The organism is Allosalinactinospora lopnorensis (assembly GCF_000981225.1).
In the GTDB taxonomy this organism is placed as follows: domain Bacteria; phylum Actinomycetota; class Actinomycetes; order Streptosporangiales; family Streptosporangiaceae; genus Allosalinactinospora; species Allosalinactinospora lopnorensis.
Genome location: NZ_LAJC01000005.1, coordinates 1 through 114,069, shown reverse-complemented (window position 1 = coordinate 114,069; position 114,069 = coordinate 1). Strand labels below are relative to the sequence as shown.

General features: G+C 70.5%; 96 protein-coding genes and 10 pseudogenes (1 of these 106 only partly in view). 42 read left to right on the top strand and 64 right to left on the bottom strand.

Annotation, left to right across the window (positions count from 1 at the left end; all coding sequences use genetic code 11):
- The 4 genes from VS93_RS03435 to VS93_RS30960 all read right to left on the bottom strand — a co-directional run.
- Window positions 1-3,378: the 5' portion of a heavy metal translocating P-type ATPase gene (locus VS93_RS03435; protein ID WP_082126587.1), read on the bottom strand. It extends 18 nt beyond the left edge of the window; only the first 3,378 of its 3,396 coding nucleotides appear in the window; it begins with the start codon at window positions 3,376-3,378; its stop codon lies off the left edge, out of view.
- A gap of 150 nt (window positions 3,379-3,528) precedes the next feature.
- The gene (locus VS93_RS30970) at window positions 3,529-3,834 is read right to left on the bottom strand and encodes a BON domain-containing protein (protein ID WP_236700320.1); all 306 of its coding nucleotides are present in this window, start codon (window positions 3,832-3,834) and stop codon (window positions 3,529-3,531) included.
- Window positions 3,780-4,079 carry a CBS domain-containing protein gene (locus tag VS93_RS30965; RefSeq protein ID WP_236700319.1) on the bottom strand — a complete coding sequence of 100 codons (300 nt, stop codon included), beginning with the start codon at window positions 4,077-4,079 and terminating at the stop codon, window positions 3,780-3,782. Before VS93_RS30965 ends, VS93_RS30970 begins: the two co-directional genes overlap by 55 nt.
- Window positions 4,055-4,192: a hypothetical protein gene (locus tag VS93_RS30960; protein WP_236700318.1), complete on the bottom strand. Its 138-nt coding sequence runs from the start codon at window positions 4,190-4,192 to the stop codon at window positions 4,055-4,057. Before VS93_RS30960 ends, VS93_RS30965 begins: the two co-directional genes overlap by 25 nt.
- 236 nt (window positions 4,193-4,428) lie before the next feature.
- On the opposite strand from VS93_RS30960, the gene VS93_RS03425 reads away from it, so the two are divergent.
- Genes VS93_RS03425 through VS93_RS03415 form a run of 3 tightly spaced genes read left to right on the top strand, consistent with a single transcriptional unit; the run spans window position 4,429 to window position 7,022 of the window.
- Window positions 4,429-4,845: an Hsp20/alpha crystallin family protein gene (locus VS93_RS03425; RefSeq protein WP_046468538.1), complete on the top strand. Its 417-nt coding sequence runs from the start codon at window positions 4,429-4,431 to the stop codon at window positions 4,843-4,845.
- Between the two features lie 59 nt (window positions 4,846-4,904).
- The gene (locus VS93_RS03420; protein ID WP_236700317.1) at window positions 4,905-6,389 is read left to right on the top strand and encodes a bifunctional aminoglycoside phosphotransferase/ATP-binding protein; all 1,485 of its coding nucleotides are present in this window, start codon (window positions 4,905-4,907) and stop codon (window positions 6,387-6,389) included.
- Between the two features lie 33 nt (window positions 6,390-6,422).
- On the top strand, window positions 6,423-7,022 hold the full coding sequence (locus VS93_RS03415; RefSeq protein WP_046468537.1) for a CBS domain-containing protein: 600 nt from the start codon (window positions 6,423-6,425) through the stop codon (window positions 7,020-7,022).
- 29 nt (window positions 7,023-7,051) lie between these two features.
- Here VS93_RS03415 and VS93_RS03410 read toward each other — a convergent pair whose 3' ends face one another.
- A complete protein-coding gene (locus VS93_RS03410) occupies window positions 7,052-9,529 on the bottom strand; it encodes a bifunctional acetate--CoA ligase family protein/GNAT family N-acetyltransferase (protein WP_236700316.1) in 2,478 nt (825 codons plus the stop codon).
- Between the two features lie 547 nt (window positions 9,530-10,076).
- Between VS93_RS03410 and VS93_RS03405 the strand changes: the two genes are divergently transcribed.
- The 3 genes from VS93_RS03405 to VS93_RS03395 all read left to right on the top strand — a co-directional run bounded on the left by VS93_RS03405 (window position 10,077) and on the right by VS93_RS03395 (window position 11,932).
- Window positions 10,077-10,571 carry a universal stress protein gene (locus VS93_RS03405; protein ID WP_046468536.1) on the top strand — a complete coding sequence of 165 codons (495 nt, stop codon included), beginning with the start codon at window positions 10,077-10,079 and terminating at the stop codon, window positions 10,569-10,571.
- 137 nt (window positions 10,572-10,708) lie between these two features.
- Window positions 10,709-11,227, top strand: a complete 519-nt coding sequence (locus tag VS93_RS03400; RefSeq protein WP_046468535.1) for a flavodoxin domain-containing protein — start codon at window positions 10,709-10,711, stop codon at window positions 11,225-11,227.
- Between the two features lie 183 nt (window positions 11,228-11,410).
- Window positions 11,411-11,932 carry an O-acetyl-ADP-ribose deacetylase gene (locus VS93_RS03395; protein WP_046468534.1) on the top strand — a complete coding sequence of 174 codons (522 nt, stop codon included), beginning with the start codon at window positions 11,411-11,413 and terminating at the stop codon, window positions 11,930-11,932.
- 57 nt (window positions 11,933-11,989) lie between these two features.
- Here the strand turns inward: VS93_RS03395 and VS93_RS03390 are convergent, their stop codons facing one another.
- From VS93_RS03390 to VS93_RS03370, 5 genes are all read right to left on the bottom strand, one after another.
- Window positions 11,990-12,265: a ribosomal protein L7/L12 gene (locus VS93_RS03390; RefSeq protein WP_162231631.1), complete on the bottom strand. Its 276-nt coding sequence runs from the start codon at window positions 12,263-12,265 to the stop codon at window positions 11,990-11,992.
- Window positions 12,266-12,320: 55 nt separating this feature from the next.
- Window positions 12,321-12,512, bottom strand: a complete 192-nt coding sequence (locus VS93_RS03385; protein WP_046468532.1) for a hypothetical protein — start codon at window positions 12,510-12,512, stop codon at window positions 12,321-12,323.
- Window positions 12,513-12,774: 262 nt separating this feature from the next.
- A complete protein-coding gene (locus VS93_RS03380) occupies window positions 12,775-13,557 on the bottom strand; it encodes a DUF899 domain-containing protein (RefSeq protein WP_046468531.1) in 783 nt (260 codons plus the stop codon).
- Between the two features lie 161 nt (window positions 13,558-13,718).
- Window positions 13,719-14,417 carry a CBS domain-containing protein gene (locus tag VS93_RS03375; protein ID WP_046468530.1) on the bottom strand — a complete coding sequence of 233 codons (699 nt, stop codon included), beginning with the start codon at window positions 14,415-14,417 and terminating at the stop codon, window positions 13,719-13,721.
- Window positions 14,418-14,719: 302 nt separating this feature from the next.
- Entirely contained in the window at window positions 14,720-15,406 is a 687-nt protein-coding gene (locus tag VS93_RS03370; protein WP_046468529.1) for a helix-turn-helix domain-containing protein, read from the bottom strand.
- 401 nt (window positions 15,407-15,807) lie between these two features.
- Here VS93_RS03370 and VS93_RS03365 point away from each other — a divergent pair, with 401 nt between their 5' ends.
- Complete coding sequence (locus VS93_RS03365; RefSeq protein ID WP_046468528.1) at window positions 15,808-16,794, top strand: Acg family FMN-binding oxidoreductase; 987 nt, start codon at window positions 15,808-15,810, stop codon at window positions 16,792-16,794.
- A gap of 697 nt (window positions 16,795-17,491) precedes the next feature.
- Here VS93_RS03365 and VS93_RS03360 read toward each other — a convergent pair.
- The 3 genes from VS93_RS03360 to VS93_RS03350 form a co-directional block, all read right to left on the bottom strand.
- Entirely contained in the window at window positions 17,492-18,499 is a 1,008-nt protein-coding gene (locus VS93_RS03360) for a universal stress protein (RefSeq protein ID WP_082126586.1), read from the bottom strand.
- Window positions 18,500-18,952: 453 nt separating this feature from the next.
- The gene (locus VS93_RS03355; protein WP_082126585.1) at window positions 18,953-19,810 is read right to left on the bottom strand and encodes a hypothetical protein; all 858 of its coding nucleotides are present in this window, start codon (window positions 19,808-19,810) and stop codon (window positions 18,953-18,955) included.
- A gap of 434 nt (window positions 19,811-20,244) precedes the next feature.
- Window positions 20,245-21,489: a PucR family transcriptional regulator gene (locus VS93_RS03350; protein ID WP_046468527.1), complete on the bottom strand. Its 1,245-nt coding sequence runs from the start codon at window positions 21,487-21,489 to the stop codon at window positions 20,245-20,247.
- Window positions 21,490-21,754: 265 nt separating this feature from the next.
- Between VS93_RS03350 and VS93_RS03345 the strand changes: the two genes are divergently transcribed.
- The 6 genes from VS93_RS03345 (at window position 21,755) to VS93_RS03320 (ending at window position 28,269) form a co-directional block, all read left to right on the top strand.
- Window positions 21,755-22,717: an ACP S-malonyltransferase gene (locus VS93_RS03345; RefSeq protein ID WP_082126584.1), complete on the top strand. Its 963-nt coding sequence runs from the start codon at window positions 21,755-21,757 to the stop codon at window positions 22,715-22,717.
- A complete protein-coding gene (locus VS93_RS03340) occupies window positions 22,714-23,667 on the top strand; it encodes a beta-ketoacyl-ACP synthase III (RefSeq protein ID WP_046468525.1) in 954 nt (317 codons plus the stop codon). The genes VS93_RS03345 and VS93_RS03340 overlap by 4 nt, the downstream gene beginning before the upstream one ends.
- An 81-nt stretch (window positions 23,668-23,748) precedes the next feature.
- Window positions 23,749-23,988: an acyl carrier protein gene (locus VS93_RS03335; RefSeq protein ID WP_046468524.1), complete on the top strand. Its 240-nt coding sequence runs from the start codon at window positions 23,749-23,751 to the stop codon at window positions 23,986-23,988.
- Between the two features lie 150 nt (window positions 23,989-24,138).
- A complete protein-coding gene (fabF, locus tag VS93_RS03330) occupies window positions 24,139-25,377 on the top strand; it encodes a beta-ketoacyl-ACP synthase II (RefSeq protein WP_046468523.1) in 1,239 nt (412 codons plus the stop codon).
- Window positions 25,378-25,499: 122 nt separating this feature from the next.
- Window positions 25,500-26,930 (top strand): acyl-CoA carboxylase subunit beta, encoded by a 1,431-nt coding sequence (locus tag VS93_RS03325; protein ID WP_046468522.1) that lies wholly within the window; start codon window positions 25,500-25,502, stop codon window positions 26,928-26,930.
- 163 nt (window positions 26,931-27,093) lie between these two features.
- On the top strand, window positions 27,094-28,269 hold the full coding sequence (locus tag VS93_RS03320) for an EAL domain-containing protein (protein WP_236700314.1): 1,176 nt from the start codon (window positions 27,094-27,096) through the stop codon (window positions 28,267-28,269).
- A 28-nt stretch (window positions 28,270-28,297) separates the two neighbouring features.
- Here VS93_RS03320 and VS93_RS03315 read toward each other — a convergent pair whose 3' ends face one another.
- Window positions 28,298-29,167 (bottom strand): SGNH/GDSL hydrolase family protein, encoded by an 870-nt coding sequence (locus tag VS93_RS03315; protein ID WP_394298785.1) that lies wholly within the window; start codon window positions 29,165-29,167, stop codon window positions 28,298-28,300.
- A gap of 223 nt (window positions 29,168-29,390) precedes the next feature.
- Between VS93_RS03315 and VS93_RS03310 the strand changes: the two genes are divergently transcribed.
- Both VS93_RS03310 and VS93_RS03305 read left to right on the top strand, forming a co-directional pair.
- Window positions 29,391-29,846, top strand: a complete 456-nt coding sequence (locus VS93_RS03310) for an SseB family protein (RefSeq protein WP_236700313.1) — start codon at window positions 29,391-29,393, stop codon at window positions 29,844-29,846.
- A gap of 417 nt (window positions 29,847-30,263) precedes the next feature.
- On the top strand, window positions 30,264-32,429 hold the full coding sequence (locus VS93_RS03305; RefSeq protein WP_046468521.1) for a hypothetical protein: 2,166 nt from the start codon (window positions 30,264-30,266) through the stop codon (window positions 32,427-32,429).
- Between the two features lie 79 nt (window positions 32,430-32,508).
- Here the strand turns inward: VS93_RS03305 and VS93_RS03300 are convergent, their stop codons facing one another.
- From VS93_RS03300 to VS93_RS03265, 8 genes are read right to left on the bottom strand one after another with little or no spacing between them, the layout of a single operon-like run.
- Complete coding sequence (locus VS93_RS03300) at window positions 32,509-32,862, bottom strand: metal-sulfur cluster assembly factor (RefSeq protein ID WP_046468520.1); 354 nt, start codon at window positions 32,860-32,862, stop codon at window positions 32,509-32,511.
- Window positions 32,859-33,362 carry a Fe-S cluster assembly sulfur transfer protein SufU gene (gene sufU / locus VS93_RS03295; RefSeq protein WP_046468519.1) on the bottom strand — a complete coding sequence of 168 codons (504 nt, stop codon included), beginning with the start codon at window positions 33,360-33,362 and terminating at the stop codon, window positions 32,859-32,861. Before sufU ends, VS93_RS03300 begins: the two co-directional genes overlap by 4 nt.
- Before the next feature lie 21 nt (window positions 33,363-33,383).
- Window positions 33,384-34,673, bottom strand: a complete 1,290-nt coding sequence (locus VS93_RS03290; RefSeq protein WP_046468518.1) for a cysteine desulfurase — start codon at window positions 34,671-34,673, stop codon at window positions 33,384-33,386.
- Window positions 34,674-34,675: 2 nt separating this feature from the next.
- On the bottom strand, window positions 34,676-35,437 hold the full coding sequence (gene sufC, locus VS93_RS03285; protein WP_046468517.1) for a Fe-S cluster assembly ATPase SufC: 762 nt from the start codon (window positions 35,435-35,437) through the stop codon (window positions 34,676-34,678).
- A gap of 13 nt (window positions 35,438-35,450) precedes the next feature.
- A complete protein-coding gene (locus VS93_RS03280) occupies window positions 35,451-35,780 on the bottom strand; it encodes a non-heme iron oxygenase ferredoxin subunit (protein ID WP_046468516.1) in 330 nt (109 codons plus the stop codon).
- Window positions 35,773-36,933, bottom strand: coding sequence for a Fe-S cluster assembly protein SufD (sufD, locus tag VS93_RS03275; protein ID WP_046468515.1), 1,161 nt, complete (start codon window positions 36,931-36,933; stop codon window positions 35,773-35,775). The genes VS93_RS03280 and sufD overlap by 8 nt, the downstream gene beginning before the upstream one ends.
- 2 nt (window positions 36,934-36,935) lie before the next feature.
- The gene (sufB, locus tag VS93_RS03270) at window positions 36,936-38,348 is read right to left on the bottom strand and encodes a Fe-S cluster assembly protein SufB (RefSeq protein WP_046468514.1); all 1,413 of its coding nucleotides are present in this window, start codon (window positions 38,346-38,348) and stop codon (window positions 36,936-36,938) included.
- Between the two features lie 19 nt (window positions 38,349-38,367).
- Entirely contained in the window at window positions 38,368-39,150 is a 783-nt protein-coding gene (locus tag VS93_RS03265; protein WP_046468560.1) for a helix-turn-helix transcriptional regulator, read from the bottom strand.
- Between the two features lie 341 nt (window positions 39,151-39,491).
- Between VS93_RS03265 and VS93_RS03260 the strand changes: the two genes are divergently transcribed.
- From VS93_RS03260 to VS93_RS03250, 3 genes are all read left to right on the top strand, one after another.
- A complete protein-coding gene (locus VS93_RS03260) occupies window positions 39,492-40,433 on the top strand; it encodes an ABC transporter ATP-binding protein (RefSeq protein ID WP_046468513.1) in 942 nt (313 codons plus the stop codon).
- A complete protein-coding gene (locus VS93_RS03255; RefSeq protein WP_046468512.1) occupies window positions 40,430-41,233 on the top strand; it encodes an ABC transporter permease in 804 nt (267 codons plus the stop codon). The genes VS93_RS03260 and VS93_RS03255 overlap by 4 nt, the downstream gene beginning before the upstream one ends.
- A 122-nt stretch (window positions 41,234-41,355) precedes the next feature.
- Complete coding sequence (locus VS93_RS03250; protein WP_082126582.1) at window positions 41,356-41,763, top strand: NUDIX domain-containing protein; 408 nt, start codon at window positions 41,356-41,358, stop codon at window positions 41,761-41,763.
- Window positions 41,764-41,906: 143 nt separating this feature from the next.
- On the opposite strand, the gene VS93_RS03245 is transcribed toward VS93_RS03250, so the two are convergent.
- Window positions 41,907-43,127 (bottom strand): arginine deiminase, encoded by a 1,221-nt coding sequence (locus VS93_RS03245; protein ID WP_046468510.1) that lies wholly within the window; start codon window positions 43,125-43,127, stop codon window positions 41,907-41,909.
- 163 nt (window positions 43,128-43,290) lie between these two features.
- On the opposite strand from VS93_RS03245, the gene VS93_RS03240 reads away from it, so the two are divergent.
- Window positions 43,291-44,223, top strand: a complete 933-nt coding sequence (locus tag VS93_RS03240) for an EamA family transporter (protein WP_046468559.1) — start codon at window positions 43,291-43,293, stop codon at window positions 44,221-44,223.
- A 62-nt stretch (window positions 44,224-44,285) separates the two neighbouring features.
- Here the strand turns inward: VS93_RS03240 and VS93_RS30955 are convergent, their stop codons facing one another.
- Complete coding sequence (locus VS93_RS30955; RefSeq protein WP_236700312.1) at window positions 44,286-44,552, bottom strand: hypothetical protein; 267 nt, start codon at window positions 44,550-44,552, stop codon at window positions 44,286-44,288.
- A 38-nt stretch (window positions 44,553-44,590) separates the two neighbouring features.
- Window positions 44,591-44,767, bottom strand: a complete 177-nt coding sequence (locus VS93_RS30950; protein WP_236700311.1) for a hypothetical protein — start codon at window positions 44,765-44,767, stop codon at window positions 44,591-44,593.
- Between the two features lie 164 nt (window positions 44,768-44,931).
- Between VS93_RS30950 and VS93_RS03230 the strand changes: the two genes are divergently transcribed.
- The gene (locus VS93_RS03230; protein ID WP_046468509.1) at window positions 44,932-46,032 is read left to right on the top strand and encodes a COX15/CtaA family protein; all 1,101 of its coding nucleotides are present in this window, start codon (window positions 44,932-44,934) and stop codon (window positions 46,030-46,032) included.
- On the opposite strand, the gene VS93_RS03225 is transcribed toward VS93_RS03230, so the two are convergent.
- Window positions 45,938-47,260, bottom strand: coding sequence for a PrsW family intramembrane metalloprotease (locus VS93_RS03225; protein ID WP_046468558.1), 1,323 nt, complete (start codon window positions 47,258-47,260; stop codon window positions 45,938-45,940). The two genes, VS93_RS03230 and VS93_RS03225, sit on opposite strands and share 95 nt — an antisense overlap.
- 242 nt (window positions 47,261-47,502) lie before the next feature.
- Here VS93_RS03225 and VS93_RS03220 point away from each other — a divergent pair, with 242 nt between their 5' ends.
- Window positions 47,503-47,922 carry a hypothetical protein gene (locus VS93_RS03220; protein ID WP_046468508.1) on the top strand — a complete coding sequence of 140 codons (420 nt, stop codon included), beginning with the start codon at window positions 47,503-47,505 and terminating at the stop codon, window positions 47,920-47,922.
- A gap of 69 nt (window positions 47,923-47,991) precedes the next feature.
- Here VS93_RS03220 and VS93_RS03215 read toward each other — a convergent pair whose 3' ends face one another.
- Window positions 47,992-48,999 carry a heme o synthase gene (locus tag VS93_RS03215; RefSeq protein WP_046468557.1) on the bottom strand — a complete coding sequence of 336 codons (1,008 nt, stop codon included), beginning with the start codon at window positions 48,997-48,999 and terminating at the stop codon, window positions 47,992-47,994.
- 619 nt (window positions 49,000-49,618) lie between these two features.
- On the opposite strand from VS93_RS03215, the gene tkt reads away from it, so the two are divergent.
- The 5 genes and pseudogenes from tkt (at window position 49,619) to VS93_RS03190 (ending at window position 57,400) form a co-directional block, all read left to right on the top strand.
- Complete coding sequence (gene tkt / locus VS93_RS03210; RefSeq protein WP_046468507.1) at window positions 49,619-51,739, top strand: transketolase; 2,121 nt, start codon at window positions 49,619-49,621, stop codon at window positions 51,737-51,739.
- Between the two features lie 162 nt (window positions 51,740-51,901).
- A pseudogene (gene tal / locus VS93_RS03205) lies at window positions 51,902-53,022 on the top strand (transaldolase).
- Window positions 53,023-53,221: 199 nt separating this feature from the next.
- The gene (locus tag VS93_RS03200; RefSeq protein WP_046468556.1) at window positions 53,222-54,778 is read left to right on the top strand and encodes a glucose-6-phosphate isomerase; all 1,557 of its coding nucleotides are present in this window, start codon (window positions 53,222-53,224) and stop codon (window positions 54,776-54,778) included.
- 84 nt (window positions 54,779-54,862) lie between these two features.
- The gene (zwf, locus tag VS93_RS03195; protein WP_046468555.1) at window positions 54,863-56,392 is read left to right on the top strand and encodes a glucose-6-phosphate dehydrogenase; all 1,530 of its coding nucleotides are present in this window, start codon (window positions 54,863-54,865) and stop codon (window positions 56,390-56,392) included.
- A 73-nt stretch (window positions 56,393-56,465) separates the two neighbouring features.
- Window positions 56,466-57,400, top strand: a pseudogene (locus VS93_RS03190) (glucose-6-phosphate dehydrogenase assembly protein OpcA).
- Between the two features lie 163 nt (window positions 57,401-57,563).
- Here VS93_RS03190 and VS93_RS33675 read toward each other — a convergent pair.
- Window positions 57,564-57,836: pseudogene (locus VS93_RS33675) on the bottom strand (hypothetical protein); the annotation flags it as partial.
- Here VS93_RS33675 and pgl point away from each other — a divergent pair.
- A complete protein-coding gene (gene pgl / locus VS93_RS03185; RefSeq protein WP_046468506.1) occupies window positions 57,718-58,503 on the top strand; it encodes a 6-phosphogluconolactonase in 786 nt (261 codons plus the stop codon). The pseudogene VS93_RS33675 and the gene pgl overlap by 119 nt on opposite strands.
- A 338-nt stretch (window positions 58,504-58,841) precedes the next feature.
- Here pgl and VS93_RS03180 read toward each other — a convergent pair whose 3' ends face one another.
- Both VS93_RS03180 and VS93_RS03175 read right to left on the bottom strand, forming a co-directional pair.
- On the bottom strand, window positions 58,842-60,554 hold the full coding sequence (locus tag VS93_RS03180; protein ID WP_046468505.1) for a solute symporter family protein: 1,713 nt from the start codon (window positions 60,552-60,554) through the stop codon (window positions 58,842-58,844).
- The gene (locus VS93_RS03175; RefSeq protein WP_046468504.1) at window positions 60,551-60,985 is read right to left on the bottom strand and encodes a DUF485 domain-containing protein; all 435 of its coding nucleotides are present in this window, start codon (window positions 60,983-60,985) and stop codon (window positions 60,551-60,553) included. The genes VS93_RS03180 and VS93_RS03175 overlap by 4 nt, the downstream gene beginning before the upstream one ends.
- A gap of 585 nt (window positions 60,986-61,570) precedes the next feature.
- Here VS93_RS03175 and VS93_RS03170 point away from each other — a divergent pair.
- From VS93_RS03170 to VS93_RS27590, 4 genes and pseudogenes are all read left to right on the top strand, one after another.
- Window positions 61,571-62,521 carry a nucleoside hydrolase gene (locus tag VS93_RS03170; protein WP_046468503.1) on the top strand — a complete coding sequence of 317 codons (951 nt, stop codon included), beginning with the start codon at window positions 61,571-61,573 and terminating at the stop codon, window positions 62,519-62,521.
- A gap of 510 nt (window positions 62,522-63,031) precedes the next feature.
- Complete coding sequence (locus VS93_RS03165; RefSeq protein WP_046468502.1) at window positions 63,032-63,304, top strand: hypothetical protein; 273 nt, start codon at window positions 63,032-63,034, stop codon at window positions 63,302-63,304.
- A gap of 721 nt (window positions 63,305-64,025) precedes the next feature.
- Window positions 64,026-65,560: pseudogene (locus tag VS93_RS03160) on the top strand (sodium-dependent transporter).
- Complete coding sequence (locus VS93_RS27590) at window positions 65,560-65,682, top strand: methionine/alanine import family NSS transporter small subunit (protein WP_082126581.1); 123 nt, start codon at window positions 65,560-65,562, stop codon at window positions 65,680-65,682. Before VS93_RS03160 ends, VS93_RS27590 begins: the two are co-directional and overlap by 1 nt.
- Before the next feature lie 152 nt (window positions 65,683-65,834).
- On the opposite strand, the gene VS93_RS03155 is transcribed toward VS93_RS27590, so the two are convergent.
- The 6 genes and pseudogenes from VS93_RS03155 to hutH all read right to left on the bottom strand — a co-directional run bounded on the left by VS93_RS03155 (window position 65,835) and on the right by hutH (window position 74,331).
- Entirely contained in the window at window positions 65,835-66,935 is a 1,101-nt protein-coding gene (locus VS93_RS03155) for a GNAT family N-acetyltransferase (RefSeq protein WP_046468501.1), read from the bottom strand.
- Window positions 66,936-67,088: 153 nt separating this feature from the next.
- Window positions 67,089-68,302 (bottom strand): annotated as a pseudogene (hutI, locus tag VS93_RS03150) (imidazolonepropionase).
- Window positions 68,299-69,768, bottom strand: a complete 1,470-nt coding sequence (locus VS93_RS03145) for a formimidoylglutamate deiminase (RefSeq protein WP_082126580.1) — start codon at window positions 69,766-69,768, stop codon at window positions 68,299-68,301. The pseudogene hutI and the gene VS93_RS03145 overlap by 4 nt, the downstream one beginning before the upstream one ends.
- Window positions 69,765-70,991 carry an allantoate amidohydrolase gene (locus VS93_RS03140; RefSeq protein WP_046468500.1) on the bottom strand — a complete coding sequence of 409 codons (1,227 nt, stop codon included), beginning with the start codon at window positions 70,989-70,991 and terminating at the stop codon, window positions 69,765-69,767. Before VS93_RS03140 ends, VS93_RS03145 begins: the two co-directional genes overlap by 4 nt.
- Before the next feature lie 112 nt (window positions 70,992-71,103).
- A complete protein-coding gene (hutU, locus tag VS93_RS03135) occupies window positions 71,104-72,777 on the bottom strand; it encodes a urocanate hydratase (RefSeq protein ID WP_046468499.1) in 1,674 nt (557 codons plus the stop codon).
- A 15-nt stretch (window positions 72,778-72,792) separates the two neighbouring features.
- Window positions 72,793-74,331 (bottom strand): histidine ammonia-lyase, encoded by a 1,539-nt coding sequence (gene hutH / locus VS93_RS03130; protein WP_046468498.1) that lies wholly within the window; start codon window positions 74,329-74,331, stop codon window positions 72,793-72,795.
- Window positions 74,332-74,726: 395 nt separating this feature from the next.
- Here hutH and VS93_RS03125 point away from each other — a divergent pair, with 395 nt between their 5' ends.
- The 5 genes from VS93_RS03125 to VS93_RS30940 all read left to right on the top strand — a co-directional run bounded on the left by VS93_RS03125 (window position 74,727) and on the right by VS93_RS30940 (window position 77,396).
- The gene (locus tag VS93_RS03125) at window positions 74,727-75,485 is read left to right on the top strand and encodes an IclR family transcriptional regulator (protein ID WP_046468497.1); all 759 of its coding nucleotides are present in this window, start codon (window positions 74,727-74,729) and stop codon (window positions 75,483-75,485) included.
- A 153-nt stretch (window positions 75,486-75,638) separates the two neighbouring features.
- Window positions 75,639-75,962, top strand: coding sequence for a DMT family transporter (locus tag VS93_RS03120; protein WP_046468496.1), 324 nt, complete (start codon window positions 75,639-75,641; stop codon window positions 75,960-75,962).
- Window positions 75,959-76,531 (top strand): TetR/AcrR family transcriptional regulator, encoded by a 573-nt coding sequence (locus tag VS93_RS03115; RefSeq protein ID WP_046468495.1) that lies wholly within the window; start codon window positions 75,959-75,961, stop codon window positions 76,529-76,531. Before VS93_RS03120 ends, VS93_RS03115 begins: the two co-directional genes overlap by 4 nt.
- A gap of 113 nt (window positions 76,532-76,644) precedes the next feature.
- Window positions 76,645-77,016: a nuclear transport factor 2 family protein gene (locus VS93_RS30945; RefSeq protein WP_046468494.1), complete on the top strand. Its 372-nt coding sequence runs from the start codon at window positions 76,645-76,647 to the stop codon at window positions 77,014-77,016.
- Window positions 77,017-77,039: 23 nt separating this feature from the next.
- On the top strand, window positions 77,040-77,396 hold the full coding sequence (locus VS93_RS30940; protein WP_156184656.1) for a cupin domain-containing protein: 357 nt from the start codon (window positions 77,040-77,042) through the stop codon (window positions 77,394-77,396).
- 111 nt (window positions 77,397-77,507) lie between these two features.
- Here VS93_RS30940 and VS93_RS03100 read toward each other — a convergent pair whose 3' ends face one another.
- The 9 genes from VS93_RS03100 to uvrC all read right to left on the bottom strand — a co-directional run bounded on the left by VS93_RS03100 (window position 77,508) and on the right by uvrC (window position 87,496).
- Window positions 77,508-77,879: an RNA polymerase-binding protein RbpA gene (locus VS93_RS03100; protein ID WP_082126579.1), complete on the bottom strand. Its 372-nt coding sequence runs from the start codon at window positions 77,877-77,879 to the stop codon at window positions 77,508-77,510.
- Between the two features lie 120 nt (window positions 77,880-77,999).
- Window positions 78,000-78,236, bottom strand: coding sequence for a preprotein translocase subunit SecG (secG, locus tag VS93_RS03095; RefSeq protein WP_046468491.1), 237 nt, complete (start codon window positions 78,234-78,236; stop codon window positions 78,000-78,002).
- A 271-nt stretch (window positions 78,237-78,507) separates the two neighbouring features.
- Complete coding sequence (gene tpiA / locus VS93_RS03090) at window positions 78,508-79,293, bottom strand: triose-phosphate isomerase (protein WP_046468490.1); 786 nt, start codon at window positions 79,291-79,293, stop codon at window positions 78,508-78,510.
- Window positions 79,294-79,376: 83 nt separating this feature from the next.
- Window positions 79,377-80,564 carry a phosphoglycerate kinase gene (locus VS93_RS03085; protein ID WP_046468489.1) on the bottom strand — a complete coding sequence of 396 codons (1,188 nt, stop codon included), beginning with the start codon at window positions 80,562-80,564 and terminating at the stop codon, window positions 79,377-79,379.
- A gap of 128 nt (window positions 80,565-80,692) precedes the next feature.
- The gene (gap, locus tag VS93_RS03080) at window positions 80,693-81,700 is read right to left on the bottom strand and encodes a type I glyceraldehyde-3-phosphate dehydrogenase (protein ID WP_046468488.1); all 1,008 of its coding nucleotides are present in this window, start codon (window positions 81,698-81,700) and stop codon (window positions 80,693-80,695) included.
- A gap of 382 nt (window positions 81,701-82,082) precedes the next feature.
- A complete protein-coding gene (whiA, locus tag VS93_RS03075; protein ID WP_046468487.1) occupies window positions 82,083-83,063 on the bottom strand; it encodes a DNA-binding protein WhiA in 981 nt (326 codons plus the stop codon).
- 280 nt (window positions 83,064-83,343) lie between these two features.
- On the bottom strand, window positions 83,344-84,333 hold the full coding sequence (locus VS93_RS03070; RefSeq protein ID WP_082126578.1) for a gluconeogenesis factor YvcK family protein: 990 nt from the start codon (window positions 84,331-84,333) through the stop codon (window positions 83,344-83,346).
- A gap of 174 nt (window positions 84,334-84,507) precedes the next feature.
- Window positions 84,508-85,407 carry an RNase adapter RapZ gene (gene rapZ / locus VS93_RS03065; protein ID WP_046468486.1) on the bottom strand — a complete coding sequence of 300 codons (900 nt, stop codon included), beginning with the start codon at window positions 85,405-85,407 and terminating at the stop codon, window positions 84,508-84,510.
- Complete coding sequence (uvrC, locus tag VS93_RS03060; protein WP_082126591.1) at window positions 85,382-87,496, bottom strand: excinuclease ABC subunit UvrC; 2,115 nt, start codon at window positions 87,494-87,496, stop codon at window positions 85,382-85,384. Before uvrC ends, rapZ begins: the two co-directional genes overlap by 26 nt.
- A gap of 260 nt (window positions 87,497-87,756) precedes the next feature.
- Between uvrC and VS93_RS03055 the strand changes: the two genes are divergently transcribed.
- Complete coding sequence (locus VS93_RS03055) at window positions 87,757-88,896, top strand: mechanosensitive ion channel family protein (protein WP_046468485.1); 1,140 nt, start codon at window positions 87,757-87,759, stop codon at window positions 88,894-88,896.
- A 36-nt stretch (window positions 88,897-88,932) separates the two neighbouring features.
- On the opposite strand, the gene VS93_RS03050 is transcribed toward VS93_RS03055, so the two are convergent.
- The 15 genes and pseudogenes from VS93_RS03050 to VS93_RS02980 form a co-directional block, all read right to left on the bottom strand.
- Window positions 88,933-89,331, bottom strand: a complete 399-nt coding sequence (locus tag VS93_RS03050) for a Rieske (2Fe-2S) protein (RefSeq protein WP_046468551.1) — start codon at window positions 89,329-89,331, stop codon at window positions 88,933-88,935.
- A gap of 106 nt (window positions 89,332-89,437) precedes the next feature.
- Entirely contained in the window at window positions 89,438-90,139 is a 702-nt protein-coding gene (locus tag VS93_RS03045; RefSeq protein WP_052745489.1) for an RDD family protein, read from the bottom strand.
- A 79-nt stretch (window positions 90,140-90,218) separates the two neighbouring features.
- Entirely contained in the window at window positions 90,219-90,722 is a 504-nt protein-coding gene (locus VS93_RS03040; protein WP_052745488.1) for an RDD family protein, read from the bottom strand.
- A 77-nt stretch (window positions 90,723-90,799) separates the two neighbouring features.
- Window positions 90,800-93,634, bottom strand: a complete 2,835-nt coding sequence (gene uvrA / locus VS93_RS03035; RefSeq protein WP_046468484.1) for an excinuclease ABC subunit UvrA — start codon at window positions 93,632-93,634, stop codon at window positions 90,800-90,802.
- Between the two features lie 163 nt (window positions 93,635-93,797).
- Window positions 93,798-94,810: pseudogene (locus tag VS93_RS03030) on the bottom strand (TerC family protein).
- A 357-nt stretch (window positions 94,811-95,167) separates the two neighbouring features.
- Window positions 95,168-96,255: pseudogene (locus tag VS93_RS03025) on the bottom strand (glycosyltransferase family 4 protein).
- Window positions 96,252-97,848 (bottom strand): annotated as a pseudogene (murJ, locus tag VS93_RS03020) (murein biosynthesis integral membrane protein MurJ). Before murJ ends, VS93_RS03025 begins: the two co-directional pseudogenes overlap by 4 nt.
- A gap of 188 nt (window positions 97,849-98,036) precedes the next feature.
- Entirely contained in the window at window positions 98,037-99,029 is a 993-nt protein-coding gene (locus VS93_RS03015; protein ID WP_236700310.1) for a hypothetical protein, read from the bottom strand.
- Between the two features lie 191 nt (window positions 99,030-99,220).
- Complete coding sequence (locus tag VS93_RS03010; RefSeq protein ID WP_046468483.1) at window positions 99,221-100,258, bottom strand: copper transporter; 1,038 nt, start codon at window positions 100,256-100,258, stop codon at window positions 99,221-99,223.
- Window positions 100,255-101,460, bottom strand: a complete 1,206-nt coding sequence (gene steA / locus VS93_RS03005) for a putative cytokinetic ring protein SteA (RefSeq protein WP_046468482.1) — start codon at window positions 101,458-101,460, stop codon at window positions 100,255-100,257. Before steA ends, VS93_RS03010 begins: the two co-directional genes overlap by 4 nt.
- A 289-nt stretch (window positions 101,461-101,749) precedes the next feature.
- A complete protein-coding gene (gene recN / locus VS93_RS03000) occupies window positions 101,750-103,450 on the bottom strand; it encodes a DNA repair protein RecN (RefSeq protein WP_046468481.1) in 1,701 nt (566 codons plus the stop codon).
- Between the two features lie 72 nt (window positions 103,451-103,522).
- Window positions 103,523-104,485 (bottom strand): NAD kinase, encoded by a 963-nt coding sequence (locus VS93_RS02995; RefSeq protein WP_046468480.1) that lies wholly within the window; start codon window positions 104,483-104,485, stop codon window positions 103,523-103,525.
- Between the two features lie 179 nt (window positions 104,486-104,664).
- Entirely contained in the window at window positions 104,665-105,465 is an 801-nt protein-coding gene (locus VS93_RS02990; protein WP_046468479.1) for a TlyA family RNA methyltransferase, read from the bottom strand.
- Window positions 105,466-105,622: 157 nt separating this feature from the next.
- Window positions 105,623-105,847: a hypothetical protein gene (locus VS93_RS02985; RefSeq protein WP_046468478.1), complete on the bottom strand. Its 225-nt coding sequence runs from the start codon at window positions 105,845-105,847 to the stop codon at window positions 105,623-105,625.
- A gap of 37 nt (window positions 105,848-105,884) precedes the next feature.
- On the bottom strand, window positions 105,885-106,895 hold the full coding sequence (locus VS93_RS02980) for a coiled-coil domain-containing protein (RefSeq protein WP_052745487.1): 1,011 nt from the start codon (window positions 106,893-106,895) through the stop codon (window positions 105,885-105,887).
- Window positions 106,896-107,121: 226 nt separating this feature from the next.
- Between VS93_RS02980 and VS93_RS02975 the strand changes: the two genes are divergently transcribed.
- From VS93_RS02975 to VS93_RS02965, 3 genes and pseudogenes are all read left to right on the top strand, one after another.
- The gene (locus VS93_RS02975) at window positions 107,122-107,472 is read left to right on the top strand and encodes an SCP2 sterol-binding domain-containing protein (protein ID WP_046468477.1); all 351 of its coding nucleotides are present in this window, start codon (window positions 107,122-107,124) and stop codon (window positions 107,470-107,472) included.
- Between the two features lie 74 nt (window positions 107,473-107,546).
- Window positions 107,547-108,877 (top strand): annotated as a pseudogene (locus VS93_RS02970) (DUF1015 family protein).
- A 104-nt stretch (window positions 108,878-108,981) separates the two neighbouring features.
- On the top strand, window positions 108,982-109,989 hold the full coding sequence (locus tag VS93_RS02965) for an HAD-IIA family hydrolase (RefSeq protein ID WP_046468546.1): 1,008 nt from the start codon (window positions 108,982-108,984) through the stop codon (window positions 109,987-109,989).
- Here the strand turns inward: VS93_RS02965 and VS93_RS27585 are convergent.
- Both VS93_RS27585 and VS93_RS30935 read right to left on the bottom strand, forming a co-directional pair.
- A complete protein-coding gene (locus VS93_RS27585; protein WP_082126577.1) occupies window positions 109,974-110,486 on the bottom strand; it encodes a single-stranded DNA-binding protein in 513 nt (170 codons plus the stop codon). The two genes, VS93_RS02965 and VS93_RS27585, sit on opposite strands and share 16 nt — an antisense overlap.
- A gap of 284 nt (window positions 110,487-110,770) precedes the next feature.
- Window positions 110,771-110,990: pseudogene (locus tag VS93_RS30935) on the bottom strand (SDR family oxidoreductase); the annotation flags it as partial.
- A gap of 170 nt (window positions 110,991-111,160) precedes the next feature.
- Here VS93_RS30935 and VS93_RS02955 point away from each other — a divergent pair.
- Complete coding sequence (locus tag VS93_RS02955; protein WP_236700309.1) at window positions 111,161-112,147, top strand: MBL fold metallo-hydrolase; 987 nt, start codon at window positions 111,161-111,163, stop codon at window positions 112,145-112,147.
- A gap of 47 nt (window positions 112,148-112,194) precedes the next feature.
- Here VS93_RS02955 and VS93_RS02950 read toward each other — a convergent pair whose 3' ends face one another.
- On the bottom strand, window positions 112,195-112,644 hold the full coding sequence (locus VS93_RS02950; protein ID WP_046468475.1) for an NUDIX domain-containing protein: 450 nt from the start codon (window positions 112,642-112,644) through the stop codon (window positions 112,195-112,197).
- A gap of 34 nt (window positions 112,645-112,678) precedes the next feature.
- Window positions 112,679-113,419: a tetratricopeptide repeat protein gene (locus VS93_RS02945; RefSeq protein ID WP_046468474.1), complete on the bottom strand. Its 741-nt coding sequence runs from the start codon at window positions 113,417-113,419 to the stop codon at window positions 112,679-112,681.
- A gap of 39 nt (window positions 113,420-113,458) precedes the next feature.
- On the opposite strand from VS93_RS02945, the gene VS93_RS29645 reads away from it, so the two are divergent.
- Complete coding sequence (locus VS93_RS29645) at window positions 113,459-113,746, top strand: hypothetical protein (protein ID WP_046468473.1); 288 nt, start codon at window positions 113,459-113,461, stop codon at window positions 113,744-113,746.
- Window positions 113,747-114,069 lie beyond the last annotated feature (323 nt).

Below are 114,069 nucleotides of genomic sequence, written 5' to 3'. Positions count from 1 at the left end.
CCCGGGTTCGTCGGCCAGGGAGTGGAAGGCCTCTTCCTCTTGGGCGAAATGCAGGTTCAGGACCGCGTACAGCTCCAGCAGCGCCCGGGAGAGCTCCTGCCGGGACTCCTCACTCCCGGCGTCGTCGCGGAGCTGCGCGGTGAGTTCGCGGAGCCGGCGGAGCAGGGTGGAGATCTCGGCGTGTCCCCGGCTCATGGTGCCGGTGGGGTCGGTCCCGCCGAGGACCCTGGCCACCTGCGGGTAGAGAATGTGCTCGTCGTCCCGCTCGTGCGCGGCGAGGGCGCGCGCGAAGTCCTCGATCTCGTCGAGGACATCAGGGGGTAACGGTGCCGCGGTGCCGGCCATGGCGGCGATCGGCGGCAGCCGGCGGATCTCCGGCCACAGTCGTCGATGCTCCTCGTCGAGCCGGCGCACCAGCTCCGCGGCGTCACCGCGGAGCCGGGGGACGCGGCCGCCCGGGCCGGGCCCCAGCGCGCGCAGCGCGTTGAGGATCACCGCGACGTCGATGCCCTCCTGGAGCAGCGCCCCCGCCGTCGGCGGCAGCGCCCCGGCGGCGGCGACCAGCATCGCCGCCAGCGACAGCCCCATGCCGACCAGGACGCTCTGCCTCGCGATGGTCTTCGACCGGCGGGCGATCGCCAGCGTCTCGGCCAGCCGCTCCAGGCGGTCCACCGTGATGACGACGTCGGCGGTCTCCGATGACGACGTCGCCCCCCGCGCCCCGAGCGCGACGCCGACCCCGGCACCGGCCAGGGCGGGCGCGTCATTGATCCCGTCGCCCACCATGATCGTGGGCGCGCGCTCGCTCTCCTCGCGCACCACCGCGACCTTCTGTGCGGGGGTGCACTCGGCGTGGACCTCATCGGCCCCGACCAGCTCGGCGATCGGCTCAGCCACCGCGGAGCGGTCCCCGGTGACCATCACGGCCCGGTCGATGCCGGCGCGGCGCAGCAGCCGGAACGTGCGCGGGGCGTCGGGCCGCAACGGGTCATCGAGCAGCAGGACCCCGGCGATCTCGCCGTCGACCCCCACGAAGACGGTCACCGATCCGGCCGCGGCGGCCCGGCGCCGCGCCTCTGCGATCCAGGAGGGCGGCACACCGGACCCCGCCCAGGATGCCTTTCCGACTGCGACCATCCGGCCGCCCACGTTCCCGCGCACTCCTCGGCCCGCCACCTCGGTCACGTCCGCGGGCAGTTCCAGCCGCACCTCCGCCCGCTTGGCGGCGCGCACGATCGCCGAGGCCAGCACGTGCGGTGACACCTGGTCAAGTGATGCCGCGAGCCTGAGCACCTCGTCCTCTCTGAGAGGACCCGGTCCGACCATGACCCGGCTGACCCGCGGCCGGCCGGCGGTGACCGTGCCGGTCTTGTCGAACAGCAGCACCTGTGCCCGTGCCAGGCGTTCCAGAGCGCCCCCGCCCTTGACGATCACGCCGCGTCGCGCGCCGCGGGACAGACCGCTGGTGAATGCGATGGGGGCGGCCAGGATCAGCGGGCACGGGGTCGCCACGACCAGCACCGCCACCGCGCGGACCGGATCACCGGAGAACAGCCACGCGGCCCCGGCCAGCAGCAGCGTCAGCGGGAGGAAGAGCGCGGCGTAGCGGTCCGCCATCCGGACGAACGGGGCGCTGTGCGCCTGTGTCTCGCGTGCCAGGCGCACGATCCCCGCGTAGGTGCTGGCGTCGGCGTCCGCGGTCGCGCGCGACTCGAACGGGTCCCCGGCGTTCACCGTTCCGCTGGACACGCTGTCTCCGGCGCCCTTCTCCACCGGGAGCGGTTCGCCGGTGACGGCGGACTCGTCGATGAGGGCCACCGTCCCGGTCCCCCTGTCGCGCTCATCGCCCCGTTCCCCCGTCCCCGAGGGCGCTTCCTCGATCCGGCCGTCGACCGGGATCACCTCGCCCGTCCGGACCAGGAGGAGGTCGCCGGGGCGGACCTCTGCGGCGTCGACGGTGACGATCTCTCCGCCGGTTTCGCCCTCCCGGCGGTGCGCGACCTTGGGGGCCCGGGACAGCAGCGCGCTGAGGTCGCGCCGCGCCCGCCCCTCCGCGCGCCGTTCCAGGAGCCGTCCACCGGTGAGCATCACGGCGATGATGGCGCCCGCCAGGTACTCCTGCACGGCGATCGTGCCGACCAGAGCCAGTACCGCGATGGCGTCGGTCCCCAACCGCCGCTGACGCACCCCTTCGGTGACCCACCACAACGCCGGGACGGTCGCCAGCACCGTGGTGAGCAGCCACGCGGTATCGGCCACGGGTGGCGCGGCGAGCCAGGCGGCGCCCCCCGTGACCAGGCCGAGCAGGCACGCCCAGAACAGCAGGCGCGTCAACACGGCAGACCCCGGACCGGCCTGGGGACGGGGCCGCCGCGCAGACCGGACCGGTGAAGCGGGGCGGAAGCGCGGCGGGGCCACTCGCGGGGGAAGGTCCGCCAGGCGCGTTTGGGCGCGTGGAAGGGCGAATTCACTGCAGCGGAGGCCGCCCCTGCGGCCTCCGCTGTCTCGGCCGTCGTTCCCCCTTGCGCTGCCACCGTCTTCTAGCCTCCCATCCGCGCAGAGCCGAGCGTTCCTGTGGGCGCGCGTCCGCCGCCGAGGGACGAGGACAGCGGGGGCTCGTTGCGCGCAGGGCGGGCCCCCGTCGGCGCTGGAAGGCCCGTCCAGGTGACCACTAGGTACGTAGGAGCCCCTCGGCGGCAGCATGTCGTCGATGTTCCAGGTGATCTTGCTGTGCACCCCCACCACGCCGTCCACCCCGCGGATGAGCTGGATGATCACGGTGCTATTGCTGTGCTGCTCCACCCGCCCCTCGACGGTGACCGTCCCGTCGTCCACCGTGAACCGGACGCGCTCGGTGTCGAGCAGCCAGGTGGGTGCCGCCGCGAACTCGGCCTCGATGTCGCGCGTGATCTCCTCGTCGGGCCGGGCGAACACCCGAACCAGCTCGTGCCGGCTGAGCATCCCGATCAAATGGCCGCGCTCGTCGACCACGGGGAGCTGCTTGACGTCGTGGCGGTCCATCATACGTGCCGCGACGACGATGGTCTCCTCAGGGGGGACGGTGACCACTTTCCTGGTCATGAGGCCGCCGGCGTTCTCGGCCCGGGCCTTGTCCAGGGCGCTGCCCGAGGTGCCCAGAATACGGCGCAACCGCGCCCGCAGCGGCTCGTGGTACTCGTCGCCGGTTGCCTCGGGCTTGAACTCCTCTTTGTGCATCAGGTCGGCCTCGGAGACGATCCCGATGACGCGCCCGCCCTCGACGACGGGCAGGGCGGAGACGTTTCCGGATACCATCAGCCGGGCGATGTCTTTGAATGGGGTGTCCGGGCTGATGGGAACCACATCGGTGGCCATCACCTCGCGGATGATCGTAGTCATGTCAGCTCTCCTCACGACGCGGGCTGCGATCTCACGCTACGGTCGTCCGTATTCGACCGGCAGAGCCGTTGGACCGGGCGATACGGGACTTCGGACCGCTCCTGCGCGGGTCTTCCGGACGCCGCCCGGCCAACGGCCCGGTCCGGCGGGTCAGCGCTTCCCGCTCATCAGGACCAGGTCGTCCACGTCGTAGTCGAGCAGGCAGCGCACCCGGACGACCCCTTCGACGCGCCGGACCGCGTGGACGAGCCGGAGGATGTCCGAGCGGCGCGCCGTCCCGCCCTCAAGGGTGATGACGCCCTCGCATACCGACACCTCGACCTCGGGCAGACCGAACTCACCGCGGACGGCCTCCTGCAAGACCGTCTCCCCGAGCTGGTCGTCGTGCACGGAGTAGAGGCTCAGCAGGTCCAGACGGCTGAGGATACCGACGAGCCGGCCGCCGTCAACGACCACGGCAGGCGTTTGACCCGGTACCGGCGCATCCGCCCGGCCGCCCCCTGCGGGGTCGCTCCGGCCGCTATGGTCACCGGAGGCGCGGTCATGAGGTCCCACGCGGTAACGGCGTCGCGTTTCCTCCGTCCGATCCTGTCGCCGTACCTCTCCGGGAGACAGTCGCCTTCCGGGTCGGGGTCCGCGATCTTCAGCAGCAGGTCGGCCGCTGAGACGACACCGGTCACCCGCCGGCCCGGGCCGACCACGGGCAGCGCACTGACGCCGTTCCCCGCAGGACGATCGCGATGTCCCTGAATTCGGCGTTCTCCGACACAGCGATGACGCGACTGGTCATCAGATCGCCGACTGTACTGGGCACGGCCTCCCTTTCGCCGCGGTCGCGTTCCTTCGACACTGCCCACCGCAACCGTCACCGACCAGGAACGGAGGTCCCGGTCGACCGGGACCTCCGTTACCCCGGACGGGCGCGGAGCCGCCCGGCCGCTCAGCGGTCCTGGTGACCTTCGGCCCCGCACGCCCCGACGAGCGGTTCCTATCCCTTCCGTGTTAGGCGGCCGGACTGGAAGGGCAGGTCACCACTCAGGGAGGCATACCATGAACAGGCTCGCCCCGCGCGAGGGCCACTCGCTCCTACCCGACTTCGGCGCCCTTCTGGAGTCCCCGTTCCTGCCGCTGCGGTACCCACCGGGTATCCGCGTCGAGGACTTCGTCCGCGAGGGACGCTACGTCGTCCGCGCTGAGCTTCCCGGTGTCGCCCCCGACGAGGACATCAGCGTGACGGTCCTGTCCGGCGCGCTCACCATCAGCGCCGAACACCGCAAGGAAAGCCGGGAGGACCGGTGCTCCGAATTCCGGTACGGCTCGTTCACCCGCACGGTTTCGCCGCCCAAGGGCGCCGACGAGGACGATGTCTCTGCGAGCTACGGCAACGGGATCCTCGAGGTCGGTGTCGGCCTTACCGAGCGGGAAGAGGGCCGCCGCCAGGTGAACGTCAGCCGGCGCGACCGGTAGGCGCCGCACCAGGATGCCCGGCGTCCAGGAACGGCCGCCGAGACCGAGAACCGCAGGAGGTGCCGCACATCATCCAGGAGAGCTCCCCTTACGCCGACGTATACGAAACGCACGCGGGCGTGGTCTTCCTGGTGGGAGAGCACGCCTACAAGCTGAAAAAACCCGAGGACTTCGGCTTCCTCGACTACAGCACGCGCGAGCTGCGCCGCACGGCCTGCCACCGCGAGGTCCAGCTGAACCGCCGGTTGGCGCCCGATGTCTACGAAGGCGTGCTCGACGTAACCGGCGCCGACGGGAGACCGGTCGACCACCTTGTCGCGATGCGCCGCATGCCCGCCGCGCGTCGACTGTCCACCCTGGTCCGTGAGGGGGCAGACGTCAGCGGGGAACTGCGCCGTCTCGCCCACCTCATCGCTGCGTTCCACAGTCGCGCCGAGCGCGGCCCGGAGATCTCGAAGCAGGGGGCGGCCGAGGCCCTCCGAGGCCGCTGGGCCGACAACATCGCCGAGGCCCACCCCTTCCAGGACACCGTTCTGGGTGGCCGGCTCGAAGAGATCGAACGGCTGGCCCTGCGGTTCGTCGACGGCCGGCACGATCTGTTCAGGGCCCGGATCGACGAGGGGCGGATCGTGGACGGGCACGGTGACCTCCTCACCAACGATGTCTTCTGCCTCGACGACGGTCCGCGCGTCCTCGACTGCCTGGAGTTCGACGACCGCCTACGCCGGCTCGACGGACTGGACGACGCGGCGTTCCTGGCCATGGATCTGGAACGGCTCGGTGCACCCCGGCTGGGAGCGTCATTCACGCGCTCCTACGCCTCGTTCGCCGGCGACCCGGCACCCGACTCGCTGCACCACCACTACGTGGCCTATCGCGCGTTGGTCCGCGCCAAGGTCGCCTGTCTGCGCCACGAGCAGGGGGACGGTGAAGCGGGAGACGAGGCGCGTCTGCTCGAACAGATGGCACAGGACCACCTGCGCAGTGGCGCCGTGCGGCTGTTCGCCGTCGGCGGCACACCCGCGACGGGCAAGACGACGTTCGCGGAGCGGCTGGCCGACCGCCTCGGCGCGGTCCTCCTCAGCAGCGACCGGATCCGCAAGGAATCCGCCGGCCTGCCCCCACTGCACTCCGCCGCCGCGTCCTACGGCGAGGGGATCTACACCGCCGAAGCGACCCGCCGGGTCTACGACACCCTCCTCGAACGAGGACGCGGGCTCCTCGACCGCGGCGAGTCGGTCGTTCTCGACGCGTCCTGGTCGGCCGAACCCCTCAGGCGCGCCGCCGGAACGCTCGCCGAAGCGGCCCGGGCCGACTTCGTGCAACTGCGCTGCACGGCGCCTCAGGAGGTCGTCGACCGGCGGCTCGCCGAACGCGCGGCCAGCGGGGGCGTCTCCGATGCCGGGCCCGCGGTCGCGCAGACCATGGTCGACACCTTCGCCCCGTGGCCCGAGTCGACCATCGTGGACACCTCCCGCCCCATGCCGGACGTCCTCGCCCAGGCGCTGGCCGCGAGCGGCCTGCAGCCCGATGCGCAGCCGTGACACGGCACCGACCGCCCAGAGAAGGAGCGCCCCATGCTGGTGGAGGAAGCGATGACCCCGGCCAGGGTGGTGCTGACCCCGGACATGCCGGTCCAGGCGGCGGCCGCGGCACTGGTCGAAAACGGCCTCATCGCCGCCCCCGTGGTCGATGACGCCGGCGTGCTCGCCGGAATCGTGACCGAGATCGATCTGCTGCGCGACCGTTTCGAGCCCGACCCCCGCGCCTCGGCACGCCCGGTCGCCGAACCGGAGGGCGCACCACCGCAGACGGTCTCGCAGGTGATGACCCGTGCGGTGGTGACCACCACTGAGAACAGCGACGTCGCCGAACTCAGCGAGCGCATGGTGCACTCCCGGATCCGCACCGTCCCCGTACTGCGCGCCGGACGCGTCGTCGGCATGGTCGGCCGCGGCGACCTGCTGCGCGCCCACACCCGCACCGACGAGCAGATCCACGCCGACCTGGTCGACGCGCTCGCCAACAGCGGCCCCTACCTGCACGGCTGGAAGATCCGGGTCCACAACGGCGTAGCCCGCCTCACGGGCGGTGGGACCGCCCCCGACGAGCACCTGGTGGCCACCATCGCGCGGACCGTCCCCGGGGTAGCCCGCGTCGTCATCGAGCGCACGTGACGGTGCACGGCGGCCCGCCCCCTCCGGACTCAGAACGGCCGCAGCGCCCGCAGGTAGGGGTCGCCGTGCGGGCGGGCCGTCAACCGGACCCGGACGTCGACGCACACCGCCCCTGAGGCGCCGGCCACGACGGGGTTCATGTCGAGTTCGGCCACCTCCGGCAGGTCCTCGGTCAACCAGGACAGCCGGAGCGCCATATCCGCCAGCGCGGCCGGGTCCACGGCGTCCTCGCCGCCGTGCTCGCCGAGCTCCCGTATCGCGCGCACGGAGCGGACGAGCTCCGCGGCGTCGAGGTCGGTCAGAGGGGCCAGACGGGCCGAACGGGTACGGAGCGCTTCGGTGTAGGTCCCGCCGAGTCCGCAGACGACCAGCGGGCCGAACACCGGTTGCTGCGCCACCCCGAGCAGTACCTCGAACCCCCTCGGGGCCATCGCCTGGACCACGACCCCGCGCAGATCCTCCCGGAACAGCTCGGTCACGGTGTCGTACGCCTCGCGCACCCGGTCCGCACCCGAGAGGTCCAGGCGCAGCGCACCCGCCCGCTTCTTGTGGACCACCCCCGCGACGTCCGCCTTCAGCGCCACGGGAACGCCGAGTTCCCGCGCGGCCCGGGCCGCCTCCCCGGCGTTGCGGACCAGCCGCCACGGCGCCACCGGGATCGAGTAGCACTCCAGCAGCTCCATCGCCTGGTGCAGCGGCAGCCAACCGCCCTCCGGCCACTGCGCGAGGAAATCGCGGACGATCCTCGCACTCTGCTGTCTCGCCAGACCGGCGAACGCCGGTGGTGTACCTGTCGGGCGGGCCAGCCAGCGGGTCCGCTCCCAGGCGTGCCCCAACGCCACCGCGGCTCCCTCCGGGCTGCCGTAGGAGGGCACCGCACCGTTTCCGCCTGTGGACAGAACGGTCACCGCCTCCGCCTGGTCCGGCGCGACGGCGATCACCGGCTTGCCGCGGGCCGCCGCGAGGACCGTCGGCGCCGGATCGGCGAGTGCGGTTCGCACCATGATCGCGATGACCGCGTCGACCTCCGGTGCCGCCGCGAGGGACTCCAGGCAGGCGCGGAGCTGGTCGGTTCGGGCCGAGGGCGTGGTGTCGACGGGGTTGGCGCACGCTGCGTCCGCGGGAAGGAGCCGTTCGAGTTCGCTCCTGGTTTCGGGGCGGAGTTCGCAGACCTCCAGCCCCGCGTCGGCGCATGCGTCGGCGGCCAGCACACCGGCACCCCCGGCATTGGTGATGATGGCGACCCGCGGCCCGGTCGGCAGCGGTTGGAGCGCGAAGAGAGCGGCGGTGCCGACCAGCTCCCCGATCCCGCGCGTCGCGGTAACCCCGGCCTGCCGGAAGAGCGCCTCGGTGGTCAGGGCCGGCGTGACCGCGGCGGCGGTATGGGAGGCCGCGGCTCTCTGCCCGGACGCGGAGCGCCCCGCGAGCACCGTGAGGACGGGCATCCTCCTGCCCAGCCGTCGGGCGAGGCGGGAGAACTTGCGCGGGTTGCCGAAGGACTCCACGTGCACGAGCGCCATGGCGGTCTCCGGGTCCGACTCCCACCACGCCAGCATGTCGTTGCTGCTCACATCGAGTTTGTTGCCCGCTGAGAGGAAGGAGGAGACGCCGATGCCCAGGCGCGAGAGATGGTCCAGCAGCGCTATACCGACACCTCCGGACTGCACGACGATGCCCGCTCTCCCGGAGGCGGGGGCGCGTGCGGCGAAGGTGGCGTGCAGTCGCACCTCCGGCTCCATGTTGGCGGCCCCGAAGCAGTTGGGCCCCACCAGGCGCATCCCGTGCTCCCTGCACACAGCGAGCAACTCCCGGCCGGCCCGCGGGTCGAGCCCGGCGGTGATGACGACGAGCGCCCCCACGCCCCGCTCACCGCACGCCCGCGCGACCTGCAGAACGGAGTCCGGCGGCACCGCGATCACCGCCAGGTCCGGCGCCTCCGGCAGCTCGGCCACCGAGGGGAGGGCCGCCACGTCAGCCACACTCGCGGCGCTCGGATGGACCGCGTACAGGCGGCCACCGTACCCGCTGCCGCGGATGTTGCGCAGGATCGCGTTGCCGACGGAGACGGCGCGTCGCGTGCCGCCGACGACCACCACCGACCCGGCGCGCAGCAGTAGCCGCATGCTCTCCCGGTCCGCCCTGCTCTCCCGCTCGCCGAGGGCGTCGAGGTAGTGGTCGTCCTGGTCCAGCGGGATCGTCGTCTCCACCACGCCGGCCTCCGTCCGCCGCTGCATGCGCATCCCCGCGTCGGCGAACACCCGCAGCATCCCGTGGTTGGACGCCAGCACCTCGGCCTGGAGGGCGGTGAACCCGTGCTCTCTGGCCAGAGACGCCAGGTACTCCAGCAGCAGGGTGCCCACCCCCCGGCCGTGGACGTGGTCGGCGACCGCCAGTGCCGCATCGGCGACGCCCGCGCGGTCGGTGGCCTCGTAGCCGGCGGCGCCGACGATCTCGCCGCCGAGCACGGCCAGGAGCGCCCTGTGGCGGGCGTCCTGCTTCGCGCACATCCACTCCGCGACCTGGGCGCCATCGCGGCGCTCGGCACGAAGAAGCGCATCTGCTGGTTCTCCGCCGACATCGCCTCGTGCATCCTGCGGACCTCCGGGGCGTCGTCGGGCCGGGCCGGCCGGATCAGCACGATGGCGCCATCGGTCAGCAGCGCGTGGGCGGAGTCGATACCGGATTCGACGGTCACGGCGGACCCCTCTCCTGGGTGGCGTGCGGCGATCGGAAAACGGGCGCCGGGTCCGCCGGGAAACACGCCCGCCGAACCGGTGCTCTGTCTCCTCTGCCCCGCGGCGTGGCCGCGGCCTTACGACCGAAGTCCTCCGGCACCGAGTCCTTGGACCCGTGTCCGGCACCGCCGAGGGCCCGGACGGGGCGCGGGAAGCGGAGGCCGGCCTCGCTGGCGGGGCCGCGGGACCTCCGTCCCGCCCGGTGCCACCGTTCGCCCCTAACGGGGCGTTTCCGCGTGGGATGTGCTGGTCAGGGGACAACCGAGCGGTGGCCTCCCGGAGGGCACACGCGCATGCGGCTGAGAAGGGGGCCTGCGGTATGAAGCAGACGTCTCCGGCGAAACCCATCGTGGTCGGCTACGACGGCTCGGCGCCGTCCGCAGCGGCCCTGTCCTGGGCCGTCCAGGAGGCACGGCTGCGCGACTGCGACCTGTGGGTGGTGCGCGTGATCGAGGGCGCCTCCGGCGCTCCCCGCACCGGTGCCGCCCCCTCCACCACCCGACACGCTCTCGCCGCCCGGGAGCTGCGCCACGCGGTCGAGGACTCCGAACGGGTCTGGTCTCGCGTACTGCGGATCCTCGTCTGCGGCGACTTCGCCGCGCACGCCCTCGCCAGAGCCGCCGAGGACGCCGACCTGCTGGTCCTGGGCGCACCCGAGCACTCCTCGCCGATGGCGTCGAGTGTCGGGCGTACCATCCCGGCCTGCGTCGAAACGCTCTCCTGTCCCGTAGTGATCGTGACGTCCGCTCCGAGGAAGGCCTCCGCGGCACCGGTCGGCGAGCACGGAAGAGGCGGCCACATCGCCATGCGGTAGCGGAAACGGTGAGGACCGCGATGGATGGTGCTACCCGCCCGCGCCCGGCCGCCGCGAAAGCCCGGGACCCATCAGCCTGGTGAGACGGGGTACGGTCCGGGGAATATGGGGATGGGGGATTCGATCGGGGGGACGGAATGCGTGCACTGGTGGTTTACGAATCCATGTTCGGCAACACGGAGGCGGTCGCAGAGGAGATCGCGGCGGGGGTGGCGACCCGGTTCGGCGTGGACGTCGCGGAGGTCTCGAGCGCCCCTCGTTCCATCGGCGGTGATGTCCGGCTGCTCATCGTGGGAGGTCCGACCCACGCCTTCGGCATGACCCGTGCGAGCACCCGGAGGTCGGCCGCGGAGCAGGCGGGCAGGGACCTGGTATCGGCTGGGGAGGGGGTGCGCGAGTGGCTGGACTCCCTGAGCGGAGGATCCCCTGATGTCGACGCCGCGGCGTTCGACACCCGGGTGAGGAGGCCCCGTCTTCCCGGTTCGGCGGCACGCGGTGCCCGGAAACGCCTCCGGCGCGGCGGCTTCCGGGTCATCGCTCCCGCGGTGAGCTTCTTCGTCGAGGGAATGACGGGGCCCCTCTCGCAGGGAGAGTCGCAGCGCGCCCGGCAATGGGGGGAGCAGATCGCGGCGCGGGTCACCGAGAAGCAGCGGTGAACTCCGACCGGCCCCTCCTGCTCGGCCGAGACCGGAAAGGAGGCGCGGCGACGAGAGTGCGCGGTTCGCGCTCCGGCCGCGACGGGTACGGAGACGACGCGGTGCGGCCGCCCGGCCGAGGCAGCACGGCGGAGCGGCACCCTGGAACCGGATTCGTCGTCGAAGGAAACGGTGGCCACCACTATGGGTATCGAGATCGTCCGCGGGGACATCACCGCACAAGAGGTCGACGCGGTCGTCAACGCCGCGAACTCCTCCCTGCTTGGTGGAGGCGGTGTCGACGGCGCGATCCACCGGCGCGGCGGCCCGGGCATCCTGGCCGAGTGCCGACGGCTGCGGGACTCCTCGCACAGGGACGGGCTTCCGGCCGGACAGGCGGTGGCGACCACGGCCGGCGAGCTCCCGGCGCGCTGGGTGATCCACACGGTCGGTCCCGTCTACACGACGGCCGAGGATCGCTCCCACCTGCTCGCGTCCTGCTACGTCGAGTCGCTTCGGGTAGCCGGCGAACTCGGCGCCGAGACCGTCGCCTTTCCGACGATCTCCACGGGAGCCTACGGCTGGCCCCTTGACGACGCCGCGCGCGTCGCCATCGCGGCCGTGTCGGAAACCGCCACCAGCAACGTCACCACCCGCAGGTTCGTGCTGTTCGACAGCCCCGCATACGCGGCGTTCGAGAGCGCGCTGGCCCGGGCGGAGGGCTGACGATCATTGACCATCCCCCACCAACGATCCAGCCGCCGGAAAGCCGGGCGCCGCGGATCAGCGTCCGCCCGGCATCGCCTCCACCGCATCCTTCGCCTCCTGGAGGCCGGCGCCCGTGATCTCGCGGTAGAGCTTGATCGCCTTGATCTTCTTTCCCTGACGTGCGAGCTCACCAACCGCTTCGAGTTGAGCCGTGCCGAACTCCTCGATGTCCAGATGGTCGAAGATCAGATTGACCCTGTGCTCCAGCCGGGCGATTCTCTGCTTAGGCTTGTCCATCTTGAATCCCATGATCACGAGCAGCACCACAAAAATGAACGCGACGGCGAGCACTGTTATCTCCATGGAGGCCGATCCTAGCTCTTTGTTTAACCTCCATGGCGGGTCGCTAGGTGTACCCGGCGTCGGCCCACACCAGGGTGATCGTGGAGAACGCCTCGCGCGGCGCGGCGGTGATGCGGAACGCACCGTCGCGGTCCTGCAAGGAGGCGGTCGTGATCACGACGGCCAGTAGCAGCCCGCCGGTGCTCCCCGCCGCCGGGAGCAGCGGCGCCAGCAGCGCCCACTGCCCGTCGGTCATCGTCGAACCGGGGTAGAAGTGCCGCCGCGAGGGACGATCACCACCCCGGCCATGAGCAGGCCATGACGAGTACTGGCACTTGGACGATACGTGCACCCGGATTCCTGGTAGGACTGGCAAGTCTAGACAGCCCCTCTCCTACCAGGAGTCCTCCACCTTCCGGGCGAACCGCCCACCGATCGAGCGCGCGGGGGCCGTTCGCATCGTCGGGAGGTTCCGCCCGGCACCTAACACCTTTGCCAACGCCGTCGACGAAGGCACGTCAGTGGTGGTGGCCGTGCCGACCGAGGGTCTGCACGGGGGTCGCGCCGGGGCGGGTCCACTGCGGCACGGGGCGGCTGGTCGGGCCCCAGGTGGCGTTCCCGTCCGCGTCCGAGCGCCAGAACCAGCACGCGCCGCGCCCCTCGGGCCAGCCCTTGGGGTTGTCCTCCCACGCCTCGCCGCGGCCATAAGGCGTCATGTCGAGTAGGCCCAAGGACCCGTTGACCGGCTCGTTGCCACGGCCCGTCGTGGAGTAGGTGAGGAACACGCGGTCGCCGTCGCGCAGGAAGCAGGTGATGTAACCCATGCTGCCGCCGACCGGCGCGTCCACGTCGCGCACCGAGTACCAGGGCTGGGTGTAGCCCATGAACTCGACGTAGGAGGCCACCTCGTCCCACCGGCCCGTGGTCAGGATGGCCAACGAGACGCCGCGGGCGTTGAGGTAGACGGCGTCCTTCAGGTGCCAGGCCGTGGTGGTGCAGCCCTCGCACTGCCCCTGGTGCGGCGCGTCGTCATACCACATGTGCTTGTAGACCACGAGCTCGTCGCGGCCCTGGAACAGGTCCAGGAACGGGACCGGGCCGTCGGGTCCCACGACCTCGACCGTCCCGTCGAGCTCCACCATCGGCAGCCGGCGGCGGGCCGCGGCGAGGGCGTCGCCCTCGCGGGTGTGGGCCTTCTCGCGGACCAGAAGCTCGTCACGGGCGGTCTGCCAGGTGGCTAGGTCAACGACGGGCGGGCGGCCGTGCAGCGCGGTGGTCGGATCGTCCGACGTGGTCGTCATGGTGTCCTCCGTGGTGTCTCGTGCCGGGCACCGTCGTACGACGTCCTACAACGGTCACCAGAACAGACTCGCGACCCGGCCGGAACTCATCGCGGCAAGGGGGCGCGCCCTCGGCCGGGCCTGCACGCACCACGTCGCGCCGACGAGTTCACAGACGCGCTCTAAGGTGTTCTCGGCGGCAGCATGTCGTCGACGTTCCAGGTGAGCTTGCTGTGCAGGCCCACCACGCCGTCCACCGTGTGGATCAGCTGCGTGATCACAGCGCAGTGGCTGCGGTGCTCCAACCGCCCCTCGATAGTGACGGCGCCGTCGTCCACCTGGAACCGGATGCGTCCGGCGTCCAGCCAGGCCGGCACTGCGGCCAGCGCCGTACCGATGTCGCGCGCGATGTCCTCATCGGGGCGGACGAACACCCGCAGCAGGTCGCGCCGGCTGATCATCCCCATCAGACGGCCGCGCTCGTCGACGACGGGCAACTGCTTGAGATCGTGGCGCTCCATCGCGCGCGCCACGGCGACGACGGTCTCCTCGGGCCCCGTGGTGACCACCTTGCGGGTCATGAGCCCAACGGCGCTCTCGGTCCGGGTCCTGTCCTGGACGCTGCCCGCGGCGCCCAGGCCGCGACGCAGCCGGGTCTGCAGCGGCACGCGGTCGTCCTCGTCCTCGGGGCCTTCGGAGACGAACTCCCCGTGACGCACCAGATCAGTCTCGGAGACGATCCCGACGACGCGGTCGTCTTCGACGACCGGCAGGGCGGATACGCCTCGGGCGACCATCAACCGGGCGACCTCCTTGACCGAGCTCTCCGGGCCGATGGAGAGTACGTCGGTGGTCATCACCTCACGGACGATCCTGCTCATGTGGGCTCCCCTCAGACTCAGTGCGCACCGTCCCGCTGCGAACGCGGTTTCACGCTACGGCCGTGCCATCTCCGGTCGGCAGAGCCTTAAGGCCGGGCCGCACAGGACTTCGGACCGTCCTGCGTGCGCCGGCCGGCGGTCATTGCCGCGATCGCCCTCGCGACGCGCGGCTCCGGGTCCACGGTCGCTCCGCGACCGTGGAGGCTTCGGCCTCCGCAAGGCCATCCGGGGCCGCTGAGACCGGTTCAGCGCCTGTGATCGCGGGCGCAACGTGAAGACAGTGCCCTCTCCGGGCGTGAGTGTCACCCCACTTCGTTTGCGCTGGCCCGGCGCCCGCTGATGGCGGTGGGCGTGATCATCACATAGGCTTCGCGGTCGCCCCCGGCCCACGGGCGCACGGGTACCGCCGCGAGGTCGTCCAGCTCGCCCGGGTCGCGCACCAGCCGCGCCCGCCCTTTGACCAGCACGCTCCAGCCCTCGCTCATCACCCCGTCGAACCGGTCGACCTGGAAGCTCACGTACCCGGCGGCATGTCTGGCGATGACCCCGTCATCAGCCGTGCGGAAAACGATGTTGCCGTCGACCACCGCGAAGTTCACCGGCAGGACCATGGGGCCGGCCTCCCCCTCAGTGGGGAAGGCGATCCGTCCCACGCCTCCCGGCCTGATGAGGTCCATGCACTCCTCGACGTCCAAGGGCCGCAGGCTGGCGGCACGCCCGAAGGTGGGACTGCGACCCGGCGGGGTCTCGACGTCCGCGCCGAGCAGGGTATCCGGGCTGGTCTCCAGCGCCCGGGCCAGCCGCGCCATCGACCAGCGGCTGAGGTTGGGCAGGTACTCCTCCAGGTACATCACGTACCCGGGTGCCATCCCGGCGCGGCGCGCGACCTCCTCCACCGAGAGTCCGAGCTCGACGCGCCGCTGGGCCACCCGGCGTCCGAGATCCCCGCGGCCCTTGGTGTGCTGGCGGGCTTCGTAGGTCCTGTCCATGCTGCTCCCTGCTGCCTGGGCACGGGCGGTCGGCGTGGTCTCCGGCCGCCCCTCTCCCCCAGTCTCGGCATCATCCCCGGCGCCGGGCATCCGCCCTTCGCCTCATGAGAACGGGCCGAAAGTACCGGCCGGCACCGGGACAGCCGGGACCTCCGCCCTGAGCAGTCCGATCGTTGGCCCCTAACGGGCCGCCCCCGCCCCGGATGTACTGGACACGGGGATGGTCGCGGCCGTGCCCCGCCTCGCGGTGACACGGCGAGGACAGTCGGCGGCCTTCGGGACGGGCGACCCGCGGGTATGCGGGGCACACGCGGCCGAACAGGTGGGGCCGCCCCTGCGGTGCACCACGCCCGCACCTGACGCCGACCTTGTCGGCACCACGACGATCGGAGCTGATACTGATGGACGCTCGCGAGCTCCGCTCGGAACCGGCCGAGCGCATACGTGTCGCAATGGCCGCCGCCGAACGCGCGCCGTCGGTGTGCAACACCCGGCCATGGGTCCTCACGCGCGATGGAACGCATATCACGGTAAGCGCGGATGTCGACAGGCGGCTGGACGTCACCGATCCCGCGGCACGGGAGCTCGTCATCAGCTGCGGTGCGGCGTTGTACAACATCCGCACCGCGTTGCGGGCGCACGGCGACCTGCCCCACGTCGTGGCGTTCCCCGATCCCGACCGTCCCGGCCTGCTCGCGGACGTCGCCGTGACAGGACGCGTCGAGCCGAGCGACCTGGAGCGCACGCTCTTCGCCTCGATCCGCCGGCGGCGGACCCACCGCGGACCGTTCCTGGCCGACGTCGACGATGTGCGGCTCGTCCGGGCCCTCAGCGCGGCCGCGACCGCTGAGGAGGCGACACTGCACCTGATCACCGACGACTCACTAGTGCGTTCACTCGGGGGGCTGGTGGCCGGCGCCGAATTCCTGCACAGGCACGAGCGGGGCCACGCCGAGGAGCTCGCTCGCTGGGTGCGCACGCCGGACAGCCGGCTTCTCACCGGAGTCCGCGCCGAGGACTTCCCTCCCACCGAACAGACCGACAGCGGCATGTTCCCGGGCCGCGACTACGGGGGAAACCGGATCCGCGGCCTGCTCGACGTGCACGGCGAGGTCTCGGGGACGGTCGCGATCCTCAGTACGCCCGCCGACACCCGTTCGAGCCACCTGAGCGCTGGGCAGGCGCTGCAGCGGATGCTCCTGACGGCGACCGCCGGCGGGGTGTCCGCCGCCTTCCACACCCAGCCCCTGGAGGAACCGCTGCTGCGCGCGTTCATCACCGAGCGCATCTGCGGTGCGCACCCGCAGATGATCATGCGCCTCGGACGGGCGCACCCTCACCGCTCGGCGCTGGACGACGAGATCAAGGCCGTGCTCGCCGGAAGCTGACCCACCGGTCCGGACGCGCCGGGCGGTTCCGGCCGGGAGCCGGGCGAAGCGCACAACCGCCGGAGGAAAAAGCCGCCTGCCTCGGATTCACCGGACCGGAATGGAGGATCCTTCCGGACTGCTTCTTCCGTTCCTCCGCAACGGTCCGTGTTCGTACGGTGATTCCCGCGGTATTCCGGTCTCCTCCTTCGAAAGACCACCGCAAGGCGATCGCGCGGAAACGGGAAACGGGGGGCGCCTTCTTCCTTCGCACCGGATCCCGCACTCCCCGCGCGACAAGAGCGGATCGGCGGCGGAGCCGCTGGACGGCGGTGGTTCGGCCGCAGGCGCGCCCCTGTCTCCGGGGCTGCGACCCCCGCGCAGCGACGAAGCGGCGCGGCTCCTCCCGGAGAACGGCGCGTCGGCACCGGCGAAAAGGCCCGGAGCCCGCGCAGACGATGGTAGAAACGTGTGGGCCGGTCTCCTTTCCGGGGTGGGAGACCGGCCCTTTTCCGCGGCCACAGCAGGATTTTGCGCGCACCGGGGCGGACTTCAGGAACCCGAAGTCCCGTCCCTGCCACGGGCGGACCCGGTGGCGCCCCTATTCGTTCGAGAATTCGAATGCCCGCTAACCACCCGGAAAGACGGCCCTGCGGTCTTTCCGGTCCGCGTGTCGGCCGTATCGGGCCTCCCGATGGCGCCCGGTCCCGTCGGCGGTTCACGAACGCTCCGCGTGCTCCTTTCCCGCCTCCTCGTCCACAACGTGCTCCGCGCCGGTGCGGGCGACGACCACCGGCGCCGAGGCGTGGTGCAGCACCGCCTGGCTCACCGACCCCAGGAGCAGCCCGCGGAACCCGCCCCGGCCCCGGGAGCCGATCACCACCAGATCCGCCTCCTGAGCCTCGGTGAGCAGCGCATGCGCCGGGTGGTCCTTCACCACCACCACGTCCACCGCCACCTGGTCCAGGAAGCCTGAGCGCGCCTCCTGCACCAGCGCGCGCACCCGCCCCTCGGCACGCTCGGCCAGCATCTGCTGATCGACCGCGTAGTCTGCCGCCCCAAGCGCCAGCGGATCCAGCGGCACCGGCACGTGCCAGGCGTGTACCACCCGGAGTTCGGCCCCGAGCCGGGCCGCTTCCCCGAGTGCGAATCGCAGCGCCGCGCCCGAATGCGCGGAATCGTCCACCCCCACCACCACGCGCCGGCGCTCCTGGGGTCGCCGCCTCTCATCACCGGGTGGCACCACCACAACAGGGCATGCCCCGTGAGCGCAGACCCGGACACTGACCGAGCCCAGGAACACCGATCCCGTCCCGCCCAGCCCGCGCGAGCCCACCACCACCAGCTCCGCCTGCCTTGAGGCGACAATCAGCGCCGGAGCCGGCTCCAGGGAGGAGACCTGTGTTCGCACCGCGAGCGCGGGCGCCACCTCGGCCACCCGCTCAACCGCCCTGGTCAGCACCACCTCCGCCCGGTCCGCCAACTCGGGCGTGGGTGCCACCCGCACCGGGGCGCTGAAAGGCATCGCCACCAACGGCATGCTCAGCGCGCACACGATCCTCAGCCCGATCCCGCGCCTGACGGCCGCCTCCGCCGCCCAATCCAGTGCGGCCCGGCTCGGGGCCGACCCGTCAACCCCCACCACGACCTCACGCTGGGCGGCACTCCCGGCTTCCGGGGCCGCGCTCTCGGCGTTCTGCGTTTCTTCGGCCTTCTTACCGATCATCCTGGCTTCCCGATTCGTTGGGCGATACCCCGACAGACCCTTGTTCGGGGCGTGAGGTCCACCGAAAGCGACCGGACCCGGGGCGGGGCTGTGCGGACTCCACACGTGTCCCGGTGCCGCAGGGCATCCTCGCCCGAGACCGGGACCCGGCCGATGTCGCGGTGGTCTCGGAATCAGTCTGACCACCGCTCCCCTTGACTGTTAGCGCCGACATACCTGTATCCGGAGGGCTTTCGTCCCAGCCGCCGCCTCGTCCCGGGGGCAGCCATCGCCGACTTTCGGCCCTACCACCTCATGCGCTCGCATGCCGGTACGCGGAAAGCGGCGCGCAGGAGCACCCGGTCGGAGGGAGCGGGCAGGAAAGGGGCCGCGGCCTCTTTCCGCACCGACGGCCCAGCGCTCACGTCGGCTTCCTGCCCGCGGCTGAAACCAGGGGCTCGCCGCCGGGCCGGGTCAGTTCTTGGTCTTGGGGCGCCGGTTTCCCCGCCCCGAGCGGACCTTGCGCCGAATGCCGTCGCCGGTGCGCAGGATGCGCCGCGCCGGGGAAGCGACCGCACCCGGCATCGGGAAACCGGGGATCAGGTTCCCCGGCTCGGCTTTGGGCTCGGCCGTGGGCACGGCCAAGCGCTCGGGCAGATCCGCGTTCGTCCCGCTCGTGTCCTGCTCCGCGCCCTCCTGGGTGGGAACCTCGTCCCTTCCCCGTCCCGAGGCGGCCTTCTCGGCCCGCTGGGCGGCCAGGGCCTTCCGCTCGTGGTACTGCTCCATCAGGTAGGTCGCGATCGGCCACTCCACGCGGGCCGACTGGGCCAGGGCAGCCCAGAGGTAGGCCTTGGTGCCCCATGCCTCCATGGCGCGCCTGGCGCGGGTGATGATGAAGAAGCTCGGCATGGCGAGCAGGAGCTGCGGCCAGGCCAGCAGGAGGGCGACTATCAGAGGGAGGAGGCCGCCGCCGGCCACGGCCGTTCCGGCTCCCACCGCGATCGGGGTCAGTGCCAGGCTGATCCTCAGAGTGGTGATCTGGCGGAACCGGTGCAGCGAACGGCGGACCGATGCCTCAGCGGACAGCCCCTCGGGCAAGGGGGAGGGCTGCACGACGACAGCCAGTAGCAGCGAGGCGATCGCGACCGAACCCGACAGCAGGATCATCCAGCCCGGAGCGGAGAGGCTGCCCCCCACCGCCAGCGCCACGATGGCGAACACGGGGATGGGGAGGGGAACGAAGAACAGAACCTGCCGACGAAGCTGTCCGGTTTCCGTCGGCCGCAGAACGGCCTCCCTCAAGCTCGCGTACAGCTTCTTCACTCTGCTCACAGCCGTAATCCCCCAAATCCTCGTTCACAAGCACACGCACTAGGAGATCTCCCGGACCCGCAAGCGCAACCGCGGAAAGTGGCCGATTGATCACGATTCGTGAATGGCACTGTTGTCAGTCAACCGCGCACAAGCCACAACGATCCGCTGATCCGCGCTGATGCTCCCAGCTTGTCGCAGATCCCCTTACCCGCATAGACGCGTTAGATTCACATTCAGTTGACGCCTTTAACGGCTGGGTCGTGCCTACTGGATCACATACGGCAGTATTTCGGGGTCGACCCCTGAAAGACCAGGTGATTTCCCTTTCCCACCCCAGGAACGGCCCGCGCCGCCCCAGAGTTCCTGCCCGCGACACCGGATGCGGCACCATTTCGGACAGTTCGGCAGCCTGTGATCCGTTACCGATTCGCCGCAGGTCCGTGAGGACTCCGTCACTCATCGGGCGCCGCGCCGCGTTCGGAAAGCCGGCCCAACGTTACCGCGATCCGCAGCACGAACGAGCCCCGCCCGTCCGAAGGGATATGGCCGGTCAGCTCGGCGATCCGGCTGAGGCGGTACCGGACGGTGTTGGGGTGCACGAACAGCATCCGCGCGGTGGCCTCCAGGGAGGACGCGTGCTCCAAGTACACCGACAGGGTGTCCAGCAACGGTGAGCCCGTGTTGCGCAGGGGAAGATAGACCTCGTCCACGAGCCGGCGCCGCGCGACGGAGTCGCCTTCCAGGGCCCGCTCGGGCAACAGGTCCTCGGCGAGCACCGGACGCGGGGCGTCGGGCCAGGCGACAGCGGCCCGCAGCCCGCTCACCGCTGAGCGCACCGAGTGGTTCGCGGACTGCAGGTCGGTGACAGCCGGGCCGACGACGACCGGCCCCGAGCCGAACATCCCGGCGAGCGGCTCCGCGACCGCCATGGGGGCGGACGCCTCGTCGAACTTCTCGTTGACGCCGACCACCACCACGACCCGTTCTCCTTGGAGCCCCGCGAGGACATCGTGGCCGGCGCGGCGCGCGGCGACGCGGATGTCGTCGAGCGCCCCCTCGCCCTCTCGCTCGCCCAGGCCGCCGGCGATCGCGATGACAGGCGTGTGCGACCAGCCCAGGGCCGAGCCCCAGGTCTGCAGCCCCTCCTCACGGTCGCCGTGGAGGGCGTCGACGATGAGCGCTTCCAGCCGCGCGTCCCAGGCACCGCGCGCCTCGGCCGCTCTGGCGTAGATCTTGGCCGAGCTGAACGCGACCTCGCGGGTGTAGCGCAGCACCGCCTCGCGCAACTGCTGCTCCCCTCCGGGAGCGGCCAACTCCTCGACCTGGGCCTCCACGACATCGATGACGACCCGGATCATCTCCACGGTCTGCTGCAGCGTCACCGAGCGGGTGAGCTCGCGCGGCGCCGTCCCGAACACCTCGACGGTGATGGCCGGGCGGCCGCGTCCCGGTGTCTTGAACCAGTCGACGAAGGCCGCCACGCCGGACTGGGCCACCAGGCCCACCCAGGACCGGTCTTCGGCCGACATCCGGCGGAACCAGGACAGCCGGCTTTCCATACGGGCTACGGCGGCCGTACCGAGCGCGCCCATGGAACGTTCGAGGCGGGTCACGGTCTCGGCCCGGACGGCCGCGTCGTCATCGGACGCACCGGCCGGCTGCCGCGACTCGTCCCGGTCAGTGAATTTCGTGTTCACGCTTCCAGGGTGGCATCAGGCCGGCCCGCACGCTGCCGCAGCCGCCCTTTTCGGGACATACCAGCGGCACATGCCCGCGGCGCGCGGCGCCTCCGTGGAGGGTGACGGGTGGGATGGCCCACACTTGGATCGGCCGCGCCGCTTCCGCTCAGAGCATTTCACCTCCAGGTCGGGCCATCTTGTAGAAGTTCGACAAATCGAATCTCGAAAACTTCGTACGTGTCGCCATCCGACTGGTGATCCCCTACAGGGCAGTGTTAATGGCGTGCTTGTAATCGTTGCTCCCGGCCAAGGCGCCCAGGTTCCCGGCTTCCTCGCCCCATGGCTCGAATCGCCCGGCATGGCCGATCGTTTCGAGCGGTGGTCCGCGGTGACCGGGCTGGACCTGGAGCGCTACGGCTCGACCGCCGACGCGGAGGAGATCCGCGATACTGCTGTCGCCCAGCCGCTGCTGGTCAGCGCCGGGCTCGCCGCCACCGCGGCCCTCTTCGGCGATCTCGCGGACGCGCCTCCATCCATCGACGCGATCGCCGGGCACAGCGTTGGCGAGTTCACCGCCGCCGGTATCGCGGGTGTTCTCAGCCCCGAGGACGCCCTGGCCCTGGTAGCCGAGCGGGCCCGCGGCATGGCCGAGGCTTCCGCGAGCATCGCCACCGGCATGACCGCGGTGCTCGGCGGGGACCGCGAGGCGGTCCTGTCGGCTCTTGACGCCCACGGACTGACCGCGGCCAACGACAACGGCTCCGGGCAGATCGTGGCCGCCGGAACGGAGGGGCAGCTCGCCGCTTTCGCCGAGGACCCGCCCTCCCGCGCCCGGCTGCGTCCGCTCTCGGTCGCCGGCGCGTTCCACACCGAACACATGGCCCCGGCCATGGAGCGTGTGCAGCGAATGGCCGAAACGATCGCACCGGCGGATCCCGGCACCCGGCTGCTGTCCAACCGCGACGGCGCGGTGGTCACCAGCGGGAGCGAGTACCTCGGCCGCCTCGTCTCGCAGATCAGTTCCCCGGTCCGCTGGGACGCCTGCACCCGGACCCTGGCCGACCTCGGGGTCACGGCACTCATCGAGTTGCCGCCCGCGGGCACCCTGGTCGGACTGGCCAAGCGTTCGCTACGCGGTGTCGAACTGCTCGCCGTCAAGAGCCCCGAAGACCTCGACCGCGCCCGCGAGCTGGTCAAGGAGCACTCGGTCGGTTCTCCCGTCGACCTGGAAGGTCGTGCCCGATGAACCTTTCCGCCCCCGCGCCCGGTGCGCGCGTCGTCGCCTTCGGCGAGTACCAGCCCGGCAACGTCGTCAGCAATGACGACCTCACCGCCCGCGTGGACACCTCGGACGAGTGGATCCGAAGCCGGGTCGGTGTCGAGGAGCGCCGCATCGCCGGCGCCGACGAGACCGTGGTCAGCATGGCCGTCGCCGCCGGGGGGAAGGCCCTCGCCGCCGGCGGGCTCTCCCCCGACGAGATCGATCTGGTGATCGTCGCCACATGCACCCAGACCGATCAGATCCCGCACGCCGCCTCCAGCGTCGCCTCACACCTGGGGATCAACGCCCCTGGGGCGTTCGACCTGAACGCCGCGTGCGCCGGGTTCTGCTACGCGCTCGCGGTGGCCTCGGACGCCGTGCGCATCGGATCCGCACAGAACGTGCTCGTCGTGGGCTCGGAGAAGCTCTCCGAGTGGGTCGACTGGGACGACCGCTCCACCTGCGTGATCTTCGCCGACGGCGCCGGGGCCGCGGTGGTCACCGCCGCCGACGAACCGGGCATCGGCCCCGTCGTGTGGGGCAGTTCCGGTGAACGCGCCGACAAGATCCACCTGCGGGAGAACAGATACCTTTTCCAGGAGGGGCAGACGGTCTTCCGTTGGACGACCACCGAGCTCTACCCGGTGGCGCTGGAAGCCCTGGAGCGCGCCGGGGTTGCGGCCACCGAGCTCACCGCGTTCGTGCCGCACCAGGCCAACCTGCGCATCGTCGAGGCCATAGCGCGCAGACTGGGCGCTCCGCAAGCGCTCGTCGCGCGCGATATCGTCACGGCGGGCAACACCTCGTCCGCGTCCATTCCTCTTGCGATCTCCCGCATGAGCGAACGCGGCGAGCTGCCCTCGGGGAGCACCGTGCTCACTCTGGGATTCGGCGCCGGACTGACCTACGCGGCACAGGTGCTGCGGATCCCCTAGACATCCGCGGAGCAAGGCCCGGAGCGTGCGCGACGGGACCCCGCGGCAACACTCGATCGCATACCGAAGGAGAACTCCAAGATGGCCCACTCTGAAGAGGAAATTCTGGCCGGCCTCGGCGAGATCATCGACGAGATCGCCGGCGTCCCCGCCGCCGACGTCACGCCGGAGAAGAGCTTCGTCGACGACCTCGACATCGACTCCCTGTCCATGGTGGAGATCGCCGTCGCCGCGCAGGACAAGTTCGGCGTCGAGATCCCCGATGACCAGCTCAAGGACCTGAAGACGGTCCGGGACGTCATCAACTACATCCAGAAGTAGGGACCTCCGCGTTCCGAGCCCGCCGGCCCCGCCTGTGCGCGGTCGCCGGCGGGCCACGCCCCTCACCAACGGGGGAGAGCGAGACCGTCCAGCACCCAGAGCCCGGCACCAGCCAAGCCGGGTTCGACCAGCGAGAAGGGCGAACGGCCAATGAGTAACACCGACGTCGTCGTCACTGGCCTTGGCGCGACCACCCCCCTAGGAGGTGACGTCGCCACAACCTGGTCCGCGCTTCTCGAAGGTCGCTCCGGCATCTCGACCCTCACTGAGGACTGGGTCGCCGACCTGCCGGTCCACTTCGCCGGCCGGGCTGCCGAGGAGCCCTCGGAGAAGCTGCCGCGCGCGCGGCTGCGCCGTCTGGACCGCACTCAGCAGTTCGCGCTGATCGCCGCGAAGGAGGCCTGGGGCGACGCGGGAACACCGGATGTCGACCCGGTGCGCCTGGGGGTCGTCCTTTCCAGCGGTATCGGCGGCATCCTGACCATTCTTGAGCAGTACGACATCTTCCGGGAGAAGGGCTGGAAGCGCGTCTCACCATTCACGGTGCCGATGCTCATGCCCAACAGCCCCGCGGCGGCCGTGGCACTGGAGTTCAGCGCGCGGGCCGGGGCGCACTCTCCGGTGAGCGCCTGCGCGTCGAGCGCGGAGGCCATCGCCAACGCCATCGACATGATCCGCGTGGGCCGCGCCGACATCGTGATCGCCGGCGGCACCGAAGCCGCCCTGCACCCGCTGAACATCGCCTCGTTCGCTTCGATGCGCGCGCTGTCGACCCGCAACGACGATCCGCAGGGCGCCTCCCGCCCGTGGGACGTCAACCGCGACGGCTTCGTCATGAGCGAGGGCTCCGGCGTCGTCATCCTGGAGTCCGCCGAGCACGCCGCGAGACGCGGCGCCCGCGTCTACGCCGTTGCGGCCGGCGCCGGATACTCCGACGACGCCCACGACATCGTCGCCCCGGACCCTGAGGGCACGGGACAGGCGCGCGCGATCCTCAGCGCTTTGACCAACGCGGACCTGAAGCCGACCGACATCGCCCACGTGAACGCGCACGCGACGTCGACGCCCACCGGTGACGTCAGCGAGACCGCCGCCATCCGCATCGCTCTGGGCGACACCGCCGCCGACCAGGTGGCGGTCACCTCCACGAAGTCCATGACCGGCCATCTCCTCGGTGGAGCGGGTGCCGTGGAGTCCATCGCGACCGTACTCACCCTGCACGAGGGCCGGATCCCACCGACCATCAACATCGAAGAGCTCGACCCCGATGTCCAGGTGGACATCGTCCGCGACAAGCAACGCGAACTTCCCGCCGAGGCATTGGCCGCGCTCAACGAGTCGTTCGGCTTCGGCGGCCACAACATCGCGGTGGTCTTCCGCCGCCCCTGATCTCCCCGGCGGAAGAGGCGCCCGGGGGCGGGACGCCGACCTTGCGGGCCGTCACGACCATCAGCGGAGGGGACCGCCATGCGCGCAGGAACCGACCGCTTCTTCGTAAGGAGCTGGCTCACGTGACCGTGATCGACAATCGAGTGGCGAACGCGTCCACCGAGCCCGAGGACCCCCGCAACCCGCGCGTCCGGCTCTCCGTGTTCTTCGACGCCGGGACTCTGCACCTCATCACCGCCGAGGACGACAGCGCAGCTCTGGCCGGAGTGGGCCGGGTGCACGGAATGCCCGCTGTCGCCTTCGCCAACGACGCCCGCATTCAGGGGGGCGCCATGGGAACGGCGGGGTGCGCGGCGATCGAGGCCGCCTACGAGTACGCGGTGCGCGAGCGGATGCCCGTCATCGGCCTCTGGCACTCGGGCGGCGCCAGACTGGCCGAAGGCGTGGAGAGCCTGCACGCCGTCGGCCGGGTATTCGCCGCGATGACCCGGGCCTCCGGCGCCGTCCCGCAGATCTCGGTCGTACTCGGCCCCGCCGCGGGCGGCGCCGCCTACGGTCCGGCGCTCACCGACATCGTGGTGATGTCGCAGCGGGGAAAGGTCTTCGTCACCGGTCCCGACGTCGTCCGCAGCGTGACCGGTGAGGAGATCACCGCTGACGAGCTGGGCGGCGCCGACGCTCACGGGCGCCGCAGCGGCGTCGTGCACGTGACCGCCCCCGACGACACCGCCGCGATGGTCCGGGGCCGCCATCTGGCCCTGCTGCTGGGGCACCAGGGCCGGATGCGAACCGGGGACATCACCGACGTCGATCTGGGGAACGTCCTGCCGGAGTCGGCCCGCCGCGCCTATGACGTCAAGCCGCTGGTGAACGGCCTGCTCGACTCCCCCTTGGGCGAGGACTCCCTGGAGCTGCAGGCCAAATGGGCTCCGAACATCGTCACCGCACTGGGTCGGCTCGGCGGGCGCACGGTTGGTGTGATCGCGAACAACCCCCTGCGGCTGGGGGGCTGCCTGGAGTCGAAGTCCGCGGAGAAGGCGGCGCGTTTCGTGCGGATGTGCGACTCCTTCGGCGTCCCGCTCGTCGTGCTCGTGGACGTGCCCGGGTACCTGCCTGGTGTCGGGCAGGAGTGGGAAGGGGTCGTGCGCCGCGGCGCCAAACTGCTCCACGCCTTCGCCGAGGCGACCGTGCCCCGGGTGACCCTGGTAACCCGCAAGTCCTACGGCGGCGCCTACATCGCCATGAACTCGCGGGCCCTGGGCGCCACCCGCGTGCTCGCCTGGCCGACCGCGGAGATCGCCGTCATGGGACCGGTGGCGGCCGTGCGCATCCTGAAGCGCAAGCAGCTGGCCGCCGTTCCCGAGGAGGAGCGCCCGGCCTTGGAGGCCAAGCTCGCCGCGGAGCAGGAGGAGGCCGCGGGAGGCCTGGAGCGGGCGCAGGAGCTCGGTGTCCTCGACGAGGTGATCGACCCCAATCGGACGCGCACCGCACTGGCGGAGGCTATCTCCAGCGTGCCCCCGGCCAGGGGCTCGCACGGCAACATCCCGCTGTGACACCCGGTATGTTCGGGGCGCATGGGAGGCACCCGGTGCCCCGGCAGCCGGTTCCGAGGCTCGGCGAACCGTATGTGAATGGTTCTTGGCGCATCGAAAAAGACTGATTGAACACACCCGGATCCCCTGTGACGGCCGGATGCGCCGGACGATAATAGGCCGCGTGTCCTCCCAGCCTCTCGTCTCCGGTTCCGGTGGAACGCCGCAGGGGCAGGTCCCCGCGCCGTCGGACACCCCCGATGGCGCAGCACGGGAAGGCCTCCTCTTCCGCCCGATCGTCGACCTCGACGGCGGAGCGGTTCTCGCCGTCGAGGTGGAGACCCTCGCCCGCGATCACAGTCCGCACGACGGCGACGCCGCGGCGCAGGCCGAACGGCTGGCCCGACTGGCCCGCCGGGTGACCGCGGAGGAACCCCTGCTGCCGCTTGTGCTTCCGCTGGTCGCCACCACGGTGACAGCCGGCCCCGAGACGTTCCGGCTACTCGAGAACGAGCTTCGCCGCGCGGGTCGGCGCCCGCGCGACGTCACACTGATGCTCGGACCGGAGTTGCGCGACCTCCCTCGCGGATCGCTCGTCCGCGGAATCCGCGAACTCCGGAAACTGGGCTTCCGCTACGCGTTCGGCACCGCATCGGTCCCCCCGGACCTGCTCTTGGATGCCGATCCGTTCCTGTTCCGCATCGACCCCGGGATCGTCTCCGGCATCCCCTCGGACGAGCGCCGGCTCGCCATCGTCGAGGGCCTGAGCCGGATCGGGCGCGGGTCCGGGATCTATCCGATGGCGACAGGTGTCGCCACAGTGGCGCAACTGGTGAAGCTGCGCGACGCGGGCATCCGGCTCGCCCACGGCCCCTTCTTCGCCGATGACGGCTGGAAGCCCGGCGACCGGGTCGGCCCGGTCCCCGGTTCCGCGGTCGCCTCCGCTCTCCCCGCACTGGAGTCGGGCCCCCGCGTCTCGGAGTTCATGCGTCCGCCCGTGGCGGTCACCGCCGAAGCGACGGCCGAAGAGGTCCTTGAGGCGTTCACCAACGACCCCGCCCTCAACAGCGTCGTGCTGATCGACCATCGCGAGCGCCCGATCGGCCTGATCGATCGCTCCCGCTTCCTGCTCGCCGTCACCGGTCCCTACGGACACGCACTGCACGCCCGCCGCCCCGCTGAACGCCTGGCCGATCCCCCGCGCACGGTCGCGCGCGGGCTGCCCGCGATGGCGGCGCTGCGGACCGCGGGCACCGACAGCGAGCGCATCTACGACGATCTGATCGCCGTCAATGAGTTCGGCCAGTGCATCGGCATCGTGCACGTCGGCGATCTGATCAGGAGTCTCGCCCGCGACTGAGCATCCCGCGCGGGCCGGCGACGGACCGCTAGACCGGGTCCTGCCCGTTCGCCCCGAAGTGGCCGTCGACGCGGAATTCCCTGCTCAGCTCCACCAGATCAGGGCGCTTGGGAAGCCGGCCGTCACCGGAGGAGCGCCCCAAGGCGCGGCGGCTGATCCACGGAACCAGGTACTGCCGGACCCATCTCAGGTTCTCGCGGCGACGCAGGATGGGCGGCAGTTGCCGGGGCGGAGTCGACCACGGGCGGGCCCAGATCTCGCGGGGGCCCATGGGGTGCCCGAGGATCTCAGCGATCCGCGCGGCCACGATGTGGTGCCCGTCGGCGTTGAAGTGCAGCCGATCGACGCTCCAGGCCCGGGGGTCGTTCAGGGCCTCCATCGCCCACAGGTCGACGATGTCGCTGCCGGTACGCTCGGCGACGGCCCGCAGATGCATGCTGAACACCGCGACCCGGCCGCGGTAGACCCGCAGCACCGGGATCCACCCGGTGTCGTGGCCGGAGAGGACCACGACCCGGATCCCGGCCTCGCGCAGCAGAAAGACGCCTCGTTCGAACTCGGCGGCGAGCGCGTCGAGGTCGGCGTTGGGCCGGAGGACATCGTTGCCGCCGGCGTGTACGGTGACGAGATCCGGAGCACAGGCCAGGGTCTGTTCCAGCTGCTCACCGAAGATATGCCGCATGCGCCGCCCGCGCACCGCCAGGTTGGCGTAGCGAAACCCGGGTTTGGCGGCGCCCAGGTGCTCTGCGAGCCGGTCGGCGAAGCCGCGGTACTTTCCGGCGGCGCCCAGATCGTCAAGACCCTCGGTCAGGCTGTCACCGATCGCCACATACGAGCGAATGACCGCCGGGCTCTCCGCCTGAGCGTCTTCAGGGGGATTCATCTCCAGGTCAGTCACATCAACCAATCATGCAGGCTGCCCACTCATCCGCGACACGCCACGATCCGGGCAAGTGCAGGGGTGCGGGGGGATCAGACGCGCCTCTCACGGTGTTGACGAGCATGTGTCAAAACGGAAAGGCGGGGTACGGCGTGCCTGATAAGCATACCGCCGACTCTCAGCGGTACACCGGGCCGAGACCCGATCGAAAGCGGGCCCGGAACCCGCTCAGACCAAGGAGATGTTCCTTCCGACCATGAGCACCAGCAACGAGACGACACCCGACGACAACGTGGACTTTCCCGCCAACCAGGTGGAGGAGGCGCTCGATCTGGCGCTGGCCCAGTCCCGCGAGGAGGATCCCGACAGCGAGGGCGACGAGAGCGGCGCCGTTACCACCTTCATCACCACACTGCGCGACGGCGACCTGTGGGTCCCGCTGCCGCAGGGCTCCGGAACGCAGGAAGACGGCTCCATCGCCCTGCCCACTCTGGAGCTGGAGGGATCCACGTTCGTCCCGGCGTTCACCTCGGAGTCGCAGCTGAGTACGCGCAGCGCGGAGTTGCCGTTCACCGTCATCGCGACCCGTGAACTCGCCGGCGCGCTGCCCGAAGGGGTGGGACTGGCGTTGAATCCGGGGAACACTACGGGGGTGCCCATCTACCCGGAGACCGTCGCTGTCCTGGCCGGCCAATAACACACGCGACGTCGGCGCCGGCCAGGAGCCGCACAACCCGCCAGGCCGGGCGGTGTTCTATGTCACAGGAGCGCCCGACCCGAGGCGGTCGAGCATCCTGCGCCCAGCAGGAGAATCCGTCTCGGTCTGCCGCCATGTGCTGTTCTTTTCCCGCGCCGGGACTATCCAGGAGCCTGTCACGCACGTACGATCTGCGATAAGCGCTTACCGCAATACCGTCGTGACATCGGCGTGCTTCCCCCAGTGACCGGCCCTGCCGGCGCCGCGCTCCGCCGACGCGCTCCGGACATACCGGATGCCTGTCGACGTACCGGGATCCGGTCTCGGTCAAAGACGCGTAAGGTGGCGCCGAGCCGATTGCCCACCCGGTTATCCTCATTCGTGAGCCGCACGCCAGGAGGTCGAGGTCCTCAGCAGATGAATGCCGTCTCCCCGATCTGCCTCACCGACCTCGTCCCCGCCCTGCACTGGAGCAGACCCGGCGACGTCGCTCCCGTATTGCGGCATTCCCGGCTTGTCGACGGTTGGTGGCGCTCGCTCCCCCTCCCCCGGGTCGTCGACATCGCCGGCCCTGCCTGGCTCTCCTACTCCCTGGCCCGCCTCGCTATCGAGCACTGGGAGCACCTCAGGCTCACCGAGTTTCTGCCGTCGCTGCAGGAGATGACGGTGGATCTCGACGAGATCGCCGAGCCGGTCCGAGGCGCCATCCTCGCCACCGCCGGCGACTGGGACCGGCTGATCACCGCCACTCCCACTGCCATGCGCGCGTGGGGGTTTCCCAGCGACTGCGGCGACGTCGACGTGATAAGCACCGTCATGTGGCGTGCCGTGCACCCGTTCACCCGCGATACCACCGGAGCCCCACTGCCTTCGCCCGCGCTCATGATCGAGGCGGTGCGGACCGTCGCCAACTGGATGCCGGCCTCGGCCCCGCCGCACGTGCACAACGCCCTCGCCTATCTGACTTCGGCCACCGGGGCCGACTCCACGAACACGACGGGGTCCGCTGACCCTGTCGCGGCCGGGGATCCCTCCCAGGAGCACCCGCCGCAGAGTCCGGCGACCCGGGCCATCCGCACCCTGAGAGCACTACGTGCCCAGCGCGACGAGGAGCAGCCGCCGAACACCGAGGCGGCACCGGAGAGCCGGCAGCAGAGCGCCGCCGCCGATCCCAGCGGGCCCGCAAGACGCTCCCGGAGCCCGTTGATGGGGCCCGACCGGACCCTGCGCCGCCCCGCCTTCGGCAGGCCCAAGGAGACGCGCGCGGAGGGCGCAACGGAGCAGGAAGCCGCCGCGCCGGCTCCCGAGCTCGGCGAGCACCCCCTTGTCGACCTGCTGGAGGAGTTGTTCCGCAGCTGGGAGAACCTGGAGCGCACCGTCGCCGCCGAGCGGCTCTTCGCCACCGATCCCGTCAGTATCCGCGTGCTGGCCGACCAGCTCCGGGTGGACGTCGGCGAGATCCGCAACGCCCAGCGCAGCGTCGAGGAGCGGTTGCTGCAATGGCTGAGCTCCCCCTCGGGCACTCCCATCACCGAGCACCTGCGCGAGCTGTCCGAGCGGCTCGGCGCCGCCGCCACGATCGACCACCTGATCAACGCGCACCCGGACCATCCGGTGGAGGTCCCCTCCCTGGGCACACCGCTATGGCGTGTCCTCATCACCCTGTTCACCGACCGGCGGCTGCACAACGGCTGGCTGGTCAGCGACGATCCGCACCTGCTGCGCTGGAAGACCCGCGAGCTGCTCGGCGACGCACCCGGGCTCACCGACGCCGGGATCCGGCTGGGCCGGCTCGGAATCCGGCAGCAGGCGCTTCGCGCGTGGCTGCTGAGCACTCCCGGGGTGACCATCCGCGACGGCCATGTGCTCGTCGACCCCTCGACTCCGATGGAGACCCCCGCGCAGGTTCCGGCCTACGGCGGGAACGCCGACCTGGCCCCGGAGACCTCGGGCACGACGACCGCCAACGGGCTGCCGATCCGGCGCCGCCCGGACGTGGCGTATTCCCACCAGGAGGAGCCGGCACCCCAGGAGCAGGTTCCCGTGCCCGGCGTCGCCACATCGGCGCGGTGCTTCCGCGCGCCCGACGGCCGGTGGTGGCACCGCGTGGACGTCACCGCCGACCACCTCAACGGGGCACCGGTCACCGTACCGCCCGGCTACGCCACACACCTCGGCCTGCAGCCGGGGCGTCTGCTCTGCCTCACCGCTCCCGGAGCGGACCTGCTGGTCCTGGTCTGGCGCGACCAGCCGGCGTTTGACTCGCTGCGCCCGTTGCTGCGGCGGCTCTCGGCCCAGCCCGGTGACCGGGTGTTCATCACCGTCCAGAACGACCGCCTCGACGCCCGCCGGCTTCCCGCCGCCGACCTCAGCGATTACGGGCCCACGAGTAAGGCGCTCCACCTCATCGGCTACACCGCCCCCGCTTCGACCGAGGAGGCTCTGCGGATCATCAGCCACCGTATCCGCGAGGACGAGAACGACTCCCCCGTCACCACGCAGACGCTCATGGAACTTCTCGCCCAACGGGGAGACGACGACATCATCGAGGAACTGCGCCCCAGTCTGTACGCGACGCACTGACGGCGCGGCCGCACCGGAGACACGAGGAAGGGGCTCCTGTTCCCAGGAGGCCCCTTCCTCGTGCAGATCCGCGGCGGAATCAGACGTTGAAACCGAGCATGCGGAGCTGGTCCCTGCCGTCCTCGGTGATCTTGTCGGGCCCCCACGGCGGCATCCAGACCCAGTTGATCTTGACCTCGCGCTCGAACTCCTCCAGCGCGCTGCCGGCCTGATCCTCGATGACGTCGGTCAAGGGGCAGGCCGCGCTCGTGAGTGTCATGTCGAGGGTGATGACGTCACCGTCGACATTGACACCGTAGAGCAGACCGAGATCGACGACGTTCACCCCGAGCTCGGGGTCGATGACGTCCTTGAGCGCTTCGCTGATCTCCTCGTCCAGGGTTTCCTGGCCCTGTTCAGGCCCGGTGGCGGGGGTGGTGTTGCTCTCTGTCATGAGGCGCCCTCCAGTCCGTCCCCGCCTCCGCGGGGCTCGCTCTGCATTGACTGCACGGTCGCGTCCTTCCAGGCCATCCAGGCGAGCAGCGCGCACTTGATACGGGCAGGGTATTTCGACACCCCGACGAAGGCCACGGCATCCTCCAGGACGTCCTCGTCGGGTTCGCCCACGCCCTTCGAGTGCATCATCTCGGTGAACTCGTCGAGCACCCGCATGCTCTCGTCCACGGTCTTGCCGATCAGCAGGTCGGTCAGCACCGATGCGCTGGCCTGGCTGATCGAGCACCCCATGCTGTCGTAGGAGACGTCGCTGACGGTGGCCGAGCCGTCGAGCGCGTTCTCCGGCGACGGCGTGAGCGTGACCCGCAGCGTCACCTCGTCACCGCAGGTGGGATTGATGTGGTGCGCCTCACCATCATGCGGCTCCCGCAGCCCCTTGTTGTGCGGGTTGCGGTAGTGGTCCAGGATGATCTCCTGGTACATCGCGTCCAATCGCATCGTTAGAACTGACGCCCCTTCTCACGCACCGGGACCGGTGCCGAAGAACCGCTGAGCCGCCTTGATCCCCTCGACCAGCGCGTCCACATCGGCGAACGTGTTGTACAGGTACAGGGACGCCCTCGTGGTGGCCACCACGTTGTAGCGGCGATGCAGCGGCCACGCGCAGTGGTGCCCGACGCGCACCGCCAGTCCCTGGTCGTCCAAGACCTGTCCGACGTCGTGCGGGTGGATGTCCTCCACGACGAAGGAGATCGTCCCCCCGCGGGCCTCGCCATCCACCGGACCGATGATCCGCACCCCGTCCAGCGCTCCGACCTGCTTGAGCGCGTATCCGGTGAGCGCGTGCTCATAGGCCCGCACATTCTCCATACCCACTGCGCTCAGGTAGTCGCACGCCGCCGCCAACCCCACGGCCTGTGGGGCCATCGGAACGCCGGCCTCGAAGCGCTGCGGAGGATCGGCCCAGGTCGCGCTGTCGATGTACACCACACCGATCATGGAACCGCCCGTGATGAACGGCGGCATCGCCGCCAGCAGCTCCGGTCGGCCCCACAGCACACCGATCCCGTTGGGCCCGAGCATCTTGTGCCCGGAGAACACCAGGAAGTCGGCGCCGAGTTCGCGGACGTCGACCGGCATATGGGGTACCGACTGGGCGGCGTCGAGCAGCACCAGCGCACCGAACTCGTGCGCCTTCGCGATGACGGTCCGGACCGGGTTGACCGTGCCGAGCACGTTCGACTGGTGGGCGAGCGCGACGATCTTGGTGCGCTCGTTGACCAGCTCGTCCAGGTTCGCCAGGTCGAGACGCCCCTCGTCGGTCACGGAGAACCAACGCAGGGTCGCGCCGGTACGCCGGCACAGCTCCTGCCACGGCACCAGGTTGGCGTGGTGCTCCATCTCGCTGACGACGACCTCGTCGCCCGGCCCGATCCGGAAGCGGGCGTGCTCCTCCCCCGCTGTGGCCGAGTTGCTCATGGCATAGGCGACGAGGTTGATCGCCTCGGTGGTGTTCTTGGTGAACACCACTTCGTTGGCCTGTGCTCCGATGAAAGCCGCGATCGTGGCCCGCGCGGCCTCGTAGCCGTCGGTGGCCTCCTCCGCGAGCTGGTGCGCTCCGCGGTGCACCGCCGCATTGTGCCGCTCGTAGAATTCACGCTCGGCGTCAAGGACCTGCCGGGGCTTCTGCGAAGTCGCCCCGGAATCGAGATACACCAACGGACGCCCGTCGCGGACGGTCCGGGACAGGATCTCGAAGTCCTCCCGGAGCTTCTCCGCGTCGAGCAGCCCGAGCTCGCGTTCCGTCACAGTTAAGCGCCCGCCTTCACGAACCGCTCGTAGCCTTCGGACTCCAGCGCGTTGGCCAGCTCCGGGCCGCCGGACTCGGCGACACGGCCGCCGGCGAAAACGTGCACGTAGTCCGCCTTCACGTAGTTGAGGATCCGGCTGTAGTGGGTGATCAGCATGACACCCACATCGGTCTCGGTCTTGGCCCGGTTGATGCCCTCGGAGACGACCTTCAGGGCGTCGACGTCCAGGCCGGAGTCGGTCTCGTCGAGGATCGCGATCTTCGGCTTGAGCAGTTCCAGCTGGAGGATCTCGTGCCGCTTCTTCTCACCGCCGGAGAACCCCTCGTTGACGCCGCGGGAGGCGAAGGAGGAGTCGATGGCCAAGCCCTTCATGGTGCTCTGCAGCTCCTTGGAGAAGGTGCGGAGCTTCGGGGCCTCGCCGCGCACCGCGGTGACGGAGCTGCGCAGGAAGTTGGACATCGACACGCCCGGAACCTCGACCGGGTACTGCATGGCGAGGAACAGCCCGGCGCGGGCGCGCTCGTCCACGCTCATCTCCAGGACGTTCTCGCCATCGATCAGGATCTCGCCATCGGTGACCTCGTACCGGGGGTGCCCGGCCACGGCGTAGGCCAGCGTGGACTTGCCCGAGCCGTTGGGGCCCATGATGGCGTGGGTTTCGCCCGAGTCGATGGTGAGGTCGACGCCCTTCAGGATCTCCTCGCGCTGCTCGGCGCCAATGAGGACGTCGGCGCGCAGACCGCGGATTTCGAACTTGGTCATCTTCGTATCAGCCTCAAGAGTTCTGTTCGTTCAGCGAGACGAGGACGTCGTCGCCGTCGATCTTCACAACGTACGTGGGTACCGGCGTTGTCGCCGGCGGGTTGATCGGCGCCCCGGAGCGGAGGTCGAAGCAGGAACCGTGCAGCCAGCACTCGATGGTGCCGTCCTCGACCTCGCCCTCGGACAGGTTCACCTCGGCGTGGGAGCAGATGTCGCTGACGGCGAACACCTCCCCCTCGCTGCGCACCAGCGCCACCGGGGTGTCGTCGATCTCCACGCCGAGCACGCCCTCCTCGGGGATGTCGCTGAGCGCGCAGACCTTGACGAATTCGGTGCTACTCATGCAGGGCCAACTTCTCCTCGACCTCGTCCATGATCCGCTCGCGCAGATCCGGAAGCTCGATCCGTCCGATCAGCTCGGCGAAGTACCCACGGATCACCAGGCGGCGGGCCTCGTCGGTCGGAATCCCGCGCGACTGGAGGTAGAAGAGATGGATGTCGTCGAGCCGGCCGCTGGCGCTGGCGTGCCCGGCGCCCTCGACCTCGCCGGTGAAGATCTCCAGGTTCGGGACCGAGTCGACCCGGGTGCCGTCGGTGAGCACCAGGTTGCGGTTGTGCTCGTAGGAGTCGGTCCCCTGGGTGCCCTCGCCGATGATGACGTCGCCGATCCACACCGCGTGGGCGTCCTCGCCGCTGAGCGCGCCCTTGTACTCGACGCGGCTGCGGGTGTTGGACACGTTGTGGTCGATCAGCGAACGATGCTCGTGGTGCTGCCCCTCGCCGGTGAAGTAGAGCCCGTGCAGCTCGGCGTCGCCGCCGCGCCCGACGTAGCGGACGCTCGGCGAGATCCGGACCAGGTCGCCGCCGAGTGTGATCATGAAGCTCTTGAACCGGGCGTCGCGGCCGACCTTGGCGTACTGGTGCGAGACCTGGACGGCGTCGCGGTCCCAGTCCTGCAGGCTGATCACGGTCAGCTGTGCGCCGTCCTCGACGACGAACTCGACGTTGTCGGAGTAGGTCGAGCTGCCGCCGTACTCCAGAACGAGGGTCGTCGACGAGTGGCTCTCGGCACGCACCAGGACGTGGCCGTAGGCGTCGCCCTCCTCGACCCCGGTGATCTTGACATACACCGGCTCGGAGACCTGGACCTCCTTGGGCACCGTGACCACCGTGGCCTCGGTGAACGCGGAGTAGGCCAGAGCGCTGACGCGGTCGCTGGGCAGGAACGAGGTGCCCAGGCGGGCGTCGTCGCGGGCGACGGTCTCGACCGCGACCTCCTCTGGCGCCCGGGTCTCGACCTTGACGGCACCGCCGACGGCGTCGCGGCCGTCGTGCAGTCCGCGCATGCGGCGCAGCGGCGTGAAACGCCACTCCTCCTCGCGCCCGCTCGGCACCGGGAAGGCGTCAACGTCGAACGAGCCGTGGGTGTCGAGTCGGGAGATCGGGACATCCCCGCCGTGGGAGTGCTCCTTGACTCCGATATTCGGGCTGGCCATCCTTAACCAACCGCTCCTTCCATCTGCAGCTCGATGAGCCGGTTCAGTTCCAGCGCGTACTCCATGGGCAGCTCGCGCGCGATGGGTTCGACGAACCCGCGCACGATCATGGCCATGGCCTCGTCCTCGTCCAGGCCCCGGCTCATCAGGTAGAAGAGCTGGTCCTCGCTGACCTTGGAGACGGTGGCCTCGTGGCCCATCTCGACGTCATCCTCGCGGATGTCGTTGTAGGGATATGTGTCGGAGCGGCTCATGGTGTCGATGAGCAGCGCGTCGCACTTCACCGTGGACTTGGAGTGGTCGGCGCCCTCCTGGACCTGGACCAGCCCCCGGTAGGACGCGCGGCCGCCTCCGCGGGCCACCGACTTGGAGATGATGGTCGAGGAGGTGTTGGGCGCGCAGTGCACCATCTTGGAGCCGGCGTCCTGGTGCTGGCCCTCGCCGGCGAAGGCGACCGACAGGGTCTCGCCCTTGGCGTGCTCGCCCATGAGGTAGACGGCCGGGTACTTCATGGTCACCTGGGATCCGATGTTGCCGTCGATCCACTCCATGGTGGCGCCCTCGTAGGCCACCGCCCGCTTCGTCACCAGGTTGAAGACGTTGTTCGACCAATTCTGGATGGTCGTGTAGCGGCAGCGCGCGTTCTTCTTGACGATGATCTCCACGACCGCCGAGTGCAGCGAGTCGGTCTTGTAGATCGGCGCGGTGCAGCCCTCGACGTAGTGGACGTAGGCGCCCTCGTCGACGATGATCAGCGTCCGCTCGAACTGGCCCATGTTCTCGGTGTTGATCCGGAAGTAGGCCTGCAGCGGGATCTCGACGTTCACGCCCTTGGGCACGTAGATGAAGGAGCCGCCGCTCCACACCGCCGTGTTCAGCGCGGCGAACTTGTTGTCGCCTGACGGGATGACCGTGCCGAAGTACTCCTCGAAGAGCTCTGGGTGCTCCTTGAGGGCGGTATCGGTGTCGAGGAAGATGACGCCCTGCTCCTCCAGGTCCTCGCGGATCTGGTGGTAGACGACCTCGGACTCGTACTGCGCGGCGACACCGGCGACCAGACGCTGTTTCTCCGCCTCGGGGATCCCCAGCTTGTCGTAGGTGTTCTTGATGTCCTCGGGCAGATCCTCCCAGGACTGGGCCTGCTGCTCCGTGGAACGCACGAAGTACTTGATGTTCTCGAAATCGATCTTGGAGAGGTCGGCACCCCAGTCGGGAATCGGCTTCTTCTCGAAGAGCCTCAGCGCCTTGAGGCGCCGCTTCTGCATCCACTCCGGCTCGTCCTTCTTGCCGGAGATGTCGCGGACGACCTCCTCGCTCAGGCCTCGCCGAGCAGAGGCTCCGGCCTCGTCGGAGTCGGCCCAGCCGTACTCATATGTACCGAGCCCTTCGAGCTCGGGGTGCGCGATAGACGTCATTACGCGGATCCTCCTGGACTCAGACGTCCTCTGTATGGCGTTGCCCGCCGTCGCCTGGGCTCTGGCAGGTCTTCATCTCATCGGTGTTGATGTCGCGGGGAGTGACGTGTGTGGTGCACACGCCGTCGCCGTGGGCGATGGTCGCGAGCCGCCGGACCGGGGTTCCCAGCAGCCGCCCGAACACTTCGACCTCGGCCTCGCACAGTTCCGGGAACTCGGCGGCGACGTGCGCGACCGGGCAGTGGTGCTGGCAGAGCTGCTCACCGCCGCCCGGCGCCGGTGCCTCCCCCGCCGACGCCGCGTAGCCGTCACTGGAAAGCGCCTCGGCGAGCAGCCGGACCCGCTGCTGGGGCCGGACCTGCTCAAGGAGCGGGCGGTACCGACGTTCGAGGTCGGCCACCTGGCGCCGCGCGAACTCGGTGACCGCCTCGGGCCCGGCCTTCTCGGCGAGGAAGCGCATGGCGCTTGAGGCGAGGTCATCGTATCCGTGGACGAAGGCGTCCCGGCCGGCCTCGGTGATGGCGAAGACGCGAGCTGGACGGCCCCGGCCGCGGCGCCCGTGCGGCCGGGCGTCGCGCGCCTCGACCATGCCCTCGTGCATCAAGTTGTCAAGATGGCGGCGGATGGCCGCCGGCGTGAGTCCGAGCCGTTCCCCCAGCGTGGACGCGGTGATCGGACCGTGTTCCAGGATGAGCCTGGCCACGTGCGCCCTGGTGCCGTTCTCGGCGCCGCGCTCGGGACCCGCGGGCACCCGGGCCACGCCCGATGAGGCGTCCCCCGCTGCTCGCTGTCGACCGCTCACCTTTTTCACAACATCAGTGTGACGTAATTCAGTCCCCCCTGGCAAACCGCGACGCATGTCGTGGGTCACCCAGGCAAGGCTTTCCTTACAGGGAACTCATCGCCGATTCCCTTCGGACCGGGTCGGGAAACGCGGCGCAACACCCCCTTATATCCCAAACTCTAAGAGGGGAGTCTCGTATTCCGGGACAGATCAGCGCTTCCGTTCCGGGCGCCGCGGAGAGCGGCAGCGCGCCCAACAGGTCCCAGGGTGACGACACGGCCCCGTTCCCCGCGCCCCATGATCAGTGGCGCCCACCACCCAGTACAGGGTCCCGCGAGCCCGCCCTACACTCTTTAATCATGGACACCGCCGCGGTCGAGGTAACCGACTTGATCAAGCGCTATGGCGACACCACCGCCGTGGCCGGCCTGTCCTTCACCGCACCGCGCGGCGCGGTGACCGCGCTCCTCGGCCCCAACGGCGCAGGCAAGACCAGCACGATCGAAATCTGCGAGGGATTCCGCCGCGCCGACTCCGGACGCGTCCGGATACTGGGGCTCGACCCCGACGCCGACTCCGCCACGCTCAAGCCGAAGGTCGGCGTGATGCTGCAGGCCGGAGGCGTCCCCACCAGCGCCCGGGCCGGCGAGTGGCTGCGCCTCATGGCCTCTTTCCACGCTCACCCGGTTCCGGCGCAGGTACTGCTCCAGCGGCTCGGCCTGACATCGGTGGCCGGCACGCCGTTCCGCCGGCTGTCCGGCGGCCAGCAGCAGCGGCTGTCCCTGGCCGCCGCCGTGATCGGCCGCCCGGAACTGGTCTTCCTCGACGAACCGACCGCGGGCCTCGACCCGCAGGCGCGCATGGCGACGTGGGACCTCGTCACAGAGCTGCGCGACGCGGGCGTCGGGGTGGTACTCACCACCCACCACATGGAGGAGGCCGAACGGCTCGCCGACCATGTGGTGATCATCGACCACGGCCGGGTGGTCGCCAACGGCAGCGCGGGCGAGCTCACCGACGCCCAGCAGGAACTGCGCTTCCAGGCCGAGCCGGAACTCGACACCGAGAGCCTGCTGGCCGCGCTGCCGCCCACAAGCCACGTGGCGGCCCACCCCAGCGGGCAGCGCACCCGGTACGTGGTCGTCACCGAGGCGCCCGGCGGGCTCGGCCCGGGATTCGTGGCCACCGTGACCACGTGGTGCGCGGCCAACGGCGTGCTGCCCGAGGAGCTGCGCGTGCAGCGGCGCACCCTCGAAGACGTCTTCCTCGAACTCACCGGTCGGGACCTCCGAGATTCATGAGCGACCCCAGCACACCCAAAGCACGCTCCACCGCGACGTTCGCGCCCGCGCCGGGAGCGGCGCCACTGTGGCGCATGGTCGCCTCCCAGGCGTCCATGGAACTGCGCGTCCTGCTGCGCAACGGTGAGCAACTGCTGCTCACCATGGTCATCCCGGTGCTGCTGCTGGTCGGATTCAGCGTCACCGAACTGCTCGACTTAGGCGATGCGGCACCGGTGGACTACCTGACCCCCGGCATCATCGCGCTGGCGGTCATGTCCACCGCTTTCACCGGGCAGGCGATCGGCACCGGCTTCGAACGCCGCTACGGGGTGCTCAAGCGGCTCGGCGCGACACCACTGTCGCGCTTCGGGCTGCTGGCGGCCAAGACACTCGCGGTGCTCGGGGTGCAGGCGCTGCAGATCACGGTGATCTGCGGAGTCGCGCTCGCCCTGGGCTGGGCGCCCGCCTCCGGGAGCGTCGGCGCCCTCTACGCCATGACGCTGGTCCTGCTGGCCACGGCCGCGTTCAGCTCGCTCGCCCTGCTGCTGGCCGGAACCCTGCGCGCCGAAGCGGCCCTCGCCGCCGCCAACCTCATCTACGTCGTCCTGCTCGGTCTGGGCGGTGTGATCTTCCCCGTGGACCGCTTCCCCGCCTTCCTGCAGCCGGTACTGGAGGCGCTGCCCATCACCGCTCTCGCCACCGGCCTCAGAGCCGTACTGGCCGAGGGAGCCGCCCCACCGCTTCTCCCCCTGCTGGTCCTCGCGGTCTGGACCGCCGCCGGCGCGGCCCTCGCCAGCCGTTTCTTCCGGTGGGAGTAAGCCCGCGGCCATCGGCCCCCGGCAGGGGAGACACGGGCCGCGGCGTCAGCACCGCCCCCCTTGGCCGGACCCGCCGCTGACCATCACGTGACCCATGGCGCGGCCACAGCGCGCCCTTTAAAGTGTTCCGGAGTCGAGCCGCCGGGGTCTGCGTGGCCGGGGCCGACCAGCTCGTTCTGGTCAGCCACGACGGCGTTCACTGGGGTTTTCCGACCGGTCGGCCTGAAGGGAACGAGAGCATCGAGGAGACGCTCCACCGGGAGATGCGGGAAGAGGCGTGCGTTCACGTGGTCAGCGCCCGGCTACTCGGTTTCGCCCGCGGCGAGTGCGTTGAGGGGCACGAAGAGGGCCTGGTACTTGTTCGGTCCTACTGGCGGGCCGAGGTCGAAATGGAGCCTTGGGAGCCGCGATTCGAAATCGCGCACCGCCGGGTCGTCCCGGGGGCGCAGGCCGGGGAACACCTCCGGGATCCGGACGGCGCGGCGACGCGCATCTCGTTACGCGCGCTCGCAGAGGCGCGCCTGGGGTGAGCGGACGTGGGCTCGCGGCGGCTGCCCGGACGGCTCTCGGCGCGGATCGGCCCCCTCCGCGGTGGCGTTCGCGGCGAGGCGGGGCGTACGCCAGTGCGGGTAAGCGTGCAGGTGCCGCCGAGAACGACGTTTGGACGGAACGCCTAGTCGTCCCGCTCCACCGGGCAGGTCATGCAGTGCGGACCGCCTCGCCCCCGACCGAGCTCACTGCCGCTGACGGTGACGACCTCGATGCCGTTCTCGCGCAGGCAGGTGTTGGAGGTCATGTTGCGCTCGTAGGCGATCACCACGCCGGGCTCCACCGCAAAGACGTTGCATCCATCGTCCCACTGCTCGCGCTCCGTGGAGAACACGTCCTGGGTGGGAGTGAGCACCTTGATGTCGTCGAGTCCGGCGGCCAGCGCGATGGCCCGGTGCATGTCCTCCGGCCGATGATCGGTGACCTTGAGCTCCTTCTCGTTGTCGCCCGGCTCGATCGTGTAGGACGGGAGCATGCCAAGCCCCGCGTACTTGGTGAACACGCCGTAGTCCACGTTGGTCATCACGGTGTCGAGGTGCATGACCGAGCGGGCCTTGGGCATCCAGAGGCCGAGGATGCGGTCGGCGCCGCCGCGGGCGAACAGCTCGCGCGCCAGCAGCTCGACCGCCTGGGGCCGGGTCCGTTCGCTCAGCCCCACCAGCACCGACCTGTTGCCGATGGGCATGACGTCGCCGCCCTCGATGGTCGCCGGCGCCCAGGCCCGGCCGGGGTTCCACACCTCGAAGTCCGCGCTGGCGAACAGCGGGTGCCAGCGGTAGACGGCCTCGTAGTGGATGGTCTCCCGGCGGCGCGCCTTCTTGCGCATGGGGTTGATCGACACCCCGTTGTACAGCCAGCAGGAGGTGTCGCGGGTGAAGATGTGGTTGGGAAGCGGCGAGAGCACGAAGTCGTCCATGCCGAGCGTGTGGAACCAGACCGACCTGGGTTCCTCCATCCGCTCCAGCAGTTCCCGCTTGGTGATCCCGCCGATGAGGAACCGGCGCAGCGTGTCGTCCGCCATCGCCTCGAAGGCGCTGCGGATGGAGTCGATCGCCATCGGCCCGTAGAACCGCTCGTCCAGCAGGTTGTCCAGGATGTAGGCCTTGGCTTCGGGAATCTCCAGCACGTCCTGGAGCAGCTCGTGGAAGAGGTGTACCCGGACCCCGCGGTCGCGCAGCTGCTCGGCGAAGGCGTCGTGCTCCTCCCGGGCGCGTTTCGCCCACAGGACGTCGTCGAAGAGCAGTTCGTCGTTGTTGGACGGGGTGAGTCGCTTGAGCTCCAGATCCGGGCGGTGCACGATGACCTGGCGCAGTCGGCCTACCTCGGACGTCACCGAAAATCCCATGCTTCCCCGGCTCCTCGCGCGGTTTCGGACTTCCCGGAGCATTCCCCGCGAATCCCCGCCGGAACCGGCCCGGCGGCCTTCGGGACCGGGCCGTACCACCACGGGAGACATAGGATGGTCGGCTGTGAGTGCGACTCCTCTGGCCAGCTCCCCCCATGTGCCCCTGCGGTCGCGGGTCGCCGGCGGCGCCGCCCTGGTCCGCACCGCCGGCGACTCCATTCCGCCCGCCGGGCTCGTCCTCATCGGGATCCTCTCCGTCCAGGCCGGCGCCGGGGTGGCGAAGAACCTCTTCGCGGTGCTGCCGCCCAGCGCCGTGGTATGGCTGCGCCTGCTGACCTCCGCCGCCGTCCTGCTCCTGCTCGTCCGGCCGACCGTCCGTGGCAGGAGCCGCGCCGACTGGCTGGTGGTCGTCGGCTTCGGCCTGGCCCTGGCCACCATGAACCTCGCGATCTACGAGTCGTTCGCGCGCATACCGCTCGGGATCGCGGTGACGATCGAGTTTCTTGGGCCGCTCGCGGTGGCCGTGGCCGGCTCGCGGCGCGTACTGGACCTGGCATGGGTGGCCCTCGCCGGACTGGGCGTGCTGCTGCTCGGCCGTGGGGACGTGGCCCTCGACCCGGTCGGAATCGGCTTCGCGCTGCTCGCGGCGACGGCGTGGGCCGGCTATATCCTGCTCAGCGCCGCCACGGGACAGCGCTTCTCCGGGACCTCGGGGCTGGCCATCGCCAGCGTGGTCGGCGTCCTGTTCATCGGCCCGGCCGCGGTGGCGCAGGGCGGTCCGGCGCTGCTGGAGCCGAAGTTGCTGCTTTTCGGCCTGCTCGTGGGTCTGATGTCCTCGGTGGTGCCCTACTCGCTGGAGATGCAGGCGCTGCGGCGGATGCCGCCGCGGGTGTTCGGGATCCTGATGAGCCTGCAGCCGGCCGCGGCCGCCCTGGTGGGGATGGCGCTGCTCGCCGAGTTCCTGTCGGCCTCGCAGTGGCTCGCAGTGGCCTGCGTCATCATCGCCAGCGCCGGCGCGACCCGGGCTCAGCGGCGCCCGGAAAAAGGGGAGCAGGCCGGCGGCGGCACGGCGGGGTCCGAGCGCGACGGCGGCTGACGCCCGGCCGGTTTCCGTGCCCCGATCCGCCGGCGTGCGGCGCGGCGGGCCGGAGCGGCCGGTCACGACTCGGCCACGTCACTCTGGATGGCGAGTTTGAACTGGGCGTGCACGACACGGGCCTCCCCCTCACCGTTGTGGCGCACCCGCAGTCCCAGCGGTGTTCCGGGGGACACGAAGATCTCGTGGTTCTTGGCCAGAAACTGGCCGCCCGGGTTCGCCGCATGGTCCTCTGTGCACGTGGTGTCGATACCGTCCGCGAGGTCCAGCGGGTCGCGCGCGTACTGGTCGCGGACCTCGGTGTAGTCCCCCTCCTCCCAGTGGATCATCGCGCTCAGGGTGCCCCACCCTTCGGCGGCGGGCCAGATCAGCCGGACCGCTCGTCGGGGTATTCGGAGCGCTCACCGTCGGGCTGCTCGCTGGGGTGCATGTCGTGCCCGTCGTAGCTCTCGGAACCATAGGGGAAGCGGAGAAGGTGGTACTCGCCGTCGCCGGGGATGGTCTGGGTCTCGTCGACGATGAGGGAACACACGTACACGGTCATGGGGCGATCCCGAGGGGTTGTCGAACGGTTACGGAACGTCGCCCCATCTAACCCTGCCGCGACGCCCCTGTCACGAGGTCCTGCTCATTTGACTACTCCGGCCCCGTACCGCGAACCGGCACCGCAGTTCAAGGGGCGGAGCGACCTCTACTACAGTTCGTCGTATGACCGGTTCCCCACCTGTGCTCGCCGCAGGCGACATCGTGTTTCTCAACCTGCCGCTATGGGCGTGGCAGGTCGCGTTCTCCGCGGTCGGGGTCCTGGCTCTCGTCCTGCTGGCGAGGACGGCCTGGGAACCGACGACGAACTCACTGCGCTGGTGGGCCCTGGGGAACATCGTCGTCAACGCCGGCATCGCGGTGAGCGGCGCCACCGTGCGGGTCACCGCCTCGGGGCTGGGCTGCTCGGAGTGGCCCAGGTGCACACCCGACAGCTTCGTCCCGGTCGACACCGGGCACACCGCACTGCAGGCCGCGATCGAGTTCGGCAACCGGACCCTGACGTTCCTGGTCCTGGCCGTGGGCGTCATCGTGCTCATCGCCGTGCTGCGGCTGCGCCCGCGCCGCCGCGACCTGATGGTCATGGCCGCCCTGGTCCCAGCGGGGGTCCTCGGGCAGGCCGTGGTCGGCGGTATCACCGTCTGGAGCGAGCTGCACCCGGCGTCGGTGGCCTCGCACTTCCTGCTCTCGATGCTCGTGGTCTTCCTCACCGTGGCGTTCTACGTGCGCTGCCGCGAGCCCCGGGGCGAGCTGCGGCTCACTGTGAGTCCCCTCGCCCGTAGGCTCGCCGCGACGCTGGCCGTCCTCGGATTCCTGGTGCTGGTCGCGGGGACCGTCGTCACCGGCAACGGCCCGCACGGCGGCGACCCCGGCGCCCCCCGCTGGGGGTTCGACATGGTCGCGGTGGCGCGGACGCACGCCTGGCTGGCCTGGAGCGTCCTCATCCTCGCGGTCGCCCTGACCGTGCTGCTCACGCGCGCCCGCGCGCCCCGCCCAGTCCGACTCCAGGCGTGGCTGGTTCTGGCCGCGCTCCTCGGGCAGGGGATCATCGGCTACACCCAGTACATCCTCGGCGTTCCCGAAGGGCTCGTGGTGCTGCACGTCCTGGGATCGGCCCTTACCTGGATCGCCATCGCCCGGCTGTACTTCGCCACCGCGGAACGCGTCGCCGTCACCGGCCCTGCTCCCAGCCCTGCGGGCCCTGTGGAGGCCGCTCCCCGCTCCCCTTCGGCCCCTGAACCTCGCCTGCGGCCCGGGCCTGTGTGATGACGTGCGCGAACTCGGAACGCCTCAGGAAACCGGAGTCGGTCGCCCTCGGGGCCCATACCGGGGGCATGGGCTCCGCCGTCCGCCCCAGGAAGGCATCACGCGCGACGTGCATGAGAGCCAGGAGCGCGTCGCGCCGCTCGTCGAAGCCCGGCCGCGCCACTCCCCGAGCCTGGCGCTGGTGCAGTAGCGCCAGTTCGGTGGCGGCCAACTGGTAGTCCTTCATGGCCCGCCTGCCGCGCTGGCCGGCGTTGCGCTGCGCCCACCCCCGTGCCGCACGGCGGCCGTCCATCGAGCTGAGCATCCGGATGTCGGCCGGGGTCACCAGCCCGGTGGGGATGTAGGGCGGCAGGTAAGAGGCGATCGCGCCGACCTGGCGGCGCCGATCCTGCACCGCGATGACGATGATCGCGATGAGCACGAAGAAGAGCAGCAGGTAGGCGACCCCCAGGCCGAGCCAGCCGAAGATCACGGACCCGTTCCAGATCGCGTGCAGCAGCACAGCCCCCACCCACCCGGCGACCGGGGCGAGCAACCGCGGCTTCCCGCGGTTGATGGCCGCGTAGGCGACGCCGATGCCGATCATGGCCGTGTAGAGGGGGTGGCCGAACGGCGCGATCAGCCCGCGCAGCACGAACGTGAAGGCCAGACCGAACAGCCCTTGCTCGAAGAACGAGCTCAGGAAGTACAGGACGTTCTCGGAGAACGCGAACCCGATGGCCACCATGGCCGCATAGATCACACCATCGGTGTAGTCGTCGATCTCCTGGCGGCGCCGCCAAAGCAGGATGAGCAGGACAAGCCCTTTGGCGCTCTCCTCCACCACCGGCGCTATCACGGCCGTGCTGAACACGACACCGACGTCCGGCCCGAACACGGGCACGGCGTAGAGCTCCATGCCTACGGTGTTCAGCAGCAGCGACAGCACCACCGCGACGCCCGCTCCCCAGACGAAGGCGAAGACCAGCATCGACCCCGGTTCGGGCTCCAACCGGTCCAGCAGTAGGATCAGCGGGATCACGATGGCGACGGGAATGGTCGCCGCCACCACGCTGAGCAGGAAGCCGAATCCGCCCGCGACCCCGCCGGTGTCCAGCCCGGCCCACAGGAGGTAGCCGAGTATTCCCAGCGCGCAGAGGACGCAGACGGCGATACCGGCACCTATCGCGGTGGATCGGTAACCGGGCTTATGCCCCTGCAGAATCGCTTTGGTGTCAAGTGCGGGCATGATCTCCGATCGTAGCGCTTCGGCGTCCTGCCGCCGAAGCGCGTTCGGTCCGGGCAACGGACCCGCCGCGCCCTCCGGGCGGACCTCTGCCCCGGATCCCGATGCGGAAAAGCGGGGCCAGCTGGTGCGCACTCCTCGGAACCGTGAACCGGACACCGGCCCGCTCCGTTTCCACCTTTGAGTCGAGTAAGAACCGTGCTCCACCTCGTCGAGCACGGCCAAAGCTTGGAGAGAATCTCCTCATGATCCAGAAAGACGTCGCCGCACCAGCTCCGACCGAGACCTCGACGCCCTATCTGTGGGTCCTGCGCGCGGCCGTGCTCATACACGCGGCTCTGGTGGTGTTCGAATTCGGCACCGCCGGCCAGCTCATCGCGGGGGCCAGCGACATCCTGCCGCTGCACTCCAAGGGCGCGATCATGCTGCACGCTGTCGCAGGCTTCCAGCTCGTGGCCGCGACGCTGTTCTGGCGGCCCGGCCGGGGCTCCGTTCTGCCCCTGATGCTGAGCACGCTCGCGTTCGCACTCGGTTTCCTGCAGGCCTACCTCGGCAGCCACGGCGTGCTCGACCTGCACGTCGTCATGGGAATGACCCTCGTGGTGCTGGTCACGTGGGTGTTCGTCTGGAGCTGGACCTCCTCGGCCCACCGAACCGTGCGCTGACGCAGGCGTGTCCCTGGCCACTGGGGCACACCGCCATGGTGGCCGCGGCCCGGGCCGTGAAGCGACCGATCAGCCGATGACTCCGGCGAGCAGGGGGTCGATGGTGACGGCCGCGAAGAGCAGCGCCAGGTAGGCGTTGGACAGGTGGAAGAAACCCATCGTCCTGAGCTGGGCACCCGAGAGGCCCGACCGCACCCGGTGGAGCAGCCGGTGCGCCTGCACCAGCAGGACCGCGCCCAGGGCGAGGGCCACCGCCGGATAGAAGAGCGTGGTCCCGGCCACCGGCCAGAGGAACACCGACACCGCGACGGTCGCCCAGCTGTACAGCACGCACTCCAGCAGCACCCGGCGCTCCCCCGCCACAACCGGGAGCATCGGGACCTTAGCGGCCGCGTAGTCCTCCCGGTAGCGCATCGCCAGCGCCCACGTGTGCGGCGGAGTCCAGAAGAACACGACGAGGAACAGGATGAACGGCGCCCAGTCCAGCCGGTCGGTGATGGCCGCCCAGCCGATCAGCACGGGCATGCATCCGGCGATCCCGCCCCACACGACGTTCTGCGCCGTGCGCCGCTTGAGCAGCATCGTGTAGACGAAGATGTAGAAGAGGATCGCGAACAACGACAGCGCGGCCGACAACCAGTTCACGAACAGCGCGAACCCGGCCGTCGACCCCGTGGCCAGCACGAGCCCGTAGAGCATCGCACCGCGCGGAGTGACCTGGTCCATGGCGACCGGGCGGCGGCGGGTGCGCCGCATCTCCTGGTCGATGTCGCGGTCGAGGTAGCAGTTGATCGCATTGGCGCTGGCCGCCGACATGGTGCCGAAGACCAGGGTGGCGACCGCGGTCCACAGCGGGGGAACACCGCCGGCGGCCACGAACATCACCGGAATCGTGGTGATGAGCAGCAGCTCGATGACGCGGGGCTTGGACAGCGCGACATAGGCGCGCAGGTAGGCGCGCACGGACGGGGCGTCTCCGGCGCTTCCCGGCCGTGCACCGGCCGACCGCGCCTCACCATCGGCACCATCGGCTCGCGGGTTGGGCGGTCCCTGCTCGGCTCCGTTCAGCAATGCCATCAGGACCGCCGCATCCACGGCCGGAACCGCCATGGCCCGTTCACGGGGCGGCCGCACGGCCCGGATCGCACGGCGGGGAACATCCGCACTACGGACACAGACACGCTGAACCTCAAAGAGTCGGGAATCTTCACTGCTCGCCACATCGGGAACGCGGCTGCTCCTGACGCCACATCGGGAACGCGCATAATCCCGTCAACGACATACTGTAGTACTTACATCAGGGCCCGGTTGACCGGGGGCCGCACCCGCGCACGCCGCAGCGCAGCCTACCGGGACGGGGACACCCACCGCGGCGGGCGGCCCGCGGGGCCGCTGCCACGCGGAGCGGTGGAGCCTCTGCGGCCGGCATCCCGCCCGCCGGCTCGTCCCGCAGGCGGCCAAGAGACATGGTGGCCACAACAAGGTGAGCGATAGGCTCGCACTTGGCCGCACTTGTCGTTTTCCCTGGGCGGCCCTCCGGCCCGCGGAACGGCCATGCGCCAGCCGGTCCCACGGCGATCGCCTCCTGCGTGTGGATCACTCTGGCAGGCCGGCCCAACCATGGATAGCCTCGCATTACCCGGCACGGATGCCCGTGGTGATGAGCTGGATTGCCCGAAAGGAGCCCTGAGCCCGCGTGAACATCGACACCTCGGAAACCCTTGAATGGTCGGAACCCGACCGTCGTGCCGTCGATGTGGTCCGCGCCCTGGCCATGGACGCCGTTGAGAAGGCCGGCTCGGGTCACCCCGGCACCGCGATGAGTCTCGCCCCGGCGGCCTACCTGCTGTTCCAGAAGATCATGCGGCACGACCCGAGCGAGCCGGCGTGGACCGGCCGAGACCGGTTCGTGCTGTCCTGCGGCCACTCCAGTCTCACCCTCTACATTCAGCTCTACCTCGCCGGGTACGGACTCGACATCGAGGAGCTCAAACGGCTGCGCCAGTGGGACAGCCTCACCCCCGGCCACCCCGAGTACGGGCACACCGCGGGCGTCGAGACCACCACCGGTCCGCTCGGGCAGGGCCTCGGCAACGCGGTCGGCATGGCCATGGCCGCGCGCCGCGAGCGGGGGCTGTTCGACCCGGAGTCCGCCCCCGGTGACAGCCCGTTCGACCACTTCGTCTACGCCATCTGCTCCGACGGCGACGTCCAGGAAGGGGTCAGCCACGAGGCGAGCGCGCTGGCCGGCACCCAGAAGCTGGGCAACCTCGTCGTGATCTACGACGACAACCACATCTCGATCGAGGACGACACCCAGATCGCGTTCTCCGAGGACGTGGCGGCGCGTTACGAGGCCTACGGCTGGCACGTCCAGGAGATCGACTGGACCCTGGGCGACTCCTACCACGAGGACGTCGACGCCCTGTACCGCGCCATCCTGGCCGCGCAGACCGAGACCGAGCGCCCCTCGTTCATCCGGCTGCGCACCATCATCGGCTGGCCCGCACCGAACAAGCAGAACACCGGCGCCGCCCACGGAGCCGCCCTGGGCGCCGAAGAGGTCGCCGCCACCAAGCAGGTGCTGGGCCTGGCCCCCGACGCGCACTTCGACGTCCCCGACGGCGTGCTCCGGCACACCCGCCAGGCGGTCGACCGCGGCCGCTCCGCGCGCGCTGTGTGGGAGGAGGCCTTCAGTGCGTGGCGCACCGGCGCCGGGGAACGCGCCGAGCTGTTCGACCGGCTACACGCGGGCAAACTCCCCGAAGGGTGGGAGAACGCCCTGCCGGTCTTCGAGGCCAGCGAGAAGGGCATGGCCACCCGCAAGGCCGGCGGCGAGATCCTCAGCGCGATCGCGCCGATCCTCCCGGAGCTGTGGGGAGGCTCGGCCGACCTGGCCGGTTCCAACAACACCACCCCCAAGGGCGAGCCGTCCTTCATCCCGGAGGAGTACTCCACCAAGGCGTTCTCCGGGAACCGGTTCGGCCGTGTACTGCACTTCGGCGTCCGCGAACACGGCATGGGCGCGCTGCTGAACGGCATCGCGCTGCACGGCCCCACCCGCCCGTACGGCGGTACCTTCCTGGTGTTCAGCGACTACATGCGCCCAGCGGTGCGGCTGGCCGCGCTGATGAAGCTGCCGGTGACCTACGTGTGGACGCACGACTCGATCGGCCTGGGCGAGGACGGCCCCACGCACCAGCCGGTGGAGCACCTCTGGGCGCTGCGGGCCATCCCGGGGCTGGACGTCGTCCGCCCGGCCGACGCCAACGAGACGGCCGTCGCCTGGCGCACCATCCTGGAGAACGGCCACCGCCCCTCGGCGCTCGCGCTGACCCGGCAGAACGTCCCCACCCTCGATCGGGGCGAGCTGGGCGACGCCGAAGGGACCGTCAAGGGGGGCTACATCCTCGCCGAGGCTTCCGGCAGCACCCCCGAGGCGCTCATCATCGCCACCGGCAGCGAGGTCGCGATCGCGCTGCAGGCCCGTGAACGGCTGGAGGAGTCCGGAACGCCCACGCGCGTGGTGTCCATGCCCAGCGTGGAGTGGTTCAACGAGCAGGACGAGGCGTACAGGCAGCGCGTGCTGCCGCCGTCCGTGCGCGCCCGCGTCTCGGTCGAGGCCGGAATCGGGCTGGGCTGGCGCGAGTTCATCGGCGAGGCCGGCGAGACCGTGAGCCTGGAGCACTTCGGTGCCTCGGCCCCGTACCAGACGCTGTACGAGCAGTTCGGTATCACGCCGGACCGCGTCGTCGCCGCGGTACACGCCGCCGTCGCCCGGCTCGGTCGCGAACGGGGAACGACGACCGGGAATTGAGTGTTATAAGGAGGGCCCTTCACCGAACGGGAAGGGCCCTCCTTTACGTTGGGCGCGCGCCCTCGAACCGGCTGGGCGTTCGTGCCGTGCAAGGGGCGAGCAGGGTTGGGCAGCGCGTGCGCGAACCGGCCGCGGCCCGACGACCGACGAGGAAGAAGGCCAATGACGAATCCACGAGGCAACACGAACCCGCTGGGCGCGTTGTCCGGTGAGGGCGTCGCCGTATGGCTGGACGACATCAGCCGTGAACGGCTCCGATCAGGCAACCTCGCGAAGCTGATCACCGAGCGCAACGTGGTCGGTGTCACCTCCAACCCGACGATCTTCGAGAAGGCGCTCAAAGAGGGCGACGCCTACGACGCCCAGCTGCACGACCTCGCCCTGCGCGATATCTCGGTGGGTGAGGCGGTGCGCGCCATCACCGGCTACGACATCCGCTGGGCCGCCGACGTCCTGCGACCCCTGTACGACTCCTCCGACCGCATCGACGGCCGGGTGTCGCTGGAGGTCGACCCCAGCTGGCGCGCGACACCGAGCGCACCGTCGCCGAGGCCCGCGCCCTGTGGTGGCTGGTCGACCGGCCCAACCTGATGATCAAGATCCCGGCCACCGTCGAGGGGCTGCCGGCCATAACCCGCGCCCTGGCGGAGGGCATCAGCGTCAACGTCACGCTGATCTTCTCGCTGGAGCGCCACCGCCAGGTGATGGAGGCCTTCATCACCGGCCTGGAGCAGGCCCGCGAGAACGGCCGCGACCTCGCGGCGATCCAGTCGGTCGCCTCGTTCTTCGTCAGCCGGGTGGACACCGAGGTCGACAAGCGCCTGGAGCAGATCGGGACCGATGAGGCCGCCGGGCTGCGCGGCCGCGCGGCGATCGCCAACGCCCGTCTGGCCTATCAGGCCTACGAGGAGGTCTTCGGTTCCGAGCGCTGGAAGGCGCTGAAGGCCGCCGGGGCCACACCGCAGCGTCCGCTGTGGGCCTCCACAGGCGTGAAGGACCCTTCTTACGCGGACACCCGCTATGTCACCGAGCTGGTCGCACCCGACACCGTCAACACGATGCCGGAGGCCACCCTGGAGGCCACCGCCGACCACGGCGAGATCACCGGCGACACGGTGCGCGGCGATTACGCCCGCGCCCGGGCCGACCTGAACGCCCTCGCCTCGGTGGGGGTGGACTACGACGACGTCGTGCGGTTCCTGGAGGAGGACGGCGTCGTGAAGTTCGAGAAGTCCTGGGAAGCGCTGCTGGACGGCATCGCCCAGCGCCTCGGCGGGCGGTGACCGCTTCGGGCGGTCGACGCGCGGAGGGCTTCCGCCGCGAATCGCTGACGGGCGCCCTCCGGACGGCGGACAATCCAACCACGAGCAATACGCGCGAGAAATCCAGGAAGGATCGGTCGCAGTGAATAGTGTTCAGGTACGGGCCGGGAATCTCACCGTTGAGGTGCGCGGCAGCGCGGCCGAAGCGGCAGGCTCCGCCATGAAGGCCCTCGCCGCGGACGGGGTCGCGGCGAAGCTGGCGGCCAAGGACGCCACACTGTGGGGCCCCGACGCCGCCGCTGAAGCGGCCATCCGGCTCGGCTGGCTCGACCTGCCCCGTTCCTCGCGCGCCCTGCTACCCGAGCTGGACCGCCTGGCCGCGGAGGTCCGCGCCGCCGGCCTCGACCGCGTCGTCCTCTCCGGTATGGGCGGCTCCTCGCTCGCGCCGGAGGTCATCGCCGCCGACCGTGGTGCGGAGCTGATCACGCTCGACACCACGGACCCCGGGCAGATCCGGCGCGCCCTGTCGGAGGGACTGGAGCGCACGATCGTGGTGGTGTCCTCCAAGAGCGGCGGGACGATCGAGACCGACAGCCACCGCCGCGCCTTCGAGGAGGCCTTTCGCGAGGCCGGCATCGACCCCGCCGAACGCATCGTTGTGGTCACCGACCCCGGTTCCCCGCTGGCGGAGCTGGCGGCGGAACGCGGGTACCGGACCTTTCTCGCCGATCCCAACGTGGGCGGGCGCTACAGCGCGCTGACCGCTTTCGGCCTGGTCCCCGCCAAGCTGGCCGGCGTGGACGTCGAGACGCTGCTGGACGAAGCCGAGGCCCTGCTGCGATCGCTGAGCAGCGAGACGGAGAATCCCGCACTGCTGCTCGGCGCCGCCTTGGGTGGTTTCACCGGTCACGACAAGGTCGTGCTGGCCGGCGACACGCCGGTCGGCCTGAGCGACTGGATCGAACAGCTGGTGGCCGAGTCCACCGGGAAGAACGGGACCGGACTGCTTCCCATTGTCGTGGAGGGCATCGATACGCCGGCCACCGCCTCCGACACGCACCTCGCCACCTACTCCGCGGGCAAGGAGGCGGGCCCCGCCCAGACGAGCGACACCGTGGTCTCCGGCCCACTGGGGGCGCACTTCCTGGCCTGGGAGTACGCCACCGCCATCGCCGGCCGGCTGCTCGGCATCGACCCGTTCAACCAGCCCAACGTCCAGGAGTCCAAGGACAACACCAAGGCGCTGCTGGAATCGCACGTGGACACCCCCCTGCCCACGGGGACGCCGCTGCTGGTCGACGGCGCCGTGGAGGTCTACGCCGACGCTGTCACGGGCATCCTGCCGGACGGCACCGGCGACCTCGACGGAGTCCTGCGGGCTCTGCTCCGCGCCGTGCCCGAGTCCGGCTACCTGGCCGTCATGGCCTACCTGGACCGAATCGGCGACAGCTCCACCGCCGAACTGCGCGCCGACCTCGCCCGGTCGACACCGCGGCCGGTGACGTTCGGCTGGGGGCCGCGCTTCCTGCACTCCACCGGGCAGTACCACAAGGGAGGACCGGCCAACGGCGTGTTCCTGCAGATCACGGGGGAGAGTACGGTGGATCTGCCGATCCCGGGGCGCCCGTACACCTTCGGCCGGCTGCAGCTCGCCCAGGCGCTCGGCGACTTCGGAGCGCTCGGGGGCCGCGGACGCCCCTCCGTACGGCTGCACCTGCGCGACCGCGACGCCGGTCTGGCCCGCGTGCGGCAGGCGGTCACCGCCCTGCGCGCCTAGACGGACCTCCCGGCCGCGGCAACGGGGCCGCGGCCGGCGACACAAGCACGATCACACGGGGAGTTCGACGTGAAAGAACCGGTGATGCCGGGAGCGGTCCCCAACCCGCTGCGCAACGCGCTGGATCGCCGGCTGCCACGCATCGCCGGCCCGAGCGTGCTGGTGCTGTTCGGGGTCACAGGAGATCTGGCCCAGAAGAAGCTGCTCCCGGCGATCTACGACCTGGCCAACCGCGGACTGCTGCCGCCCGCGTTCGGTCTGGTCGGGTTCGCCCGCCGCGATTGGGAGCACCAGGACTTCATCCGGCAGACCCACGACGCCGTCCGCGAGCACGCCCGCACCCCCTTCCGCGAGGAGGTCTGGCGCCAGCTCAGCGAGGGCATCCGGTTCGTCCAGGGTGAGCTGCACGACGACGAGGCGTTCGACAAGCTGGCCCACACTGTCGGCGAACTGGACCACCAGCGGGGCACCGGAGGCAACTACGGCTTCTATCTCTCGCTGCCGCCGAAGCTGTTCCCGACCGTTCTCAAGCAGCTCAAGCGTTCCGGACTCACCGAGCCCGACCCCGGTGCCTGGCGACGGGTCGTCATCGAGAAACCGTTCGGCCACGACCTGGAGAGCGCCAGGGACCTCAACGCGGTCGTCGATGAGGTCTTCCCACCGCAGTCCGTCTTCAGAATCGACCACTACCTGGGCAAGGAGACCGTCCAGAACATCATGGCGCTGCGGTTCGCCAACACGCTGTTCGAACCGGTGTGGAACCGCGGCTACGTCGACCACGTGCAGATCACCATGGCCGAGGACATCGGTGTGGGGGGCCGCGCCGGCTACTACGACGGGATCGGCGCGGCCCGGGACGTCATCCAGAACCACCTGCTGCAGCTCCTGGCGCTGGTGGCGATGGAGGAACCGGTCTCCTTCACCGCCGACGCCATCCGCACGGAGAAGGAGAAGGTGCTCTCCGCGGTGACCCTCCCGCCGGACCTCGCCGCCGGAACCGCGCGCGGCCAGTACGCCGCGGGCTGGCAGGGCAGTACCGAGGTCCGCGACTACCTGGAGGAGGAGGGCATCCCCTCCGACTCCGCCACCGAGACCTACGCGGCGATGAAACTCGGCGTGAACACCCGCCGATGGGCCGGTGTTCCGTTCTACCTGCGTACCGGCAAGCGCCTGGGCCGCAGGGTGACCGAGGTGGCGCTGGTCTTCCAGCGCGCCCCGCACCAGATGTTCAGCCGCGGCGACGTCTCCGAACTCGGGGAGAACGCCCTGGTGGTACGAATACAGCCGGACGAGGGGGTCACCCTGCGGTTCGGCTCCAAGGTTCCCGGGGCCGCCATGGAGGTCCGCGACGTCACGATGGACTTCACCTACGGCCAGTCCTTCACCGAGGCCAGCCCGGAGGCCTATGAGCGGCTCATCCTCGACGTGCTCATCGGGGACCCGCCCCTCTTCCCCCGCCAGGAGGAGGTCGAGCTGTCCTGGAAGATCCTCGACCCGGTCGAGGAGTTCTGGGCCAAGAACGGCCGCCCCGAACAGTACGAGGCCGGCACATGGGGCCCGGCCTCCGCCGACGAGCTGCTGGCCCGCGACGGCCGTCAGTGGCGGCGCCCATGAGGCCGGTGCCCGCCTTCCACGACACGCGCCCCGCGGAGACTCCGCGCGCCAAGGGCCGCCAAGGGGAACAAGGATGACTCTGTACCTGCCACGCACCACCACGTCGCGGATCGACGAGGAACTCACGACCACGCGGCACAACTTCGGCGGCGGCGCATGAACATGGTGCTGACCCTGGTCATCGTCACCGACGAGGCCGACCACTACGACGCCGTCCGCGCCGCCACCGAGGCCGGGCGGGAGCACCCATCGCGCGTGCTCGCGGTGATCCGGCGCGACCCCGACGCCGAGCCAGCGCTCGACGCCGAGATCCGCCAGCCGGGCACCGCCGGCCCCGGCGAGGTGATCCTGCTCCGGCTCTACGGCCCTCTCGGCGACCATCCCGGCGCTGTCGTCACACCGCTCCTGGTGCCCGACGTGCCGGTGGTCGCGTGGTGGCCGGGCCACGGCCCCGAGGCCCCTGCGGAGGACCCGATCGGCCGGCTGGCCCAGCGCCGCATCACCGATTCGCTGCGTGCGCCCAACCCCGTCGCGGACCTGCTGACCCGTATCCGGCACTACCGGCCCGGCGACACCGACCTCACCTGGACCCGGCTCACACCGTGGCGTTCCCTGCTGGCCAGCGCCATGGACCGGCCCTGCGGTTGGGTGACCTCCGCGGAGGTCACCGCCGAACCGCACTACCCCAGCGCCGAACTGCTCGCCGCCTGGCTTTCGGACCAGCTGGAAGTGCCGGTGCGGCGCATGGAGTCCCACGGCCCCGGCCTGACCGACGTCAGGCTCGCCGCCGACACCGGTGACATCAGGGTCACCCGGCTCGACGGGCGCGCCGCCACCCTGTCGCGGCCCGGACAGCCCGACCAGACCGTGGCCCTGACCCGGCGCCCCGCCTCCGAGGCTCTCGCCGAGGAGTTGCGCCACCTCGACGCCGACGAAGTCTATGTGAGCGCCGCGAAGCACGTCGGCCCACTGCTGAACCGGACGGAACTGACTTCTTCCCCTTCCTAGAAGGAGGGGATTCCCCCTCGCGAGGTGGGTTTCCCGCTTCACAGCCGGCTGCGGAAGGGAGGACCCTTGCCGACTGACACCAGCTCCACAGGCTTTGCCCGCATCGCGGGCTGCGACTCGACCAGCCGCGAGGGATGTTCTTCGCCGCGTTGATGTCCCGGTCATGGCGGGTGCGGCAGGTCCGGCACTTGTACGCCGTTCGCACACCCCCGACCTTCCAGGAAGGAACGACATGCGTAAGCAACGCCGGGTGCGCCCGACCCGGACTCCTCCCCGGCCTGAAGGCCCATTCATCCTCCAGAAGGGTTGGTGAGAGCGTGACCCCTCCCCCCTCAGCCGTCGTCCACCCTGACGCCGATCTGCTGGCCAAGGCCACCGCGGCGCGTATCGTTACGCGGCTGGTCGACGCCCAGGCCGCCCAAGGGGCGGCCTCCATCGTCCTCACCGGCGGGGGGATCGGCACGGCCGTACTGCGGGAGCTGGCCGCCACCCCGGCCCGCGACGCCGTCGACTGGCGCCGCCTGGATGTCTGGTGGGGAGACGAGCGCTTCCTGCCCACCGGCGACCCCGAGCGCAACGAGACCGGTGCCCGTTCGGCCCTGCTGGACCACGTCAACGTCGATCCGGCCCGGGTGCACACCATGCCGGCGCCCGACGGCCCCGACGGCGGCGACCCGGAACGCGGAGCGGAGCGCTACGCCCAGCGGCTGCTCGCGGCCAGCCGCCCCGAGAACCACGCCGACGTACCGTCGTTCGACCTCTGCCTGCTGGGACTCGGGCCGGACGCCCACGTCGCGTCCCTCTTCCCCGAGCAGCCCGCGTTGTACGAGGACGAGCGCACCGTGGTCTCGGTGCACGGCGCCCCGAAACCGCCGCCCACCCGCGTGACCCTGACGTTTCCGGCCATCCGCGCCTCGCGCGAGGTGTGGGTGCTCGCCTCCGGCGGCGGCAAGGCCGACGCCGTCCGCCTCGCCCTCGGCGACGCGGGTCCCGTCCAGATCCCGGCGGCCGGCGCGCGCGGCAGGGCGCGTACCCTGTTCCTGCTCGACCGCGCGGCGGCGGCCAGGCTCCCGAAGAGTATGGTGGCTCCGGGCGTGCTCTAAGCCCTCGGCCCGGGCGCGGCGGACCCCCCGGCCATCGGACCGGAGCCCCCATGATCGCCGATGCCGTCCTCCTACTGGTCTTCGCGGTGCTCCTGCTCGCGCTGGTCTGGCGCAGCGTACGGGTCGTCCCGCACTCCGCGGTCGACATCGTCGAGCGCCTCGGAGGGGTGGGGCGTCCGGGCCACCCGGGTGAGAACCCTCTCCATCGAGCCCGAGCAGTTCTGAGGGCGGCGGGAACGCCCCCGGCGGTGCGAAAGTCTCCGGTGGCCGGCTTTCCGCGGCGTGTTCCGGCCGGAGCACGCCGCGCCCCCTTCCGTTCGGCGCGCTCGCCGCGCGGATCAGGCCGCTCCGGTCCCGGTCAGCGATCGGACGCGGAGTTCCCGGTACCGGTCCGTGCTGCGCTCATCGGAGCGCAGCGTGCCGATGACGGCACACAGGAACCCGATCGGGATGGCCACCAGCCCGGGGTGTTCCAAGGGGAACAGCTGAATGTCCACCCACTCCGGCAGCAGCGACAGGTTCTCCCCCGTCTCGGGGTGGACCTTGCCGGACATCACCGGGGAGAACAGCATCAGCAGCAGTGAAGCGCCCAACCCGCCGTAGACCCCCCATTCCACACCGCTGGCGTTGAACCTCCGCCAGAACAGCGAAAACACGATGACCGGCAGGTTCGCGGCAGCCGCGACGGAGAACGCGAGCCCCACGAGGAACGCCACGTTGAGATCCCGCGCCTGGATCGCCAGGACGATCGCCACGGCGCCGATGGCCGCGGCCGAGAGCCGCGCCACCGCGAGCTCCTGGGACTCCTTGGGACGGCCCCACATGAGCACGTGCCCGAACAGGTCGTGCGCGATCGAGGACGAGGAGGCCAGGGTAAGGCTGGCCGCGACCGCGAGGATGGCCGCCAGGGCCACGGCGGAGACCAGCGCGAGCAGCACCGCCCCGCCCACGGGACCGGCGACGAGGGAACCGATCTCCTCGGCGAGCTGGGGAACAGCGGTGTTGCCCCCGGGATCCTGGGCGGCGATCCTCTCCGGGCCGACCAGCGCCGCGGCACCGAATCCCAGCACCAGCGTCATCAGGTAGAACACACCGATCAGCATGATGGCCCGGTTCGCCGAGGCTCGGGCGGCCCGCCCGTCCGGGACCGTGTAGAAGCGGACGAGGATGTGCGGCAGAGCGACCGTGCCGAGCACCAGGCCGAGCACCAGGCTGATCAGGTCGAGCCGGTTGATGAGGCTCTGCGCCGGGTCACCGGCGACGTCGCCCCCGAACCGCGCCCCGGGCTCCAGGAACGCCTGGCCCTTGCCGCTCGCGTCGGCCGCGCTGGCCAGCAGATCGCCGACGTTGAAACCGAAGAGGCCGAGTACGAGGAACGCCATCAGCGCCGATCCCGCCAGCAGGAGCACGGCCTTGATGATCTGCAGCCAGGTGGCCGCCTTCATCCCGCCGTACATCACGTAGACGATCATCAGCACGCCGACGAGGACGATCGCCGCCGTTTCGGCCTGCGGGGCCGCCATTCCGAGGAAGGTTCCGCCCTGGTGGACGCCCACCAGCAAGGTCACAAGCGCGCCCACACCGACCATCTGGGCCAGCAGGTAGAGGACGCTGACGGTCACCGTGGAGGCGGTGCAGGCGAGTCGGACCCGGGTCTGGCGCGCCCGGAAGGCCGGGATGTCCGCCATCGTGAAGCGGCCGGTGTTGCGCATCAGCTGGGCCAGCGGCAGCACCAGCATCCAGGCGACGAGGAACCCGATGGAGTACCGGAAACCGTCATAGCCCCACAGCGCGATCATCCCGGCGATCCCCAGGAACGAGGCGGCCGAGAGGTAGGCGCCGGTGAGTGCCAGCCCGTTCTGGGTGCTGCCGAAGCCGCGGCCGGCGGCATAGAAATCCACAGCCCGTTTGGTGGTTCCGCCAACACGGAAAGTGACAGCAAGTGTCACACCGACGAAGAGGGCGCACAGCGCGATGGCCCAGACATGCGAGGCACCGACGTCGTGACCTACGGTGCCGACGTCGGGGGGAAGTTCGACGAGGAGAGTCATCCCTGCCCCACCCGGCCGTTCAGAACGGCCTCCGCGGCCGCGGACTCGTCACGGAGCTCGGCGGCGAGCGGATCCAGCCGGCGGGCGGCATACAGACAGTAGCCCCACGCGAGGACAAGCGTCGAAGCGAATTGGCCGACTCCCAGGAGCAGGGCGAGGTTGATCACCCCGTAAATCTGCATTCCCATGAAGTCGCGGGCGTATATGGAGAGGAAAAGGTAGGCCATATACCAGCCCAGGAAAACGACGATCAGAATCGCCGTCTGCACTACGAATCTCCTACGCAGTTTCACGAATCGCGGGTCCGCTGATAACCGGACGGCCAGCCGGCTCCGTTCCGCGGGTCCGTGGTGCCGGTCCACGCCGCGAAGTGCGACGACCTCCCTCGGCCCGGTCGTTGACCTCGTAACGCCTTCAAGATAATCGACCACGTTCCTCCCCCAATACGTGGACGGCCACGGGCTCCCCTTGCCCGTGTCCGTGGATCTCCCCCTGCGATCGGCGCCTGGGGAACACAATCGGCCGGTCGCAGCTGACGGCCCGGGCACCGCGAGCGGACGCGCCGAACCGCGGTGCGGTAGGGAATTACCTTAACGAGATTCCGGATCCGCTGTTCGCGATATTCACTAATCGACCGACTGAATCTCCGAGAAAGCCGTCGGAAACTCTCACTCCTGCACCGGCTCCCCGCCGAGGGAGATCGGACGGGGCCTCCGAGCGGCGGATCGGCCGCGTCCGCGCGAACGGACGCGGCGCCTGGGGGCGTTCCCGGTACCGGCCCCCGTCCTTTCCACCGCTTCGGCCGGGCCCGCGTCCACACGTCCGCCGCCACCGGCCGGTCGGCCCGAGGAGAGGAAGGGGAACAGGGAGCAGGCGGCCGGTACCGCACCACCTGCCCTGGTATACGGTGCCGGGGTGTCGAACGCCGTCTTCCGGGATAAATACCGAGTCGGCGCCGGCGAACAGGGCCCGCGCACCGTTGATCCCGGCCAGGAGGTACCGCGGAGGTGGCAGCGATGGACCGCGCGCACGGGAGCCCCCTCGTCATCGACTGCGACCCCGGCGTGGACGACGCCATCGCCCTGCTGATGGCCCTGGCCGCGCCCGAACTGGACCTGCGCGGGTTGACCACGGTCGCGGGGAACGTCTCGCTGCCCGAGGTCAACCGGAACGCCGCGCGGGTTCTGGACCTGGCCGGAGCCCCGGACGATCTTCCCCTGGTCTCCGGACTGGACGGGCCCATCGCGCGCACCCGACGCGTCCGCGATGAACCCGTCCACGGCGAGGGCGGCCTGGGCGGGGTGCACCTGCCGCCGTCGAAGCGCCGTTTCCACGACGCGCACGCCGTCGACTGGCTGGCCGCCCAGGCGCTCGCCGAACCCGGCACACTCACGCTGGCCGCGATCGGGCCGCTGTCCAACGTGGCGATGATGGTGCGACGCCACCCCGAAGCGGCGGCGGCGCTGCGCGAGGTCGTGGTCATGGGTGGGGCCGCGTTCGTGCAGGGCAACACCACACCGGCGGCGGAGTTCAACTTCTTCGCCGACCCCGAGGCGGCCCGCCTCGTCGTCGAGTCCGGGCCGGCGGTCCGGATCGTCGGTCTCGACGTGACCCGGGCCGCCCTGTTCCCGCCGCAGGCGGCCGAGCGGCTGGCGAGCATGTCCGGCGCCGCCGGGGTGGCGGGGCGCATGCTGGATGACTACGGGCGTCGGGCCCAGGCGCGCTCCGGGCTGGCGGGCTTCCCCGTACACGACGCTCTCGCGGTCTCGGCCGTGAGCCATCCCCGCCTGCTGGGATGGGAGGCCGGCCAGGCGACCGTCGAGTGCGCCGGAACGATCACGTGCGGTGCCCTCGTGGCCGACCTGCGCTCTCCGGGCCGCCCCCGGAACATACGGATGGCCTGCTCCGTCGACGCCGAGGGGTTCGCCGCGCTGCTCAGCGAGCGGCTGTCCGGCTACGCACGTTGACCACGGCGGGGCGCACCGCCCCGCCGCCCAAGTGTCCCGCCGCACACCGGCGCCGCTCGTCAGCGCTGAGCGGAGATGGCAACGCGGCGGTTCCGTCGCTTGCCGTCCTCGTCGTCGTCATCGCTCCTGGGCTCCTCACCCACCAGCCCGCAGCCGGAGACGAGGGGGAGCACGAGAGGCAAAGCGATAAGGGGGATGCGTGCCGCATTTCATCCTTTCTCAGGGGCGTCAGCAAGGCCGGCGCATGCTCGGCGCCGGTCCGACTTCCGAGGCCGCACCGGTATTCTCCGTTCCTGCGGATGCCGTACCGGCACACGACGGGGCCGCCGGGACCGGCCGCCGGTCATGCGGGCGGCCCCGCCCCACTGCCGGCGCCGGATCTTCGTTAAGCTGCCCCGGGAGTACCCCGGCGCCGCGGGAGATCGACGAGATATCGATCTCCCTCTTCGAACGCGTGTATGATTTTCCCCCGAGAGTCTCCGTACCGACTACCGAAGGGATGCCACCGCCGTGGTCACCGAGGTCTTCACGCGCAAGTATTGCGACCCGCACGCCGTCCGCGAAGAGAAGGTCGAGGCGACTGATGTCGTCCAGTTCGCCTGGGAGGGCGCCGTTCGCGAGGTCGACGCCTGCGACGAGTGCAAGAAGGAGTACGAGACCCGCTTCGAGGCGCTGGTCGACTACTCCCGTCCGGTCAAGAAGCGCCGCACCACCAAGAAGGCCGAGTCGAAGCCCGAGAGCGGGGACACCGAGGAGACCGCGGCAGCCGACGACTCCGCCTGAACGGCCGCCGCGCGTCACCTTGGCCGGTCCACGCCGCGGCGCGGAGAACGAGGACATCAGGAGCCGGCGCCCCTCCGGGATCGCCGGCTCCTGCGTGCGCGCGATATCGTTACGTCGTAACAGCGACATCGTTACCTGTGCCCAGCGCCCACGGCCTCGCGCCGCCGCGGTTCGCGCAGTGCGCGCGCATCCACTGGTCACGGCCCGGCCCAGTGCCGCAGAGCGCCTCAAGCCGCGAGGCCGCGCCGAAGGCCGCCCCTGGCAGGACCGGTTCGGGGGGACGGAAGGTGAACGGTATGATTCCGCACCGCAGACGTCACAGTCGTCTCACAAGGACGAATATCGGGTGCGGAGTCACAGTTGGGAACCTGGCACGCAGACAGCGGCGAACGGTCGAACCATGACACCGGTACACCGGGTCACGGGCAGGCCAGGCATCTGAGGGCCGGTCTCAGCGGCTCCGGGAGCGTGGGCGGCCGTGCGCTGTCGCTCACCGTCAGCGCGGTTCCCGCCCGAACCGGGGTCCACGGTGGCACCGCCACTGCCGTTCTACCGGTTCCCGCCGCCTTCGCCCGGGCCGTTCGCGCCCGCCCGCCGCGGGCGCGAAGCCGGGTTCTCCGGAACGGCCCGCCGGCGAGTCCCGGACTGGAACCGATCACCCACTAGAACACGACGCTGCTCGCGCCACCGCGCGATCGGCAGACGACAAGGAGTCAGGGATATGGCACAACAACACCGCGAGCAGTGGGGGACCCGCGCCGGGTTCCTGCTCGCGGCGATCGGATCAGCCATCGGCCTGGGCAACATATGGCGGTTCCCATACGTCGCTTACGACAACGGCGGCGGTGCGTTCCTGCTGCCCTACCTCATCGCGCTGCTGACCGCCGGTATCCCGCTGCTCATCCTCGAATACACGATCGGCCACCGGTTCCGCGGGTCGCCGCCGCTGGCGTTCCACCGGATGTCCCGCCCGGCCACCGCGATCGGGTGGTGGCAGGTCGCGATCTGCTTCGTGATCGCCACCTACTACGCGGTGATCGTCGCGTGGGCCATACGGTTCACCGGTTTCTCCGTGGGCCAGCAGTGGGGGGACGACCCCGATGGCTTCTTGTTCGGCGAGTTCCTGCAGGTCTCCGATGAACCGGGGGTGTTCTCCTCCTTCGTTCCCGGGGTGGCGTTGCCGCTGATCGCTGTCTGGGCGATCGTCCTCGCCGTACTGCTCTTCGGTGTGCGGCGCGGCATCGAGTGGGCGAACAAGATCTTCATCCGCTGCTGGTCGTGCTCTTCGGCGTCCTCGTCGTTCGGGCGCTGTTCCTCGACGGCGCGGCTGTCGGCCTCAACGCGCTGTTCTCCCCCGACTGGTCGGCCATCACGGACGGCAGCGTCTGGGTCGCGGCATACGGCCAGATCTTCTTCTCGCTCTCGGTCGGCTTCGGCATCATGATCACCTACGCGTCGTATCTGCGGCGCCGCGCGGACCTCACCGGCTCCGCCATGGTCGCGGGGTTCGCGAACAGCTCGTTCGAGATCCTGGCGGGCATCGGCGTGTTCGCGACGCTCGGTTTCATGGCGGTCTCGGCCGGAGTCGCGGTCGACGAGACCGCCACAGACGGCATCGGGTTGGCCTTCGTCGCGTTCCCGGAGATCATCTCCAACATGCCGGTCGGCGCCGATCTGTTCGGTGTGCTGTTCTTCGGCTCGCTGGTGATCGCCGGCCTGTCGTCGCTGATCAGCATCGTGCAGGTCGTGGTGGCCGCCGTACAGGACCGCACCGGGATCGGCCGGATCCCCGCGGTGCTCGCGGTCGGCGGCGCGACCACGGTGGTCTCCATCGCCCTGTACCCGACCGACGGCGGGCTCTACGTCCTGGACGCCGCCGACCGCTTCATCAACCAGTACGGCATCGCCCTGGCCGCGCTGGTGGTCGTGGTCGTCACGGCCTGGGCACTGCGCCTGCTGCCGAAGCTGCAGAAGCACGCCGACACGACCTCGGCCATCGGCCTCGGCCGGTGGTGGCGGATCACTCTCGGAGTGATCACGCCGGTGGTCCTGGGCTGGATGATGTGGGACAGCCTGAGCGCCGAGCTCTCGGCGAACTACGAGGGCTACCCGACCGGCTTCCTGCTCGCAGCAGGCTGGGGCGTCGCCCTCGGCGCGATCGCCGTGGGCGTCCTTCTCGCCCTCATCCCGTGGCGGCGCGAGGCCAGCGACTCCCCGCCCATCGACCCGGACGTACGCGTCGAAAGGAGGCGCTGATGTCCACCGGCGCCATCGTGATGATGCTCATCGCCGTCACCATCGTCTGGGGCGGCCTGATCGCGGCGATCATCCAGCTGCGCAGGCACCCCGAGCAGCCCGAGACCGACACCTTCGAGTAGCCCGGAAGCGAGGGGCGCCGGCCGAGCCGGCGCCCCTGCCCGTGTCGGGCCCGCGGGCGCGGCCGTGGCATGCCAACGGAGGGAGGCCAGCCGTCCGGCCGCCGGTGCTCCCCCCGTTCGTCATTCATCTGGTCATGGTTCAACGGGCGAGGTCAGGTCGACGGCTGGCCGGGTGCTCCCGCCTGGGTCAACAGGCTCATAAGGCGACCGGGACGGCGTGAGGGCACCGAACCCGCCACCGGGAGCCGCACCTGAACCGTCCCGCGGCGCGGCGAGCGGATCGCGGCCCCCATGCGCCGCATGATGCGCTGCATCGCCTCGTTTCCCGCGACGGTCTCGGCCCGGACCTCCGCCAGCCCCCAGTCGGCCGCGATCGCCGTGAGCGCCCGCGCCAGCGCGGTCCCCACACCCATCCCCTGGCAGGAGTCCTCGACCAGGAACGCGATCTCGCCCACGCCAGGGTCGGGCGTATACATCAGGTGCGCGAGCGCGATCGGCTCGCCCCCCTCCGCCGGACGCGCCGCAAGGGTGAGCCCCTGTTCCGGGTCGCAGAAGACCGCGAGCATGCGCGGGGTGAGTTCGCGCAGCGCCGTGAAGTAGCGCCGCCGGGTGGTCTCGCTGGAGCAGCGCCGGTGCAGCCGCTGGAGCCGCTCGGCGTCGCCCGCCCCCACCTGCCAGACGAACAGCTCCGCTCCGCTGCCGGTGACCAGCGAGCCGCTGGTGGGGGCCGGCCCGGCGGGCGGCAGGACGGAACGGACCAGTGCGTCGGCTCGGGCGGACTCGGTCCAGGTGAACGGGCGGTCCGCGCGGCGCAGCCGGACGCCGCGCAACGGGCCGACGGGAACGAGCAGCGTGGTTTCGGGCTCTTCCGGGAACTCCGGTGCCGGACGGGTCAGGTTGCTCCAGCGGGCCTCATCGGCGAGGAGCAGCTCGCGCAGCGCCTCGGGCAGCCGGTTGGGTCCGGTCCGGAGCCGGGCGGTGAGCAGCAGGGCACGCGTGACGTCGTCTCCCACCTCACGCGGCTGCGCCGGTACGGCCACCACCGAGTCGGTGACGCTGCGCTGGGCGACCTCCCGCAGCAGGGGGCGGTGGTCCCCTGGCACGTCCACGATGAACTCGTCGACCACGCCTGCGGTGTCGGCGTGGATGGCCAGGCCGACGATATTGCCGCCCTCGGCGGCCATCGCGTCGACGACCCCGGCGAGCTGCCCCGGACGGTCCTCGACGGCGGTACGGATGCGCCACAGGGTCATGTCGCTCCCCCTCGGAATGAGCACGCCCGCTGCTCTGTGTCTTTGTGCTTCGCAGCGGCACGAGACGACCACCCTCCAGTGTGCGGAGCGGGCGTTTCCGGCGTGCTACACCGCCGTTAGATCGCGCGAACGGAGAACAGGAGACCACCGTGGTCACGGTGTACCGCTGACCAGCTCACCGCCCTTCCAGACCGCCGCGACCTGGGGAACACCCGGCCGGTAGGCGAGATAGACCGGGTTCGGCGCCTCCAGCAGGGCGAGGTCGGCGCGGGCCCCCGCGGAGAGATGGCCGATGTCGTCACGGCGCAGGGCGCGGGCTCCGCCGGCGGTGGCGGCCCACAGCGCCTCCTCGGGGGTCATGCGCATCTCGCGCACGGCCAGCGCGAGGCAGAACGCCACGCTGGAGGTGAAGCACGAGCCCGGATTGCAGTCACTGGCCAACGCGACCACGGCGCCCGCGTCGAGCAGGGCGCGGGCGTCCGGGTAAGGCCGGCGGGTGGAGAAGTCCACTCCGGGCAGCAGGGTCGCCACCGTGGCGTCGCGGCTCTTCGCGGATTGGGCGAGAGCGTCCACGTCGTCCGTGGTCAGGTAGGTGCAGTGGTCCACCGAGGCGGCGCCGACCTCGACGGCGAGCCGGACTCCCGGCCCCTGGCCGAGCTGGTTGCCGTGTACGCGGGCGAGCAGTCCGCGCTGCTGCCCGGCGGTGAGGATGCGCCGGGAGGCCTCCTCGTCGAACGCGCCCCGCTCGCAGAAGACGTCGACCCACCGGGCGCGGGGGGCGCATGCCCGCAGCATCGCCCCGGTCACGAGGTCGACGTAGCCGACCGGGTCATCGGTGTACTCGGGCGGCACGACGTGTCCGCCCAGGAACGTCACCTCATCGGTGAGGCGCGCGGCCACCCGCAGGGCGCGTGCCTCGTCCTCGACGCTCAGCCGTAGCCCGACTTGATCTCCAGGGTCGTGGTTCCCTGGGCGCGCGCCTCCCGCAGCAGCCGGGTCGCGTTCCCGAGTAGCTCGGCCTCGGTTGCGGAGCGGGTGGCGGCGACCGTGGTGCGGATCCCGCCCGCCTCGTAGGGACGCCCGCTCATCCGGGCGGCGAACTCGCGACTGCGGTCGCCGGCGAAGACGATATGGGAGTGGCTGTCGACGAACCCGGGGATCACGCACCGGCCGCCCGCGTCCACGCGGGTGTCGGCGCCCGGTGCCCGTGCCGCCGGCCCCGCCCACGCCACGCGGTCGCCCTCGATCACCAGAGCGGCGTCGGCGACCTCGCCGAGGATCCCCTCCCCCAGTCCTGGATCGTTGCTGACGAGGGTGCCGATTCCGTCGATGAGGAGGGAGTTCGGGGCGGGCGCGGACACGGTCATGCGTAGAGCTCCTTGATGGCGGCGTCGAGGTCGAGAGCGGTGTCGGGGACGAAAGCGTGCACTCCGTCGCGGACGATCCACTGGCCGTCGGCCATGACGTTTCGGATGTCGGCGGCCGTGGCCGCGTAGACGACGGCTCCCGCGGCGTGCGCCGGGTCGAACCCGGCGAGCCGGATGCTGTCCAGGCTGATGTTGACCAGGTCCGCGCGTGCGCCGGGCCGCAGCGCCCCGGCTTCGGCGGTTGCGTTCCCCCATCCCAGCAGGATGTGGCCGTCGACGGTGCCCGCGCGGTAGAGGCGTTCGCTGTCCAGCGTGCCGCGGTGGCCGGTGCGCAGCCGTTCGTGGAGTTCGACGCCGCGCATCTCCTCGAACATGTCGATCTGCGCGTGCTGGTCGGTGCCGATGCTGATCCGCGCGGTCGGCCCCGGGTTCTGCGGGTCCGGGCAGACCAGGTCGCCGGTACGGGCGACACCGTCGGCGAGGTCGCGTTCGGTGGTCGGGCACAGGCACACTCCGGCCGCGGCGGCACGGACGATACCGACGTCGGCATCGGTGAGGTGAGTGGCGTGCACCAGGCTGGTGCGCGGACCCAGCGCACGCGCCTCCGCCAGGAGCGCGGCAGGGGTCCGGCCATAGGCGGCCAGGCAGGCTTCGTTCTCGGCGGGCTGCTCGGAAAGATGGGCGTGCAGCGGAGCCCGTTTCTCCTCCGCCCAGGCCACGACGCCCGGCAACTGCTCCGCCGGTACGGCGCGGACCGAGTGCACGGCCGCGCCGACACGCGTGTGCCCTCCGGGCGGCCGGAAGGCGTCCACCCGCGCGGCCCACGCGTCGGCGTCGCCGTCGCTGAACCGCAACTGCCGCCCGTCCAGCGGCCGGTGCCGGCCGTCGCGCCCGATCCCGCCCGACAGGTAGCAGGTGTCCAGCAGGGTGATGCGGATGCCCGCCTCCGCGGCCGCCGCGGCCAGCGCCGCGCTCATGGCGTTGGGGTCGTCGTAGGGTTTGCCGTCGGGGCCGTGGTGCAGGTAGTGGAACTCACCGACAGAGGTGATCCCGGCGAGCGCCATCTCGGCGTACACGGCCCGGGCCAGGCGGTAGTAAGAGTCGGGGGTAAGCCGGTCGGCGACCCGGTACATCTGCTCGCGCCAGCTCCAGAACGACCCGCTGCCGGCGTGGGTGCGCCCGCGCAGCGCGCGGTGGAAGGCGTGCGAGTGCGCGTTGGCCAGCCCCGCCACGGTGACTCCGGGCAGCCACTCGGCGTCGGCCGGGGCGGCGGTGTCGGGGACGACCGAGACGATCCGGCCCACCGCGTCAACCTCGATCAGCACGTCGGGAGCCACTGGGGCACCCCCGTCGCCGGTCCACGCCCACTCGCACCAGTAGCGACGGTTCTCGCCTCCGTGCTCCGTGCGCTCGGCCTTCTCCAGCACGGCGGTGCCCGCCCGGTCCGCGAACCCGTAAGAGGTCATCCGGGCCCCTCTCCCAGCAGTTCGGCGAGGACATCGGCCAGTGCGGCCGTACCGGCGTGGCAGTCGGCCGGTTCGGCGTACTCGTCCGGGGCGTGCGAGACACCGGTGGGGTTGCGCACGAACAGCATCGCCGTGGGAACGGCGGACGCGAGAACACCGGCGTCATGGCCGGCCCCGGTGGGCAGCGTCGGGACCGGCCCGTTCCTGTCGCCGGCAATGGCCGCGATCCGGTCGCGCAGCCCGTTCTCGAACTCCACGAGGGGCGTACGCGACTCCTGGTAGCTGGCGAGGAAGACGCCGTGCTCGCCGGAACTGCGCTGGGCCGCCGCGTCGACGCCCTCGACCACCGCCTGCAGCGTGGCCTCGTCCGGGGCGCGCGCGTCCAGCCAGGCGCGCACCTTCGAGGGGATGGCGTTGGTGCCGTTCGGTTGCACCTGCGCCTTGCCGATGGTCGCAATCGCGTCGTGCGCCGCGGCCACGGACCTCGCGGCCAGGACGGTCTCCGCGAAGGGCAGCATGGGATCGTGGCGGTCGCCGAGGAGGGTGGTCCCGGCGTGGTCGGCCCGCCCTGAGAAGTCCATGCGCCACCGCCCGTGCGGCCAGACGGCGCTGGCGACACCAATGGGGTCTCCGGTGCGGGCGAGCGCGCGTCCCTGCTCGATGTGGAGTTCGACGAACACTCCGATGCGGTCCACGAGCTCGGGGGCGGGCCCTATGCGATCAGGGTCGAGCCCGGCCTTCTCCATGGCCCTCGCCCAGGTGAGCCCATCTGCGTCGGTGAGGGCGGCGGCGCGCTCGGGCGTGATCGCGCCGGTGAGCAGCCTGCTGCCGAGGCAGGGGACGCCGAAGCGGGCGCCCTCCTCCTCGACGAACACGGTGATGGCGAGCGGGCGCAGCGGGCGCGCACCGCGCCGTTGGAGCTCGTCCACCGCCGCCAGCGCGCCCACCACACCGAGGGGGCCGTCGAAAGCACCGCCATCGGGAACGGAGTCCAGGTGCGAGCCGGTGACGACGGCATCAGGGCCGGGATCGCCCCACCAGGCCCACAGGTTGCCGTTGCGGTCGGGCTGCACCTCCAGCCCGCGGGCCGCCGCGGCCTGGGCGAACCAGGAACGCACTTCGACATCGGCGGGCCCCCAGGAGAAACGCCGGTACCCGCCGGTGGGCCGGTGCCGCCCGAGAGGAGCCAGCTCGGCCCACAGCTCGTCGAAGGTAGCGCTCATCTCCGCCTCCTCTGTCCGGGTCGGGTGTTCCCGCCCTTGTTCTCCTGGAGTCTCCCCCATCACGCCCGGGCCGCCGCAGATCCCGGCCGGTGGTGTCGCCGGGCGGCGCCGTCTACCCCTCGTTCATCGGGAGGCGGATACCGTGGCGCGCGGCGACCGCTCCGGCCTCGGAATAACCGGCGTCGACGTGCCGGATGACCCCCATGGCCGGATCGTTGGTGAGGACCCGGTCCAGCTTCGCCGCCGCGAGATCGGTGCCATCGGCGACGCTCACCTGGCCGGCGTGCAGCGAACGGCCCATGCCGACCCCGCCACCGTGGTGGATGGACACCCACGAAGCGCCTGAGGCGGTGTTGACCAGAGCGTTGAGGAGCGGCCAGTCCGCTATGGCGTCGGAACCGTCCTTCATGGCCTCTGTCTCGCGGTAGGGAGAGGCGACCGATCCGGTGTCGAGGTGATCGCGGCCGATCGCCAGCGGTGCGCTGATCTCCCCCGATGCCACGAGCTCGTTGAACCGCCGTCCGGCCGCGGCGCGCTCGCCCTGGCCGAGCCAGCAGATCCGGGCCGGCAGCCCCTGGAAGGCGACCTTCTCCCCCGCCATCCGGATCCAGCGGCCCAGCGCCTCGTTCTCCGGGAAGAGGTCGAGGACGGCCCGGTCGGTGCGGGCGATGTCGGCGGGGTCCCCGGACAGCGCCGCCCACCGAAAGGGCCCCTTACCCTCGCAGAACAGCGGGCGGATGTAGGCGGGGACGAACCCGGGGAAGTCGAAGGCCCGTGCGTATCCCGCGGTTCTGGCCTCCCCCCGGATGGAGTTGCCGTAGTCGAACACCTCGGCCCCAGCGTCGGCGAACCCGACCATGGCCTCCACGTGGGCCGCCATCGACTCCCGGGCCCGCCGGGTGAACTCCTCGGGCTTGGCCGCCGCGTACTCCCGCCACTGTCCGAAGCGCACGCCGCTCGGCAGGTAGGAGAGGGGGTCGTGCGCGGAGGTCTGGTCGGTGACGACGTCGATCGGAGCGCCCCGCTGGAGGAACTCGGGCAGCATGTCGGCGGCGTTGCCGAGCAGTCCGATGGAGAGCGGGCGGCGGGCGTCGCGCGCCTCCACCGCCAGCCGCAGCGCTTCATCGATGTCTTCGGCACGCGCATCCAGGTAGCGGGTCTCCATGCGCCGGTCGATCCGGCTGGCGTCGCACTCCACGACGATGGCGACGCCGCCGTTCATGGTGACCGCGAGCGGCTGGGCGCCGCCCATCCCGCCCAGCCCGGCGGTGAGTGTGATGGTCCCGGCGAGGCCGCCGGCGAAGCGCTTGGCGGCGACCGCCGCGAAGGTCTCGTAGGTCCCCTGCAGGATGCCCTGGGTACCGATGTAGATCCACGACCCGGCCGTCATCTGCCCGTACATGGTGAGGCCGAGCGACTCCAGGCGGCGGAACTCCTCCCAGTTCGCCCAGTCGCCGACCAGGTTGGCGTTGGCGATGAGGACCCGGGGCGCCCACTCATGGGTGCGCAGGATCCCGACCGGGCGGCCCGACTGCACCAGCAGCGTCTCGTCGTGCTCCAGGTTGCGCAGCGACGCCGAGATCCGGTCGAAGCAGGCCCAGTCGCGGGCGGCCTTGCCGGTGCCGCCGTAGACGATGAGCTCGTCGGGGTGCTCGGCCACTTCGGGGTCCAGGTTGTTGTGCAGCATCCGCAGCGCGGCTTCCTGCTGCCACCCCTTGGCGGAGATCGCGGTTCCCCTCGGGGCCCGGACGGGTCGTGGACCTCGGATCGCGTTCGTGGTGCTCATTTCGGGACCTCCGGTTCAGGTGAGCGCGGTGACGGATTCGGCGGCGGCGAGAACGGAGCCGTCGGTGACGAGGTCAGTGGCGGCCGTGATCTCGGGGGCCAGGTAGCGATCCGGCCCCGGTCCGGGCACGCGTTCCCGTACGGTGTCGCGGACGGCCGCGGTGGCCGGGGCGGGCTGCAACGGGGAGCGCAGGTCCAGGGCGCGGGCCGCGGTGAGCAGTTCCACGGCGAGGACGGTGGCCAGGCCGCTGACCGCGCGGCGCAGCTTGCGCGCCGCCGACCAGCCCATGGAGACGTGGTCCTCCTGCATCGCCGAACTGGGGATGGAGTCGACGCTGGCCGGGGCAGCGAGGCGTTTGAGGTCGGAGACGATCGCGGCCTGGGTGTACTGGGCGATCATGTGACCGGAGTCCACCCCGGGGTCGTCGGCGAGGAAAGCGGGCAGGCCGTGCGAGCGGGCGACGTCGAGCATCCGGTCGGTGCGGCGTTCGGCGATGGAGGCGACGTCGGCCACCGCGATGGCCAGGAAGTCCAGCACGTAGCCGACAGGCGCGCCGTGGAAGTTGCCGTTGGACTCGACCCGGCCGTCGTCCAGCACCACGGGGTTGTCGATGATGGCGGCGAGCTCTCGGGAGGCCACCGTCTCGGCGTGCGCGAGGGTGTCGCGCGCGGCTCCAGCGACCTGCGGCGCGCAGCGCAGCGAGTAGGCGTCCTGCACCCGGGTGCAGTCGGGCCCCCGGTGCGAGGCGACGATGGACGAGCCGTGCAGCAGCGCGAGCATGTTGGCCGCCGCGGCGGCCTGTCCCGGGTGCGGGCGAAGCGCCTGGAGGTCGGCCGCGAAGACGCGGTCGGTCCCGAGCAGCGCCTCGACGCTCATCGCCGCGGTGACGTCGGCGACACGCAGCAACCCGTTCAGGTCGTGGCAGGCCAGCAGCAGCATGCCGAGCATGCCGTCCGTGCCGTTGATGAGGGCGAGCCCTTCCTTGGCGGCGAGTTCGACCGGCTGCAGCCCCGCATCGCGCAGTGCGGTGGCGGCGGGGACCGGTTCGCCGTCCGCGCCGCGGACCTCGCCCTCCCCCATCAGCGCGAGGGCGACGTGTGAGAGCGGTGCGAGGTCGCCGGAACACCCGAGGCTGCCGTACTCGTGGACGATCGGGGTGATGCCTGCGTTGAGCATCGCGGCCAGCGCCTCGGCGGTCCGCACCTGGACACCGGAGCCGCCCGAGGCGAGCGTGCGCAGCCGCAGCAGCATCAGTGCACGCACCACCTCCCGTTCGACCTCGGCGCCGGCGCCGGCCGCGTGCGAGCGGATGAGCGAGCGCTGCAGCCGGGCGCGCAGGTCCGCCTCAATGTGCCGGGTGGCCAGTGCGCCGAACCCGGTACTGACCCCGTAGGCGGGGTCCTTTCCCGCTGCCAGCGACCGCACCCGCTCGCGCCCTTGGGCGAGCGCCTTGCGTGCGTCCTCGGTGAGGCGCGCCTCCGCGTCATGGCGGGCGACGGCGACGATGTCTTCGGGAGTCAACGGCTCACGGCCGACAGCGATCCAGGTGGGCATGCCTCCATTGCACGCCCTCAGTGCCCGGCGCGCGAGCTTGAAACGACGTTGATGTCCGAGATCTCAGATCACACGGTGTCGTACGGAGGTCCACGGCCCTGTTTCCGGCCGCGTCGGCACCGCGACAGCGGGACCGGATAACACAGGGTGCCCCACTGCGACAGTGGGGCGCCCTGCGCGGTGCGTGGGACGGACACGCACATTCGGGGAAAGTCTCGGCGTCGGGTCCAAATTAGCAAACTTCGTTGAACGTTGAACCAGAGCGACCGCGCCTCCGGGGAACGGCGGCGCCGTCGCGACAGCGGCGCTCACGGCCCGGCGCCCGCTTCTCTCTGGTGAGTCCCGCCGACTCCCCCGTTTCCGGACTCCGACACATACCGTGCCACAATCGGCTAATGAGTCACGTTCCGGCGGCCACCCGGGCCCTGCGGTTGCTGCGGTTCCTCGCCACCCGCCCCGGACCGGTCTCCGCGTCCGCCATCGCCACCGAACTGAACCTGCCGCGTTCCAGCACCTATCAGCTGCTGGAGGCCATGGCCGGAGAGGGCTTCGTCATCCACCTGCCCGAGGAGCGGCGATGGGGGCTGGGCGTGGCGGCGTTCGAGATCGGCTCGGCCTACCTGCGGCACGACCCCCTGGAACGCCTCGCCCGCCCACTGCTCGGCGACCTGGCCAAGGAGACCGGCGCCACCGCCCACCTGGGCGTGCTGCACGGCGCCGACACCCTCTACCTCCTCAAGGAGCAGCCGCCGCAGGCGCCGACGCTCGTCACCGGCGTGGGGGTGCGGCTGCCCGCCCACCTCACCGCGTCGGGACGCGCCCTTATGGCGCACCTGCCGAGGGCCCAGGTGCGAGCGCTCTACCCGGGGGCCGGCAGCTTCGTCGACCGCACCGGGGCCGGCCCCGCGTCACCGGCCGAACTGCGCGATCTCCTCGCCCACGAGCGGCAGCGGGGCTGGTCGAGCGAGGAGGGCCAGGTGACCGAAGGGTTCTCGTCGGTCGCCGCGGCCGCTTTCGACCACAACGGCACACCTGTGGCCGCGATCAGCCTGACTGTGCCCAGCGCTCGCCCGGTCACCCTCACCGCCCTGGCCTCCGGTGTGCGCGACGCGGCCTCTGAACTGACCCGCAAACTCGGCGGGAAGCGCCCTTAGCCCCACATGGGCCCCGCCGGGGCGTGGCCCTTCGGATCACTCCCCGGAGCGGCTCCCGCACCGGACCCGCCGCGCCGACCGATGACGCACCGGCCTTCATGTGCATAAAATGAAACATCTGTTTCATTTTCGGCCCGGACATTAGGAGATCCCATGGGATGGGTGTTCCTCGCATTCGCGATCCTGGGCGAGGTCACGGCAACGGTCTCGCTCAAACTCTCGAACGGGTTCACCAAACCGGTTCCGTCGGTGATCGTGGTCGCCGGCTATGTCATGGCGTTCTACCTGCTCTCCCAGGGACTCACCCGCGGGATCCCGCTCGGTGTGGCCTACGGGATCTGGGCTTCGGTCGGAGTGGCGCTCGTGGCGGTCATCGGTGCACTCTTCCTCGGAGAGAGCATGACCTGGGCCCAGGTCGGCGGGATCATCCTGGTGATCGGTGGTGTGACGCTGCTGGAGATGGGAGGCCGCCATTGACTTTTCCCGCTCGCGGACGACCGGCCAAGTCCCAGCAGCGGCGTCGCCGGTTGCTGGACGCGGCGCTCCGTGTCATCGGACGCAGCGGCCTCAACGGTCTGACCCACCGTGCGGTGGCGGCCGAGGCGGGGCTTCCCTCCCCCGCTGCGACCTACCACCTGGGCGGCATCGACGACATGCTGCTCGCGGTGCTGCGGGAGGCCAACGACAGCTACATCGCCCAGGTGCAGACCCTCCCCGACGCCCCGGAGGAGATACCGAGAGCGCTCGCGAAGGTGATGGCGAACGGTCTCGGTCAGGACCGGGGACGCGCGGTGGCCGAGTACCAGTTCTGCATGATGGCCGCCGATCGGCCCGGGCTGCGCGAAGAACTGCAGCGTTGGCCACGGGCACTGGACGCCGTCGCCGCCCGGTGCACGCCGGACCCGGCGGCCCGGCTCGCGATCTCGGCCGCGATCGACGGCCTGTACGTCCGGATGCTCACCCGCGACCCGCCCCCCGACGCCGAGGAGCTGCACGCGGCACTGGAGGCCCTGATACGCGGCGTAAAGGCGACGGAAGCCGGATAAGGGCTCCTTCCTGGCTCTTTTCAGAAGAGATGACCCCGCTTTGAGGGACACGCGTCACACGCCGGGCGCACGCTTGACATAAAGAGCGGGAGCACGAAGAGGAAGGAAACACTATGGCGATCAAAGAATCGACCGGTCGCCGGTTCGACACGGAGCAGCTGCGTCGCGCGCTTGAGGAGCGGGACGTCGAGGCGATGCTCGACCTCCTTGCCGAGGAGGCCGAGATGCGGACCGTCAACCGGCACGCGACGCCGAAATCGCCGCTCACCCGCCGCGGGCGCAAGGAGATCGAAGAGGCCCTGCGCGACGTTTTCGGCCGCGATATGCAGCACAAGCTGCGGAACGTCGTCGTAGAGGGCGACCGGGCCGCATACGAGGAGTTGTGCACCTACCCCGACGGGACCCAGGTGCTCGGTATTTCGATGCTCGACCTCAAGGACGGCCGCATCATCCGGCACACGAGCGTCGAGGCATGGGACGAGTAGGGGGGCACCGGAGAATGAGCACTATGAGCGGTGCGCAGCACGCGGACTTCGCCACCCCCGACGAGACCCGGAGCTTCGGTCACGGACATCTCGACATCATCCGCGTGGACGGAGGAATGATCGGACGTTTCCAGCTCGAACCGGGGTGGCGCTGGTCGAATGACGTGAAGCCGATCGCCGGCACGGACCTGTGCCAGAACGACCACTTCGCCTACCAGGTTTCGGGGACTCTGCGCGTCCGGATGGCCGACGGGACGGAGTTCGAGGTAGGACCGGGAGAGGTGGCCCACACGCCTCCCGGGCACGACGCGTGGGTGGTCGGCGACGAGCCGGTGACCATGATCGACTGGGGAGGCGCCACCCACTACGCCGAGCGCTAGCCCACCGCCACCCGACACCGGTCGCGCCGTGACCGGAGGCGGCGGAGCAACGGCGCCCGGTGGCCCTTCGGAGTCACCGGGCGCGATACGTGTGCGACCCGCATGTGCGGACTAGTTGGCGGTGGCCCGCATGTGCGCCTCGACCTCGGCCCGGTCGGCACGCAGCTTGGCGAGGGCCTCGTCGAGGATGAGTCTGCCCTCCTCCTCCGTGCGGCGCTCCTTCACATAGGCCAGATGGGTTTTGTACGGCTCGGTACGCGGAGGGGACGGCGGGTTCTGCGGGTCCTTGCCTGCGGGGAAGCCGCACCGAGGGCAGTCCCACTCCTCAGGGACCGCGGCTTCGTTCGCGAAACTCGGAACGACCTCGTGCTGGTTGGCACAGTAGAACGGGACCCTGATCCGCGGTGCGGACTCGCCGCGCTCAGCCTCTCCCATCGGACCGGCGCCGACGCGGCTGCCACGTATGGCGCTACCACTACCCACGAAAAACTCCTTCGGCGGACGTGCCCCGGTGAAGGGGAAAACCTGGTGTTCGCACCCGCGCGGCGGACCGTTCAGGGGTCTCGTGCCCGCCCCACGTGGACGCGGGTTCTCGAGGGGGCGTTAAGCGCCCCTGCTGATCAGCAGCCCCAGCCCGACCACACACACGATCCACATGAGCGCCGTAACGATCGTCAGCCGGTCAAGGTTGCGCTCCACCACTGAGGATCCCCCGAGTGAGGAGGTGACGCCGCCGCCGAACAGGTCGGAGAGGCCACCGCCCTTGCCCTTGTGGAGGAGCACCAGCAGAATCAGCAGCACACTGCAGAGCATCACGAAGATGGACAGACCGACGATCACACGCTCACCCGTTGCTCACCCCCGCGAGCGCGGGGGAATGGACGACCTAGAGCCCCACGACCGCGTTCTCGCCGCTCGGCTTGGCCGAGGGCCCGGCGCGGAGGAGGGACCGGGGACAATTCTCAATTTTACTGCGCGCCGTAACGGCACAGGCCAGGCTGTTCGGAAAACCTTCCGCGCAGTCTAGCCCCTTTACCGTACCGCCGGGTGCGGAAAGGGCCCGCGGTTCGCGCCCGCCGGGGCGCATATGCCGCCGCGCTGGAACGAAAGGTTACCCCTGATCGCGGAAACGAACCAGCTTGACGAACTCGTCGGGCTTGAGGCTCGCGCCGCCGACAAGAGCACCGTCGATATCGCTCTTGGCCATGATCCCGGCGATGTTGTCGGCCTTCACCGAACCGCCGTAGAGAATCCGCGTCGACTGGGGCACCTCCGAGGGGTACAGCTCGCCCAGGCGCGCGCGCAGCGCCGCACAGACCTCCTGGGCGTCCTCGGGGGTGGCCACCTCACCGGTGCCGATGGCCCAGACCGGCTCGTAGGCGACGACCAGCCGGGCGGCCTGCTCCGCGGTGATACCGGCCAGCGCCCCCTCCAGCTGGGCGATGGTGTGCGCGACATGGCCGCCCGCCTTGCGCACCTCCAGCCCTTCTCCCAGGCACAGGATCGGGGTGATGTCGCTGGCGAACGCGGCCTTGACCTTGCCGTTGACGACGGCGTCGTCCTCGCTGTGGTACTCGCGCCGCTCGGAATGCCCGGCCAGCGCATAGGAGCAGCCGAGCTTGGCCAGCATGGCCCCGGAGATCTCGCCGGTGTAGGCCCCCTTCTCGTGTTGGGAGATGTCCTGCGCGCCGTAGCGGGTCCGCAGCTTGTCCCCGTCCACCAGGGTCTGCACGCTGCGCAGGGCGGTGAACGGCGGAAGCACCACGATCTCGGTGTGGTCGAAGTCGGAGTCCTCAAGTGAGAACGCCAGCTTCTGGACCAGCGATATGGCCTCGAGATGGTTGTTGTTCAGCTTCCAGTTGCCCGCGATGAGCGGTGTGCGCTTGGGCTCTGCCATGTCAGTCCTCAAACCCGTATCTGCAGGGGTGTTCCGATGGGAACCGCGTGCACCAGGTACGCGCGGTCGTCAGGTCGCCGGTCTCAGGCCTCCAGGGCCTCGATCCCGGGCAGGGTCTTTCCCTCGAGGTACTCCAGGCTCGCACCGCCACCCGTGGAGATGTGCCCGAACCGCTCCTCCTCGAAGCCGAGCGCGCGCACAGCCGCAGCCGAGTCGCCCCCGCCGACGACGGTGAAGGCGGCGGACTCACTGAGCGCCTGCGCCAGTGCCCGCGTACCGTGCGAGAACGGCTCCATCTCGAAGACACCCATGGGGCCGTTCCAGAAAACGGTCGCGGTGTCGGCGAGCTTGGCCGCGAACAGCTTCCGCGTCTCAGGGCCGACGTCCAGCCCCATGCGCTCGGCCGGAATGGAGTCGACGGTCGTCGGCTCATGGGGGGCGTCCGCGGAGAAGCCGTCCGCGGCGACGACGTCCACCGGGAGGACGATCTCCACCCCCTCCTTCTCGGCGCGGTCCAGGTACCCCTTGACCGTGCCGATCTGGTCTGCTTCAAGCAGACTGGCCCCCACCTCGTACCCCTTGGCCTTGAGGAACGTATAGGCCATGCCGCCGCCGATCAGCAGGCGGTCGGCGGTGCCGATCAGGTTGTCGATGACAGCGAGCTTGTCGGAGACCTTGGCGCCGCCGAGTACCACCGCGTAGGGACGCTCAGGGCGGGCCGTGAGCCTGCGCAGCACCTCCACCTCGGCCAGCACGAGGTCGCCGACAGCGTGGGGCAGGCGCCGGGGAAGGTCGTAGACGCTGGCGTGCTTGCGGTGCAGCGCGCCGAAGCCGTCACCGACGTAGAGGTCGGCCAGCGCGGCGAGACGGCCGGCGAACTCGTCGCGCTCGGCATCGTCCTTGCTGGTCTCCCCCGGCTCGAAGCGCAGATTCTCCACCAGCGCGACGTCACCGTCGGCCAGCCCGCCGCTCACGGCGCGGGCCGACTCACCCGCTGTGTCTGCGGCGAAGGCGACGTCGGTACCGAGGAGTTCGCCCAAGCGTGCGGCGACAGGCCGCAGCGAGAACTTCGGGGCGGGCTCGCCTTTGGGCCGGCCGAGGTGCGCGGCCACGATGACGCGGGCGCCGCGCTCGCGCAGCTTGTCGATGGTGGGCAGGCTGGCCCGGATCCGGCCGTCGTCGGTGATGCGGCCGCCGTCGAGCGGCACGTTCAGATCGGCCCGGACGAACACGCGCTGGCCCGAGACGTCGAGGTCCTCGATCGTCCGCATGCTGTTCTCCTTGTCGAAAGGGCGAAGAAAGGGGGGAACGCGGAAGAACGCGGCCGAAGAACGGTGGCGCCCCCTCGCACCGGAGAGGGCGCCACTCCCGCGCTCCACACGGTCGGGAGACTCAGGGCTTACAGCTTCGAGCCGACCATCTTGGTGATGTCCACGAGGCGGCTGGAGTAGCCCCACTCGTTGTCGTACCAGCCGATGATCTTGACCTGGTTGCCGAAGACCATGGTCAGGCCGGCGTCGAAGGTGCAGGAAGGTGACGTGCCGACGATGTCGGAGGAGACGATCGGGTCCTCGGTGTAGCTCAGGATGCCCTTGAGCGGTCCCTCGGCGGCCGCCTTGAACGCGGCGTTGACATCCTCCTTGGAGACCTCGCGCTCCACCTCGACCACCAGGTCGGTGACCGAGCCGTCGGGAACCGGGACGCGCATGGCGATGCCGTCCAGCTTGCCCTGCAGCTCCGGCAGCACCAGCGCGGTCGCCTTCGCCGCGCCCGTCGTGGTGGGGATGATGTTCTGCGCGGCGGCGCGGGCGCGACGCAGGTCCTTGTGCGGGAAGTCCAGGATGACCTGGTCGTTGGTGTACGCGTGCGTGGTGGTCATCAGGCCCTTGACGATGCCGAAGTTGTCCAGCAGGACCTTGGCCATCGGCGCCACGCAGTTGGTGGTGCAGGATGCGTTGGACAGCACGTGGTGCTGGGCCGGGTCGTAGTCCTCGTCGTTGACGCCCATGACGATGGTCTGGTCCTCGCCCTTGGCCGGGGCGGAGATGATGACCTTCTTGGCGCCGGCCTCGATGTGCTTCTTGGCGTCCTCGGCCTTGGTGAAGATGCCGGTGGACTCCACCACGACGTCCACCCCGAGGTCGCCCCACGGAAGCTTGGCGGGGTCCTTCTCCGCGAGGGTCTTGGTCGTGGTGTTGCCGACGCGGATGCTGTCGCTGCCGACCTCCACGTCGCCCTCGAGGGTGCCGAGCACGGTGTCGTACTTGAGCAGGTGCGCGAGGGTGGCCTTGTCGGTGAGGTCATTGACCGCGACGATCTCGACGCCACTGCCGTTGGCCGCCTGCGCCGCGCGCCAGAAGTTACGGCCGATCCGACCGAAGCCGTTCACGCCTACACGGATGGTCACGGTAACCAGTCTCCTCACGTGTTCGTGTGTGTCGCTGACGCGCTCCCGGCGCAGCGCGCCGGACCGCGAAGAATGTGCGTCCGGGATACGCAACCGACCCTATCGTCGCGCACAGCGAGCGACCGCGCCGCCCCCGCGGCGAAACCGGGTCCCTCCCGGAGCATGCGGGAACCATACTCGCACCGCGAACCAAGACCGGTCTAGACCATTTACGAAGTTTTCCAGTTCCGGCTCGCCGTCACAGAACCGCACATCAGAACCGGTATCGATCCCCGTACGGCACCGCTTTGGGAAGCCGCCGAGTCGGTGCGGTCAGCCCGGACATGCGGGCGAACCCCCGCACTCCTCCTCATAACCTCTGGCCACTCCGTGAAACGCGGCTTCAGGAGACCAACATGTCCGGGGTGAGGTTCGCGTCGGTTCCCGGGATCCCCAGCTCGCAGGCGCGCTTGTCGGCCATGGCGAGCAGCCGGCGGATCCGGCCGGCGATGGCGTCCTTGGTCAACGGCGGCACGGAGAGCTGGCCCAACTCCTCCAGGGACGCCTGCTTGTGCGCCAGCCGGAGCCGGCCCGCGGCCACCAGGTGCTCCGGTGCCTCCTCGCCGAGGATCTCCAGTGCCCGCTCCACGCGGGCACCGGCGGCAACGGCCGCCCGGGCGCTGCGCCGCAGGTTGGCGTCATCGAAGTTGGCCAGCCGGTTCGCGGTCGCCCGGACCTCGCGGCGCATCCGGCGCTCCTCCCACGCCAGCACGCTCTGATGCGCTCCCAGCAGAGTGAGCAGGGCGCCGATGGAGTCGCCGTCGCGCACCACGACGCGGTCCACGCCGCGCACCTCCCGCGCCTTGGCGTGCACCTTCAACCGGCGGGCCGATCCGACGAGCGCCAACGCCGCCTCGGGGCCGGGGCAGGTGACCTCCAGCGACATCGACCGCCCGGGTTCGGTCAGCGAGCCGTGCGCGATGAAGGCGCCGCGCCACGCCGACTCGGCGTCGCAGGGCCCGCCGGCCACCACATGCCGCGGAAGCCCCCGGACCGGGCGGCCGTTGTTGTCGATCAGTCCGGTCTGCCGGGCGAAGCTCTCGCCGTCCCGGATGACCCGGACAACGTAGCGGTTCCCCTTGCGGAGACCGCTGGGGGAGAGGACGACGACCTCTGACTCGTGCCCGAAGACCTCGGAGATGTCCTTGCGCAGCCGCCGCGCGGCCGCGCCGGTGTCGAGTTCGGCCTCGATCACGATGCGCCCGCCCACCAGGTGCAGCCCGCCGGTGAAGCGCAGGATCGTGGACACCTCGGCCTTTCGGCAGCATGGCTTGAGAACGGAAAGCCGGCTCAGTTCGTCCTTCACCACGCCGGTCATCGCCATGAATGCGGTCCTCCCCCTGGAACTCCACCACCGCGGGTGCGGTGGACCTGTGCCCTTCGGTCGCAGACTACTGGCCTGGCGCCACTTCGCCACGCCCCTGACCGCGTGTCCAATATCCCTGATCGATGCGCGAGTCGCTACCTGCGGGTTCGGCCGGGTCCACTCCGAATGCCGCATCCGCCGGCCTTCACCGCCTCCGCGGAGCCCGGTGCAGCCGGGGCACCCGCGAACACCGCCCCGCGGGCCGGCTCCGGTCCGGGACTCTGCGCGCGGAAGGCGGTCAGCCCTGGAAGATGTCGTCGTAGGCCGCGGCCAGCCGGTCGGGGTCGTGCCGCGGCGAACCGTCATCGGCCCCCACCTCGGCCAGCACGAGACGGCCGCCGAGGCGTTTGACCGCCTGGTTCAGCTGGTCGTGGTCGTCCACTACCCAGCTGTCGGCCAGTACAACGTCCACACTCAGTTCCGGGGCGTGTGCGGCGAGGACCTCCAGGTAGGTCTCCGGCCGGAAATCGTCGGTCTCGCCCTGTTGCGGTGAGAGGTTCAGCGCCACGATCCGCTGCGCCTTGGTGGTCACCAGCGCCTCGGCGAGATCCGGAACCAGCAGGTGCGGCAGCACACTGGTGAACCACGAACCGGGGCCGAACACCACCCAGTCGGCCTCGCGCACCGCCTTTACCGCCTGGGTCGAGGCCGGCGGCGTCTCGGGGATCAGCGAGATCGACCGCACCCGTCCCCGCGTGCTGGCGCAGGCCACCTGACCGCGCACGATGGTGATGTCGTTCGGGTGGGCCGGGTCGACCCCCGCTACCTCGGCCACGATGTCCAGCGGCACCGACGACATCGGCAGCACGCGGCCGTGCGCACCCAGCAGCTGGCCCACCCAGTCGAGGCCGGCCACGGAGTCGCCGAGCAGCTCCCACAGCGCGACTATGAGCAGGTTGCCCACGGCGTGGCCGTGCAGCTCCCCCTCGGAGCGGAAGCGGTGCTGGATCACCTCGCTCCAGGTGTGCCCCCATTCGTCGTCCCCGCAGAGCGCCGCCAGCGCCATACGGAGGTCTCCCGGCGGCAGCACACCCAGTTCCCGGCGGAGACGGCCGCTGGAGCCCCCGTCATCGGCGACCGTGACCACGGCCGTGACGTCCGTGGTGACACGCCGCAGGGCCGACAGGGAGGCGTAGAGGCCGTGTCCGCCGCCCAGGGCCACCACCCGTGGGGGCGGGGCGTCGCCGTTCGGCTCGTCCCCCGCGCGCCGCGCATCCGCCTCGCTCATTCCTGACCTCTGAATCCGCCTACGACTCGCCGTTTTCGGGATATATCGGACACACGCCCATGACGTGAGGCGGCGCCCCGGCACCACCGCCGCCGACCGGGGCGACGTCGGGAACCGGATGGCCGGTCGGCCGCCCGCCCGGTTCCGCGGCCCCTGTGTCGGGCGGTGTCCGGCTCACTCCCTGCCCAGATCCCGGTGTACCACGTGCACGTCCAAGCCCTGCTCCCGCAGCCGTTCGCCAAAGCGCTCCGCCATGGTGACACTGCGGTGCTTACCTCCGGTGCAGCCGACGGCGAGCGTCATGTAATGCTTGCCCTCGCGCTGGTACCCGGCGACGATGAGCCGCAGCACTTCGGTGTAGGAGTCCAGCATCTCCTTGGCGCCGTTCTGCGCCAGAACGTACTCGCGCACGGCGGCGTCGCGGCCGTTCATCGGACGGAGCTCGGGCACCCAGTGCGGGTTCGGCAGGAATCGGCAGTCGAGGACGAGGTCCGCGTCGACCGGCAGGCCGTGCTTGAAGCCGAAGGAGACGATGTTCGCCCGCGGCTTCGCCTCCTCCGTCTCACCGAAGAAGCCGATCACCTTCGCCTTGAGCTGGTGCACGTTCAGCTGGGAGGTATCGATGACCAGGTCGGCCTCTCCCCTGATGGCGCGCAGCGTCTCCCGCTCCCGCGAGATGCCGTCGGTGAGCCGGCCGTCGCCCTGCAGGGGGTGCGGGCGCCGGACGCTCTCGAACCGGCGCACCAGTGCTTCGTCGCTCGCCTCCAGGAACACCACGCGGGCGGTGATACCGCGTCCCCGCAGCTGCTCCACGGTGGACAGCAGGTCCTCGGTGAAGGCCATGCTGCGCACATCGACGACCGCGGCGACTCGGGGGACCGCGCCGTGGGTCCGCCCCGCCAGGTCGATCATGGTGGGCAGCAGTCCAGGAGGCAGGTTGTCGACGACGAACCAGTCCAGATCCTCCAGCGCCCGCGCGGCGGTGCTCCGACCGGCCCCCGACATCCCCGTGACAATGACGATCTCCGGTGGAAGCTCACCGTTGAGATTATTCGCCACCTGGTACTCCCCCATGCTCTCGCTCACCGGCGTCCACCGGGGCGGGCGCCGCGGTCGGCGCTTCTCCGGTACCCCCGTTGCCGGTAGTAGTGCCGATCGTACTGCTCCCGGTATCGCCGTCGCCGTTCAACCGCGCCTGGACGGCCTCGGCCGTCCGCCTCCCGATCCCCGGAACCTCCGCGATCTCCTCCGTCGTGGCCGCCGCGAGCCGCTTCACCGACCCGAAGCGCTTCAGCAACGCACTGCGCCGCGCGGGCCCCAGGCCCGGAACCTCGTCCAGCACGCTTCCGGTGAGCGCCTTGGCGCGTTTCTGCCGGTGGTAGGCCAGGGCGAAGCGGTGCGCCTCGTCGCGCACCCGCTGCAGCAGGTACAGCCCCTCCCCGGTACGCGGGAGGATGATCGGGTCCTCCTCATCGGGCAGCCACACCTCCTCCAGCCGTTTCGCCAGACCGCATACCGCGACGTCGTCGATGCCGAGTTCGTCCAGAGCCTGCTGCGCTGCTCTCGCCTGGGGACGGCCGCCGTCCACCACGACCAGGTTGGGCGGGTAGGCGAACTTCGCGGGCGCCGTGGGCGGCTCGTCCTGCGCCGCGGCGCTGCCGGCCCGCCGGGCCTCCGCGGGGTCCTCCGCGTCGTCGTGGATGTCCTCGCCCATCCGGCCGAGCTCACCGTGGCGCCGGCTCGCTTCCAGGTACCGGGTGAACCGGCGGTTGATGACCTCGTGCATCGATGCGACATCGTTTTGCTCGGAGGAGCCCCTGCTCAGCCCCCGGATACTGAAACGCCGGTACTCGGGCTTGCGCGCCAGGCCGTCCTCGAACACCACCATGGACGCCACGACGTGCTCGGCCATGAGGTTGGAGACGTCGAAACACTCGATGCGCAACGGCGCCTCCTCCAGTCCGAGCGCCTCCTGGATCTCGCCGAGGGCGCGGCTGCGCGTGGTGAGGTCGCCCGCGCGCTGTGTCCTGTGCCGGACGAGCGCCTGCTCGGCGTTCTTGCGCACGGTCTCCAGCAGGGTCTTCTTGTCACCCCGCTGCGGCACCCGCACGTCCACGTTTCCGCCGCGGAGTTCACCGAGCCAGGCGATTACCGCCTCCCGGTCGGCGGGCGGGGCGGAGACCAGGACCTCGCGCGGGATCACCGCCCCCGTGCCGTTCTCGGGCTCGACCTCACCGTAGGTCTGGGCGAGGAACCGCTCGACGAGCTCTCCCGTGTCGACGTCCTCGACCTTGTCCACGACCCACCCGCGCTGCCCGCGGATACGACCGCCGCGCACGTAGAACACCTGGGCGGCGGCTTCGAGCTGGTCCTCGGCGAAGGCGATGACATCGCAGTCGGTGGACGCGCCGAGCACCACCGACTGCTTCTCCAGCGCGGTCCGCAGCGCCTGGATGTCGTCGCGCAGCCGGGCCGCGCGCTCGTACTCCTCCTCGGCGGCGGCCTCGCGCATGCTCTGCTCCAGCCGGCGGATGAACCGCCCGGTGTCGCCGGCCATGAAGGAGGCGAAATCCTCGGCCAGCCGCCGGTGTTCGTCGGCGTCCACCCTGGCCACGCACGGGGCGGAGCACTTGTCGATGTAGCCGAGCAGGCACGGCCGCCCGCTGTTGCGGGCACTGCGGAACACCCCGGCCGAGCAGGTACGCACCGGAAAGACCCGGAGCAGCAGGTCCACGGTCTCGCGGATCGCCCACGCGTGGGAGTAGGGGCCGAAGTAGCGGACACCCTTGCGTTTGGCCCCGCGCATAACCTGCACCCGGGGGAACTCCTCGCCGAGTGTGATCGCGAGGTAGGGGTAGCTCTTGTCGTCCCGGTAGCGCACGTTGAAGCGCGGGTCGTACTCCTTGATCCAGGAGTACTCCAGCTGCAGCGCCTCCACTTCGGTGCCCACGACCGTCCAGTCGACGTCGGCGGCGGTGGAGACCATGGTCTGGGTGCGGGGGTGCAGGGCGGCGAAGTCCTGGAAGTAGGAGGACAGCCGGGAGCGCAGGTTCTTCGCCTTCCCCACGTAGATCACCCGGCCGTGCGCGTCGCGGAAACGGTAGACCCCCGGGGAGGTGGGGATCGAACCGGGACTGGGCCGGAGATGGGGTCGGGCTGCCATGCATCCCATTGTGGTCGCTCGTTCCGGCCTGCGGCCACCTGTTCGGCGGAAGGAGGACGGGGCGGGTGGGATGCCGGGAGATCAGGGAGAGGTAACGTGCTCGATGTCACCCTGCGGCGCTCGTCCAGGCGCTCACCTTCGGCCGCTGACCAGCGGACCAGTTCTTTACCCACCGGTCAAACGTCACGATTTCGCATCTCCATGGCCTAGATTGAGCGAGTACTGACACGTCGCCCTACTTCGTGAAGGGGAACAAATCCGTGGACCTCACGCAGTGGATCATGATCGGCGTCGCCGTCGCGGTCTCCGTGCTCGTGGTCACAGTGATGCACTGGCTCCTGACCCACCAGCTGTCCAAGGTGTGGACGGTGGCCGGCCCATTGGTGCAGCGCTGCCGGTACTCCGCCTATGCCGCCGCCGCTGTGGTCGGCGTGAACATAGCGAGGCCCTCCAGGAACGAGATGGACGCCCAGGTCTACGACGTGATCGATCATGCCCTGATCATCGCGATGATCGCCGCGCTGACCTGGCTGGCGCTTTCGATCGCCTACGCGATCACCGATACCGTCCTGAACAAGCTCGCCCACACCAACGGCGACGCCGACCGCCGGGCCCGCCGGCTGCAGACCCAGGTCCGGCTGGTGCGCCGGACGGTGGCCACCATCATCGGATTCGTGGCCTTCGCAGCGATCATGCTCACCTTCGACGCCGTCCGCGGGCTCGGCGCCGGGATGCTGGCATCGGCCGGTCTGCTCTCGGTGGTCGCCGGCATCGCCGCGCAGTCCGTCCTGGGCAACCTGTTCGCGGGACTCCAGTTGGCCTTCAGCGACTCGCTGCGGCTCAACGACATCGTCGTCTTCGAGGGCGAGTGGGGCCGGGTCGAGGAACTCAGCCTCACCAACGTCACCCTGCGGCTGTGGGATGAGCGCCGGCTGGTGCTCCCGGTCTCCCACTTCACCACCAACCCCTTCGAGAACTGGACCAAGCAGGGCACCTCCATCACCGGCTGGGTGATGCTGCGCCTGGACTGGAACGTCCCCATCGAGCAGATCCGCGAGGAGATCGGCGCGTTCGTCACCCAGCACCCCTTGTGGGACGGCCGCCGCTGGGGCCTGCAGGCCACCGACATCCTCGACGGCGGCCTGGTCGAACTGCGCGCCGTCGTCACCGTCCCCGACTCCGACGCCCGCTGGGACCTCTGCTGCGAACTGCGCGAGCACATGATCACTTACATCCAGACGAACTTCCCCGAGGCGCTGCCACGCAACCGCACCGAGTTCAGCACCTTCGACGGCGATGATGCCTACGCCGCGGTACTCCCCGACCCCGCTTTTCCCCGCTCCCGTTCCTACACTGGCGGCCACGGCTCCAACGGAGTTACGGACGGCGACGGCGAATAGCCCGGTTCCGCGCCGTTCCCGCTGCACGAACGGCCCTCAGGCGTCGAGTCTGATGTCGGTGCCCTCCACTGTCACCCCGAAGGTCTTCAGCGGCTCGGTCGCCGGCCCCCGCACCACTTCGCCCGTCGAGATGTCGAACCGGCTGCCGTGGCACAGGCACCGGATGTGCTCGTTGACCTCCTGGATCGTGCATCCCCTGTGCGTGCACACGGCCGTGTAGGCCTTGAACTCGCCCTCCTCGGGCTGGGTGAGGACGAGTTTGCCGTCGATCACGACGATCCCGCCGCCCACGGGAACCTCTGTCGTCTGGGCGATCACCCGGCCGCGTACGGCGTCCTGGGGCTCGGGACGGTTCTCAGCGCCGGTGCAGGCGCCCGCGCCGGCAGCCGCGGCCCCCGCCGCGCCGGCCGCGCCGAGCAGTCGGCGCCGGCTCATCCCGCATCCGGCCCGGGTCTCCATCGCTGCTCCCCTTCGCTCGCCTTAGGCACTACAGACTGTAGTACCTGGTGCGAGGCGTTCCGCCGGGCGCCGTCGAGTCCGGTCAGCCGACGCGGACCACGAGGGTGCCCGCCAGTCTGTCGTGCATCCCCTGACGGTTGGGACCGCTCCACAGCGGCCACAGGGCGATGAACACGACGAAGAGCAGCCAGGCCAGCGCGAACACCCTGGGACTCCACATGAACAGGAACACCAGGTTGAGCAGCGCGGCCCGCGCCACCATGGACGCCACCGGAATCGGCCCGCGGTGGCCCGCACTGCTGAGCGGCGCGACCTCCAGGCCCATCAACCGCTTGCCGATCGTGCGGCGCTGCTTCTTGACGGAGACGGTGTCGTACCCGACGAGGACGACGAAGCAGCAGACGCTGAAGATGAGCCCGAAGTTGCGGCTGATCGCGCTCTCCCCGTATCCCGCGATCACCGCCTGCGCGCCGATCCACACGAAACCGATGAGCGCGGCGGCGACGCCGGTCGGGACGGCCACCACCGTCCAGTCGACGAGCCGCGCGACCGCCCGCCGCACCCATCCCGCCAACGGGTAGCGGCCGTCCGTTCCCGGATCGGCCGTACCGCGGCCGCTCGGCTCGTCCCACGCCGCACCGGAGTAGGGTTCCCGCGTCTCGGACTGCGGGTCGTAGGCGGTGTCCGGCGACTCCGGTCCACCGGTCCGTCCCCGCGGCCAGGACCCCCCTTGCTCGAACGGGGCTCCCATGCCCTCGTTCCGCGGCGGTGGAGGATAGTTCATAGGGGGCGGACCTCCTTGGAGGAATCATAGAGCGGGGAGAGGGAACGCGCCGCGGTCCGCTCCCGCGCCCGTCGGCAGTCTACGACGATACCGAGTGCGGCGAACTGGTCACCACCGCAGTACCGCCCACCCGGTCGTGCAGCCCTCTGCGCCGCGGGCGGTCCAGGAACGCGGAGACCACGGCGTAGACCGAGACTCCCAGCGCCAGCAGGCCGAGCAGCGGCACCCAGTTGAACAGCACCGAAAGGTACAGCACCGCGGAGCGTTTGGCGACGGCGTCCACATCCGGCCTCGCGGCGCCGTCCGCGGAGATGGTGCGCACCCCGCAGAGGAGCTTCCCGGGCGTCGCGCCGTACAGGGACGTGAGCACCACCTCGTAGCCAACGTAAGCCAGGAACACGACGAGCGACAGCACGAAGCCGGCGGGGAACTCCAATCGCATGGGATCCTCTCCGCCGGGAACCGTGCGGACCACAACCGTGCTGATGAGCGCACCAATGGCACCGATGACCAGCAGATCGATGAGCCTGGCCGGCACCCGCCGCCCGGGGCCGGCCGGATGAGGCCCGCGCGCGTCGTTCATCAGCCCCTCGTCTCCAGAAGTCCGGTGTGGTCGGCGCACGCGAGAGGCGCCCGTGGGCCCCACAGAGCAGCGGGCGCCTACAGAATCTTGCTCAGGAACTGCCCGGTGTAGGAGTCGGGGACCTTCGCGACGTCTTCGGGTGTTCCGGTGGCGACAATCGTGCCACCGCGCGATCCGCCCTCGGGCCCCATGTCGATGATGTGGTCGGCGGTCTTGATGACATCCAGGTTGTGCTCGATGACCATGACGGTGTTGCCGTTGTCGGCCAGCCGGTTCAGCACACCGAGCAGCTTGCGGATGTCCTCGAAATGCAGGCCGGTGGTGGGCTCGTCCAGTACGTAGACGGTGCGTCCGGTGGAACGACGCTGCAGTTCGGAGGCGAGCTTCACCCGCTGGGCCTCCCCCCCGGAGAGCGTGGTGGCCGACTGGCCCAGCCGGACGTACCCCAGCCCGACGTCGTTGAGGGTCTGCAGGTGCCGGCGGATCCCCGAGATCGGCTCGAAGAACTCCAGCGCCTCCTCGATCGACATCTCCAGGACGTCGGCGATGGACTTGCCCTTGTAGTGCACGTCCAGCGTCTCGCGGTTGTAGCGGGCACCGTGGCAGACCTCGCAGGGGACGTACACGTCCGGGAGGAACTGCATCTCGATCCGAATCGTCCCGTCGCCGGCGCAGGCCTCGCAGCGACCGCCCTTGATGTTGAAGGAGAACCGGCCGGGCTGGTACCCGCGCACCTTCGCCTCGCTGGTCTGCGCGAAGAGCTTCCGGATGTGGTCGAAGACGCCGGTGTAGGTGGCCGGGTTGGACCGCGGGGTGCGTCCGATCGGGCTCTGGTCGACGTGCACGACCTTGTCGACCTGGTTGAGCCCGTTGACACGGGTGTGTCGACCCGGCACGGCGCGCGCGCCGTGCAGCTCCTTGGCCAACCCCTTGTAGAGGATCTCGTTGACCAGGGTGGACTTTCCGGAACCGGAGACTCCGGTGATCGCGGTGAACACGCCCAGCGGGAACACGGCGTCCAGGTCGTGCAGGTTGTTCTCCCGCGCGCCCTTCACGACCAGTTCACGGCCCTTGACCACGGGGCGCCTGCGCTCGGGCACCTCGATGGAGCGGCGGCCCGCGAGGTAGTCGCCGGTGGCGGAGGTGCCCGCGGACAGCAACTCCTCGACGGGCCCGGAGACGACGACGTCGCCGCCGTGTTCCCCGGCGCCCGGCCCGATGTCGACGACCCAGTCGGAGGAACGGATGGTCTCTTCGTCGTGCTCCACCACGATCAGCGTGTTGCCGATGTCGCGGAGCCTCCGCAGCGTTTCCAGCAGCCGGAAGTTGTCGCGCTGGTGCAGGCCGATGGAGGGTTCGTCCAGGACATACAGGACACCGACGAGGCCGGAGCCGATCTGCGTGGCCAGCCGGATGCGCTGCGCCTCACCGCCGGACAACGATCCGGCCGGGCGCTCCAGATTGAGGTAGTCCAGGCCGACGTCGAGCAGGAAGCCCAGCCGGGCGTTGATCTCCTTGAGCACCTGCGCGGCGATGACCTGGTCGCGCTCGCTCAGCCTGAGGCCGCGCAGGAACTCCGCGCACTCGTTCAGGGGCAGGGCGCAGACCTCGGAGATCGAGGCTCCCCCGACCTTCACGGCCAGGACGACCGGCTTGAGGCGCGCGCCCCGGCAAGTGGGGCACGGCACCGTGCGCATGTACCCTTCGAGCCGTTCGCGGCCGAAGTCGCTCTCGCTCTCGGAGTGCCGGCGCTTCACCCAGGGGATGACGCCCTCGAAGTCAGTGTAGTAGGAGCGGCTCCGCCCGAAGCGATTCCGGTAGCGCACGTTGACCTGGGTGTCGTGTCCTTCGAGCAGCGCCTTGCGTGCCGCCTTGGGCAGCCGCTCCCACGGGGTGTCCAGATCGAAGCCGATGGCGTCGCCCACCGCCCGCATCAGCCGGCCGAAGTACTCGGAGGCGTGCCCGCCCGACCACGGGGCGATCGCGCCCTCCGACAGCGTCTTCGCGGGGTCGGGGACGAGCAGCTCGGAATCGACCTCCATGCGGGTGCCGAGACCGGTGCAGTCCGGGCAGGCACCGTAGGGCGAGTTGAAGGAGAAGGAGCGCGGTTCCAGTTCCTCGAAGGAGAGGTCGTCATAGGGGCAGTGCAGGTGCTCGGAGAAGACCTTCTCGCGCTCGGGGTCGTCCTCGGGCAGATCGACGAAGTCCAGCACGATCGTGCCCGCCGCCAGTCGCAGCGCAGTCTCGACGGAGTCCGTGAGGCGCTTCTTCGCCGACTCCTTGACGCTGAGCCGGTCGATCACCACGGCGATGTCGTGCTTCTCGTACCTCTTCAGCGCCGGGGCTTCGTCCAGCCGGACGGTGGCGCCGTCGACCCTGGCCCGGGTAAAACCCTTGGTCTGCAGGTCCTTGAAGAGCTCGACGTACTCGCCCTTGCGTCCGCGCACCACCGGGGCGAGCACCTGGAAGCGGGTGCCCTCGGCCATGGAGAGGACGCGGTCGACGATCTGCTGCGGGGTCTGCCGGGCGATCTCCCTGCCGCACTCGGGGCAGTGCGGGACGCCGACGCGGGCCCACAGCAGGCGCAGGTAGTCGTAGACCTCGGTGATCGTGCCGACAGTGGAGCGCGGGTTGCGACTGGTGGACTTCTGGTCGATGGAGACCGCCGGGGACAGCCCCTCGATGAAATCGACGTCGGGCTTGTCCATCTGGCCGAGGAACTGCCGGGCGTAGGCGGAGAGCGACTCCACATAACGGCGCTGGCCCTCGGCGAAGATCGTGTCGAAGGCCAGAGAGGACTTCCCCGAACCCGACAGCCCGGTGAAAACGATCATGGCGTCACGCGGTAGATCGAGCGAAACGTCCTTGAGGTTGTGCTCCCGGGCGCCCCGGATCACCAGCTGTTCGGCCATCTGCAAAACCAGCCCCTTCGGCTCGCCCCGACTCGCCGCGCGGCGTGGACCATTCAACGGTAACGACTCCGGGCGGTGGAAACTTCCGCCTCGCGGGGAACGCCCGGTGCCCGCCGCAGCGGCGGGCACCCCCACTATAGGGGAACAGCAGTTCGAACGCGGCTCATTCCGATCCCGGGCCGCGGGAGCCCCGGACGGCCTTCTCCTTCGTTGTCACGCGCGACTTGAGCAGGCTGGCGACGATGGTCACCGTCATCACACCGATGATGACCGTCAGGGAGAGTCCGACGCCCACTTCCGGGACGTGGACACCGTTCTCGTGCAGCGCGTGCAGGATCATCTTGGCCCCGATGAACCCCATGATGGCCGCGAGCCCCCAGCTGATGTACACCAGCCGGTCCATCAGCCCGGCCAGCAGGAAGTACAGCTGGCGCAGTCCCATGAGGGCGAAGGCGTTGGCGGTGAAGACGATGTAGGGATCCTGGGTGAGGCCGAAGATGGCCGGAACGGAGTCGACCGCGAAGACCACGTCGATGACCCCTATCGCGAGGATCACCAGGAACATCGGCGTGAGGTAGCGGCGACCGTGCTGCTTCACCGTCAGGTGCGCACCGTGGTACTCATCGGTGACCGGCCAGATCTTGCGGACCACGCGCACCGCGAAGTTGTCGGTGAAATCCTCGTCGGCCACCTCGTCCCGCTTAATGTGGTCCCGGACGATCTTGACTCCGGTGTAGATCAGGAAGACGCCGAAAAGGTAGAAGACCTCGCTCCAGGCGTTGATGGCCTGCGCGCCGATCGCGATGAAGATGCCGCGCATGATCAGGCGAGCACGATGCCGATCAGCAGCACTTCGTGCTGGTACTTCCTCGGCACCGCGAACGCGCCGATGAGCAGGTAGAAGATGAAAAGGTTGTCGACGCTGAGGCTCTTCTCGGTGAGGAAACCGGCGAAGTACTCGCCGGCGACCGTCGCACCGCCCACGTACCACAGACCGATACCGAAGAGGATCGCGATCCCGACGTAGAAGGTCGCCCACCATGCGGCCTGCCGCATGCCGAATTCCTGAGGTCCCCGCTTCTTACTCCAGGGATGGTCGACGATCGCGAGGTCGATAGCCAGAATGGCGATCATCGCGCCGACCGTGGCCAGCCACACCCACAAGGGGACGTTCATTAAGATTGCTCCTCCGGTTGACGTGCCCGGTCGTTGAATACGGGCATATCTGCCACCGGAGGTCTCTCCCACCCGCAATGACCGCAGCCGACCGGCAGCGAATGCGAGCCGACGGCACCGGGGGCCGCGTCATTGCGCCCCGTGATGACGACACCGCCGCGCAGGGATACTCCCCTCGCCGTGTGCACTCCGGAACCGGACGCGTGAAGACGTTCCGCGACCTTCCGGGACACCCCCCATGATGCCACCGATCCGCTCCCAATGCCTACTGGCGGTCAAGCCATGTCCGTGCAACGTGTCGATCGCAACACCGGCCGCTGCCCGCGCGGGCCGGTGTCCCGCCGCCCCGGGTAGCCGTCACCGGCCCGCGAGCGAGCCGTAGATCGCCAGGACCTGGTCCAGTGTGTCCTCCTCGGTGGGCAGCGCCTCGGCCGCACGCTTCGCCTGCGCACGCATCCGCTCCGCCAGTTCCGGGTCGCCGAGCGCACGCGCCACCCCGCCGGCGAGCGCCCCGGCGTCGCCTGGGGGAACCAGCAGCGCCACGTCCGAGTACAGGTCCGGGATACCGCCCACCCTGGAGGCCACGACCGGCAGCCCGGCCCGCAGCGCCTCCATGATGACCAGGGACGGCCCCTCCCAGAGGCTGGGCAGCACGAACAGGTCCGCAGCGGCCAGCAGCTCCGGGATGTCATCGCGGCGCCCCAGGAGGTGTACCGGGAGCCCCTCGTCGGCGGCGCGGGCGCCGAGTTCGCCGCGCAACGGGCCGTCGCCCGCGACGGCGACGAACGGCTCCGAGGCCCGGTCGGCGATCGCGGGAACCGCGTCGAGCAGGACGTCCAGTCCTTTCTGCGCGGCGAGTCTCGCCACGACCAGCAGCAGCGGGCTCTGCGGCGGTACGCCCAACTCGGTGCGCACGGCATCGCGGTCTCGCCTGGCGGGACGCATGGGCGGGGCGGCCACCACTGCGAGCCGGGAATCGCGGGCACCGCGTTCGCGCAGCCGCCGCACCAGATCACCGGAAACCCCCAAGCGACGTCGGCCCGGCGGGCCACGACACGTTCCAGGACGGGAAAGACCAGCCCGCGTGGCCCGGACACCGGGGGCGGGGCATTGTGGGCGGTGACGATGAGGGGGGACACCCCCGAGAGAGCGCACATCGCCCCGGCCCGGATGCCGTGTGCGTGCACCACATCGGCCCCGGCGACCAGTCCGCCGAGCCGGACGAGCGCGGCCGCATCACGCATGGGGTGCAGGGCCGCACCGATATCCACAGGGGCGAAGCGCGCCCCGATGGCGGTGAAGCCGAAGCGCTCCTCGGTCTCCGGCGGGCCGATCACCACGACCGTGCATCCCCGGGCCACCAGCCCCGCGCCCAGCGAACGCACATGGTTTCCCACGCCGCCGCTGCTGGTGGCGATGACCAGAGCGATCCGGTGTCCCCTCATGGCCTGTTCCCTTCGTCGGTCGCGGACGGGACGGCCGACTGAGCCGCCGAGTTGTTCGTCCGCCGGGAGAACGCGGCCCGGACCGCCCCCGCGTCGACCACCGCGGCCACGACGCCGAAGGCCGCCACGGCGGCCGCGCCGCCTGTGATGGAAGCCCCGGCGGCCTGCCATACCCCGGGCATGTCGAAGAACCCGATGACGGCCGCCCCAGCAAGGTATCCGGCGACGGCCCCTCCGACGACCGCCATCGCTCCGCGTCCGAGCCCGGCGAACGCCGCGCGCCCGTGCGCCCGTAGTGCCACCGCCACCAGCAGAGCGGCTGCCAGTGTGAGGCCGGCCGAGGTGCCGGCGCCCAGCGCCGCGACGGTCCAGTCGGGAGGCGCGGCCATGACGAGCGCGGTACTGCTTCCCATCACCGTGATCCACCCGACGACCTGCGCCGCCGCGGCCTCCCTGCCGTGGTGGGAGGCGTAGAGCGCCTTGCTCAGCAGCGCGACCAGGCCGAAGCCGACGATCCCGGGAGCGAAGCTGAGCAGCGCCCGCTCCAGCGGCAGCGGATCGTTCTGGGCGAACACCGCGGCCACCGGCGCCGCCGCGGCCGCGAGCGCCGTGGCCAACGCCGCGGTGATCACCATGGAGGCGCGGGAACTCACCGCGAGTACCGCGTTGTATCCACCGGAATCCTGTTCACTGTGCCGAACCGACAGCGTGGTGAAGGCGCTCGTGGCGATCGGGATCGCGACGACCCCGTAGGGCAGGGTGAACAGGATCCACGCGTAGTTGTAGAGCACTGCCGCGCCCGCTCCCCCGCCCCGGTTGGCCAGGGTCAGCGCGAGCAGCAGGCTGAGCTGCATCGCCACCAAGGGCAGCAGCGCGGCAACGGCCAGCGAGCGGACCCGGGGCCCACCCCGTCCGGGAAGGACAGTCTGGGCCGCAGGCGCAGCCGCAGCCGTACGGCGGGAACGAGCGCGGTGAGGAACAAGGTGGCGACACCGGCCGTGGTACCGACCGACAGGGTGAGCTCGGCGCTGAGAGGAAGATTCGCGAGGTCGTTCTGGTATCCGTCTCCGAGCGGGAGGAACGCGATGTAGACCGCGATCACCACAAGACTGGACACCAGCGGCGCGAGCGCCGGGGCCAGGAAGCGGCGGTGCGCCTGCAGGATGCCGTAGAGGACGGCCGCCAGCCCGTAGAAGAGGATCTGCGGGGCGAAGACCACCAGGAACCGCACGGCCAAACCGAGCAGCGTTTCGCGGTCGCAGCCGGCGCCCGCGCCCAGCATCAGCGACATCGCCGGGAGCGAAACGGCGGCGAGCAGCAGACTGAGCGGCACCGCGATGATCACGACCCAGGTGATCAGGCCGAAGCGGTGGCATACACCTGGTCGCGGTCCCCTCGCGCGGCCGCCGCGGCCAGAACCGGGACCACCATCCCGGCCAGGGCACCGCCGATGACGATCTCGAACAGCACGGTGGGCAACTGGTTGGCGGTCACGTAGGCGGTGCCCAGGCAGTTGTCCCCGACCGTCTGGGAGAACGCCACGGTACGCCCGAACCCGGCGGCCCGCGCGAACGCGGTCACCACGGCGATCATCGCGGCGGCCCCGGCGACGCCGGCGCTCAGCCCGCGAATCCGCTCCCAGCTCACGTCCGTCTACGCCCCCCATGCTCCACGTCGTCGCCTCGCTCTTCGTGTGCGCGCCGCCGCGGGGCCTCCTCCGCCCGGCACGCAGCGATGGAACGACCGGACGACCGGGACGCCCACCCGACACGCCCGGCGCCTCACCCGCCGGCGGACCCGCTTCCTCTCTGGGGCGGCACGATCACCCGGACGGGCTCGGCATCCGGAGCGGGTGGCGCGGTCTCCTCTGGCGCTGTGTGGTCCTCGGGGGCGCGGCGCCGACCGAGCTCGTCGAGGCGCCGCAGCGGCGGCACCCGGTCGATAACCCGAGTGAAGCTGATGAACTCACTGGCCAGTGTCAGGCCGATGACGCCCCCTAAGATACCGGCGCGGGCCGGACGCGGCAGGGAGGCCGCGGCGGTGACGCCCAGGACGGCGCCCAGCACGTTGGCTCCGGCGTCCCCCAGCATCGCCCGTTCCCCGAGGTCTTCGGGAAGCAGCGCCGCGGTGGCGCCGACCACGGACCCTGCGATCCCCGAAGCCGGCCCGGTGAGCGCGGGAGCGCCGGCGAGCAGCCCCGCCTTGGCCGCGCGCCCGGGACGCAGGTCGAGAAGGTTCAGCAGGTTGGCGGTGCCCGCGATCAAGGCGCCGTTGATGGCGGTGTCCGCGGGGCGGCGGTCGAGGAGCGCGGCCGCCACGAGGCCGGTCGCGCCGATCCCGGCGATCTTGATGGCGCCGGTGGTGATCTCGCCGCGTGCCAGCGCCCCCAGGTGCCCCCTGAAGCCGCGGGAGGCGCCGGTCCCGGAGAGGTCGTCATAGCCGCCGAACGCGGTGGCACCGAGCGCGGCGACCACTGTCGCCGTCCGCAGCCGCGGCGGCACCCCCGGGGTCAGGGCCGCAGCGGCGCAGGTACCCGCCGCCAGCGCCGGCCCCTCCAGCAGCGTCACCTCCTCCCCCCGGAAGTTGGTCCGGGTCCATACATCGCGGGAGTGCTCGGCGACCTTGAACACGTCGTCCACGGTGTCGCGAGCCGGCGAGCGGGCCAGCACGCCGTAGGCGGCGCGCGCGGCGACCGCGCCCAGCACGGTGCCGACCGCACCCCGCACCAGAGGCCGGATGCGGCGGGTCCCGGTGGTGGAACGAGGGAAGACCATGGGAACGCTCCGATTCTTCGACTGGGGCTTTTCATCGCCGGGAAGCGACGCAGGCGAGGAGGGCTGGACCTGTGGCGCGCCCTCCGGGGTCCGCTCCGTGCTCGCCCACGCGTTCGCGCCCCTCCCCGGAAACAGGACGAAGAAGACTCACTGTGCAACCCGCTTACGTCACATCTCCGCGTTGTCCGGACTCACTCGGAGCCCTGGTTGTTGTTGTCGTTCTCCTCGGCCTCGCTCTTGGCCTCCGGCAGCGGATCGGGCAGGAAGCCCTCGGCGGCCTGGCCAATGCCGAAACTCCCGGACCGCCCCTCGGTCGCGGCCGCCAGGACGAGCACGGTGGCGACGTTCCCCGTAGTGCGTCCCGCCGCGTCCACGGTGCTGTAGCGGGCCTCTTCGTGGCGCGCCTGCGCCACAAGGCCGCCGACGCCGATGGACGAGGTCGGGCCGGCGAGGACCGCGCCGTCCGAGGCGTCGTACAACGCGCGGACCAAGGCGAGCATGACCCCATTGCCGGGCGGCGTCTCCTCCTCCGTCTCCGGGGAGCGCTCCTCCTCGACGGCGAAGGAGTACGCCGGGCCGAGAACCAGTCCGATGTCAGCGCTCTCCGCCGGGTCCCCGTGCACGGCCAACAGCTCGGTCTCGGCGAAGCCCGCGAGCACGGCATCGGCGTCGAAGGACGTGTCCTCCTCGGCCGCGTTCTCCTCATCGTCGCTGCGGCCGGCGTCCTCGGTATCGGGTTCCAGTACCGCCTGGGCGAGCTGCGCTCCGGCCCTCTCGTAGGGGTTACCGTCGGGCAGTTCGGCGCCGTTGGAGAGTTCCTCGGTGAGTTCGTCGACGAACGCGGCCTGACCGGTGTCGATGTACTTCTCGGCGAAGGCCAGACGGCCAGGCACGGTCCCGCCCGCCTGTTCGATACGCGCGATGATGTCGTCGCGCATCTCCTCCTCCACCCCCGGCGCTTCCATGATGACCACACGGACGCCGTCGAGCCGCTCCTCCAGCATGTCGTCGGCATGAGCGGCGACCATCTCGTCTCCGCCCGCGTTGAGCTGGTCGGCGATGTCCTTCTCCGAACGCAGCTGCTCGCTTTGCTCACGTAAATCGGCCGTCTCGGCCTTGAGCGTGTTCAGCAGCGGATCCTGCAGCATGGTCGTGCCGAGGACCACGCCGACCGCCAGGGAGAGGAAGATCGCGACGATGGATACCAGGTGATAGCGAAAATCGATCACGGCAGCAGTCCGGTCAACCAGTAGACGAGCGCGTCCCAGCGGGCAGCGAGAAAAGTGATGTAGACCTGCCCTGCCGGCGAGCTGTAGATCACAACAAGGATCGTGAGGAAGGAGGCTATGACGAGCGCCATCAGCGCCCAGGGCGAGATCCGGCTGCGGTAGAGCCGGCTGACGCCCTTGGCATCGACGAGCTTCCCGCCGATGCGCAGCCGGGTGAGGAAGGTGCTGGACATGCCTGCACGCCCCTTGTCCAGGAACTCTTCGAGAGTGGCGTGGGTACCGACGGCCACGATGAGCGCCGCCCCGGCGTCGTCGGCGAGCAGCATCGCCACGTCCTCGCTCGTACCGGTGGCCGGGAAGACCACGGCCTCGTAGCCGAGGTCATTGATGCGCTTGAGTCCGGGCGCGCGGCCGTCCCGGTAGGCGTGCACCACCAGCTCCGCACCGCTGGCCAGCGCGTAGTCGGACACCGAGTCGAAGTCGCCCACGATGATGTCAGGGCGGTACCCGGCCTCCAGCAGCGCGTCGGCGCCGCCGTCCACCGCGATCATGATGGGCCGGTACTCGCGGATATAGGAGCGCAGCGCCGAGATGTCGTCCCGGTAGTCGTACCCGCGGACGACTATCAGCACGTGCCTGCCGTCGATCCTGGTCTTGATGTCGGGAATCCCGATCCCGTCGATCAGGAGTTTCTGTTCCCGCTTGAGGTACTCCATGGTGTTGGCGGCGAACGCCTCCAACTGCACAGAGAGGCCCGCGCGGGCCTCGGCCATGGCGCTCTGTATGGAGGCGGCGTCCTGTTCGACCCCTTTGGCCACCTCCTCCTCCCCGCGGTAGAGGGTGCCGCCTTCGAGGTGCAGCTCCTCGCCTTCGTGCACCCGGGCGAAGACCTCGGGGGCGACGTCGTCGACGAGCGGGATCCCGGCCTCGACGATCAGATGGGGGCCGAGGTTGGGGTAGCGCCCGCTGATACTGGCCGCGACGTTGAGCACGGCCGAGACACCGCAGTTCACCAGCGCTTCGGCGCTGATCCGGTCGATGTCGACATGGTCGATGATCGCTATGTCACCGGGACGCAACCGCTTGGTGAGGTCCTTGGTCCGACGATCCACGCGGACGGGGGCGGATAGGCCTGCAGGTCCGTCGACCTTCTGACGACGGAATTTGCCGAATCGGGCGCCGAGCGCTGTCGGGACCTTCATTGCTCGCATACTGCCAGAGCCCTTTCCGGGATCACCGTTACGCGACGTATACGGCGTGTTCGCCCCCGGTAGCCCCATACCCGCCAACTGCCCGCTGGCTACGCATCCCGTGATCCGATAAGTGGATGTCTGTCTGCAGTGCAGTGCGAGGACGACGTCCCAGGCCGCTAACACGCTGGCCAGGCGGCCTTCCGCGGAGCCCGACCGACCATGGCCGGTTGCGGACACCAGTACGGCGGCAGTGGACGAAACCCCACGGCTCCCATGCTCCTCACGACCCCCTCCCCGGCTACGAGGGACGGTCGGCCGCCGCGATCGTCAGCAGCTCTTCGGCGTGCGCGCGGCCGAGCTCGGAGTCCTCGAGCCCCGCCAGCATTCGGGAGAGCTCGCGAGCGCGGCCGGCCCGGTCGAGGCGGGTCACACCGCTCGCGATGACCGTCCCCTCGTTGGACTTCTCCACCACCAGGTGCGCGTCGGCGAACGCGGCGACCTGGGGCAGATGCGTGACGACGATGACCTGGGCACGGCGGGCCAGCCGGGCCAGCCGGCGGCCGATCTCCACAGCTGCCTTGCCGCCGACCCCGGCGTCGACCTCGTCGAAGACGAAGGTCGGAACCGGGTCGGCACCGGCGAAGACCACTTCGATGGCGAGCATGACACGGGAGAGCTCACCGCCGGAGGCCCCCTTGTTCAGGGGCAGCGGCGGCGCGCTCGGATGCGCGGAGAGGAGCAGTTCGATGTCGTCACGCCCGTGCGGGCCGAACTCCGTACCGGTGTTCACCCGGACCGTGACGCTGGCGTGCGGCATCGCCAGGGCGGTGAGCTCCTCGGTGACCGCGGCGCCGAACTCCTCCGCGACCTCTGTCCGGATCCGGGTCAGCTCGTCGGCGAGCTCGGCCAGCCGGTTCCGCAGCTCGGCCTCCTCAGTCTGCAGCGTCTCGATACGCTCGTCGTCGCCTTCGAGCTCGGTAAGACGCTTCGCGGCCTCCTCCGCCCACGCCAGGACGGCGTCGGTGGTCTCCCCGTACTTCCGGGAGAGTTGGGTGAGCAGCGCGCGGCGCTCCTGGATGGCGGCCAGGCGGGCCGGGTCCGCCTCCACTGACTCCGCGTACGACGCCAGCTCGGTGGCGGCATCACTGAGGACGTAGCTGACCTCGTCGAGCCGGTCGGCGACCGAGGCCAGCGCGGTGTCGTGCTCCCGCACGGCCGTCAGCGCCGCGCGCGCGGCGGCGAGCAGCCCCACCACGTCGGCCTGGACCTCCGCGGCCGGGTCCCCGGTCAGCGCCTCGTGGGCGGTCTGTGCGGCACTGCGCAGCGCGTCGGCGTGGGCCAGCCGTGTCTCCTCGGCGAGCAGCTCCGCGTCCTCGCCGGGCGCCGGTTCGGCCTCGGTGATCTCCTCGACCCCGAACCGCAACACATCGGCCTCCTGCGCGCGCTCCCGTGCACGCTCGGTGAGCTCCTCCAGCTCGGTCGCGACCTGCAGGTGCCGACGATAGGCGACGGTGTAGGACTTGAGCGGGCCGGCGAGGCGCTCCCCGGCGTACCGGTCCAGAGCCGAGCGCTGACGCTCCGGGCGCAGCAGCCGCTGCTGGTCCGACTGGCCGTGCACGGCGACCAGGTCATCGGCGAGGTAGGCGAGCTGGCTCACCGGCGCGGAACGCCCGCCCATCGTCGCGCGGGACCGGCCCTCGGCGGAGACGGAGCGGTTGAGGATCAGCACACCGTCGTCGAGCTCGCCCCCGGCCTCGAAGACGCGCTCGGCGGCCCGGCTGTCGGCGGGCACGGCCAGGCGGCCCTCCACAACAGCGCGCTCGGCGCCCGGCCGGACCCGCTGCGGATCGGCGCGCCCGCCGAAGAGCAGCCCCAGGCCGGTCACCACCATGGTCTTCCCGGCACCGGTCTCGCCCGTGACCACGGTGAGACCCGACGACAGTTCCAGCATGGCATCGTCGATGACACCGAGACCTTGGATGCGGACTTCTTCGAGCACCGAACCCTCTCCTGCTTTCGCACTGGTGTGCCGATTCGTCACCGGTGCGCCCGAAGACGCACCGGCGTTCACCTACCGGTTGCGCTCGGCACGTCCCCGCCACCCTCCGACGGGCAGACCGAACTTCGCGACCAACCGGTCGGTGAACGGTGCCCGCTGCAGACGGGCCAGACGTACCGGCACATCCGCGCGCGAAATCTCGATTCGCGCCCCTGCGGGCAATTCGACCATACGGCGTCCATCGCACCAGAGCACGCCCGCGGTCGTGTTCGGAAGCACCTCAAGGGCGAGATGGGTTTCGGGGGAGACCACGATAGGCCGGTCGAACAGGGCGTGCGCGCTTATCGGCACGACCAGCAGCGCCTCGACGTCCGGCCAGACGATGGGCCCGCCGGCGGAGAAGGCGTGCGCGGTGGACCCGGTGGGCGTGGCGCAGACCACACCGTCGCACCCCCAGCGGGACAGCGGCCGGCCGTCGATCTCCAGCACCATCTCCAGCATCCGGCGCGCCGTCGCCTTTTCCAGGGTCGCCTCGTTCAGCGCCCACGTCCGCACCGGCGGCGCGCTGTCGCCCCGCCCCCCGTTGAACACGGCGACGTCCAGCGTCATCCGCTCCTCTACCCCGTAGTCGCGCTCGACGACGCTGCGCACGGTCGCCGTGAGGTCCTCGCGCTCGGCCTCGGCCAGGAAACCGACGTGGCCGAGGTTGACCCCCAGCAGCGGGGCGCCGGCGGGGCGGGACATCTCCGCGGCGCGCAGCAGCGTGCCGTCGCCGCCGAGCACCATGACCAGTTCCACGCCTTCGGCGGGGTCGACGCCGCGCGCGATCTCGACCGGATCCAGTTCGTATCCGGCGCTCTTGAGCTCGTCGACCTCCTGGCCGAGCATCCGCACGGTCAGTCCAGCATTGGTGAGGCTCTGGTGCACCAACTGGGCACTGCGCATCGCTGCGGGACGTCCGGTATGCGTCACGAGCAGTACCCTGCGACGCTCTCGCGCGTCCGGCATGCCACCCACCAAACCGGCGCTGGTCATGAATACGTCCTCCTAGCTGCCTGAAGTGCCCCCGGGGGGGAAGAGGTCCCGCAGTCCTTCCCGGCCGGGTTACGTTACCCCGAACACGCCGGGCACAGTGCCTCTGTTCACGACGTTATCCCCGCCGGCTCTCGCCACGCGCAAAGCTCGCCCCACCGGCCGGTGAAGGCGGCCGCGATCTAGCGGGGCCCCTCCACGACGGCCGCGCGCAACCGGTCCTCGCACAGGTCGGCGGCTCCCGCGCGCAGCCACAGGAAGTACTCGACGTTGCCGGACGGGCCGGGCAGCGGACTGGCGGCCACGCCCTCGATCCCCAGACCGAGGGCGTGGGCGCGCGCGGCGACGGAGCGAACGGCATCGGCGCGCAGCTCGGGGTCGCGGACCACACCGCCCGCACCGACCCTGTCCCTGCCCACCTCGAACTGGGGCTTCACCATCAGCACGAAATCGGCGTCGGGTGCGGCGCACTCCACCAACGCCGGCAGCACCAGGGTCAGGGAGATGAAGGAGAGGTCACCGACCACCAGATCGGGCCGGGGCTCGCCGGCCTGCTCCGGCGCCATGTCGCGGACATTGCACCGCTCCCGGACGGTCACCCGGTCGTCGTTGCGCAGGGACCAGGCGAGTTGGCCGTAACCGACGTCGACCGCGACGACGCGGGCGGCGCCCCGGCGCAGCAGGACGTCGGTGAACCCGCCGGTGGACGCCCCCGCATCGAGGCAGTGGCGCCCCTTGACCCCGGTTCCGAAGGCGTCAAGCGCGCCGATGAGCTTGTGGGCGCCACGGGAGACGTAGGAGGGCTCGCTATCGGGCATCCGCACCACGATCGGCTGGTCCCTCCCCACCTGAGTGGCGGGCTTGCCCGCGAGGACGCCGGCCACGTGGACGTGCCCGGCGTCGATGAGCTCGGCGGCGTGCCCGCGGGAGCGGGCGTGCCCGCGCCGGACGAGTTCGGCATCCAGCCGAGTGCGTTTGGCCATGATCGCGCCTATCTGGATAGTGCCTGTGGAACAGCGGATCGGCCGGGCACGCGGTGGCTGGACACGGCGCCTCGCCTCCTGGTGTCCGGCCCCGCCCGCCTGCCCGCGTGCAGGAACGGCATCGCGCGACCATCGGCGGCGAGGACGCCCCCGGCGATTACCCTCGCTGGCCCCCGCCGGCTTCACCGCCCTGGTCAAGACGCTCCAGAACACCGGAGAGTTCCCGGTGCAGCTCGTCGAAAACCGCCACGTGATCCGCTGTGGGGAGGTCGTCGAGCGCGGCAAGGCGCCGACGTGCCTCTTCCAGGGTGCGTGCGGCGATCCCTGCCCCGGCCGATTCCTCCGGCCGACTGGTGCCGTTCACGTCGTGTTCCGCGTTCATCGGGTCAGCACGTACCTCTCAAGGCCGACGATGGTCACTACTGCTCGTTCTTCTTGGCCTGCGCGGTGTTCTTCGCGCGGCCGCCGGACCGCTTCGTGGTGCTCTTGGATTTGCCCGATTTGCCAGCGGCCTTGCTCGCGGTCTGCTTGCCAGTCGTCTTCGCGCCCTTGCCGGCGGAACCGGAACGCTGACGCGAGCCGTCGGCCGCCTGGTCAGGGCCCCTGTTCCCGGATTCGGTTTCCTCGGCGTCCGCCTCCGTGCCCGTCTCCCGCCCCCCGGAGGCGTCAGTAGTCGTACCCGCCGTCGTCCGCTCCGACTCGTCTCCGGTGCCCGCCTCGGTCACGCGGGACTCCGCAGCCCGCCTGCCCTCGTCCGCCGGCACCGCCCCGGCTGTACCGGGTTCGCCCCCCACCGAAGCGGAGGGCGCCTCACCGCCGATCGCGGCCTCGACAGAGGCCTCCTCGGTACTCTCGGCGGCCCCGTCACCCGGCCCAGCGGCCGCGCCGCCCGCTGGGCCCGCCGCGGCCCCGCGTTGTTCTCCGCCGGGTGCCGTGTCGCCGCCTGCCTTCCCGGGCACCGCCTCCTCCTCTGGCGTCCCGGACTCCCCGGCGGTACCGTCCTCCACCGGCGCTCCGGCGACCGGAGCGGGGCGAGCGGCGGGCACACGTTGCGAGGAAAGCCGGCGCTCCAGCTCGGCGACCCTGCGGACCACTCGCTCGTAATCGTCGCGCCGAACCAGATCGAGCCGGTCCAGCCCCCGCCTGACCTCGGCTTCCACCATTGCGTTCAACGCGGCCCGGTTGGCCTGGCTGGTCTCGAGGAGTTCCGCCGCCAGTGACTGGATGTCGTGGCCGACCCGGGTTATGCGCCCCGGACCGTCCGCGTCGTCTGCGGCCGACCGGTCGGTGCCGTACGCCCGGGCGGCACCGACGGAGCGGTCATCGCCCATCTTGAGCAGCGCCTTGGCCGCCGCGACGGCACGCTTACGGGTCAGCTCGGTGAGACCGCTGGCAGCATCGAAATAGATGCGCACCGCATCGACGACCATGGGACGTGCTCCTTGATGAATTACCGGAAAACAGGTGCCACTGTGGGAAAAGGGATCAAAGGCCAACGGTACCGGGATCGCCGGCCCCGCAGAGCGAAAGCGCACGCCGAAAATACGCTTTGTGGCGCGGCGCGGTGAATGCGCCGGACCGGAGATCGCTCAGGCGAGCGGGCGGCCGCAGTCCCGGGAACGGCGGCGGCCGGCCGGCTAAGGCATCATAGATGCCATGGCCAGCGTAGAAGAATGCCGAGCGGCGCTCGCCAGAGCCTCCGACCGCATTATGGAGGTGGAGGAGGCGGACCGGCGCAAGCACATCGAGGAGCGCAGCGTCAGTGTCGCAGTGCCCGACCTGGCCACCGTTTTCGATATGCGGCTCACGCTGAACGGCCTGGAGAACGTCACTCCGCGCGGCACCACTGCCCCCGCCGAGCGGGCCCAGGTCCGCATCACCGTCTCCAGCGACGACCTCGTCGAACTGGCCGACGACCGGATGAACTTCGGCAGGGCGCTGTTCTCGGGTCGGGTGAGGCTCGACGTGAGTTTCTCCGACCTGTTGCGGCTGCGCAAACTCCTCTAGGAACCCGTCCCCCGGACTTTGACCTGATCTGATGGAGGAGCCCAGGCGGGTATCGTTCCAGCGTGCCACGAGACGTGCCAGAGGATGCCCTGGAGCTGGCGCCATTGCGCGGCCTCCGCTACGCCGCATCCGACGCCCGGGCGTTCCTCGACTCCCCCGCCTTCGACATCGCGCTCGCTCTGGCCCCTCCCTACGACGTGCTGGACGCCGCGGCGTACTCCGACCTGGTACGCGCGGACCCGCACAACGCCGTGCGGCTCACTGTTCCTCCCGCGGCCGCGGAAAGTCCCAGCCCCCCGACCGAACTGGCGGGCCCGGACCGCTACCGGTCGGCCGCCCGCACTCTGCGCCACTGGGTCGAAGACGGCGTGCTGGTGCGCGACCGCAAACCCCTGCTCTACGTCTACGAGCAGGTCTGCCCTACTGGGGAGCGGCAACGGGGGCTCATCGGCGCGCTGCGGCTGCCCCACGGCGAGGCGACTCCGGTGCGCCCCCACGAGGACGTCGCCGAGAGTCTCGTCGCCGACCGGGCACGGCTGATGGAGGCCACCCGGGCCAACCTGGAACCGATCTTCCTGCTGTACCGCGGCGGCACCGGTGAGCGCGCGGCGCCGCCACCCGGGCCACCGAGGCCGCCGCCGACCCGTCCACCGCACCGCTGGTGGACACGGTCACCGGCGACGGGGTCGCCCACCGGCTCTGGGGGATCGAAGACCCGCACGTGCAGGCCGACATCGCGGCGGATCTGGCCACCCGCGAGGCGCTCATCGCCGACGGGCACCACCGCTACGCCGCTTACCGGCGGCTGCGTGCCCGGCAACAAGGCCCGGGACCATACGACCACGGTCTGGCCTTCCTAGTCGACTCCGATGCTCGGTCGCCTCACCTGGGCGCCATCCACCGGGTCCTGCGCGGCCTGGGAGTACGCGACGCCGCCGACGCGGCCTCAGCGGTGAGCGCGGTCGAACGGCTGCCCGGCCACGGCGCCGGACCGGGCCGGCTGCAGGAGAGCACCGAACGGCTGACGTCGGCCGCCGCGAACGGCCCGGCGCTGCTCCTCGCGGCACAGGGCGACCACTACCTTCTCCACAGCCCCGACATGGACCGGCTGGCCACCGCCGCACCGGAACGCTCCGCCCCGTGGCGGGCGCTGCCCATCGCCGTGCTCGACCACCTGCTGCTCCCGCTGTGGGGAATCGGCGGCGACCGTGTGGAACTGGTGCACGACGACTCGGCGGCCGCCGTGGCGGCCGCCCGGTCCGGACTGGACACCGCCGTGATCGCCCCGCCGCTCCGGGTGGAGGACGTCTATGCCGTCGCGGCCCGCGGCGAGCTGACCCCGCGCAAATCGACCTCTTTCGGCCCGAAACCGCGCACCGGCCTCGTGCTGCGCAGCTTGGACTGAACGGTCGGGAGCGGTCAAGCCCGGATCGGGCGCCCCGCCGGGCACCGCGCCGCGGCCGGAGGACCATAATGGGACACCGCTGCAAGCTCTCGATGAAGGCGCGCATGACTCTCCTTTCCTCAGCCCGACCACTGAACGCGATCTACGACGCGGCACTCGTCGACCTCGACGGTGTCGTGTACATCGGTTCCCAAGCGGTTCCCGCCGCCCCTGAGGCCGTCGAGAAGGCGCGGGCCGCGGGGATGCGGGTGGTGTTCGTGACCAACAACGCGGCGCGCACCCCGGCGGCGGTCGCCGAACAACTCACCGCCCTGGACGTCGCGGCGGACGCGCAGTCCGTGGTGACCTCCGCGGACGCGGCCGCCCGCATGGTGGCCGAACGTTTCCCCGCCGGGTCTCCGGTGCTGGTCGTCGGGGATACCGGACTCCGCCACGCCGTATGGCGCCGCGGGCTTCGCCCGGTCTCGGTCTCCGCCGACCGCCCCGTGGCCGTCATCCAGGGGTATTCGCCGCGCATGGACTACGACCTGATCACCGAAGGCGGTCTGGCGGTCTCCCAAGGGGCACTGTTCGTCGTGAGCAACAACGACTCCACCACCCCTATGGACCGCGGGATCCTCCCGGCCAACGGCTCGTTCTCGCGGGTGATCGCCAATGCCACCGGCCAGGAGCCCGTCGTCGCGGGCAAACCCATGCGGCCCCTCCACGAGGAGGGGGTCCTGCGGACCGGCGCGCGGGCACCGCTCGTGGTGGGCGACCGGCTCGACACCGACATCGAAGGGGCGACCTCGAACGAGGCCGCGAGCATGCTGGTGCTCTCGGGCGTGACCAAACCCGCCGATCTGATCACCGCTCCCACCCGGCACCAACCGGACTACCTCGCCTGGGACCTGGGAGGGATGAACCTGCCGCACCCTGAGACACAGGCCGCAGCCGGCGAGGCGCACTGCGGCGGTTGGACCGCCGCAGTGCGCGAAGGACACCTGAGGCTCACCGGCGAGGGGGACCGCCTCGACGGCCTACGCGCCCTTTGCGGGGCCGCATGGTCCGCCCCGCAGGAGGCGGGATCGGACCTTGATTCCCGCGATGCCCTGGCTCAGCTGGGCTGGTGATCGGGCTCCCGGACGGAGGGGTGCGCCCGGGTGTCACCGCCCGCCGTACCCCGGGAAGCGACCCGGTGCGCCTTCCTGGCCTCGACCTCGATCACACTGGACGAACCGTTCTGTGACCGCCAAAACCTGCGCCGCAGCGAACCGCTGATCTCCACGACATCGCCGATCCGCCAGCCGCGTGTAGTTTCCTCGATCGACGGGTGGAAACTGACGCAGGTGATCGGATCGGCCGGCTGGTTGGGCCGCTGCTCCGCCGGCGGCCTGGTCACCGAGATCCGCCAGGTGACCAGGTGGTCACCGCTGGGCAGCTCGCGGACCGCGGGCTCGGCGGTGACCCTGCCCGCCAGAACGACCTCGTTGCGGTGCCCTGTGTCATCGTGCGGTCGCCCGTCGTTCTGCTGTCCGGGGGAACGCGGGCTTCGCCCCGGCTGCGGCAACGGCGCCTGAGCGGAGACCGGGGCGTGGACGGTGGCGGGCGTGGTGGGCGGCTTCGGCATGCTGGTCCTTCCGAAAGGAGCGTGCGGTGCGGGCGGCCGGGCCCCGCGGCTCTGCGCCGGACTGGCCGAACTGTTCCAGGATCGGCGCGTGTTCCCGCTGCCGGAAGATCGATCCGGTCGTTGTGGACAAGTCCGCCGCCGGTTCGCGCGTCCTCCTCTCCCGGACCGCCCCGGCCCGTGTGAGACCGGGCCGCCGCGCGGCGAACCCCGCCCGCACTCATCCGGCTTCACCGTGGCGATGGCGGCGGCGTAGGCGATCTTCCCCCGGCATGGGGCCCTGACGCCGCCCGGATGTCATCTCCGCCCCGGGGCCGGGTGTCGTCGTGCGGCCGGAAATGGTGGCAGAACACGCTCGCTCCACAGCCGGCGCGCCACAGCGTGACCGATGCCTTCGCGGCGGCTGGCGCCGGTCACCAGTGCCACCCGCCCCCTGAGGGGCAGCGGATCCCCGGCCAGTTCCGCATGATCCGGGTGCTCGACAGGGGCCGGGTCGTGCTGCGTCATGGGGGTCAGACCTCCTCGCTACAGGGATGGTGCAGGCCTTCAAGGGGTCGGGGGAAGGTTTCCCGCCGTGAGACCTCCGGCATCCCGCCACGCCCCGCCCGCACGCTTTCCCGGCGGGTGAACTAGATTCGGCCTTGTCGGCACCCGCCGGCGGGAAAGGAGACGAAGCAGTGCGCGACGGAGCGGACGCGAACGGTCTGCCCAGCGGCATCACCCAGCTGGGCGACGATATCTTCGCCATCGACACCCGGATGGCCGGGTACCCAGGCATCACCTCGAGCTACCTGATACGCAGCGAACGCCCTTGCGTCGTCGAGGTGGGCACGGCGGGATCCGCTCCGGTACTCCGCGACGGGCTGGCGGCACTCGGAATCGACGCCCGGGATCTGGCGACCATCGTGGTCACCCACATCCACCTGGACCATGCCGGCGGAGCCGGGGAGATAGCGCGCATGTTCCCCAACGCCGAAATCGTGGTGCACGAACGCGGCGCCCGGCACCTGGCCGATCCCTCACGGCTCATGCGCAGCGCCCGAGCCGTATGGGGTGACCAGCTCGACGTGCTCTTCGGCGACATGCGCCCGACCGATGCCGCCCGTATCCGCTCGGTGGCGCAGACCGGCGAGATCGACCTCGGGCCGGGGCGCCGCCTGGTCGCCCATTACACCCCCGGCCACGCCAAGCATCATGTCGGTCTGGTCGACTCCGCCACGGGGGACCTGTACGTGGGCGACGCGCTCGGGGTGTACAACCCCCTCACCGGCGACGTCCGCCCGGCCACGCCGCCGCCCGACTTCGACCTGGAGTCCGCACTGGGATCGCTGCGCCTGTTCAGCGACATCGCACCGCAGCGCCTGATGTTCTCGCACTTCGGAGCGGTCGACACGGTCGACGAGACCATCGAGCGGGCCGACGAGGAGCTGCACGTGTGGGTCGACGCGGTCCGCGACGCCTACGGCTCCGCCGGAGACTTGGACCACGCGGTGGTGATGGTCCGGCAGCGCGTTCTCGACCGCTATCGTCCGCTTCCTGAGGACGCATCGGCCGAGGCCGCGGAGGTGCTGGAGGTTCTCAGCGGTGTGCAGAGCAACGTCACTGGAATCGCGCACTGGCTGGACCGCCTCGCGGCCGAGAAGCGCGAGTCCGAGAACGCCTGACCGCTCCGGCGGACAGGACGCGGGCCGGTCCCGGAGGACAGAGGCGGCTACCGCCGCCCCGAACGGGGGGTCCAGGCCACCCGGTCGTCCGGCGCGCCGGGCAGGCCGATCGAGCGCAGCAGGTGAGCGTAGATCCCGTCGTTCCACGAGAGGTCGGCGGGAAGCACATCGAACTCCCGGACCTCCACCGTCTCGAACGCCCCTCTCAGCGGCCGGAATGAGGCCACCTGAGCGTGCGTGACGACGGTCGTGTGCCTGTTCGCCAGCACATAGTGTCCGTCCACGTACACCTTGCCCAGCTCCGCGCCGGCCTCTTCACGCGCCTCCCGGCGGGCAGTGGTCTCGGCGTCCTCGCCCGCCTCGGCATGGCCTCCGGGGAACTCCCAGGCCCGGTCCCGATGACGCACGAGAACAGGCCGGTCTCCCGAGAAGAGCAGGCACACCACGGAGTCGTACTCCTCCGGCATCCGGCCGAGCCGAACAGTCGCACCGTTCATCCAAGGGGAGGACGGCACTCTGTGGTAACGCGCCCTACGAGGAGTCACGCGGGCTCTCCCCTTCGCGAGGCTCCTCGGTCCGCTCCTCTCGGTCCTGCCCTTCCTGCCCGGCCGGCGGCTCTTCGAGGTTCCCAGCCTCTTCGGCGTCGGTCCAGACGACGTCATCGTCCGCGTCCACGATGTCGACGCCCTCCAGCTCGGCCAGCCGCTCATCGGCGTCTGTGAGACCTTCGCGGTCCACGGCCGAGGCCCGCGCGAAGTATTCACGCGCCTCCTCGTTCCGCCCGAGTTCCAGCAGAACGTCGGCGTAGGCGTAGAACAGACGCGCCGTCCACGGACGGGCCCGTCTCTCCTTCAACTCCGGAACCTGAAGCTCGACACGTGCGGCCTCCAGTTGACCGAGGTCGCGGCGCGCCCCCGAGGCGACGATCCGCAGCTCGATCCTTTCCGCGACCTCCAGCTGCTCCACATCGCGTTCGCGGGTGGTTTCCAGGGCACGCTCCGGGCGCCCAAGCCCTCGCTCGCAGTCGGCCATGATCGGCAGGAAGCTGCTCTGCCCGGTCATCCGGCGGGCGGCCCGCAGGTCCGACAGGGCTTCCTGCCACTTTCCGACCCGGTAGGCCGCGAGCCCGGCCGCCTCACGCACGGCGCCGACACGCGAGGCTTTCCGGCGAGCGTAAGTGGCGTGCTCGTAGGCCTGCTCGGGTTTCTCCTCCAGCAGTTCGCCGGCCGCCACAAGATGCTGTGCCACGGTCTCGGCCAGCGAGCGCGGCAACGTGCTCAGCTCACCCCAGACCTCGCGATCGAGCTGCTCATGACTGATGTCCTCGCGAAGCCTCGGAGCGGCGTCTGCCGGGTCGCGCTGCTCAGTCGACCTGTTCCGGTGATCGCGCTCCTCCCGTTGTTGGGGGCCGCGACCGCGATCGAAACGCCCACCGGAGCGCTGACCACCGGAGGAACGAAAGTCGCGATTTCCCCGGCCCTGTCCCGCGCGGCCACGATCGCGCTCCTCGCGCCCTCCCCGATTCCGGGACTCGCCACGGCGCCCACTGCCATCACGCCGCTGATCACCGTCTCGGGAGCCGAACCCACCACCACCTGACCGGTCACGACCGGACCGATCATCGCGCCCGGAACCGCCCCGGTACCCGCCGCGAGCATCACCACGTCCGGAACCCGCGCGGGGGCGCCCCTTCTTGCCACCGCGATCGCCTGAGCCTCCGGGATGGTGCTCTCCGTTGCTCGGGCCTCCGGAGTCGTCTTGGCTCTCCGATCGGCTGTCGTCAGTCATCGCCCGTCCGTAAGCAGTCAAAAGCGCTGCCACTCAGCCGTAGCAGCGCATGCGGTCCCGCGTAGCTCCCAGATCTCTCACTCTATGGCATCACGACCGTAACCGGACCCGGACGGTGTTCGGTTTCTCGGGCC

What these genes read in the sequence shown, in the direction of transcription:
- VS93_RS03425 (WP_046468538.1), top strand. Translation starts at nt 4,429, where the DNA reads ATGAACAGGCTCGCCCCGCGCGAGGGCCACTCGCTCCTACCCGACTTC.
- VS93_RS03415 (WP_046468537.1), top strand. Translation starts at nt 6,423, where the DNA reads ATGCTGGTGGAGGAAGCGATGACCCCGGCCAGGGTGGTGCTGACCCCG.
- VS93_RS03410 (WP_236700316.1), bottom strand. Translation starts at nt 9,529, where the DNA reads ATGTGCGCGAAGCAGGACGCCCGCCACAGGGCGCTCCTGGCCGTGCTC.
- VS93_RS03405 (WP_046468536.1), top strand. Translation starts at nt 10,077, where the DNA reads ATGAAGCAGACGTCTCCGGCGAAACCCATCGTGGTCGGCTACGACGGC.
- VS93_RS03400 (WP_046468535.1), top strand. Translation starts at nt 10,709, where the DNA reads ATGCGTGCACTGGTGGTTTACGAATCCATGTTCGGCAACACGGAGGCG.
- VS93_RS03395 (WP_046468534.1), top strand. Translation starts at nt 11,411, where the DNA reads ATGGGTATCGAGATCGTCCGCGGGGACATCACCGCACAAGAGGTCGAC.
- VS93_RS03385 (WP_046468532.1), bottom strand. Translation starts at nt 12,512, where the DNA reads ATGACCGACGGGCAGTGGGCGCTGCTGGCGCCGCTGCTCCCGGCGGCG.
- VS93_RS03380 (WP_046468531.1), bottom strand. Translation starts at nt 13,557, where the DNA reads ATGACGACCACGTCGGACGATCCGACCACCGCGCTGCACGGCCGCCCG.
- VS93_RS03375 (WP_046468530.1), bottom strand. Translation starts at nt 14,417, where the DNA reads ATGAGCAGGATCGTCCGTGAGGTGATGACCACCGACGTACTCTCCATC.
- VS93_RS03370 (WP_046468529.1), bottom strand. Translation starts at nt 15,406, where the DNA reads ATGGACAGGACCTACGAAGCCCGCCAGCACACCAAGGGCCGCGGGGAT.
- VS93_RS03365 (WP_046468528.1), top strand. Translation starts at nt 15,808, where the DNA reads ATGGACGCTCGCGAGCTCCGCTCGGAACCGGCCGAGCGCATACGTGTC.
- VS93_RS03360 (WP_082126586.1), bottom strand. Translation starts at nt 18,499, where the DNA reads ATGATCGGTAAGAAGGCCGAAGAAACGCAGAACGCCGAGAGCGCGGCC.
- VS93_RS03340 (WP_046468525.1), top strand. Translation starts at nt 22,714, where the DNA reads ATGAACCTTTCCGCCCCCGCGCCCGGTGCGCGCGTCGTCGCCTTCGGC.
- VS93_RS03335 (WP_046468524.1), top strand. Translation starts at nt 23,749, where the DNA reads ATGGCCCACTCTGAAGAGGAAATTCTGGCCGGCCTCGGCGAGATCATC.
- fabF (WP_046468523.1), top strand. Translation starts at nt 24,139, where the DNA reads ATGAGTAACACCGACGTCGTCGTCACTGGCCTTGGCGCGACCACCCCC.
- VS93_RS03310 (WP_236700313.1), top strand. Translation starts at nt 29,391, where the DNA reads ATGTTCCTTCCGACCATGAGCACCAGCAACGAGACGACACCCGACGAC.
- VS93_RS03305 (WP_046468521.1), top strand. Translation starts at nt 30,264, where the DNA reads ATGAATGCCGTCTCCCCGATCTGCCTCACCGACCTCGTCCCCGCCCTG.
- VS93_RS03300 (WP_046468520.1), bottom strand. Translation starts at nt 32,862, where the DNA reads ATGACAGAGAGCAACACCACCCCCGCCACCGGGCCTGAACAGGGCCAG.
- sufU (WP_046468519.1), bottom strand. Translation starts at nt 33,362, where the DNA reads ATGCGATTGGACGCGATGTACCAGGAGATCATCCTGGACCACTACCGC.
- sufC (WP_046468517.1), bottom strand. Translation starts at nt 35,437, where the DNA reads ATGACCAAGTTCGAAATCCGCGGTCTGCGCGCCGACGTCCTCATTGGC.
- VS93_RS03280 (WP_046468516.1), bottom strand. Translation starts at nt 35,780, where the DNA reads ATGAGTAGCACCGAATTCGTCAAGGTCTGCGCGCTCAGCGACATCCCC.
- sufD (WP_046468515.1), bottom strand. Translation starts at nt 36,933, where the DNA reads ATGGCCAGCCCGAATATCGGAGTCAAGGAGCACTCCCACGGCGGGGAT.
- sufB (WP_046468514.1), bottom strand. Translation starts at nt 38,348, where the DNA reads ATGACGTCTATCGCGCACCCCGAGCTCGAAGGGCTCGGTACATATGAG.
- VS93_RS03260 (WP_046468513.1), top strand. Translation starts at nt 39,492, where the DNA reads ATGGACACCGCCGCGGTCGAGGTAACCGACTTGATCAAGCGCTATGGC.
- VS93_RS03255 (WP_046468512.1), top strand. Translation starts at nt 40,430, where the DNA reads ATGAGCGACCCCAGCACACCCAAAGCACGCTCCACCGCGACGTTCGCG.
- VS93_RS03245 (WP_046468510.1), bottom strand. Translation starts at nt 43,127, where the DNA reads ATGGGATTTTCGGTGACGTCCGAGGTAGGCCGACTGCGCCAGGTCATC.
- VS93_RS30955 (WP_236700312.1), bottom strand. Translation starts at nt 44,552, where the DNA reads ATGATCCACTGGGAGGAGGGGGACTACACCGAGGTCCGCGACCAGTAC.
- VS93_RS30950 (WP_236700311.1), bottom strand. Translation starts at nt 44,767, where the DNA reads ATGACCGTGTACGTGTGTTCCCTCATCGTCGACGAGACCCAGACCATC.
- VS93_RS03230 (WP_046468509.1), top strand. Translation starts at nt 44,932, where the DNA reads ATGACCGGTTCCCCACCTGTGCTCGCCGCAGGCGACATCGTGTTTCTC.
- VS93_RS03225 (WP_046468558.1), bottom strand. Translation starts at nt 47,260, where the DNA reads ATGCCCGCACTTGACACCAAAGCGATTCTGCAGGGGCATAAGCCCGGT.
- VS93_RS03220 (WP_046468508.1), top strand. Translation starts at nt 47,503, where the DNA reads ATGATCCAGAAAGACGTCGCCGCACCAGCTCCGACCGAGACCTCGACG.
- VS93_RS03215 (WP_046468557.1), bottom strand. Translation starts at nt 48,999, where the DNA reads ATGGCATTGCTGAACGGAGCCGAGCAGGGACCGCCCAACCCGCGAGCC.
- VS93_RS03200 (WP_046468556.1), top strand. Translation starts at nt 53,222, where the DNA reads ATGAAGGCCCTCGCCGCGGACGGGGTCGCGGCGAAGCTGGCGGCCAAG.
- zwf (WP_046468555.1), top strand. Translation starts at nt 54,863, where the DNA reads ATGCCGGGAGCGGTCCCCAACCCGCTGCGCAACGCGCTGGATCGCCGG.
- VS93_RS03180 (WP_046468505.1), bottom strand. Translation starts at nt 60,554, where the DNA reads ATGACTCTCCTCGTCGAACTTCCCCCCGACGTCGGCACCGTAGGTCAC.
- VS93_RS03170 (WP_046468503.1), top strand. Translation starts at nt 61,571, where the DNA reads ATGGACCGCGCGCACGGGAGCCCCCTCGTCATCGACTGCGACCCCGGC.
- VS93_RS27590 (WP_082126581.1), top strand. Translation starts at nt 65,560, where the DNA reads ATGTCCACCGGCGCCATCGTGATGATGCTCATCGCCGTCACCATCGTC.
- VS93_RS03155 (WP_046468501.1), bottom strand. Translation starts at nt 66,935, where the DNA reads ATGACCCTGTGGCGCATCCGTACCGCCGTCGAGGACCGTCCGGGGCAG.
- VS93_RS03145 (WP_082126580.1), bottom strand. Translation starts at nt 69,768, where the DNA reads ATGACCTCTTACGGGTTCGCGGACCGGGCGGGCACCGCCGTGCTGGAG.
- VS93_RS03140 (WP_046468500.1), bottom strand. Translation starts at nt 70,991, where the DNA reads ATGAGCGCTACCTTCGACGAGCTGTGGGCCGAGCTGGCTCCTCTCGGG.
- hutU (WP_046468499.1), bottom strand. Translation starts at nt 72,777, where the DNA reads ATGAGCACCACGAACGCGATCCGAGGTCCACGACCCGTCCGGGCCCCG.
- hutH (WP_046468498.1), bottom strand. Translation starts at nt 74,331, where the DNA reads ATGCCCACCTGGATCGCTGTCGGCCGTGAGCCGTTGACTCCCGAAGAC.
- VS93_RS03125 (WP_046468497.1), top strand. Translation starts at nt 74,727, where the DNA reads ATGAGTCACGTTCCGGCGGCCACCCGGGCCCTGCGGTTGCTGCGGTTC.
- VS93_RS03120 (WP_046468496.1), top strand. Translation starts at nt 75,639, where the DNA reads ATGGGATGGGTGTTCCTCGCATTCGCGATCCTGGGCGAGGTCACGGCA.
- VS93_RS30945 (WP_046468494.1), top strand. Translation starts at nt 76,645, where the DNA reads ATGGCGATCAAAGAATCGACCGGTCGCCGGTTCGACACGGAGCAGCTG.
- VS93_RS30940 (WP_156184656.1), top strand. Translation starts at nt 77,040, where the DNA reads ATGAGCGGTGCGCAGCACGCGGACTTCGCCACCCCCGACGAGACCCGG.
- tpiA (WP_046468490.1), bottom strand. Translation starts at nt 79,293, where the DNA reads ATGGCAGAGCCCAAGCGCACACCGCTCATCGCGGGCAACTGGAAGCTG.
- VS93_RS03085 (WP_046468489.1), bottom strand. Translation starts at nt 80,564, where the DNA reads ATGCGGACGATCGAGGACCTCGACGTCTCGGGCCAGCGCGTGTTCGTC.
- whiA (WP_046468487.1), bottom strand. Translation starts at nt 83,063, where the DNA reads ATGGCGATGACCGGCGTGGTGAAGGACGAACTGAGCCGGCTTTCCGTT.
- VS93_RS03070 (WP_082126578.1), bottom strand. Translation starts at nt 84,333, where the DNA reads ATGAGCGAGGCGGATGCGCGGCGCGCGGGGGACGAGCCGAACGGCGAC.
- rapZ (WP_046468486.1), bottom strand. Translation starts at nt 85,407, where the DNA reads ATGGGGGAGTACCAGGTGGCGAATAATCTCAACGGTGAGCTTCCACCG.
- uvrC (WP_082126591.1), bottom strand. Translation starts at nt 87,496, where the DNA reads ATGGCAGCCCGACCCCATCTCCGGCCCAGTCCCGGTTCGATCCCCACC.
- VS93_RS03050 (WP_046468551.1), bottom strand. Translation starts at nt 89,331, where the DNA reads ATGAGCCGGCGCCGACTGCTCGGCGCGGCCGGCGCGGCGGGGGCCGCG.
- VS93_RS03045 (WP_052745489.1), bottom strand. Translation starts at nt 90,139, where the DNA reads ATGAACTATCCTCCACCGCCGCGGAACGAGGGCATGGGAGCCCCGTTC.
- VS93_RS03040 (WP_052745488.1), bottom strand. Translation starts at nt 90,722, where the DNA reads ATGAACGACGCGCGCGGGCCTCATCCGGCCGGCCCCGGGCGGCGGGTG.
- uvrA (WP_046468484.1), bottom strand. Translation starts at nt 93,634, where the DNA reads ATGGCCGAACAGCTGGTGATCCGGGGCGCCCGGGAGCACAACCTCAAG.
- VS93_RS03015 (WP_236700310.1), bottom strand. Translation starts at nt 99,029, where the DNA reads ATGGTCTTCCCTCGTTCCACCACCGGGACCCGCCGCATCCGGCCTCTG.
- steA (WP_046468482.1), bottom strand. Translation starts at nt 101,460, where the DNA reads ATGAAGGTCCCGACAGCGCTCGGCGCCCGATTCGGCAAATTCCGTCGT.
- VS93_RS02995 (WP_046468480.1), bottom strand. Translation starts at nt 104,485, where the DNA reads ATGACCAGCGCCGGTTTGGTGGGTGGCATGCCGGACGCGCGAGAGCGT.
- VS93_RS02990 (WP_046468479.1), bottom strand. Translation starts at nt 105,465, where the DNA reads ATGGCCAAACGCACTCGGCTGGATGCCGAACTCGTCCGGCGCGGGCAC.
- VS93_RS02985 (WP_046468478.1), bottom strand. Translation starts at nt 105,847, where the DNA reads ATGAACGCGGAACACGACGTGAACGGCACCAGTCGGCCGGAGGAATCG.
- VS93_RS02980 (WP_052745487.1), bottom strand. Translation starts at nt 106,895, where the DNA reads ATGGTCGTCGATGCGGTGCGCATCTATTTCGATGCTGCCAGCGGTCTC.
- VS93_RS02975 (WP_046468477.1), top strand. Translation starts at nt 107,122, where the DNA reads ATGGCCAGCGTAGAAGAATGCCGAGCGGCGCTCGCCAGAGCCTCCGAC.
- VS93_RS02965 (WP_046468546.1), top strand. Translation starts at nt 108,982, where the DNA reads ATGACTCTCCTTTCCTCAGCCCGACCACTGAACGCGATCTACGACGCG.
- VS93_RS27585 (WP_082126577.1), bottom strand. Translation starts at nt 110,486, where the DNA reads ATGCCGAAGCCGCCCACCACGCCCGCCACCGTCCACGCCCCGGTCTCC.
- VS93_RS02950 (WP_046468475.1), bottom strand. Translation starts at nt 112,644, where the DNA reads ATGAACGGTGCGACTGTTCGGCTCGGCCGGATGCCGGAGGAGTACGAC.
- VS93_RS29645 (WP_046468473.1), top strand. Translation starts at nt 113,459, where the DNA reads ATGACTGATGTCCTCGCGAAGCCTCGGAGCGGCGTCTGCCGGGTCGCG.